Genomic DNA, 107,873 nt, shown 5'->3' on the forward strand with positions numbered 1-107,873 from the left:
GAGGGGTGACATGGGTATGGAAAGGGGCTCGTTTGCCGCAAGGCATGATTTCGACGCGCTGCCGCTCAGTCCGGATGTCGACGTCCGTCGCGCCCAATTTTCCGAAATAGCTGCGCTGTCGCAGTTGGCGCACCGGCTGGTGCCGGGTGTCCGGATCGGGGCGGCTGAGCTTGAAAAATACTTCGCCTTCGATCCCGAGAGCATCCTGACTTTCAGCCGGAAGGGCAACCTCGTCGGCGGCATGGCCTTCCTGTTTCTCAACGATCGCGGGCATGATGCGCTGCTGCTCGACGAGATCTGCCTCACCGCGCCGGAGACGCGCCATCTCGCCTCCGCGAAGGAAGACGTTTCCGCCATCTACATCTGGGCGATCGCGGCGACAGGGCGCGGCGTCGCCGGTCTCGGCAAGGCCGCGGCTCATCTTAGACAGCTAAGGTTTCGCAACGCGAATTGCTATGCGCAGCCGTCAACCGTGGCCGGACGCGATATCATGAAGGCGACAGGCTTCGAGCCCATTCCAAGCTTCCAACCCGACCTCTGGTGCTACGAGCGGCCCTGGCATCGGCAGCCGATGCGCATGCCGGGCGCGATCATCCAAGCAAGGAGTTTTGCAGATGCACGGTACTAGGATTCCTCTCGCGAAGCCGGATTCCCGCGCTATCAGCATTCGCCTCGCACGCGATCTCAGCGACCTCATGCTGGTCACCTCGATCCGCTCGGCCGTCTACCTCGCCGAGCAGGATTGCCCGTTCGATGAGGAGTTCGACGGCAACGACATGGTTGCCGCGCATTTCATCGGCTATGTCGGCAACGAGCCTGCGGGCTGTCTGCGGGTGCGGTTCTTCGGTGATTTCGCCAAGGTGGAACGGCTTGCGGTGCGGCACCAATATCGGCGCTCGCGCGTCTCGTTCAAGCTGGTACAGGCGAGCGTCGACTACGTGAAGCGCAAGGGCTTTCGTAAGATCTACGGCCAGGCGCAGGATCGGCTGGTCGATTTCTGGGCCCATTTCGGCGCCAAGCCGCTCGGCCACAATCGCAAGATCACCTTCTCCGACTTCTCCTACACGGAGATGCTGCTGGAGATCGAACCGGGCCCGGATGCCATTACGCTGGACAGCGATCCGTACGTGATCATCCGCCCCGAAGGGGATTGGGACCGGCCGGGCGTGCTCGACGCCTCGGCTGGACGGGCCGTGACGTCGCCGCTGCGGGACGTCGCGCTCGCTGGCCGTTGAAACTGGTGCAGCTGCGCGCAAAACCATGCTGGTTTCCATTACCGACGATCCGCCGATCCTGGTCTGCGCGGATCTCCAGGTCGAATATCTGACCCCCGGACGTCGCCATGTCATCCTCGACGGCGAGGCTGCCACGGCGCGCTGCGTGGAACTGCTGACGCTGTGGCGCGACAATCTCTGGCCGGTGATGCATCTGAAGCGCATCGCGCAGGCGGCCTGGTTCAATCCGGCATCCAGGCTGACCGATTGGATCGCGGAGGCGAAGCCGCGGCCGGGAGAAATGACGTTCGAGCACCCGCTGCCGTCGGCCTACAGTTCGTCGCGGTTTGTGGACTACATGTCCAATATCCGCAATGTCCGTTGCGTGCTCGCGGGCTTTTCCTTCGACGAAACCGTCTTGGCAACCGCTATCGACGGGTTTCACCGCAGTCATCGCTACCAGGTGGTGGCCGACGCGGTCGCCTGCCGGCAGCCGGGGACAGGCGATGCTGCCGCCTACAAGCATGCGGTAGTGAATGTGATCGGGAATTTTGCTACAATCCAGTCCAGCGCCGAACTGATCAGAACCAGCGGCGCCGTTGCGGTGTAGCGGCCGCGATCGACGGATGGAGTGGGACATTGTCACGGGGAGATCAGCTCGAGGAGCTGGCAAGCGACCTGTCGCGTGCCGCCGAGGCGGCGCGCCGTCTCGGTCTGCCCACGACGGTGTATCTGCTCTCGATGGCGCTGGTGGAGGTGCGGGAAGCCGCCGCCGCCGATAATGATGGGAATGACGACGGCGCGGCGTGACAGCTGCCCGATGTGCGGCTTTGTGCAACGCTGCTGAGCGCTTGCTGCCGACGAATTGACGTTGCAAGTTCTGCGTGGTGGCAATAGCCAAGGAGCTGGATCATCGAGTGATGACGCTGGCCGCGCCGGCGACGTGACGCTTTCAAGGATGCCTGCAAATGTCCATGCTGCCCAATTCGCAAGAGGCCCGGGATGTGGCCTATCAGCTCCATCCCTACACCAACGCGCGCGCCCATCAGCAGGCCGGTCCCCTGGTGATCGAACGCGGCGAGGGCCCTTACGTGTTCGACGCTTCGGGCAAGCGCTATTTCGAGGCGATGGCGGGCCTCTGGAGCGTCGGGCTCGGCTTCAACGAGAAGCGGCTGGTCGACGCCGCGCACAAGCAGATGCTGGCGCTGCCATTTTATCACACCTTCTCCGCGAAATCGCACGGGCCCTCGATCGATCTCGCCGAGAAGCTGGTCGCGCTTGCGCCAGTGCCGATGAGCAAGGTGTTCTTCACCAACTCGGGCTCGGAGGCCAACGACACCGTCCTGAAGTTGATCGCCTATCGCTCCAACGCGCTCGGCCAGCCGCAGCGCAAGAAGGTGATCAGTCGGATGCGCGCCTATCATGGCGTCACCATCGCGTCCGCCAGCCTCACCGGCCTGCCGAACAACCACCGCTCTTTCGACTTGCCGCTCCCGAACATCCTGCACACGGGCTCGCCGCATTTCTACAAGGACGGCGCGCCCGGCGAGAGCGAGGAAGCCTTCGCGACGCGGCGAGCCGAGGAGCTCGATGCGCTGATCCAGAAGGAAGGCCCGGACACGATCGCGGCGTTCTTCGGCGAGCCGGTGATGGGTGCTGGCGGCGTCATCGTGCCGCCGGCGACCTATTGGGACAAGATCCAGAAGGTTTTGAACAAGTACGACATCCTGTTGGTCGCCGACGAGGTCATCTGCGGCTTCGGTCGCACCGGCAAGATGTTCGGCTGCGAAACCTACGGCATCAAGCCCGACGCGATCGTGGTCTCCAAGCAGATCACCTCGAGCTATTTCCCGCTGTCGGCCATCATAATGAACGATCGCATGTTCGAGCCGATCGCCGATGAGAGCAACAAGATCGGCGTGCTCGGCCACGGCTTCACCGCGGGCGGCCATCCGGTCGGTTCGGCGATTGCGCTGGAGAATTTGAAAATCATCGAGGAGCGGGGCCTGGTCGCGCACGCCGCCGAGCTCGGTGGCTACATGCAAGGCAAGCTGCGTGAGCTCACCAGCCATCCGCTGGTCGGCGAGGTCCGCGGTGTCGGCATGATTGCAGCGATCGAACTGGTGCTGGACAAGGCGCGCAAGACCGCGGCGGCAACGCCGGGCGCCGTCGGCGGCATGGCCAGTCGCATGCTGCAGGAGCGCGGCGTGATCTCGCGCAACATGCTCGACGCCATCGCCATCTGCCCGCCGCTGATTGTCACCAAAGCCCAGATCGACGAGCTGGTCGCGGCAATATCGGGCGTGCTGGACGACATGAAGCCGGAAGTGGCCAAGCTGACGCCAGCGTAAGGGACGGCGCCTCGCCTGGGCCTCGGTCTATCCCCGTCATCCTGAGGTGGCCGCTTCTTCGGCGGCCCTCGAAGGGCGACGGCCCGGCTGTCGCAGCGGGGTCGCTCATCCTTCGAGGCTCCCCGTGCGATGCTTCGCACCGCACGCCTCGCGCCTCAGGATGACGGTGTGGTTGTTGGTATCGCGGCTCGTTCCGCTCGCTGAACCCCGATCACGCGGCCTTTCTCGACCGCCAGTGCCAGCTCGCCGCGCTTCAGTTTCAGTGCGGCCTCGCCGAACAGCTCGCGGCGCCATCCGCGTAGCGCCGGCACGTCGGCGTCGTCGTCGGCCGCGATCTCCTCGAGATCGTCGACGGTCGCAATCACCTTGCTGGCGACCGCGTGGCGCTCCGCGGTCATGCGGAGCAGCACCTTCAACAGCTCGACGATCGCGGCGCCATTGTTATTGTTCCGCGGCTTTTCCAGCTTCGGCAGCGTGGCGTGATCTCGCGCCAGCCCTCGCTCGACCGCGGCGACGATGTCGGCGCCCCATTTGGATTTCTCAAAACCCTTCGGCACGGAGCGCAGGTTTGCGAGCTTCTCGATCGTGTTCGGCGCGTGGGTCGCGATGTCGCTGACGGCTTCGTCGCGCAGCACGCGGCCGCGCGGCACGTCGCGGCTCTGCGCCTCCTGTTCGCGCCAGGCGGCGACCTCCATCAGGACTGCGAGGTCCTTGGGCTTGCGCACCCGCGTCTTGAGCCGTTCCCAGGCGCGCTCGGGGTGGAAGTCGTAGGTCTTGGGCGAGGTCAGGACCTCCATCTCGATCGAGACCCATTCGCTGCGCCGGCGCTTCTTGAGGTCGGCATCGAGCGCTGCGAACACGTCGCGCAGATGCGTGACGTCGGACACGGCGTAGTGCATCTGCTCCTTGGTCAGCGGCCGGCGCGACCAGTCGGTGAAGCGGTGGGTCTTGTCCGGGCGGTGGCCCGTGACCTTCTCGACCAGCGCGTCGTAGGCGATGCTGTCGCCATAGCCGAGCACCATGGCCGCGACCTGGGTGTCGAACACCGGGTGCGGGATGATGCCCGCTTGGTGCCAGATGATCTCGATGTCCTGCCGGGCGGCGTGGAACACCTTCAGCACGGCCTCATTGGCCATCAGCTCGAAGAACGGCTTGAGATCGATGCCCGCGGCCAGGGTGTCGATGACGATCGCTTCCTCGGCGCTGGCCATCTGCACCACGCACAGCAGCGGGTAATAGGTGGTCTCGCGCAGGAACTCGGTATCGACGGTAATGACGGGGTGCTTGGCCAGCCGGCTGCAGGCAGCCGCAAGGTCAGCGGTGGTGGTAATCAAATCCATGAACGGCCCATGACACGTATATCAGCCGTTCTGCCGAAAGCGCTGTGATGTCAAGGGGCTCGAAGCAAATTCGAGCCTTGCATTTGGGCCGGAATCGCATTTTCCGACGAAAGTCCTATTCGTAGCGGACCCGCCGGGAGGGTTTGCGCGCGCAAGGCAGCGCCACCACGACCACGCACATGGCGACCAGCGCCAGCCCCAGGAACTCGAAAACCAACAGATCCACGGCAAAATCCCCCAGCAACATTGCTAAACTTGTCCGGGGCGAATTGAGGGTCTGTTAATTCTCGTGGTTACCGGCGGCGGGCCGGGCCGGATGGTGGACGCGGGGTTAACGGGCGCGCCATTCGATGCAGCGCCGCGGCATCCGGCGTCATGTCATGAGCTTCGGCAGGGCGGCCGCCAAGGCGTCCACGGCGACGCGAACTTTCAGCGGCATCCGGGGCGAGCGTGGCCAGAGCGCGTGACAGTCGTAGAGAAATCCCGGCTGACCGCTCAACAGATTGATGAGTGTACCGGCGCGTAGGCGTTCGCGGACCAGCCAGTATGGCAGCCAGGCCAGTCCCATCCCCTTTGTAGCGGCGCCCGCAATCGCATCGAGATCGTCGAGCCTGAGCCTTCCCGCCGGCATGATTTCGCTCGGAGGCTGGCCCTCGCGGGGAAACAGCCACGGCCGGACGCGTCCGGAGCGGCGATAGATGATCGCCTGATGCTGGGCGAGTTCGTCGAGCGATTTCGGCTTGCCGTTGGCGCGCAGATAGGCGCGCGAACCGCACACCACCATGCGTTGGCTGGCGATGCGCCGCGTCATCAGGCCGGATTGATCGTGTAGATCGCCGGTCCGGATCGCAAGATCATAGCGGCCCTCGATGATGTTAGCGATCGGGTCGCCGAACGAGAGATCGAGCTCCAGATGGGGATATCGTCGCGCGAGCTTCATCAGCAAGGGGGCGATGCAGTGGCGACCCAGCAGGGCGGGCATGGTCACGCGGAGCCGGCCACGCGGCTCGGAAAGCTCCTCGGCAACGACCGCGTCGGCGGCTTCGGCTTCGCTGATCACCGTGCGGCAGCGCTCGTAATAGGCTTGGCCTGTCTCGGTCAGGCTCTGGCGCCGTGTGGTGCGGTTGAGGAGGCGGACGCCCAGGCGCTCCTCGAGAAAACGAACGTGCTTGCCGACCATTGGCCCCGACATTTCGAGCGCATCGGCGGCAGCGGCGAACGAGCCGAGATCAACCGCTTTGACGAAGACGGCCATGCTGGTCAGGCGGTCCATGATTGCAAACTCCTGGTTTCGACTGTTCGGCCGTTTGGACGCTTTATCCGCTGCCCCGCGGTTGGCATAGCTCCATTCAGTTCAATTTTTTTGGAGTGTATCCATGGCGCGCGTCGTTCGCTTCCACAGGCATGGTGGCCCCGACGTGCTGCGCATCGAGACCATCAACGTCGCGCCGCCGGGGAGGCGCGAGGTGCAGATCAGGGTCAAGGCCCTCGGGCTCAATCGCGCGGAAGCGCTCTTGCGGACGGGGACCTATATCGAGACAGCGACGTTTCCGTCCGGCCTTGGTCTCGAGGCAGCCGGCATCGTCGAGACGATCGGCGAAGGCGTGAGCGGCTTTTCGCCGGGCGAGGCCGTCAGCATCGTGCCGCCCGTGTCGATGGTGCGATGGCCCGCCTATGGCGAGCTCGTCACGTTTCCGGCCGAGTTCGTCGTGAAGCACCCGCCCGAGCTCGGCTTCGACGCGGCGGCCGCGGTATGGATGCAATATCTGACAGCGTTCGGCGCTCTGGTCGATATTGCTGGGCTGGAGCAAGGGGAGGCCGTAGTCATCACCGTGGCGTCGAGCAGCGTCGGGCTTGCAGCGATCCAGATCGCGAACCGGATCGGTGCGATCCCGATTGCAGTGACCCGAACCTCGTTCAAGCGGCAGGCCTTGCGCGATGCTGGCGCGGCCGACGTCATCGTGTCGGCGGAAGAGGACATCCGGTCACGGCTGCAGGACATCGTCGGCTCGAACGGCGTTCGTGTGGTGTTCGACGCGGTCGGGGGCCCCATATTTGAGCCGCTCACCGCCGCGATGTCGCCGGGTGGCATTCTCATCGAATATGGCGGCCTGAGCCCCGAGCCCACGCCGTTTCCGCTGGTCAACGTCCTGACCAAGAGCCTGATGCTGCGCGGCTATCTCGTGCACGAGATCATCCGCGATCCCGCGCGGCTTGCCAAAGCAAAAGCGTTCATCCTCGACGGGTTATCGGGTGGTGCCTTGCGTCCGATCATCGCCAAAAGGTTTCGGTTTGAAGAGATCGTCGAGGCGCATCGCTTTCTGGAGTCAAACGAGCAGTTCGGCAAGATCGTGGTGACGATCTGAGATCGTGGTAACGATCTGAGATCGTCGTGACGATTCGAGCGTGCGCATCCCCGAAACGCATTCGGCGCCCCACATGGCGGAGCGCCGAATGTTGTTCGCGCGATGAGGCGGAGTGTTACGGCAGCTTCAGCGACGTCTCCGCATTGTACGGCTTCAGCGTCTCGTCCGCCGCCTTCTGGGCGGCAACGAGGGCCTCCTTCGGCTGCTTCTTGCCGTTGAGAACCAGCATCACCTCGTCCTCCAGCGTCTTGCGCACCGGCACGGTCTTGTAGGTCGCAAACCACGGTTTTGCGACGTCGAGCTGCTCGACGGCGGTCTTGGCGTCCGGGTTCTTGTTCAGGAATTCAACCATGTCAGGCGTCTTGTAAGCGGCCATGTTGGGAGCGAAATAGCCGGTGGCGCGGCTCCACCAGGCGCTCTTCTCGGGCGAGGTCATCCACTTGATCAGCGTCCAGGCGGCCTTCTGCTTGTCGGCGTCCTGGCCCGCGGGGACGATCAGCGAGGCGCCGCCGATCGGCACGGCGTTGCGGACGTTGCGCGGGATGAAGGCGACCTTGTAGGCGAACTTGGCGTTGTCGCGCACATAGGTCAGCGAGCCCGTCGAGAGCATCATCATCGCGGCGTTGCCGGAGATGAAGGAGGTGCTGACGGCAGGGCCGGGCGTCGCACCGGGCGGGTGAACCTTGTGCTTGGTGACGAGGTCGTTCCACCAGGTCAGCGCGCCCAGCATCGAGGGCGTGTCGTAATAGACCTCGCCGCCGAACTCCTCGTTGTAGTAGCGCCCGCCATTGGTCATGGTGAGCGTTTCCATCATCCAGCCGCAATAGTCGTAGGCGCAGGGGATGGCGATGCCCCATTGGGTGACCTTGTCGCCCTCGCGCTTGGTGAGCTTCTTGGCCCAATCGGTCAATTCAGCCCAGGTCTGCGGCGGCTTGCTCGGATCGAGGCCCGCTTCCTTGGCCTTGTCGGCGTTGATGTAGAGCAGCGGCGTCGAGTTGTGGAATGGCACGCCGTAGACCGAGCGGTTGATCACCGCGTTGCCCTGCAGCGCCGGAAAGAACTGGCCCAGAAACTGCTCCTTGGTGGTGCCGTCGGCGGCGATCAGGGGATCGAGGTTTGTAAGCTCGTTCTCGATCTGCATATCGAGCAGGAAGTTCGCCGACATGATCACGGCAGCCGGCGGCTTGCCGGCCTTGATCGAGGCGCGGGTCTTGATCAGCGTGTCGTCGTAAGAGCCGGTGTAGACGGCGGTCGCCTTGATGTTCGGATGTCCCTCGTTGAACTCCTTGATCAGGGTGCCCATGTCGCGGGCGAGCTTGCCGTCGACGGGAACGGGGAAGAACAGGTCGATCTCGGTCGGGCCTTCGGCCAGCGCCGGGAAGGCGAGGGCGCCTGCCAAAGTGCCTGCGATGGCAAGGCCAAGCATGAGCCTGCGGGAAAACAGCATCGAGAAATCTCCTATTTGATACCTGAGGTGACGAAAGAGCTGATGAAGCGTTTCTGGAAGATCAGGAAGGTGATGAGCAGCGGTGCGATCACCATCAGCGTGCCGGCGGCAATGGTGCCCCAGGCCTGCGTGCCTTCCGCGGTCGCGGTGAACACGGAGAGACCGACCGTGAGCGGCCGCTTGTCCGGCGAATTGATCACCATCAGCGGCCACAGGAAGTCGTTCCAGTGGCTGGTCACCGATATGATTGCGAAGGCCGAGAAGCTCGGCATCGACAGCGGCACGTAGATGTGGCGGATGCGCTGGAGCAGACTGGCGCCGTCGATCAGGGCGGCGTCTTCCAGCTCGGTCGGTATCGCCTCGAAGGCCTGGCGCATCAGGAAGGTGCCGAAGGCGGAAGCGAAGAACGGCATCATCACGCCGGTGAGCGTGTCGTAGAGGCCGAGCTGCGCCACCAGGCTCAAATTGGGCACGATCAGCAGCACCGGGACCAGCATCAGCTGCATCAGGAACAGATAGAAGATCAGCGATTTTCCGGTGAAGTCGAGCCGGGCAAAGGCAAAGCCCGCCAGCGTGATCGTGACGACCTGCACCAGGAGGATGCCGGTGCAGATGATGACGGTGTTGAGGGCGTAACGCGGGAAATCGCCGATCTCCCACGCGTCCCTGACGTTGTCGAGCGTCGGCTTCAGGCTCGGCATCAGCTCGGCCATCAGATTGATGCCGTCGGATGCCGGGCGCAACGTCGCCACGCCCATCCACAGGAACGGGATCAGCCAGACGACCGCGAGCAGCACGGTCAGCGCAAAGCCGAGCTTTGGCGTGATCTCGCGGCGCGTGGCGAGCGGGGCGTCCTTGAGCAGCCAGTCGATCAGCTTCATCCGCCGCCCTCCCGATTTGCCATCGTCCGGAAGGAGAGCGCGGTGAGGCCCATCAGCGCGGCGAGCGTCAGCAGCGTCGCCGCCGAGGCCTTGCCGATGTCGTAGTGCTCGACCGCTTGCTGGTAGATGTAGAACAGCACGAGATTGGTCGCGTTGGACGGCCCGCCCTTGGTCATGACGAAGACATGGTCGACCTGCGTGACCGCGTTGAGCGTGGCGATGACCGTGACGAACAGGAAGGTGGGTTTGAGCTCGGGCAGGATGATATGGCGCAGCCGCTGGTACGGCCCGGCGCCGTCGAGATGGGCCGCTTCCATCACGTCTTCCGGCACCGCCTGGAGACCGGCCAGGAAGAACAGCATGTAGTAGCCGGCGTTCTTCCAGATCGTGATGACCATGATCGCATAAAGCGCGATGTCGGAATCGCCGAGCCAGTTCGGCAGCACCGGAAGGAAGCTGCCGATGTAATAGTCGAGCAGCCCGACATTGGGCAGGAAGATGAAGAGGAACAGCGCGGAGGCCGCGACCATCGGGATCAGCACCGGCAGGAACAGTGCGGCGCGCAGCGCGCTGGTCACGGCGTTGGTGCGTGACAGCGCGAGCGCAAACAATAGTGCAAGGGCGATGCTCGGAACCGCGGTGCCGACGGCATAGACGAGATTGTTGACGACCGCACCGGTGAAGGCGGAGTCCGTAAGCACCGCTGCGATGTTGTCGAGACCGGCGAAACGGACCGGCGCCCTGGGCGTGGCGCGCTGGTAGAGCGCGTCGACGAGGACGCGGCCCATCGCGCCATAGGTAAACAGCGTGAGGAAGACCAGCGAGGGCAGCAGCAGCAGATAGGCCGGCAGCGAGGCTTTGAAGCGGTTGGTGAACCGCTTCAGGACGTGCAGATGCGGTGCCGCCGAAGTCGCGACCGGGAGAGCCGCGGGTTCAGCAAGGCTCATGTCATCGCGCCGGGAAGTTAAGCGCATAGTCGCGGCCGTCCACTCCCGCCGGTGGCTCGAAGGGAAAGCGCAGACTGGTGTCGAGGAAGTCGTGGCTGTGCACGACCAGATTCTCCCCGTCGATCAGCACCACGCCGTAGGCCGGCGGCTCATGGCTGGCGAGATGCTCGGCCGCGGCAGCGTCGAGCTCGAACCAGACCTGGTGGTTGGTGCCGCGAAGCGTCGAGAACGGAATCATGCCGTAGCTGCCGAAGATCGGCCGGTGCACGTGGCCGAAGAACAGGTGGCGGATGCGCGAGCGGTAGGGCGCGATCACCTCGGCGAATTCGACGCTCTGTGCCAGCGAGATCTCGTCCATCGCATGGACGCCGACCGGGAACGGCGGATGATGCATGAACACGACGAACGGCATGTTCGCCGGCGCGGCGGCCAGCGTGCTTGCGAGCCAGCCGAGGCGCTTGTCGCACATCTCGCCGGCATGGCTGGTCTCGTCCAGCGTGTCGAGGAAGACGAACAGGCCGTGCTCGGTGGTCCGTGTGCCCTGCACGAAGCCGTTCGAATCGCGCGGCGCCGACTTCAGGTTATCGAGGCAGGTCACGCGGCGGTCGTGATTGCCGACCATGGCGATGTGAGGGATTTTGAGGGCCGACATCGCGTCTGCGAAATTGGCGTAGGATTCCGGCTCGCCCCAATGGGTGAGGTCGCCGGTCACGACCACAAAGGCGGCGTCGGTGTGATGCTTGTTGATGTCGGCAATCGCAGCGTCCAGCCGGGCGCGCGGGTCGAGGCCATACAGCTTCAGCCCGGGGTTCGCGAGATGCGTGTCGGTGATGTGGATGAATTTAAACGGCATGGCGCTTGTCAGGACTGTTGGAGGATGGGCGCCTCCGGCAAGACGACCTGACAGGCCGTTAGAGTGCGAGTGTTTCAGTTTGATGACAGCGGTTCCCGTGTCCACAAACGGTCGCGTCGTAGGGTGGATTAGCGCAGCGTAATCCACCACTGTAAGCCAACTTCAGGTTGTGTTATTCATGGTCAATGTCCGACTATCGCCGCGCATTCGTTCCCGGAGGATGCTGGTTCTTCACCGTGAATCTGCTCGATCGGCGGAAATCTCTTTTGACCGACCAGATCGAAGTCCTACGGGGTGGGGTCGCCGCAACGCGACGGAGCCATCCCTTCGAGATCGATGCTTTCGTCGTTCTGCCCGATCATCTCCACGCAATCTGGAGGCTGCCGCGCGGCGATGCCAACTTTTCGGTCCGCTGGAGGCTGATCAAGATGCGATTTGCCAAGGCTCTCCCAGCGAACGAGCGGCTGAGCGCGGTCCGTGCCGCACGGAATGAACGCGGCATTTGGCAGCGCCGCTTCTGGGAGCATCTGATCCGCGACGAGGCCGACTATGCGCGCCATGTCGAATATTGCTACTACAATCCCGTCAAGCACGGATATGCGTCGGCGGTGCGTGACTGGCCGTATTCGTCGTTTCACCGTGATGTGCGGGCTGGATTGTTTCCGGAGGATTGGGGCGGGGACGCTAGGATCGCAGGCGAGTTCGGTGAGCGGGCGTGACGGCAGCGTCACCTTGTAAGGTGGATTAGCGAAGCGTAATCCACCTCTTTACGTTCCTTCGGTCTGGCGAAATGGTGGATTACGCCTTCGGCTAATCCACCCTACGTACTGAGTTTGTCGCTACGTCCCGCAAAACGTCTGCAACACCCGCTGGTCCGGCAGCGGGGGATCGGCGTACGCCGCGTAGTCCGGCTGGGCCTCGAACGGTTTGGCCAAAACCTTCACCAGCTCCTCGAACGGCGCGTAGTCGTCATCGTGCACCGCCGCCTGGATCACGGCCTCGATGCGGTGGTTGCGCGGGATGAACATTGGGTTGACGGCATGCATGGCGGCTTGCCGTTCGGCTGCGCTCTGCGGTTCCAGGGTTGTGCGCTCGTGCCAGCGCCTGGCCCATTCGTCGAACGCCGCGGGGTCCATGAATTGCGCGCGTGCATCGTCGGCAGCCGGATCGCCAGCGGCGTCACCGAGTTTGCGGAAGGTGAGGGTGAAGTCGGCCTGGTTCTTGGCCATGGCATCCAGCAGGTCCTGGATTAGCGCGTCGTCGCCGTCGCGCTCCGTGAACAGGCCGATTTTCTTGCGCAGGCCCGCCTGATAGGCGTTGCTGAACGTATCGGAGAAGGCGCCGAGGATTTCCTGCGCCTGCTCGACCGCCTTCTCCTGCTCTTCGCCGAACAACGGCAAAAGGCATTCGGCCAGCCGGGTCAGATTCCACAGCGCGATGCGCGGCTGGTTGGCGTAGGCGTAGCGGCCCATCTCGTCGATTGAGGAAAACACCTGCGAAGGATTGTAGGCGTCCATGAAGGCGCACGGGCCGTAATCGATGGTCTCACCGGAGATCGAGCTGTTGTCGGTGTTCATCACGCCGTGGATGAAGCCGACCAGCAGCCAGCGTGCGACGAGCTCGGCCTGGCGTGCCACGACGCCGGCGAGCAGCGCGTGATAGGGGCGCTCGCTGCCGAGCAGCTCCGGATAGTGGCGGGCGATGACATGGTCGGCGAGCCTTCGGATCGCGTCGGTGTCGCGGCGGACGGCGAAGAACTGGAAGGTGCCGACGCGGATGTGGCTCGAGGCGACGCGGGTCAGCACTGCGCCTGGCAGCGCGGTCTCGCGGATGACATGCTCGCCGGTGACGACGGCGGCGAGCGAGCGCGTGGTCGGAATGCCGAGGGCGAACATCGCCTCGCTGACGACGTATTCGCGCAGCACCGGCCCGAGCGCGGCACGGCCGTCGCCGCGGCGGGAGAACGGGGTGGGCCCCGATCCCTTGAGCTGGATGTCGCGGCGGATGCCGTCCTTGTCGATGACTTCGCCGAGCAGGACCGCCCGTCCGTCGCCGAGCTGTGGGACGAATTGCCCGAATTGGTGGCCGGCATAGGCCATGGCGATGGGATCGGCGCCGGCCGGAACCGTCTTGCCGGCCAGGATTTCGGCGCCCTCGGGGGTCTCCAGCACATCAGGATCGAGTCCGAGCTGGACCGCCAGCGGCCGGTTCAGCTTGATCAGCCGTGGGGCTGCGACCGGGGTCGGCGCGACCCGGGCGAAAAAGCTGTCCGGCAGCGCCGAATAGGAGTTCTGGAACGGGAAATGGACTGTCATGGCTTCAAGATAGGCGTGGAACGCCTGATGGCAAAGGCTTGAGCCCAGATTGGGCAAAAATGGGCCCTTCCAGCCGAAAACGAGCCGTTCCCTTGGTTGCCGCCTTGGTCCTCCCGAGGTAAACCCTGCCGCAACTTCGGACCGGCCGTTTCAGGCCGTCCGATTCGTTTCCTCCGACATCGAATTTGGGACGACCATGCATCGCTACCGGTCACATACATGCGGCGCGCTCCGCGAGGGCAACATCGGCGAGACAGTTCGCCTCTCGGGCTGGGTCCATCGCGTTCGCGACCATGGCGGCGTGCTGTTCATCGATCTGCGCGACCATTACGGCCTGACCCAGTGCGTGGTCGATCCGGACTCGCCGGCGTTTTCGCAGGCCGAAAAGCTGCGCTCGGAATTCGTGGTGAGGATGGACGGCAAGGCCCGTCGCCGTCCCGAAGGCACCGACAATGACGATTTGCCGACCGGCAAGATCGAGATCTATGTCAGCGAGATCGAGGTGCTGGGCCCGGCCGGCGATTTGCCGCTGCCGGTGTTCGGCGACCAGGAATATCCGGAAGACATCCGCCTGAAGTACCGCTTCCTCGATTTGCGCCGCGAGAAGCTGCACCAGAACATCATGACGCGCGTCGAAATCATCAAGTCGATGCGCCGGCGCATGGAGGGGCAGGGCTTCTTCGAGTTCAACACCCCGATCCTGACCGCGTCCTCGCCGGAGGGCGCGCGCGACTTCCTGGTGCCGTCGCGCATCCATCCCGGCAAGTTCTACGCGCTGCCGCAGGCGCCGCAGCAGTACAAGCAGCTCTTGATGATGTCGGGCTTCGATCGCTACTTCCAGATCGCGCCCTGTTTCCGCGACGAGGACCCGCGCGCCGATCGTCTGCCGGGCGAGTTCTACCAGCTCGACGTCGAAATGAGTTTTGTGACTCAAGAGGACGTCTTCTCGGCTATGGAGCCCGTCATCACGGGCGTGTTCGAGGAGTTCGCCAAGGGCAAGCCGGTGACCAAGGGCTGGCGCCGGATTCCGTTCGCCGAGGCGCTGCGCAAATACGGCTCCGACAAGCCGGACCTGCGCAACCCCATCGAGATGCAGGACGTCTCCGAACACTTCCGCGGCTCCGGCTTCAAGGTGTTCGCGCGCATGTTGGAGGACCCCAAGAACCAGGTCTGGGCGATCCCGGCGCCGGGTGGCGGCTCGCGCGCCTTCTGCGACCGCATGAATTCATGGGCGCAGGGCGAGGGACAGCCGGGCCTCGGCTACATCATGTGGCGCGAGGGCGGCGAGGGCGCCGGTCCGCTCGCCAACAACATCGGTGCTGAGCGCACAGCCGCGATCCGCGCGCAGATCGGCGTGAAGGAAGGCGATGCCGCCTTCTTCGTCGCCGGCGATCCCGACAAGTTCTGGAAATTTTCAGGGTTGGCTCGCAACAAGATCGGCGAGGAGTTGAACCTCACCGACAAGGAGCGGTTCGAACTGGCCTGGATCGTCGACTTCCCGATGTATGAGTACAACGACGAGGACAAGAAGGTCGACTTCTCGCACAACCCGTTCTCGATGCCGCAGGGCGGTCTCGATGCCTTGAAGGGCCAGGACCCGCTGACCATCAAGGCGTTCCAGTACGACATCACCTGCAACGGCTACGAGATCGCCTCGGGCGGCATCCGCAACCACGTGCCGGAAGCGATGGTGAAGGCGTTCGAGATCGCGGGTTACGGCGAGCAGGAAGTCGTCGATCGCTTCGGCGGCATGTACCGTGCCTTCCAGTACGGCGCGCCGCCGCATGGCGGCATGGCGGCCGGTGTCGACCGCATCGTCATGCTCTTGTGCGGCACCAACAATCTGCGCGAGATCTCGCTGTTCCCGATGAACCAGCAGGCCATGGACCTGCTGATGGGCGCGCCCTCGGACGCCACCCCCAAGCAGCTCCGCGAGCTGCATGTGAAGGTGAATTTGCCGCAGAAGTGAGGCTGTCTCCACAGCGTCATTGCGAGCGTAGCGAAGCAATCCAGAATCTTTCCGCGGAGGGACTCTGGATTGCTTCGCTTCGCTCGCAATGACGGGGAGGGATTTTCGCCGGTCCAATTGCCATCCCCCGCGCGCAGCGTCGTTTCCCTACAATCCTGTCGACGCCTCGATCCTGAATTGCGCAAGCGCGCTCTGTGGATCGGTTTGCAAGAGCTGCATCAATTGCATCAGCGGTGCCTTGGCGCGCGGGGACAGCTTGATGGAAAGCGTCTGGCCCGGCGTCTCGACGAAGCGGGCGATCGCGTCCACGGCCGCGTTCGCATCCGGATTGGCGGAAGCAACTCGCTCGCGTCTAGCCTTGATGCTCTCGACGAGCGCCTGGCGTGCGGTATCGCGGCTGACATTCTGCATGCGCGCGAACTGCGCCGCGACGAGATCGACGACGCCGCTGTCGCGCAATGAGAATTCGAGCGTGCCCGCCTCGATCCGGGCCGCCTGGCCCATCAGCTGGGCGGGATCGGCTGAAAACACCTCGCGCGGCACGTTGCCGAGCGCGATGCGCAATTGCGCTCTTGCGATGCCTCCGATGTCGAGCGTCGCGGGCGTCAGAGCGAAGCTCTTGGACGCCTCGGTCCAGGCCGCGCCGAGATCGAAATCGATCGTGAGCTTGTCGATCCCGGCGGCGATCAATGGAAGCTGCTTTGGGTCGGATGGATCGGTCGGCGTGACAAATTTGGCAACCACATGCGCCTTGCTTGGGATCGAGCCGACCAGCTGCCCCCAGTCCAGGCTCAGCGTGTCGATCGTGACCAGCTTCTTGGTGGTCTTGAACGGCGCGGTCACGCCCTTGATCTCCGCGCCTGCGAGCACGCCGAACAGCCCGAGCATTTGATCCGGCGAGGGGGCCCGCCCGATATTCTTCGTGAGATCCGCTGCCCAGCGCATCAGGTTCGTCGCATTGAAGGACTTCAGCGCGAAGCGCTCCATCTTGAACTGCCCCCGCGGGGAGGGCGCGTCGACGCCTTCGACTGCGAATTCGCCGTCGCGGTACCTGACCACATTGATGTTGGCCGTCCCTTGCGGAGTCCCGATCGAGGTCTTGCCGATCTCGATCTTGCCGATGCGAAGGCCCTCATAGACGCCGGCCATTTTTTCGATCACGTCGCGCGCCTGGGCCGGCGTTGGAGGCACCGACGGATCCTTTGGCAGCACGGCAAACATCTCGCCCAGCCGGAATTTCGACGGCTGGACTGCGATATCGTCGATCGCGATGCCGTCGATCCGAAGGCGCATGTCCCCGGACGTCAGCGTGTATGGCCCCGTCGAAATTTGCCCGTAGACTTGATGGAAACTGTCGTCATTCGCCTTTTGTGGATCGAGAGCGGCGAGCGTGGCGACTGCGTCGAAATCGGTCATGGCAAGGTTCGACAGCTCACCCGTCAGCTTGTCGGACTTGCCGGCCTGGACCGTTGTGAACGTGAAGGTGAGCCGGTCCGCCTTGGTCGCCTCGACCTTGCCGCGCCTGAGATTTTTCATCACGAGGCCCGAATAGGCCAAATCGCCACCTTCCGGCTTGGCCACGCCGGGCTTGCCGGCGATGGTCACGGCAATGGTCGGCACTTCGATCGAGGACGCCGTGACGCTGTTGAACTGTTCGAGACCAAATCGATAGAGGTCGGTGATGTCGTTCGATGCAGGCAGGACCTGGGCCCGGATCGCCCCGGTGTAATCCCGTATCGTGGCCTGTGCGATCTTGTAGACCGCCTTGAGCGGCGATGGACCGACCGCACTGTCGATTGCGAACTCGATGCCTGCGACCTCGATGGCATCGGCTGAGAACTGTCCCTCGTCGAGCTGGCGCACACCGATCGCCTTGACGCCGGCGATCTTGACCTGCATCTGCGACTGCGCGCCCGGTTCGACCGCGATGTCCTCGATCGCCAGGGTGCGCGTGGGCAAATCGAACGCCACTTTGCCGTGGTTCGCCTTGCCGCCCTGCTTGCGCATCTGCTCGAACGCGGCCTCCACCTCGGCGGTGGTGCGATGCTGGACATAGAGATTGAAGCCGAGCCATCCGCCCGCGGCCACCACGGCCACGACGATCAGGCCGATCAGGATTCGCTTCATTCCCAGCTCCAGTTGCTCGTTTTGCACTGCGCAACCTGCCATATTCGCAAAGCAACGCGCGGTCTAGGGAAAGCTAGTGCTATCAGATATTTGACCGCGCGCCCTGTTGATGGGGACGCAATCGGATGTTGCCACCGGGGCGCCCGGCGTGCTTCATCCCGTTTCCATGACCCGGAAATACCACCCGAGGGCGGGCCGGTCAGGACAACGTAGTTTGAGGCCGGTAACGCGAAGCGAGACACCGCATGTCGTCTTATTCCGATGATCTCCACCAGGCGGCGCTCGCCTATCACCGTCTGCCACGCCCCGGGAAGCTCGAGATTCAGGCGAGCAAGCCGCTCGCCAATCAGCGCGACCTCGCGCTGGCCTATTCGCCCGGCGTCGCCGCCGCCTGCCTGGAGATCGCCAAGAATCCGGCGGAAGCGGCGACGCTGACGATCCGCTCCAATCTGGTCGCCGTGGTTTCGAACGGCACCGCCGTGCTCGGCCTCGGCAATATCGGCCCGCTGGCCTCGAAGCCGGTGATGGAGGGCAAGGCGGTCCTGTTCAAGAAATTCGCCGGCATCGACGTGTTCGACATCGAGATCGCGGCCGACACCATCGAGCGCGTGGTCGAGACCGTGGCCGCGCTCGAGCCGACCTTCGGCGGCATCAATCTCGAGGACATCCGCGGACCGGAATGCTTCGAGATCGAGGCGCAGCTCAAGGAGCGCATGAAGATCCCGGTCTTCCACGACGACCAGCACGGCACCGCGATCATCGTTGCCGCCGCCGTCACCAACGCCCTGCGACTCAACGGCAAGAACCTGTCGGACGTCAAGATCGTGGCATCGGGGGCAGGGGCCGCGGCGATCGCGACATTGAACCTGCTGGTGTCGATGGGCGCGCAGCGCAAGAACATCTGGGTCTGCGACATCGACGGCCTTGTTCACGAAGGCCGCAACACCACGATGGACCGTTGGAAGGCGGTCTATGCGCAGAAGACCGACAAGCGCACGCTCGCCGACGTCATCGGCGGCGCCGACATCTTCATCGGCCTCTCCGCACCGGGCGTGCTCAAGCCCGAGATGGCCAAGGTAATGGGCGACAAGCCGCTGATCATGGCGCTCGCCAACCCGACGCCGGAGATCATGCCGGAGGAGGCGCGCAAGGTGCGCCCCGACGCCATGATCTGCACCGGCCGCTCCGACTTTCCGAACCAGGTCAACAACGTCCTGTGCTTTCCCTTCATCTTCCGCGGCGCGCTCGACGTCGGCGCCAGCGCGATCAATGAGGAGATGAAGCTCGCCGCCGTCGAGGCCATCGCGCAGCTCGCGCGCGAGGCGCCGTCCGATGCGGTCGCGCAGGGCTTTGACACCGGCGAGACGCAAGGTTTCGGCCCGGGCTCGCTGATCCCGAGCCCCTTTGATCCGAGGTTGATCCTGCGCATCGCGCCGGCGGTGGCGAAGGCCGCGATGGAATCGGGCGTTGCGACCCGGCCCATCACCAATTTCGACGAGTACACCGCGCTGCTCGAGCGCTTCGCTTTCCGCTCCGGCCTCGTCATGAAGCCGATGTTCGCGAAGGCCAAGACCCAACCGGTGCGGGTGATCTACGCCGAAGGCGAGGACGAGCGCGTGCTGCGCGCGACCCAGGTGGTGCTGGAAGAGAAGCTGGCGACGCCGATCCTGGTCGGACGTCCGTCGGTGGTCGAGGCCCGCATCGAGCGCTTCGGCCTGTCGATCAAGGCCGGCAGGGACTTCGACCTCGTCAATCCCGAGGACGATCCGCGCTACCGCTCCTACGTGCAGTCCTATGTCGAGGTCGCCGGCCGCCGCGGCGTGACGCCGGATGCGGCGCGCACGGTGGTGCGCACCAACAACACCGTCATCGCGGCGCTCGCAGTGGTGCGCGGCGAGGCGGACGCCATGCTCTGCGGCGTCGAGGGCCGCTACATGAGCCATCTGCGCCATGTCCGCGAGATCGTCGGGTTCACGCCGGGGATCAGCGACTATGCGGCGCTGGCGCTGTTGATCACGAGCAAGGGCGCCTTCTTCATCGCCGACACCCAGGTGCGGCCCAATCCGAGCGCCGAAGAGCTCGCGGAGATCGCCTCGCTCGCGGCGGTCCACGTCCAACGCTTCAACATCAAGCCGAAGATCGCCTTCGTCTCGCATTCGGATTTCGGCAGCTACGACACGGAATCCTCGCGCAAGATGCGCCGAGCGACCCAGCTCCTGAAGGAGAAGCATCCGGAGCTCGAGGCCGACGGCGAGATGCAGGGCGACACCGCGCTCTCGGCCGCCGCACGCAAAATGGTGCTGCCGCACTCCAATCTCGAGGGCGAGGCCAACATCATGATCATGCCAAGCCTCGACACTGCCAACGTCGCCTATCAGATGATCAAGTCGCTGGCGGACGCGCTGCCCGTCGGTCCGATCCTGATCGGCCCGGCGCGCCCGGCCCACATCCTCACCCCGTCGGTGACGGCGCGCGGCATCCTCAACATGACCGCGGTGGCTGTGGTGGAAGCGCAGGAGCGCGCGTCGCGGCAGCAGCCGACGTTGTTTACGTAGGCCGCTACGTGGCTTTTCCCTCTCCCCTTGTGGGAGAGGGTGGCTTGCCGCGGAGCGGCGAGACGGGTGAGGGGTAGCTTCCGCGCACATCTCTCACGGTTGAATTTGCGGAGCGAGACCCCTCATCCGGCGCTTCGCGCCACCTTCTCCCACAAGGGGAGAAGGTGCAGTGCCGCGCCACCAACTTTGAATTACTTGCACTTAGCCATTTCCGCGTTTGTAAACCGACGAATGACTCTTCATAATCACCAAGTGCTTTCGCAAAAATCCGGTTTCAAAAAGCCTGAGCAAAGAGGCCGATCATGCCAGCGTTCGTGACTTTCGGGCGGATCCTGTTCGCCGTGTTGTTCATCTACACGGGTGCGGCAAGACTGTTTGCCATGCAGGCCACCGTTGATTTCATCGCCACCAAGGTCGTGGTGCCCGACATGATCGCGCCTTACGCCAAGCAGATCGAGACGGCGACGGCCATGACCACGCCGCAACTGCTTGCGATCGCGGTCGGTGTGCTCGAGATCATCGCGGGGGTGATGATCGCGCTGAATTTCGGGGCGCGGTTCTTCGCGATGCTGATGATCATCTATGTCGCGGTCGCGACCTTCCTGTTCTACGACTTCTGGAACCAGGTGCCACCTGACAATGGCAAGATGCTGGTCGAAGCGCTCAAGAACCTGTCGATCATCGGCGCGCTGTTCATGATCATGGGCTACGGCCGCGCCACGCGTCCGGCCGAGGCGGCCTACGGGGACGTGTAAGGGTTTAAACCACCCTACGTTCTACGCCACGGCGTCACCGTCACCCCATGCGCGGCGTCGAGCAGATACGGCGCACCCGGTTTCATGCCGTGTGAGGTCAGCACCTCCTGAGGCGTGCGCTCCGGTACTTCGACAAAACAGCCTTCGCCGCCGGGCAGCCGTAGGTGCGGGGCTTCCGACAGCCAGAACGTCTCGTAGCGGTCCATGAACATGTCGAACACGACGGGGCCGCCGATGACTGCGACGGTGCCGGAGGCGACATCGGCGAACGCGCAGGCGTCTTCGAAACTGGCGTGATCCGGATTCCACAAGGTCGCGTTCGGCATTTCGGGATCGACGGTCAGAGCCTTGATCTTGCGGGTCAGGATCAGGCGCTTGCGCTTAGGTGAATTCGGCTGCTGCTCGTGCGAGTGACGGCCGTGCACGATCAGCGCCGCGCGATCGAGCGCCTGCTCGAAGAACAGCTTGTCGCCTTCGAATTTGAGGCTGTCGGGCATGACATGGGCCGCGTCCGCGAGCATGCCGTCCGCGGAGACGATGACGTAGCCTTCGATCCGAAAGGACAATGGCGCGGCTATTCGGAAACCGTCGTCACGACGCTGTTGACCGGCCGGTTGCTCACCGTCGGCAGCTTGACGTCCTTGAGAAGTTCCTGGTCGTATTCCGGCAGCGTCGAGGCCGGGAACTTGGCGCGCATCGCCACCACCTTGTAACCGCCGGCCTTCAGGCGCTTGAGCAACTCGGGCAGGGCCTCCGCGGTGTGCTTCTGGAAGTCGTGCATCAGGATGATGCCCTTGCCCTTGCTGTCCAGCTTCTTCATGACGGTCTCGACCACCTTCTCGGGCTTCGAGGCCTTGAAGTCGAAGGAGTCGATGTCGCAGGAGAAGATCGCCGTGTTGCGATTGCCGAGATAGGTGACCATCTCCGGCGGATGCTGGAGCGCCGGGAAGCGGAAGAACGGCGAGGGCGAAATGCCGCCGAGCGCCCATTTCACCGCGGAAAGGCCCTTCTCGATCTCTTCCTTGCGCTGCGCTTCCGTGAGCTTCTTGTTGTTGAGGTTGGCGTGCGACCAGGTGTGGGTGCCCACGGTATGGCCGGCCGCGTAGACCTGCTTGAGGATCTCCGGCTCGTAGGTCGCGTGCTTGCCGATGGAGAAGAAGATGCCGGTGGTGCACTCGTCGGCGAGCGCCTTCAGCACCGCAGGCGTGTTCTTGGGCCAAGGTCCATCGTCGAAAGTCAGCACCACCTCCTTGTCGCGCAGGAAGTCGAGCTCCTTGAAATGCTCGAAGCCGAAGCCGGGACCACCGGTGGTGTCGATCTCGACAGTGCGGGCGACACCGAGTGCGCCTTGAGTGTTGCAAGCGGCACGGGCGGGCTGCGGCGCCTGTTTCGGCGGGGGCGGATTGACGAAGCCTGCCGGCGCGGCTGCTGCTGCTGGAGCGAGTGCCGGAGCCGCAGCGGGTGCAGCTGCGGCCGGCGTTGCCGCCGGTGCGGCCTGCGTCGCGACAGCGGGCTTTGCAGCCGGGGTCTGCGACCATGCCGCGCCCGTCATCGCCAGAGACATCGCGCTTGCTAAAATCAGTCCTGCCGCCACACGCATGGTGTTTGTCCTCGAGATTGATCCCGTTGTTTCACCGTGGCTTTTCGCCTCCGGCAAAACCATCCTGCCCCTAACGATCCTAGCCTAGATGGTGGGCCCTCGCCATTGCAACGGCTGTTTGGCGCCGCACCCCAATTGTGCCCAACCGGGTTGGAGGACGCGGGCGTCAAGTGTCGGCCAGCGCCTTGGCGATCGCCGTCTTGATCCGGGTGTCGGCAGGATCAACCGTGGATGCAAAGACATCGGCAATATAGCCGTCCCGGCCGATCAGATATTTGTGGAAGTTCCAGCGCGGAACTTCTCGCGGACGCGCCTCTGCTGCCCATCTGTAGAACGGATGCGCCTTCGCACCGATCACGACGGACTTGGCCGCGATCGGGAAGGTAACGCCGTATTGGTGATGGGCCGTCTCCGAGATCTCGCTGGTGCCGCCGGGCTCCTGTCCGCCAAAATCGTTGGAAGGCACGCCAATGACGGTGAGGCCGCGTTCGCGAAACTCGTTCCAGATGTCTTGCAGGCCGGCATATTGCGGCGTGTAACCGCAGAGCGAAGCGGTGTTGACCACCAGCAGCGGCTTGCTGGTGAAGGCTGCAAGGCGGATGTCGTCGCCTGACAATGCCGGGAAAGAGAAGGCGTAGGCGGAGATTCGGCTCATGCCGCCATCGGCAAGTGCGCCTCTAGCAGATGCGGTCGTCGCGACAAGCGCGGCGAGCATGGTTCTACGGTTCATCATGACGGCGTCCCCCGAAATGATCCGGGGCGCATGTTACCCCCGCCGCTGCGAGCGGCCTCGTCAACACCGCGTTATCGGACGCGGCGAGGCGCGTCAGTACAGGCGGACGATGAAGTCGGTACCTTCGCCGGTCTCGCCCTGGTTGATGCCTTGGTCGGAGACGATGATCGAGCCGCCCGATGTCAGCATTTCGTTGATCTTCGCGATCGTGTCGGCCGGGACCGAGACGCGGTCGAGGGCCTCGGCCGGGCTGTCCGGCGTGACCACAGGCTTTGCGGCCACGGGAATCACGGCCGCGCCACGCTGGCGGCCCGTCATGCGGCCGTCATCTTCGCGCGCGGCAGAGCGGACGGACACCGGCAAGGACACCACCGACCAATGCAGCGCATTGGAATCGGCCTTGTCGACTTCGGCGGTGAAGACATGTGTGCCGAGCGGTCGATCGCTCGCGGCGATCGTGACAGGCACCTCGAACAGCGGCGCAAAGTTCTGCCGCACGTAGAGCTTGGAATCCTTGCGGCTGATGAAGACCGCGATCTGGCCCGCGCGCTTGGGCGCTTCAGGTTTTGCCACGGGCGCCGGATCGGCGACGCGGGTCTCGTCCTTCTTGACGTCGGGCGTGGCCGCCTGCGCTGGCGCCGCGGCCGGTGCATCGGGCGTCTTCGCGGGATCGGACGTTGCCGTTTCGGACTTGGGCGTTTCGGCCTTCGGAGCTTCCGCGGCCTCGGCAGGCTTCGGGGCGTCTCCGGCCTGTGGCTTGGCTGCGTCCGCCGCTTCAGCGGTCCTGGTCTCGGGCTTTGCCGTTGTCTCGGTCTGGTCGGCCGATGCCTCGGCCTCCTCGCGGGCCGGCGCATATCCGGTGGTCACGTCCGACATCACGGTGTGGCCGACCGACGAACGCAACTCGAGCACGCCGTCGGCGCTGGCGGTCTTCGTTTCAACCGGCTTTGCTTCGGCGTCCGCGGTATTGGCCGCGCCCTTGTCGGCCTTGTCGCCGGCATTGGTCTGCGGCGCCAGGCTGGCGGCGGGTTGCGGCGGCACCCGCACCGAGGCAAGCAGCGGATGCGAGAAGTTCTGCGGCGACATCTGGCCGGGCGAAACGATCACGCGCGCGCCCATCCTGGTCCAGTTCCACATCTTCACCGCGAACGCCATCGGCATACGGATGCAGCCGTGCGAGGCCGGATAGCCCGGCAGCACGCCGGCATGCATGGCGACGCCCGACCAGGTGATCCGCTGCATGTACGGCATCGGCGCGCCGCTATAGATGTTGGAGTGGTGGAATTTGTGCTTCTGGATGACGCTGAACACACCCATCGGCGTCGAATGGCCCTTCATGCCCGTCGACACCGGGGATTCCGCGAACAATCCATTGGTGTCGTAGACCGTGACCTTCTGCCGGTCGATCGAGACGACGATGACGAGAGGACCTTGCGGTTTCGTGCCTGCTTCTTTTTCGGCAACAATGTCTTTCTTGCCGGCCGCACCGCGCTTCTGCGGCTTCTGGCGCGGGACTTCGGGATGGCGCTCCTGGCGCCCGTAGGACCCGTCGGAATAATCCGTCCAGTAATAAAACGCTGCGTCGGCCTGGCTAGCCGTGCCGATAGCACCCGCCGCCGTCAAAATGGCGATCTGCCAAAATCGCGCCGGCTTGGCAGAAAAACCAGACCCGTTCACGCTGTTCATCATCGAATCCATAATCCAAATCAGATGTTAGTCTCTCAGAGGGGATACGCGTTCACCAGCACTGCAGTTCTGCGATCAGCTACTTTTGTCCTAGGCGTAGCAAAAAAGCCTCACGGAGCGGTAAACGGCGGCCGTGTCGGCTTGCCAATCGTCTTCCTGATCGGTCGCCTCATGCCTACATTGCCTGGACTTGTTACCGGAGAACTTCATGTCATCTCGTTTCCCCAGTCTTTCCCGCATCCGCTTGAAAGGCCTTGCTTTATTCCTCCTGGCGCTAACCGTGCCGGCAGCGTCCGCCTTTGCCGCGGACGAGCCGGATCTGATCTTCCGCCGCTCGACCGTGTTCAAATGGATGAGCCCGAACGACAAGCTTGCGACCTACGGCCTCGACGACCCCGAAGTCGAGGGCGTGGCCTGCCATTTCACGGTGCCGGAGAAGGGCGGCTTCAAGGGCTGGCTGGGCCTTGCCGAGGAGGTCTCGGACATTTCGCTCGCCTGCCGTCAGGTCGGCCCGATCAAGTTCAAGAACAAGATGGAGCAGGGCGACGACATGTTCCGCCAGCGCCGCTCGCTGTTCTTCAAGAAGATGCAGATCGTGCGCGGCTGTGACGCCAAGCGCAACGTGCTGGTCTACATGGTCTATTCGGACAGGCTGATCGAGGGTTCGCCGAAGAACTCGACCTCGACCGTGCCGATCATGCCGTGGGGACTGGCGGACGCCAACGTCCAGAAGTGCGGAGAGTTCTTCACTCAGTGACGCGCCTGCGTTCACTCAGTGACGCGCTTGCGTTCACTCGCCGATGTCAGCGCGGCTGGCGCGCGGTTTTGCAAGATGCGAACCGGTCAGCCGCACGAATGACTGCGGCGTGGCCTCAAACCCACGGCTTGATTGCAGCGCCATTTCGCCAGGCGATGTGGCGCTGCTGCGAACAGGCCGTTGCTCCCAGCGGTCCGTTCGTTGGTCCGCATCGCGCGTCGTTGCGCGATTCTGCGCCGTCATGATGGCCGTTCCTCACATGAACGCGCTCGGCGATCCCCGGGCGTCTCGGTCTCGATAGCTTGGGTCGCAGTCGAAGCGCCCCCGGTTCGACAGGGCCCAGCCTTCGTTCGGTTACTCTTCAGCAGAAAAACGTAAAACGCATGTGAAGGGTGTGAGGCGGGATCATGACGGCGCCAGCGTTCCGGCGCGCATCCGAGCTCGCCCGGAACCTCCCAGACCGCATGGGCCGGGCGCACGCCCATCTGAAAAGATTGAGTTTTTTCGTCGAATATGTCGTCGCCGCGAACGGGACGAAACAATTCTCATAGAGATGAAACCATTTTCCGGCTTTGGCGCATCACGCGCGAAACCGCCCATGGTTATCAACCTCACAACGACGACGGCGCACGCCGGCCACAGAATTCGGAGAGAACTCCATGCGTACGCTCAGCCTCATCCTTGCTTTCGGTTTCGTGCTCGCCGGCTCCTCGTTCGCAGGCTCGCCGGACGGCAATGTCCCGGGTATCGGCACTTTCCAGTACAGCGGCTCGCCCATCATCACCCCGGCGCCGCAGCCGATCGTGGTTGCCGCGCGCTTCTGATCGCCAACAAGAAAAATCAGCCAATAAAGGCCATCATGCTTGTTCGTACCTGCGCTGCGGCGTTCATAACCCTTCTGACGATCAGTGCCGTTCAGGCGCAGGTGCGCTCTCCCTCCAGATTACCCGATCCCCGTACCGAGTTCGTGAGGCAATGCGCGCCGCGCATGCTCGGGCGGTGGGAGCATCCGGAAGAGGTCTGCGGCTGCCTGCACGATCATGCTGCCGCCGTCGTCGAGGATCGCGATCTCCGTGAGGCGCTGCTGCGCGGCATCAGCGAGACCGGGGTGCCGACGATCGAGACCGACTGGGTGCCGGCCGCAAAGCAGACCGAAATCGGCCCGACCTTCACCAAGATCGCCAAGCCGACCCTGCAATGCATGTTCGATCCGGCGAAGTAGCGCTCATCGCTTTGATTTCGGACCAAACCGCGACACGCAGGTGCTGGTCCGTGCGACGCCCTTGTCGGTCATCTTGGCGCCACGCACTTCCTTGACCTGTCCGGCGGGACAGGTTCCGTCGTCCACTTGCACGCGCTGGCCGAGCTTGAGATCGACGATGTCCTGCTCGCGTCCAACCGTCCCTGCGCGCGCCGTCGCGGAGAGTGCGATGAAGATCAGGAGCGAGAGGCAAGTCGCGCGGCGTAGCAGCATGGTGTGAGCTCCCGGCATCGGTGCCGCAATGTAGGGAGCGGCAGCCGATTCTCATAGTGAACGTTGGTCATGCCCGCCGGGCCGGCTTGCTCCTCACATGTAGGGCCGCTCGCGATTCCCGCGCGAGCCGCTCGGCGGATGCCACGAGCTTCGGAATCGCGTGGCCGGAAAATCCCAGCACGAAACCGGGCAGTGGACGTGAGCGTGAATAGGTGTCGGCCAACAGCCAGCCTTCGGCGCCGGCGGCCTGCTTGGCTTCTGCCGCCACATGCAGATCGACCGAGGGATCGAACCGGGCGACAAGATGCAGACCCTGTGACGGGACCGGCACCGACAGCACGCCGTCGGATGCGGCTTCGAGCGTCCCGGCCAGCGCATCGCGCGCCTCGCGGTAAAGTTTGCGCACGCGCTTCAGGTTCACCGCGAACGCGCCGGAATTGAGCATGTCGGCCACCGCGCCCTCCATCAGCGTGCCGGGAAAGCGGTCGAGCGCGGCCCGCGCGGCGGCGACATCCGCAATCAGGCGCTCGGGCAGGGCGCAATAGCCAATGCGCAGGCCCGGAAACAACGTCTTGGCGAACGTGCCCATGTAGATCACGCGCTGGAGGTGATCGATGCCGGCCAGCGACATCAGCGGCGCGCCGTCATAACGGAATTCGCTGTCGTAATCGTCTTCCAGCACGAAGGCGCCGGCCTGCCTGGCCCAGTCCAGCAGCTCGAGCCGCCGCAGCATCGACATCTGCACACCCAGCGGAAACTGGTGCGATGGCGTCACATAGGCTGCGCGCGCGGACGGCGCCGCTGCGCGGCCTCTGGCGACACGCATGCCGTGTGCGTCGACGGGAACGGACACGGCACGATAGCCGCAATGCGCGATGGTTTTGCGCGCGGCGGGGTAGCCTGGATCCTCGCACCAGACCTGGTCGTTGGGCTTCAGGATCGCGCTCAGCACGATGCGTAGCGCGTGCAGCGTGCCTGACGTCAGCATGATCTGATCGGGATCGCAGCGCAGGCCCCGCGCCGACAACAGATGATCGGCGATCGCCGCACGCAGCTCGCGGCTGCCGCGGGGGTCGCCATAGTGCAGATGCTCCGCGCCGAAGGCGCGCATGCGACGGCCGACAAAGGCCCGGAAACGCTGCACGGCACGCCCATCGATATGGGTGCAGCCGAGCGAAAACGCGCCTTGCCCCGGCGTTTCGACGCTGATCTTCGGCCGCTTCGGCTCGGCGCCGCGCGCGGGGATGCGCGCGGCGACGAACGTGCCGGAGCCGACGGTTGCGTCGGCAAAGCCGTCGGCGATCAGCCGCTCATAGGCGGTGACGACGGCATTGCGCCGAAAGCCGGTCTGTTTGGCCAGCGTGCGCGACGGCGGCAGCGGTTCGCCGGGTTTTACCAGACCTCCGACGATCATCTCGCACAGCGCCTGGTACAGCCGGTGCGCCGACGAGGCGCCAGCCGTGATGTGCGGGCCTGCGAGATCAAGCGGCAGCTCGGCCTTGGCCGGCGCGGGGACGGAATTGGTCGGAATTTTTCGCATGGAATTGGCACTATCGCAGACCAAATCCGCGGCTACAACTGCTCTGGAATTGTTTCAGATCCGACAGGAGCGGCCGTGAGCCAGACCGAGAGCGCAAATTCCTATCCGACGTCCGCACGCAATCAGGTGAAGCGCCGTCACGACCGCGGCTTCTACGATCACGCCACCGTTCATCGCATCCTGGATTCCTCGATGCTCTGCCACGTCTCCTACGCCATCGACGGCCAACCCTATTGCACACCGACCTTTTTCTGGCGCGAAGGGACGAAGCTGTATTGGCATGGCTCGAGCGCCAGCCGCATGCTGCGCAACCAGGCCCGGGGGGAACGTGTGTGCCTGACGGTCGCCCATCTCGACAGCCTGGTGCTGGCGCGCTGCGGGTTCAATCACTCTGCCGATTACCGCGCCGTGATGGCGTTCGGCACCGCCTATCTCGTCACCGATCCCGAGGAGAAGGAGCGCGCGGTCATCGCCATGGTCGACCGCTTCTTCCCGGATCGCACCGCGAGCTTGCGGGCGAGCAACACGCAGGAGATCAAGGCGACCTCCTTCATCGCGATGGAGATCGACGAAGCCTCCGCGAAAATCCGCGCCAAGGGTGTCGCCGACGACGACGAGGACTATGAATTGCCGATCTATGCCGAGCGCATCCCGGTGCGCACGGTGATTGGCGCGCCGGAACCTTGCCCGCGGCTGCTCGACGGCGTCAGCCGGCCGGCGACGCTGAATGGCTATTCGGAGGGCCGGCTGCTCGAAGATGCATTGCGGGATGCCTATTTTGCAGAGTACCCGAACGGCTGAAATCGGCTAGCTTGCGCTCCATCGATGATCTCAATGCCCGATTGGAGTTGCCCGATGAATGCCGAAACGCAGCAGAGGATTCTTGACGCCGTCGATGCCGGCTTCGAAGCCCAGCTTGCGACCACACGCGATTTCGTCGCGATCCCCTCGACCCGCGGTGCGGAGGGGCCGTGCCAGGACATGATCGGTGACCTCCTGCGCGCGCGCGGCTACGAGGTCGACGACTGGCACATCAATGTCGACGACCTCAAAGATCTGCGCGGCTTCGGTCCCATCGAGCACGATTTTTCGAAGGCGCGCACTGTGGTCGGCACGTACCGGCCCAAAACTGAGGCGGGCAAATCGCTGATCCTGCAGGGCCATTGCGACGTGGTGCCCGCGGGGCCGCTGGAATTGTGGGACACCCCACCGTTTTCGCCCGTCATCAAGGACGGCAAGATGTTCGGCCGCGGTGCCTGCGACATGAAGTCGGGCACCATCGGTGCGCTTTATGCTTTGGATGCGATCAAGGCCGCGGGCCTCAAGCCGACGGCGCGGATCCACTTCCAGTCCGTGATCGAGGAGGAGAGCACCGGCGTCGGCGCGCTCTCGACGCTTCAACGCGGCTATCGTGCGGATGCTTGCTTCATTCCTGAACCGACCGGCGGCAAGATGGTGCGCTCGCAGGTCGGCGTGATCTGGTTCCGCCTGCGCGTGAAGGGCCATCCGACCCATGTCGCCTTCGCCGGCTCCGGCGCGAACGCAATCATGGCGGCCTATCACTTGATCCAAGCGCTGCAAAAACTCGAGATCGAGTGGAACGAGCGCGCGAAAGCCGATCGTCACTTCAAGACGTTGAACCATCCGATCAACTTCAACCCCGGCATCATCAAGGGCGGCGACTGGGCCTCCAGCGTGCCGGCCTGGTGCGACGTCGATTGCCGGATTGCCGTGTTGCCGGGCTGGTCGATCGCCGATCACCAGAAGGAGATCATGGCCTGCGTTGCTGCTGCCGCGCGCAACCACCGCTTCCTCGCCAACAATCCCCCGGAGGTCGAATGGTCGGGCTTTTTGTCCGAAGGCTACGAGCTGACCGATGCTGCCGCGCCCGAGGCGGCGTTCGGCAAGGCCTTCAACACCGTCTATGGCGGCGCAGTTGAAGACCTCGTCTTCACCGCGCTCACCGACACGCGCTTCTATGGCCTCAATCACGGCATTCCGAGCCTGTGCTTCGGCGCGAGTGGCGGCGAGATGCACGGCTTCAATGAATACGTCGATCTGGACTCGTTGAAGAAGACGACCAAGGCGATGGCGCTGTTCATCGCGGATTGGTGCGGAGTGGAGAAGGCGTAGCTCTCTTTCCGCCGTCATTGCGAGGAGCCCTTGCGACGAAGCAATCCAGAGTGCCACCGCGGAGGCAGACTGAATTGCTTCGCTGCGCTCGCAATGACGGAGGCTGCCCAATCCACCGGCTTTACCAGATGCTTTAAGCTTAAAAGAAAGACTAGGATGCCGCTCGCGGCGGTGGCAGACTGGCGGCAAGTCCACAAGGCCTTGAGTCCGCCGAGGAAGCAACGATGCGCGATTGGGATGACGCTTACGCCAATTCGGCCCATATCCCGGGCTCGGACAAGATACCGGCGCTGTGGGCCTCGCGGGCGGAGGCTTATCGCGCCGGGCTGAAGGAGTTTCGTGCCGACATCGCCTATGGCCCCGGCGAGCGCCAGCGCCTCGACCTCGTCCTGCCCGACGGCGACAGCAAGGGCCTCGTCGTGTTCGTCCACGGCGGCTACTGGATGCGCTTCGACAAATCGACATGGACCGATCTCGCCGAAGGCGCGCGCCATCACGGCTGGACGGTGGCATTGCCGAGCTACACTCTGACGCCGGCCGCCCGCATCTCCGACATTACGGCGGAAATCACCACAGCGATCGCCAAGGCGGCCGCGCTCGTCGCGGGCCCGATCCGGCTCGCCGGCCATTCCGCGGGCGGCCATCTCGTCACGCGCATGCTGTGTGACGACAGCCGGCTCGATCCTGCCGTTGCCAACCGCATCGCCGGCACGCTCTCCATCAGCGGCCTGCATGATCTGCGTCCGTTGCTCAAGACCAGGATGAACGAGACGCTGCGCATGACGATGGAGGAGGCGACGCTGGAAAGCGCGGCCCTGCATCTGCCACGCGGGCCTTCGCCGGTGACCGCCTGGGTCGGTGGCAACGAGCGGCCCGAATTCATCCGCCAGTCCGATCTGATGGCCAATATCTGGACTGGATTCGATGTGCCGACGCGTCTTGTCGTCGATCCCGGACTGAACCATTTCACCGTGATCGACGCCCTTAATGACCCGTCGTCGCCCATCACCGCGCGCCTGATCGGCCTCGACTGACGAGGCCGGAAGATCGATCGAAAGGGCCTGTCATGACGTCCAGCGAATACGATCCCGCAAGCGAAGGCGCCGAGACCGACTTCGCCCGGCGCATGTCCTATGGCAGCTATCTGGCGCTGGACGCGATCCTCGGCGCGCAGCATCCGCTGTCGGAAGCGCATGACGAGATGCTGTTCATCATCCAGCATCAGACTACCGAACTCTGGATGCGGCTCGCCATCCACGAACTCAGCGCCGCACGCCGTTCGATCGCGAAGGACGAGGTGCAGCCTGCGATGAAGATGCTGGCACGGATGTCGCGCATCTTCGAGCAGCTCAACGGCGCCTGGGACGTGCTGCGCACCATGACGCCGAGCGAGTATACGCGCTTCCGCTCGCAGCTTGGCCAGTCCTCGGGCTTCCAGTCGCGGCAATACCGGCTGATCGAATTCCTGCTCGGCAACCGCAACCACGCCATGCTCAAGCCGCACGCGCACGATCTGGAAACGACGCAGCTGCTCGAAGCCGAGCTCGCGACGCCAAGCCTCTATGACGAGGTGCTCCGGCTCGCCGACCGCAACGGGCTCAAGATGCCTGCGACCGTGCTGGCGCGCGATGTTCGCGAGACTCATAGCTTCAACGAAGGTGTGCTGCAGGCCTGGCGTATCGTCTACGAGGCGCCGGAAACGCACTGGATGCTCTACGAGCTCGCCGAGAAGCTGGTCGATTTCGAGGATTATTTCCGGCGCTGGCGCTTCAACCACGTGACGACAGTCGAGCGCGTCATCGGCTTCAAGCGCGGCACCGGCGGCACCGGCGGCGTCAGCTACCTCAAGCGGATGCTGGAGGTCGAGCTATTCCCCGAACTCTGGCGCGTGCGCACGATTCTGTAGAGAGTTTCATGACCAAGCTTCGCGTCTACGACGACACCAAGGCGCTGTTCCATATGCCGGACGGTGTGATCTATCTCGACGGCAATTCGCTCGGCGCGTTGCCGCTAGGCGTTGCCGAGCGCGTCAGCCGCGTCATCACCGCCGAGTGGGGCAATGAGTTGATCCGCGCTTGGAATACGGCGGGTTGGTATGCCCAGCCGCGCCATGTCGGCGATCGCATCGCGCGACTGATCGGTGCGGAAGCCGGCTCCGTCATGGTCGGAGATACGCTGTCGCTCAAGGTCTATCAGGCGCTCGCCGCCGCGCTCGACATGAACGCGTCGCGCAAGGTCGTCCTGTCGGACACCGGCAATTTTCCGACCGACCTCTACATGGCCGAAGGCCTGATCGCGACGCTCGGCCGTGGCCATCAATTGCGCCTGGTGGCGCCGGAGGAGATCGAGGCTTCGTTGTCGGAGGAGATCGCGGTGCTCTATATCACCGAGGTCGATTACCGCACCGGACGACGACACGACATGGCAAAGCTGACTGCAAGAGCGCATGCGCTCGGCATCGTCACGGTCTGGGACCTCGCGCATTCGGCCGGCGCGCTGCCGGTTGACCTTGCCGGTACCGGCGCTGATTTCGCCGCCGGATGCACCTACAAATACATCAACGCCGGTCCCGGCGCGCCGGCCTTCCTCTACGTCGCGCCGCGCCATGCCGACAGCGTGCGCGCCGCTTTGTCGGGGTGGATGGGGCACGCAAAGCCGTTCGCGTTCGAGCTTGCCTATGCAGCCGCGGGCGGCGTCGAGCGCATGCGCGTCGGCACGCCCCCGGTGCTGGCGATGGCGGCGCTGGAGGCTTCGCTCGACATCTGGGACCGCGTCGATATCACGGAGGTCCTGGCTCGCTCGCTGGCGCTCGGCGATCTCCTCATCAGGGAAGTGGAGCGCCGTTGCCCACAGCTGAAGCTCGTCACCCCGCGCGACCATCAGCGCCGCGGCTCGCAAGTCTCCTTTGCCTTCGAAGGCGGCTACGCCGCGATGCAGGCCCTCATTGCCCGTGGCGTCATCGGCGATTTCCGCGCGCCTGACATCATGAGATTTGGCATCACACCGCTGTATATCGGCGAGAGCGAGATCGTCCGGGCGGCGGAGATCATCGAGGAGGTGATCGTGGGTGAGATCTGGCGCCGGCCGGAGTATCAGGTCGTGAACGCCGTGACGTGAGGTACGAAGGCTGTCTCAACCGTCATTGCGAGCGCAGCGAAGCAATCCAGAAATGTATCCGCGGAACGATTCTGGATTGCTTCGCTGCGCTCGCAATGACGACGGAAAGGTCAGGAATGCGGTCCCCACAGCGCCTGCACGATGGCATCGAGCCCGTCCGTCAGCGCCGCCGGCCCCGGCTGCAATATGATCGTCGATTTGATTTCGACGATACGACCATCGCGCACGGCTGGGATCTCGCTCCAGCCGTCGCGCGCGCTGATGCGGGCAGGGACGACCTTCTTGCCGCACCATGAGGCGAGGATCACGTCGGGCGCAGCTTCACGGACCGCGTCCGCCGAAACGATGCGATCCTTCGCCGCCTGCCGATGGCGCAGCTCTGGAAATACATCCTCGCCGCCGGCGATCTCGATCAGCTCGGAGATCCACCCGATGCCTGAGATCAGTGGATCGTCCCACTCCTCGAAAAAGACTTTCGGCCGCCGCGAGGGACGGGGCGTTGCGGCGATCGTGGCGAGGCGCCGTTCAAGTCCCTGGGCAAGTTCCTCCGCACGCTCAGCCGCGCCGACCAGCGCGCCCAGCGTGCGGACCATCGCAAGAATTCCGGCGACGTCGCGCTGGTTGAAAACGTGGACGTCGACGCCGGCGCGTACCAGATCGGCGACGATGCCCGCCTGGAGATCGGAGAAGGCGAGCACGAGGTCCGGTTCCAGCGCCAGGATTTTCGGGATGTCCGCGGAGACGAAGGCCGAGACCCGCGGCTTCTCGTGCCGCACCTGGGGCGGACGAACGGCGTAGCCGGAGACGCCGACGATGCGGTCCTGTTCGCCGAGCAGATAGAGCGTCTCGACCGTCTCTTCGGTCAGGCAAACGATACGGTGGGGCGGGAAGTGGCGCATGGCGAAACCATATGCGCAAACGCTTCGTCCAATGTCACGGCGACTATGACCTCGGACGTCATTGCTTTGCCGCGCGGAGCAATTCACCCTGTGAGCAGAATGATTTGGGAGGAGATCCGATGACGCCGCTCGAGAAACTTAAAGCAATGAAGATACCGTTTGCCGAACTCAAGGGCGTCGAGTTCGTCGAAGCCGGGAAGGATCGTGTGGTGGCGCGGATGATGGTCAGGCCCGATCTCTGCACGCTTCATCACACCATCCACGGCGGCGCGGTGATGGCGCTGGCCGATTCCGTCGGCGCAGCGGCCACCGTGATCAATCTGCCGGAGGACGCCAAGGGCACGACCACGCTCGAGAGCAAGACCAACTTCATCGGCGGGGCCAAGGAGGGAACAACGGTGATCGCGACCGCCTCCCCAATCCACAGAGGCCGGCGGACCCAGGTCTGGACCACCCGGCTGGAGACCGAGGACGGCAAGCTGGTCGCCGTGGTGACGCAGACCCAGCTGGTCCTCGTATGACTACGGGGGCTTGATTTTGTTAACGAATTAGTCGCTTCCAATGCCCGAAACTTGGGCAGGTTCCCGTCTTGAAAAGTTTGTTGCGATGCACAATATTGGAGGCCTAGGGATTCGAACGCCTCCTCGAGGGACACCAAGAGGAGTTTTGACTTGTCACTCGCAGCAGATTTGGAACTTGAAGTAACCAGCCGCCCGAAGTCCGTTCAGGGCTACGTGCGCACCTTGAGCCAGCGGGAAGAATTGCCGCTCTTGCGCGATCACCTGCTGAGGCTTGATGCCGAAAGCCGGCACGACCGTTTCAACGGTTTTCTCGACAACAGTTTTATCGAACGGTACGCCGCCCGCTGTGCCGAGGACGGCACCGTGATCGTCGCCTACATCGTCGACGGCGTGGTCCGCGGTGCGGCCGAGCTGCATCCGCCCGAGGGCGATTCGCTGCCCGAGGTCGCCTTCAGCGTGGAAGCCTCGGCGCGGCGCCAGAACGTTGGCACAGTGCTGTTCAGCCGCCTGATCGCTGAGGCGCGCTGGAAAGGCTACAAGCGCCTGCGCATCACCACCGGCGCCGAGAATCACGCGATGCGCGCGCTCGCCAGGAAGTTCGGGGCGCATCTGCAATTTCGTCATGGCGAGTCGACGGGTACGATCGATCTCGCCAAGGCGCCTGAGGACGAGCTTGCTGATCTCGCGGCCTCGCCATTCACGGCCGGCCGCGCTCTTCTCAGTTTCAACACGACCTGCTGGAAGATCATCTCCAGCATCTATGGCAATCGCGCCGCTTGACCTGAAAAAGCCGACTGGAATCAAAAAGCGGACCGGCAAACCGGTCCGCTTCTGTATTGGAAGCAGGGAACTAAGCGCTCAGGTGCCGGTGCGCTTGTCGTTGCCGAAGCGGCGCACGACACGGCGTTCGACCACCACCGAGCGCTGCGCACCCTGTTCGCCGGCGATCACGCGGGTCGAGGTGATGCGGCTGTTGGTGCGAACCTGTTTCTTGACCTCGGCCTGGACGACATCGAGCGGCATGCCCATCAGGGCTGCGGCGATCTCGGCCTGCTGCTCCTGATCGTCGGTGATGCCGATGGCGGCGAAGATCGCCTCGTCCAGGGTCGGCGGATCGTGGCGCACGCGCCGCGTGCCATATTTGGTATTCCAGTCTGCGTTCATAACGGCCTCGTTTCGATGCCGGGATACCTAGTGCCGTATATGTTGCATTGCAATATGAAATCCGTGTGGCATCTCAGCTATGCACCGGTTGGGTGTCAGGGTGGTGACGCGGCACCGGCAACATCCTCAATCCGCCGTTGTGGCCAGCGTTTCAGTGCCGCGTGGCCCGCTTCCGTCAACCCGTAGATTCCCCGCTCAGTGCGTTCGAACCAGCCATACACATTGTTAAGCATGATCTTGCCGGCATCGGGACAGTGTTGGCGCAATTCGCTCACCCGCCGTGGGCCCGCCGCGAGCTCCGAGGCGCAGGCCAGCGCCTGCTGCCGATAGGCCGTCATGATGGGCGCGCGGGTGCTGCCGCCCAGCACCGGGTCGCCCTGGCGGCGCTGGTGCTCTGCGACGAGGCGCGAACGGACCTTCGGCTCGCGGCGTGGGGCTGCCGTCGGCGGCTTCACCAGCACCTCGACCTGACCCCGGTCGGTCACCCCGAGCATGCCGAAGCCGAGGCGGCGACAGAGATTGCGATAGCGCGCGTCGGTCTCGCGTCCTTTGCCGCGCACTGACATCTTTGCGGCAATCCAGACCTCGTCGCCAGCCGGTGCACGATCGACCGCCTGAAGGATCAGCTCGAGATTGAAGGTCAGCTTGAGCTCGCCGATCACCACCACCGGCGGATCGCCGGCGCTGAGGCCCACGAGATCGCAGCCGCCGATCTCGCCCTTGACCGTGAAGCCGAGCTCTTCGAGGAAGCGTTTGACGGGCAAATAGAGCGTGGTTTCCAAAGAAAGCTTCCGAGTGTCATGTCCGATCGGAGAATCAGTTGCGGGCAGTGTAGAGCCTTCCTGGCCTCGATAGAATCGGAGCCGGCGCAGAGACAACTAAACCGGCATGCGACTACACCCGCCCGCCGACCGGGATCAGCGCGCCGGTGATGCCGCTGGCGGCATCGCTGGCGAGGAATAGGATGATTTCGGCGAGCTCCTGCGGCGTCACCCATTTGGCGAAGTCGGCTTTCGGCATGTCGGCGCGGTTGGCCTTGGTGTCGATGATCGAGGGCAGCACCGCGTTCACGGTCACTTTGCCTTTCCACTCGCTCGCCAGCGCCTCGGTGAGCCGGTGGACGCCGGCTTTCGACGCCGCATAGGGGCCCATGCCGGAGCCGGCCTGAAGCGCACCCATGGCACCGATATTGACGATCCGGCCGGCCGTGGACGCGGCCAGATGCGGCAGCGCCGCGTGCGAGGCGTTGAGCGCCGTCAGCAGGTTGAGCGCATGCATGCGCTGCCATGTCTTGATGTCGCCGTCGCCGACGGTCTCGAAGGCGAAGCCGCCGGCGATATTGACCAACACGTCGAGCTTGCCAAAGTGTCTTGCCGCCGCCTCGACCGCCGTCTTTGCTTGTGCTGCGTCGGACAGATCGACGCCGCCGATCTCGATGCGCTCGGGCGTCGCGGAGATTTGCGACGGCGCATGGTCGATGCCGGCAACGCGCGCGCCGCGCGACTGCGCGGTCTCGGTGACGACTTTGCCAAGTGCGCCGAGTGCTCCGGTCACGATCAGAACCTTGCCTTGCATCGTCGTTCTCCCTGCACGGCCGTATGAGTTTACGCCCGCTTACGCTGCCAGATAGCGCGCCTTCAGTGCGGACCGCTCCGGTGTGCCGAGCTTGAGACCGTCGCGCAAGTAGGTTTCGAGGTCGCCATACTCGCTACCGACGGCCTCGAAAGCAGCGGCAAGATACGAGGCCTCGACGTTGCCGATCGCGTTGAGAACGTCGGCAGGAAGATCGGAGACGTTTGATGCGTCGCGCTTGTAATGCCGGTTGGTCAAGAGGTAGTCCTCGGCAATGATTTCGTCGGCTACGCCGAGCGCATGCAGGATCAGCGCGCTGGCAAAGCCGGTGCGGTCCTTGCCGGCGGTGCAGTGAATGACGAGCGGCGCGTGGTCTTCCAGGAGATGCCCGAACAGGTTGCGGAAACTGGCCGTGTTGTGGCGGACGTAGTTGCGATAGGAGTCGCGCATGAGTTCGAGCGCGACCGGCGCGGTCAGCCTGCCCCTGGCGAGCTCGGCGCGCAGCGCGGCCACGACCGTCGGCTCGATCGGCAGTGAATGCACGGTGATCTCGCTGACCACGCAGACGCCCGCCGCGCGCTCCTCGACGCCGCGAAAATCGAAGGCGCTGCGCACGCCCAGCGCGCGGACGATCTCGACATCGGGAGCAGTGAGCTGGCCGAGATGGTTGGAGCGGAAGATCTGCCGCCAGCGCGTGGTACGGCCATCTGCGGTCGGATAGCCGCCGAGGTCGCGAAAATTGGTGGCGCCCTGCAGGGCGAGATGGCGGGCAGGGGAGTCTTGTCCGGAAGAGCCTTGTCGGGAGGAGTCTTGTCGGGAAGTGTCTTGCATGAGATCAGCTTGCGTTATGGTTCCATTGGACGCACGACGGGCGTCCTTGAAATCTATTACAGGGGGCGATCATGGGCCGGCACAAGGCCATTGTTTTGGCGGTCACCATGCTGGCGGGCGGAATGATCGGCTCGCGGCAGGCCGATGCGCAGACGTTCCGGACCTATCGCTGCGCCGATGGTACGCAGTTCATCGTTGCGTTTTATGACGCCGACAAGCGCGCCTTCCTCCAGATCGGCGGCGAGCCGGTCACGCTCGCCAAGCGGATCACGATCTCCGGCGCGCGCTATTCGGGGGCGGGGATCACGCTCGTGATCGGCAAGACCGGCGGCACCACGGTCAAGCATCTGAAGCGGCCGGTCACGGCCTGCACGGGGATCTGAACGGCGGCATGCCCACAAAAATCGAAAAGGGCCGAAACTTCGTTGTTTCGACCCTTTTTCAAACTGACGCCGGACGCTTGAGAGGGCGCGGCGGTATTGAACCGAACGCAGGCATCAGCGATCCCATTTCGGCTTGGCTTCATCGACTGCTTCCTGATGGTACCAGCTGCCGCTGCAAATCGTCTCGTTCACGGGGAGCGAGGCGTGGTTGGCGGGAAGGCGGGTCTCACCGTTGCGGCGCCCCCCGAGAGCCGAGCGGCCCCCGACAGGGAATTGGTAGATCTGTGCCGATCCGTGACTTAGTCCATTGTTCATCATTGCGGTATCTCCCGAGATCGCAGCGCTGGCCTCCATGGTGCGCCCGACTCGTTGGCTTGTGGTTACTGGAATCCCCATATCGGCCGTGCATTCCGAAATGCAAAGTGCTGAAAAGGAAATCAGCCTTGGCCTATTTTGTAGGCAGGTTGCATTCTGCTTCCTCTAAGGCAGCGGTCGGGTGGCTAACGCGTGGGCCATTGCGAAGGTTGCGGGCGGCGGGCGCAGACTTGGCGAATATTGCCGGACGTTGATGCGCGTTTAGTCGGCAACCTCTGGCCCGGGCCTGCCTGCTACAGAATCGGGCGTTTTCCGCGGGATTTTTGCAGTGCAGCTTCACGCAGAGGTGCGCCGCTATGACGCACGGCTCACTCGCCGATCCGCCGGGATCGAGAGGAGGCCGGCCGCGGTGGAAAACCTCCCGCGCTGCGGCCTTTTGGCACGTTAAATGCTTGGAAAGGGTCGGCCGATGTTGGCCGGGTAAACAATCGTGCGGGGGCCTGCGGCCCCCACCTTTCGCATCATCTACAGAGAGGCTCAATGACCAAGTATAAGCTCGAGTACATCTGGCTCGACGGATATACGCCGACTCCGAACTTGCGCGGCAAAACTCAGATCAAGGAATTCGCGTCGTTCCCGACGCTCGAGCAGCTTCCGCTCTGGGGCTTCGATGGCTCCTCCACCCAGCAGGCTGAAGGCCACAGCTCCGATTGCGTGCTGAAGCCGGTCGCGGTGTTCCCGGATGGTGCCCGCACCAACGGCGTGCTCGTGATGTGCGAAGTCATGATGCCCGACGGCAAGACCCCGCACTCGACCAACAAGCGCGCCACCATCCTCGACGATTCCGGCGCCTGGTTCGGTTTCGAGCAGGAATATTTCTTCTACAAGGACGGCCGTCCGCTCGGCTTCCCGGCCTCCGGCTATCCGGCGCCGCAGGGTCCGTACTACACCGGCGTCGGCTTCTCGAACGTCGGCGACGTCGCCCGCAAGATCGTCGAAGAGCATCTCGACCTCTGCCTGGCTGCCGGCATCAACCATGAAGGCATCAACGCGGAAGTCGCGAAGGGCCAGTGGGAATTCCAGATCTTCGGCAAAGGCTCCAAGAAGGCCGCTGACGAAATGTGGATGGCCCGCTACCTGATGCTGCGCCTGACCGAGAAGTACGGCATCGACATCGAGTTCCACTGCAAGCCGCTCGGCGACACCGATTGGAACGGCTCCGGCATGCACGCCAACTTCTCGACCGAGTACATGCGTACGGTCGGCGGCAAGGAGTACTTCGAGGCGCTGATGGCGGCCTTCGACAAGAACCTGATGGACCACATCGCCGTCTACGGCCCGGACAACGACAAGCGTCTGACCGGCAAGCACGAGACCGCGCCCTGGAACAAGTTCAGCTACGGCATTGCCGATCGCGGTGCTTCGATCCGCGTGCCGCACTCCTTCGTCAACAACGGTTACAAGGGCTATCTGGAAGACCGTCGTCCGAACTCGCAGGGCGACCCATACCAGATCGCTTCGCAGATCCTGAAGACGATCGCTTCCGTGCCGGCCGACAAGCAGGCTGCCGCCTAAGATCCTCCCGGCCCGGGCTGGGGGGCTGGCCCGGGTTGGACTTCGATCCGCCGAAGCCGAAAGGCTTCGGCGGATTTTTCATTCTGATGACCGCCGTTGCAGAAGACCCCTCGGACATCATGGCGGGAAACTTGTCCATCGCCGCCGAAAGCGGGGTAGAGTGCGTCTGGATGCGTGCAAGGCCCGGGACGGCTGGTGTTTGAAGGCTTCTACAAGGTGAGATTTCAGCTCGGCGACGTGGTCGGCCGAAGCGTGATGCATGCCGGCAACGGCAAGATGCTCGGCGGCAATTCGGCCTTCGCCCATATCGGCAGCTACGACAAGACCGAAGCCGGCGTCGACATCGTGATCAACACCGTCCGCCACAACCCCGATCCGACCTATCGCGCCATGGCGGGCACGGACGATGCGACCCTGCTGGCCAAGGGCTGGGCCGACGGCGATCTCTATCGCTTCAAGGGCGAGCTCAAGGAGCTGCCCGGCGTACCCTTTCAGTCGCTGATGACGCCGATCACCGAGGACGAGATGCCGATCGCCGGCGGCGTCGGCGAGGCCGGCATCGCCGACGGGCTCTACTCGGTGCATCTGCGCATGCTCGATGGCGTCGACGGCGGTCTCACCGGCGTGATGCTGCTCAACAAGGGCCGCATCCTCGGCGGCGATGCATCGTTCTACTATCTCGGCAGCTACACCGCCGCCAACGGGCGCTGGAAGGGCCAGATCCTCAACCAGGAGCACACGTCGGCCAAGGACGATCCGATCTTCGGCGGCCACGAGGTCGGCATCGGCTTCTCCGGCACCTATGACGCCGAGGAGGCGGTGCTGGAGGCAACGGCGCTCGCCGGCAAGCGCAGCCTGCGCCTGACCGCCGCGCTCAAGCTGATGCACCGCGCCTGATCGCCACGGGAATCGCTGATGGAAACAATTCGCATGCTTTCGACGCTCGGCCTGATGGGCGCGATGCGCAGCCTGGCTTCCGCGTACGAGACCGCGACCGGCGTCCGCATCGACGCCGATTTCGCGCCCACGCTGGCGCTGCTCAAGCGGTTGCGCGACGGCGAGCCCGCCGATCTCGTGATCCTCACCCGCGAAGGGCTCGACGAGATGATCGGTGAGGGCCGCGTCGTCTCAGGGAGCGCAGCCGATCTCGCGCGCTCCTTCGTCGGCATCGCGGTGCGGGCAGGGCAGGCACATCCCGACGTCGCCACCGCATCCGCGCTGCGCGACACGCTGCTGGCGGCGCGGTCCGTCGCCTATTCGCGGCTGGGGGCGAGCGGGGTCTATTTCGCCCGATTGATCGCGCAGATGGGAATCGCGGCGGAGATCAACGCCAAAGCCACCATCGTCGAGCAGGGCTTTACCGCGGAGCGGCTCGTGAGCGGCGAGGCTGACCTCGCCGTGCAGCAGATCAGCGAGCTGAAGCAGGTCGAAGGCATCGAGGTGGTCGGCCCGGTCCCGCACGATCTGCAAACGCCGGCCGTGTTCTCCGCCGGCCGGATGGCAAACGCCGAGCATGCCGACGCGGCGGATCGGCTGCTGCGCTATCTGGCATCACCCGAGGTCGTCCCCGTGCTGCGTCAATCGGGACTCGAGCCTTGAATTTGCCGAAGCGACGACGCAACTTGGCGTCCATGCGGACTTTCCTCGTTGCCATCCTTCTCACGCTTGCGGCGCCGTTGTCGGCGCATGCGCAGTCCGCCGATCTTGTCCTGTGCGATCGGGTCGCCGCCGATCCCAGCGATCCCGACAAGCCGGCCGAGGTGAGGGGCGTGGCGGAGATCGCGGCCTCCGACGTTGCGACCGCCATCAAATTCTGCAAGCAGGCCGCGCCGTCGTCGCGGCGCGCGATGTTCGCGCTCGGCCGCGCCTATGCGGCCAACCGGCAGACGGCGGACGCGATGGCTGCCTGGCGCAAGGCCGCCGACAAGGGATCGAGTGCGGCGATGGTCGAGCTCGGCGTGGCCTACGGCACCGGCTCCGGTGTCGCCAGGGATGAAGCACAGGCGCGCAAATTGTTCGAGAAGGCGGCGCAGGCCGGCAATCCCCGCGGCATCAGCAATCTCGCCGCGCTCAGTGGCACCGGCGGTGCCGCGCCGGCCGATCCCGCACAGGCGCGCGCATTGCTCGGCAAGGCCGCCGAGACCAACGCCGAGGCGCAGTACCAGCTCGGCGTGATGCTCTCCGAAGGCACGGGCGGGGCGAAGGACGACGCCGCGGCGGGCGCGCTGTTCGAGAAGGCGGCGGCGCAAAACCATCCCGGCGCGCTGGAGCGGATGGGCGCCTTCGCGCAGGAGGGGCGCGGCGGGCCAAAGGACAAGGACGCCGCGAAATCCTATTACGAGCGCGCCGCCGCGCTCGGCGACGAGGATGCCAAGCAGGCGCTGGAGCGGCTGCGCTGTCCCTATGCGATCAAGGACAAGCAGGGCAAGCTCGTCTCCACGCTGTGCTTCTAAAAGCGCGATGAACGCGCTTTATATTTTTTGCGAGCATGATTTTTCGGGAAAACCGCTGCGCACTTTTCCGGATCATGCGGTAGCTCACTTGTAGTAGTAGGCGACGTTGTTGCGGGCGTCGCGATAGCTCGTCTCGAGAAAATCCGGATATTGCGCGGAGGCCTTCGCCACCGCGCGCACGACGCAATCCCAGAAATCGCCGTCCCAGCTGAAATGCGCGAAGGTCGCGTCCTCGAACCTGACGGCGGTGATGATGGCTTGCCTGATCGCATCGTCGTCGGCGCGCGGATGAGCGCGCCTCACATAACCGAACATCGGTCCCTCATGGGCGTGGTCGCGATCCCAGCGGTACTTCGCGCTGCTCTGCTCCGGCGTGAGGGTGCGGTTGACGCGGACCTCTTCGGCGGTCGGGCGCCCCTCGATCGAGTCCAGCCGATAGCGTCGGCGCCAGAGCTCGAACGCGGCATCGAGCAGCGGCAGCTTCGCCGCGCTCGCGATGAAGCTTGCCAGTTCGTCTTCGGCTGACTGCTGTCGCTGGTCCATGCCGCTTTGTCGCACGCATGCAACGGCAGGTTCGACGTGGGCCTTGATCGAGCGCAAGGCCGCCGAGATCCGTGCCGGCCTACACTCGGTCGCCAAAGGAATGGAGATTTGCGATGAGGGTTCGAGGTTGGATGCTGGCGCTGGCCGGCTTGGGAGCAGCGACCGCCGTGGCGGCGCAGGATCTCAAATCGCCGTCCGCGGACCAGTACGTGCCCCGTCTCGGTGACATCATGGGCGCCGCGCAGGCGCGCCACCACAAGCTCTGGATGGCCGGCAAGGCGCAGAACTGGGAGCTTGCCGCCTACGAGCTGCGCCAGCTCAAGGCGAGCCTGGTCGAAGCCGCCGTATTCTACTCCGGCATTCCCGTCGGCAATGTCATGACGCTGGAGCCGTCGCTGCAATCGATGTCCGACGCCATCGATGCGAAGGACAGCCGCAAATTCGCAAAAGGGCTGGGCGAGCTGACCGAAGGCTGCAACGCGTGCCACCGGTCGCTGAAGCGCAGCTTCGTCGTCATGAAGGTTCCCTCGGACCAGAAGCCCTTCGCCAATCAGCAGTTCGCGCCAACCACAAGGCCTTGAGGGAACGGACCTTGCGCCGAGCGGGTTGAGTGCGAAACCTGACAGGAGGCGCAACCATGATCCGCAAGCTCGCATCGGGCGAATATCGGCTCTATTCGCGCAAGGTGAATCCCAAGACCGGCAAGCGCCGCAACCTCGGCACGTTCAGGAGCCGCGCTGCGGCCGAGAAGCATGAGCGCGAGGTGCAGTATTTCAAGCGTCACTAGCGCGTGAGAAAGGCCGCTCGCGGCCGGCCAAACAAAAAACGCGAAAAACAACCCCATGCACAGTAGCCAAGTGATTGAAATCACAGCGCTGCAAATGGCGTGAAATCCCATCTCTGCGGAATTGGCGAAATCGGTTGCGCCGTCGGGCAAAACAGGCGCATGATGGCATCATGGCAAGGCGTGACTTCGCGAATCGCCCTGCGCGAAAAAGCCCAATGGTCTTGATGCGACGGCGGTGCTAGGTAGCGCCTGCTTTCCTTCTGATTTTTCAGGTCAATTGCGTTGCTGGACGGGCTCTACAAGGTTGAATACGGCGTCAACGATGCTTTCGGCCGCAGCATCATGTGCATGCATGACGGCAAGCTGCTGGGCGGCAATTCGGCCTTCGCGCATCTCGGAAGCTATTTCGAGCGCGACGGCGAGATCATCGCCGAAGTCATCACCGAACGGCATAACGACGATCCCAACTACAAGCCGCTGATGGGGGCTGATGTCGCCTCGATCGGCGCGCGCGGCCGGCTCGTCGGCAACCAGATCCGTCTCGTGGGCAGTGCGGACACGATGCCGGGCGCCGGTTTCTGGGCCAATCTCACGCGGCTCGATGACGGCGCGCTGCCGCCCTGCGGCATGATCGGGGAGGGGGGCATCGCCAACGGGCTCTACGGGATGAGCCTGCGAGCGCTTGACGGTGTCGAGGCCGGACTTTCCGGCGTGATGCTGCTGATCGACGGCCGCATCCTCGGCGGCGATGCGTTCTTCTACTATCTCGGCTCCTATTCCTCGGCGGACGGCCGCTGGAAGGGCGAGATCCTCAACCAGGAGCACACGCCGGCGAAAGGCGAAAACCCCGTGTTCGGCGGCTATGAGGTCGGGATCGGCTTCTCCGGCACCTGCACAGCGGACAGCGGCGAGCTCGAAGGCATCGCACTCGCCGGCAAGCGCAGCCTGCGGTTGGCGGCCTCGCTCAAATTGATGCGGCGGGCGTAGACCGGTCAATCAAAATTCCGGGTGTCCGCTTGCGAAGGTAGAGCAGGCCTGACGGGCGACTTGGGGCGACGTCGGCAAGTGACCCTGAGCAGACATGGCTGTACTCTTTTCGATAGGCCGTCGTTCGCTTACAGGGAGTGTCCTACAAGGCGGCCGATTGCGGCAGTCGTCCCCATCGCAACCGCGCCCCAGAAGGTAACTCGTAACATCGGTCTTAGAATGCCCGCTCCCCCGGTCTGCGCCCCAGCAGCCCCTAGGATGGCAAGCGCGACAAGCGAGCCTCCCGACACAGCCCATGGAATTCGGGCCAAGGGCGACGCTATTGCGATTAGCAGGGGGATAGCGGCACCAAACCCAAATGTAACCGCCGACGTTAACGCCGCTTGGATCGGTCGGGCTACAACGTGCGCTGAAAGACCCAATTCGTCCCGCGCGTGCGCAGCAAACGCATCTTTTGCGGTGAGTTCTTCCGCTACTTGGCGCGCTAGCAAAAGGTCGAGGCCGCGTTGAACGTAAATGTTCGTAAGCTCGTGAAGCTCTGCGTCGGGTTGCTCCGCAAGCTCACGTCGTTCTTTCGCCAGATCGGCAGCCTCCGTATCGGCCTGCGAACTTACAGAAACATATTCGCCCGCAGCCATTGCTGTTGCACCGGCAGCCAGGCCAGCCACTCCGGCAACAATGACCTCGTTTGTCGAAGTCGATGCGGCAGCAACACCAACCAAAAGGCTGGAAGTGGAGATGATACCATCGTTTGCACCAAGCACCGCAGCGCGCAGCCAACCAATTCGTTCAATGAGATGCGTTTCACGATGGAGTGGGCGCATTTGATCTCCAAACAGCTCGGCATGGTGTATCCTGCGACGCGCCATGCATTTCCAAAGCACCTTGGTCAAAAAGGTCTCTAACAGGTTGATCCGGATCAATGCGGATCGACGGTCTCTGTCGCTTCCTTATTGACGAACGACCGCAATGCTACAATGGGCTGGTCGATCAAGGCCGCGCAACGCACGTTTGCCGTCGGCATTGAGGAACATCATGACCGCTCGCTTGCAATATGGCCCTACCGCAAAAGTCTTCCACTGGCTCATCGTGGCGCTTTTGCTCGTGCAATACTCGATCGGCTGGCTGATGCCGGACATTCATCGCGGCGATAAACCCGGCACCGCGATGACGTTCCATGTCTCCGTCGGATTAACCGTTCTGGTGCTGATCGTATTGCGGTTCGCTTGGCGGCTTGGCCACCCCGTCAGCCCCGAGAGCTCGCTGCCAACTTGGCAGCGGCTAAGCTCGGAAGCCGTGCACTGGCTGCTGTACGCGCTGGTACTTGCCACGACCTTCACCGGCTGGCTGTTCGCCTCGTTTCGCGGCTGGTCCATGTCTTACTTCTTTCTCGCGCCGATGCCGATGCTGGCGTCTGACGATGCGGCGGCCGGGAAGGCCATCGACGGTCTGCATCAGGCGATGGAATGGGCCCTGCTTGTCGTGATTGGCATCCACATTGCGGCGGCCCTAATGCATGTCTTCGTCTATCGTGATCGCATCATGCAGCGGATGCTCGCTTAGCCTAGTCTGACGTGTCCGCTGCTGGCCCATGGCTAACTCGCTAAAGCGCTGGGCGGAGTCGAGGCCGGACTTTCCGGCGTCATGCTGCTGATGGACGGCCGCATCCTGGGCGGAGATGCGTTCTTCTACTATCTCGGCTCCTATTCATCGGCCGACGGACGCTGGAAGGGCGAGATCCTCAACCAGGAGCACACGCCGGCGAAAGGCGAGAACCCCGTGTTCGGCGGCTACGAGGTCGGGATCGGCTTCTCCGGCACCTGCACAGCGGACAGCGGCGAGCTCGAAGGCATCGCACTCGCCGGCAAGCGCAGCCTGCGGCTGGCGGCCTCGCTCAAATTGATGCGAAGGGCGTAGACCCGGTCAATCAAAATTCCGGGTGTCCGCTTGCGAAGGTAGAGCAGGCCTCTCGGGCGACGTCGGCAAGTGAGCCATTGCGGACAAGCAATTGTGGGAGCGCGCGCTTCGGATACGCCGGACAGCGCGCTGCTCTGGCCGGTCGTGGCTGACTTATTCTGCCGGCGCCGGCGCCACAGGCGCCGTGTCACTCCCGATGCGAAGGATGCGAAAATCGTCAAGCATTCCGCGCAGCTTCGAGCTGGATGATTGCACCGGCAACGTGGCTAGGAGCGCTGCAGCGTCCTCGTCTGCGTGGACATCCCCCGAGATGCAAATCTCGCCCGCCTCGGCAATTCCCTGGATGCGGGCGGCGATGTTCACGTTCTGCCCGAAGTAATCGAGCCTGTCGTTGAGCGTCACCGCAATGGCAGCGCCGGTGTGAATGCCGATCTTGAGGATCAGCGCGCGGCCAGCCTGATCGGCATTAGAGGCCGCGATCTCGTTCCGCATAGCAAGCGCGGCCTTCACGGCGTCGGCGGGCTTGAGAAACGAGGCCATGACGGCGTCGCCAATGGTCTTGATGATCGCACCGTTGTTGCGGACCGTGACGTCGAGCAGGCGCTCGAAATGGCGCTGTACCAAAGAGAACGCGTTGAGGTCGCCGATCCGCTCGTACAGTTCGGTCGAGCCCTTGAGATCAGTGAAAAGCAGCGTGATGTCCTTCACGTCGATTCCTTCGCTGGCCTTGATCACCTCGGAGCGAAACAAATCTCGAAAGGTCTGGGTTGTAAGCAGGCGCTTGCCGTTGAGGAAGGGCACGAATTTCAACGGGATGGTGTTGATATCGAAACCTGGCGGCAGTTGCGCGATGCACACCAAACCCAATTCGGCGGTCGTGTTTTGGATGTTGACCACGACCTTGCCCGGGGCGGCCTGGTGCATCGCGTAGGTCGGCGTCACTTCGCCGTAGGGAATACTGACGGCCTGTGCCGTGGACGCGGGCGCGCCATCGATGGAGATAAGAAAGCACGCTTTGCTGTTGGGGCATGCGCCGAGCAGCGACCCTTCGGCGGCATCCACCTCCATCGTGGTTGTCTGCCCCGCCGGTATCCAACTCACCGCCCGTGCCAATGTCCCCTTCACGGTGATGAGCGGAACACCGTCCGGCAGAACGCCGTCGGGCGTGTTGCGGACCTGGAAGAAATACTCGAAAGCCGAAAGCTTCAAGGGATCATGGAAGCTGATAGTCCGGATCTCTGGTGAAATCGTGAAAGCGATCGCGATGTATTCGTCGAGCGCCACCTCATAGTCTGTCGCGCAGAACGCGCAGTGATAATGGTTGTGCACACCCCTGAGGCTGCGGAAGCTATCCACGACGCAGCAACACTTGGGGCAAAACAGATTCCAGTCCATCGAGAAAAGGCCAAGCGCTGTAGCGTGCAGAAACAGATCGATGACTTCGGTCTCAGCGACGTTTTTTTCCTTCGCGAAAGTGAAGGGATTGATGCGATAAAGCGCCCTGTCGTCCGCTGTGCGGATGTGGCTCTCAAGCTTCGAGATCAGCCGCGGACCCCAGTTGCGTGCCTTTTCGAGCAGCGCAAGGCGCTCGTCGAGTGCTTGTTCGTTGACGGTGATAGCCATGCCTTCCTCACTGAGCCGCAACTGCCGGCACGACTGTCACAGGTTCCAGCACGGCTGTCGAGAAACGTTCGACGGCCCTTTGAACCAACTGAGTGGCTATAATCTGCAACCTCTCGTCGCTAATTGTCAAATGACGCGCCAGAGAGGGATTTGCTCTCCGATCATCTGAGCCCAACGATGTAATTGAGTGGATAGCTAAGTCTGGTATTGACCCACAGCCGACTTATCGCCAGCCGCTGTTCCAGGGCCGCATGTGACCCGGAGCGGTCTTCGAAGCGAGGTGATCAGATTACTTCCCGGCTATTGAAATCATTTCGGCGATCGCCTCGTTCATCGGGTGCATGGAGGCCAGTTCTGTCGCGACGCTTTGTGCGCCCGCGCGAATGGATTCGCTTTTAAGGACAGCACGGATCGCCTTCGCGATCTCATCGGCATGATGGGTGAACACTGCCAGCCCGCCCAAGGCCCGCTAGGACGATCATGAAAGTTCGCTCGGCTGATGGTGCCTTCGTCACTGTTATTGCGCGCCGACGAAGCAACAACGGAGGTCTCGGACTTCAGCTTCTGGCCCTTCTCGGACCTCCCGACCGGGGCCGGTGCACTCACAGGGCTTAAGCGGAAGTAAGCAACCGGGATGCCGAAAGACCGGTTATGACCCATAGCGGACTCAAGCTTCGACGGGATCCGCGTCTTAAATCTGTAATATTGAGACACAGAACCTTCCCGGGGATGCCAGCATTGTTTAGGATGCGATGCCGCTAGTAGGGGAGTGGGCCATGACGGAAAAAGTGCATATGCAGAATGAGCGGCGCAACCGCTTGCTGGAAGTGGCCAACCAAGAGTTGGCTCGGTTCGAACGGCAGGAAAGCGAGTTCCGAAAGAAGGACCGGAAGGAGCGCGCCGCGGAACTCAAGCTTCCCTTGGATAAGATCGAATTGCACTAACTCGCGAAGTGTGGTTTTCACGCAACCGTCATGGCACGTTCGTAGCATGGTGACGCGACGGGGGACCGCGCAGCGACTCCCCGCTCAGCTTCGGCCTAGACCACCAGACGGGGCGGGGAGTCCGTTTGCCGAAACCATTCAGCAGTTTGCCGGTTATCCCGGCATGCATCGCTTCTGGTATTTCATCGCATTCATTGGCGTAACCGGCGTCGTATTTGGCGTGCTGGTCGGGGCCACTAAAATCATCGGACCATGAGGTGAGGTTGTCCCTTTGGACCGGAGCTCACCTCGTTGAGGTTCGCAAGCCAACAGGGCGTCGCCGGGAAATGGCGCGAATGAAAGTGACCCACGGTTAAACTGCCATTATCTGCGTCAGGCTGCCCCACCAAGCAATCTCAATCTTGCGAAACTTTCGCGACTGTCGCGCAGTTGAAGCAGCATTCACTTCGCTGTCGAGAGAGTCTGATGAGCAAGGTCGCGATCACTCGTGAGGAGCTAGCCGCCAAGGTGCTTGCGGCCGTCCAATCACATCAAGGCTGCGAACTTGTGAAGGAAATCGCGATCACGGCGGTTAACATCGTCGGCTCCGGCAAGACCTGGCATGCGAGCCTAGTAGACAGCGGCTTAGCCGACTCGCAACTTGCGGCCAGCGTGGTGAGGCAAACCGGGGACGATCTTGAACCTACGTTCGCGATCACTGAACACCCGCGCGGTGAGGGAGAGCTATGACAAAGCCTGCGATACCTGCCAACGACTTCCCAGTCGAGGTCGAAAAAACGACCGTGAAGACCAACACAGGCAAACCGCTCGCGGAGGCAGAGAGCGAACCTGTGGCGGAGGAGATTGCCGACCGCCTCAACGAGCAAGCTTACCGCGAAGAGCACGAAAGATGGTCGCCGTAGGGCGGCGGGAGGTCACGTCCGCATCTGGCCCGTAGCTGACCTGCCGCGCGCAGCCGGTCAAGGACCGCTTGTGACCCATAGCGGACGTCGTTGCCTCGCGAGACCTGCACCGCGTCGGGACAGTTCTGTCACTAATAGTGGAGCAATCAAGAGCCAAGTTTCAAGCGGAGCCAGCCGCGGCTGGGGTCTGTCGCGCCGCTTTCTCTTGCGCAAGAGTTGCTTCCAGCCCCGAGATGTTTTCCTGGAGGCGCTGGTTGTTTTCCAGCAGACGCCGACTGGTGAGGAGGAGGATGTAGTAGCCGAATTGCTGATTACTTTGAAAGTAGATTTCAAGCAACCTTTCATAAGTTATAGTCAGGACTTGTCCGTCTTCTATGCACTCGACCGTTCCGGTTCGTCGGTTATCGGGCGCAAGGAAGCCAAGTTCTCCCATGAGACGCCCTGGCGGAATTTCGACGCCGATCTCTTTGACGAGAAACTTCCCAGTGACGGTGAGAAACATTTCGGCCGCCGCATCACCCTTCCTAAATAATCGGTCGCCATGGCGATATCTGCGTTCGGTCATGAACGGCTTAAGCCATTCCATCGACATGTCACCTTGCATCGCGTTACGTGCCTTCTTAACGAGCCTGAGCAGTTGACGGAGACGAACGGCATTGACCGGCAGCAGCAGCAGATAAAGCAGTAAGGTGGCGACGCTTCCGGAAAGCGCGCCAGAGGTTGCGAAGAATGCACAGCCGACCATATTCGCGACCCGCAGCGGCACCATTCTCTGCATCAGCAAGGTAGCGACAAAGAAGATTGCGCCGAGCAAGGCAAACATGTTGGCGAGCGTGATGTTGGCCAACACAATTTCCAGCAGCCGATCAAACAGTGCGTCGTAGGTGATGTTGTTGGGATCAAGCCCCATTTGAACGAGAATCTTTGCAATCCTGAGATTATCTGCCGCCGTATCGAGGATGCGGTTTAGTATCGTGGAAAGATCTGCACGGATGGGCTCCATCGGATCATCTCTCACAAACGGTCAGTATCCCCCGAATATATCCCGGATATTGATGATCGAGGGGCGATATTGAAGGCGCTTTTTGTTGCGGCGCATGAGTCCGAAAGTGGCCCATCGCTTCCGTTGGCGCGGTGTCGCTGCATGTCGGCTCACAAGGGTAGACCGGAAGTTTGCAGCCGAGCGCTGAACTGGCGCATGTACCCAAAGCGGGCCGTGACCTGCAAATTGCGGGCTGGCGATCACTTCTAAAGGTTGCCTCCTTGAGCCTGTTTTCGCGCGCTACTGGCCCAAGTGATTTAGAAGCGGCCTAAATTTGTTCCCGTATCTGGAACTGAATATCTGGTTTAGAGTCTCGCGATCGCCGCCCGGTCCCTGGCTTTTATCGGTGACAGAGAGTCCTGCACGCTCCCGCCCTTAACAATCGCGGTGAGCTATGTGTGAGAAATGCGACGAGATCGACCTGCGCATTGCGCGGTACAAGTACCTAGCATCACGTATCAACGACCGAATTACGCTCGATGGCATAGCTGAATTGATAGAAGCTGCGCCTGCCAAGAAGGCCGCTATCCATTGCGAGCCCAAGCAACAGTAAGGCCGCCTTGAACCTAAACGCCGGCGATCCCGACTAACGTCCACTGGAGGATTGCAGTTTCCAGTTCCAGCGTGGCGCCACTGAGCATTATTGGGCTTGGTGGCGTTTTCGTTTAGGGGGCATTTCAAAACTCAGGGCGGCCTATTTCGGCCCTGATAGGGCGCACGCGTGTTTCCCACCTCAGTGGCCCGGTTTAATTTCAGCCGCGGCCTGCTTTGCTTTGTCGCAATCGCCCAGCTTGTCCAAGGTATCAGTCGCTTAACCCACGGATAGGGCGTAGACTAAGCCCATCACCGCCCCGCCATCGGCATCTATCGGTGACTGAGAGTATCGCGCTCCCGCCTCCTACCCGGAGAGCACCATGCGCACCAAAACCGAACAACCCAAATTGTCATTGCAGAATAGGCTTATGCTCGAGGCTAAGCGGCTCGAGGGCGATGCAAACAGGCTGCCCCATGGCCCTCTTCGGGAAGCCATGATCCGCGCAGCGGGACTAACTGAAAGTGCGCATCGAATCGAGAATTGGCTGTCCTCGGCAAGTCCAAGATGTTGATCGACCTACGAGTCGCGTTGGATCTCGGGCTTGTCGTACAAAACGGCGTTCAGCAGCGAACTGTTGACCTCGATCTTTCCGTTGTAGTTGATTAAGCCGAGCTTGCGAAATTTGTTCATGAAGAAACTGACGCGAGATCGGGTCGTTCCGATCATCTCCGCCAATGTTTCCTGGCTGATGTGCGGGGTGATCTGTTGAGGGCTCCCCTCCTTGCCGAAATTCGCAAGGAGGAGAAGCAGGCGCGCCAGTCGTTTTTCACTGGAATTGAAGAGCTGGTCGATCAGATCTTCTTCAACACGACTGTTCCGGGTGAGCAAGTAACTCATGAACAGTTCGGAGAACTTGGGCTGGTCGTGCAGCGCCGCGAGCATGGCCGTTTTCGTGATCGCCGTGACGAGGCTGGCTTCCATCGCTGTCGTCGTCGCAATCCGCAGCAAATGGCCGTTCATGCAGCCTTCGCCAAAGAATTGGCCCGGCTCCAAGATTCCGACCACGGCTTCCTTGCCTTGCTCGGATATGACGACGACCTTCACCCGCCCTTTTTGGATATAGAAGATCGTATTCGCCTCGTCTCCCTGGGCAAAGATGACGTCTCCCTTGCCGAATTCAAGGATGGTCTTTCCTTCGCCGACGTGGGCGAGAAACTCCTTCGGATCAAACGCTGGATTGGTTTTGCCTGCCATGCCGATTTTTGGTCCCCATCACCGCCCACCTTGGTGGTTCCGCCTGAAGCCGCGCCAATGAACCGGCTGGACGGAAAGCTTCGCCACTCCCCGCATCGGTGTGCCATTTAGTGCCCCGCCGCAAACGAGCGTTACCACGACCGCCGCAAGACGCACCTGAGACTATATCAGGGTTTGAAACCTACCGGTCGTTTTGCATTCCGAACACTCGAAGATGCGAACTTCGTGACCGGGCTGGTCAGGCTCAATGCAAACGAGCCGCATGGGCTTGCCGCACCTCAAACACGGAAGAATTCCAAGCTCGGCTCGGCAGTACAGTGGGTTTGGCTGGATAGATGACATCTGCTTTCCCCTGAGTTAGGCGGGAGCATGACCGATCTCTCCGTCGCCGATAACTGCCTGTCGGAGCGGCGATGGACCCATCCTCGCTCAACTCATGGCTACGGGGCTGGTCAATATTGACCAAGACTCGGAATTCTGGGTCGCGAGGTGTCTTCCGGCCAACATCGTTCGTTGGCGGGGAAGGCTGAAGAGTCGGAACGGAGTTGCCAGGCTCACCAGGGCAGTGAGACGACCGTACTGCAGGCAATGCAGCGGAATATCCTCGCTGCCGGACGGCAGCCAATGCTCCGAAGGTCGGTCAAATGCTGCATAGGCATGCCGCATCGATCGCAGGTCATCAAGCCCGGGTTCTTCGGCAGTTCCACCGCGTCGGTCACGGGACCTAAGTGCCAGGATTATGGCCATTCGGCTGAGCAAATCTGACCACATTCCGAACTAAGGCGTGGGATTGCTCCAAGCGTCCTGGTGCTAACCTGATCTACAGCCATTTTGGGGGCTGTCAGATCGGTTCCGACAATCGTCAGAATGCCGTTTGCGTGGCCTCCGACTTTTCCAGAATTCACCCGGGAGGTCTCATTTGAATTCGAAGGTGAGCAAAACGAGACAGCGCGGGCGGCCCGTGCGGCTCCATTGTGACCAAATGGAACAGATAGACAGATCTCACTTCTCGCACCAATTCGAACGCCCTCTCAGAGCTGGGTGCGCCGATATCCTTTGCGACTTCGATCTCCCCAGTGAAGGCTGGCCGTGGAAATCCAGGAAAGACGTCGCTCTGGAAGACCCCATGACGGCTCTCATCTGGCGTGGTTGGATCGCTGGAATCGCCAATATCGAAAAATAGCCACTAAAAGCCGAATTCCAGAAGAACGGTCCGATTGTTCGGTGAGATGGTTGCCGCAGAGAAGTCTGAGGCAATTAAGGGACCGGGCAAAGAGAGGCCGGGGTGAGCCCTCTTCAGTCAGATTTGCTGCCGAACGTTGCGACTTGGCGGGCGTGCTCCCATAGTTCGACCTTGCTGAAATCCGTCAGCTGCTCAGCGCATCTCTTGGCTGCGGCCTCGTCGATGCAATCAAGATCGACAGCTTTGATGTGGTGGCCGTCTGGAGAGATAAGGTAGGCTTTATAGCTTGACATAGCCAATGCTCCTGATGAGGCGGGAGCATGCAGCACTCTCTGTCACCGATAACAGCCAATAGCGGACGGTGATGAGATCAATGTGCGCTGGCTTTATGTTCAGAACGCGACCAAGACAATCGCGGCGCGGCGGCTGATCGACCGCCGCGACGTTCGAAGGCGAGTTCTCCGACGTGACCCGCAGCTACGCCGGCAAAGGTGTGGTGCGATATGCGTGGTGAACTCCTCGGGTGGAAGCGGTGCCGTCGGAAACGATCAAGCAGCGCCATGACATGATGACGCTCGGCGTGAATGACAAGTTCGATTGAACTCCGTTCGCGGAACGGACCGCTTCGACGTCGTCACGGCGCCGGGCAGGCCGCTCCGGTCTTCACCCAGGCCTCGACCAGCGCGCCGGCCTGCTCTTGCGTACCCGGCACGGCTGAGCGGCCGAAGCCGGGCTTCCAGGCCCAGCCGACGAGGGTGTCCTTGCCGATATGGTCTATCAGGTCTTCCACCTTGCGCCCGCCATTGCGCGCGGGATCCCTGATCTGCTCGCATATCTCGCCGACGGTCTTGCCCTCCCAGGCCATCTCGCGCGGGGCCAGATGCCAGTCGGGATGGCCGGGCATGCGGCCGGGCTCGAAATTGGCCTTCTGGTGACAGGTGTTGCAGCGCATTGCCTCGAGCCCATGGCCGTCAGCGCCGCGCGTGACCGGCGGCTGATGCAGACGGGCATTGTCGCCCTGGCGCGGCCTGTCGCCGGCCGGATGACAATTGGTGCAGCGCGGATTCGTCAGCACCTTGCCGAGCTCGGTGAAGATTGCGGCCGAACGCTTCTCTGTGTCGCCGATCGCGGCAAAGCTCTCGGGCGAGGCGAGGGCGTGGCTTGCCGTCTCCGACGCCGCGTAGCCCGCACTGAGACTGACGGCGAGGGCGGCGACCACGGCAATCATCTTGAACCGCACGTCGGAGATCATGATGCGTGTCACTTGGTGGCCATGAGGTAGCGACTTGAATCGGCCAGGATCACGTCGCGCACCGCCTCGTGATATTTGATGTAGCCGGTGCAGCGACAGAGATGACCGTCGAGCGCATCCGTGATGGTCTGCTCCAGTGCCTCGCGCGCGACCGGTGTCCGCGACAGGCGCTCCAGCAGGACCTGGCCCTCATTAAGGAAGCCGGCGGTGCAATAGCCGCACTGAAAGGCGAAATGCGCGATGAAGGCCTTTTGCAGGGTCGAGAGCTCGCCGTCCCTGGCGTGCCCCTCGACGGTGCGGATCGACTTTCCGTTGAAATTCACGGCGGGCGCGACGCAGGTCGGGCTGGTGGTGCTGGTGCCGTCGGGCGCGTCGACGATGATGGCGCAGCTCAGGCATTGCGCGGCGCCGCAGCCGAACTTGGTGCCGGTCATGCCCAGCATCTCGCGCAGAAAATCGTTCATCGAGAGATCGTCGCGGACGTCCACCGGGCCGTGCTTCTGGCCGTTGATGGTGAGGCTGAGGGTGGTCACGCGAGCACTCCCTTCAATAGGCTTGCGGTGACCGGCAGCGCGCGGAAGCGATGGCCGGTGGCGTCGTGGATGGCGTTGATCAGCGCCGGCACGATCGGGATCATCACGACCTCCGCCATGCCCTTCGGTGCTTCGTCTGGTACTAGCGGCTTCAGCATCTCGATCTCGAGATCGCGGAGCGGCAGGTCGGAGCCGCGTGCGACCAGATAGCGCCCGAGATTCCATTCGCCGTTGCCCGGCCCGCCCTCGAACGGGGGCAGGGTTTCGAGCAGCGCGTAGCCGACGCCCATGGCGAAGCCACCCTGGGCCTGGCCCATCACCACCTCGGGCACCAGCGCGGTGCCGCATTCGAACACGCTATAGGCCTTGGCGATGCGAAGCGCGCCGGTTGCGCGCTCGATCTCGACGCGAACGACCGTGCCGCACATCGAGGTATAGGCGGTGCCGATCCGGTTGTTGTCGGTCGGCGGAAACTTGACGCTGGTGCGGTTGATCCGTTCGAACTTGCCGCTGCCTTTGCGGATCGCCAGCGCGTCGATCTCGGCGCGGTATTGCTCGCCGGACAGCGGAAAGCGTGCCCGCGACCACGCCCAGCGCGAGAAGCTGTGCGCGACCGCACCGGTGACGAAGCCGCGCGCGTGAGCTGTTGCCGCGAGCACGGAGAGGGCGAGCGGTTCGAGGCCGGGCATGGTGAGCTGGCCGTCCTGCCAGCTAGCGCTGGCCCATTGCCCCGCGCGCGGATCGGTCTTTGCGATGCGCCACAGCTCGAGCGCCGCGGGCCACAGGCCGAAGCGGAAAATGACGCGGGCGGCTTCCGCGGCGGAATGCGTGCCGACATGCGCGCCGATCGAGGAGCTTGTCGGCGAGCTGATCGCCGGCACCCAGCGCGGATTTTTCTCCGCGGCATCCTGGGTCTTCTGGTCGATGGTGGAGGAATCGCCCGACGTGACCAGGCCTAGCACGTCATAGCTGTCGACGCGGGCGACCGAGACCTCGTCGGCGATGGCGCCGAGATGGCCGGCGACCCGGTTGGCCAGCGCCGTCCCGATGCCGTTGCCCATCTCGACATGATCGCAATAGATGACGATCTTTCCGTCGGGGCCAAGCTCCACGCGTCCGAGCGAGCCGTCCGCGCCGGAGCCATAGTCTTTCGTGACGCAGGCGACGCCGGTGCCGACCAGCCGATCCGACGAGGCCTGCTTGAATTGTGCCCGCTGCTGCCAGATCGGGTGCTTCTCGAGCTTGTCGAGGATTTCGGGCGTGCGCACCGAGACGATGTAGGGATTGCCCGTCATGGTCCGACCGTTCTGGGGCAGCGCGTTACGCCGCCGGAAATCGATTGGATCGTGCTTGAGCTCGGTCGCGGCTTCGTCGATCAAAACCTCCAGCGCCGTCATGGCTTGCAGGATGCCGTAGCCGCGCATCGAGCCCGCGCTCACGCCGCGCGAGTGCACCGCGACAGTCCTGACGTCGACCTTCGGAATGTCGTAGATGCCGATCGCGCCGGTGGCCGCGACGACAGCGACGCTGGCCGAGAAATGGGCGAGCCCGCCGCCGTCGAGCACGTGATCGGCGGCGAACGCCTTGATCTTTCCGGTCGCGCGATCGATGCCGATGCGCGAGCGCATCTTGATCGCGTGGCGCTTGATGCCGGCCTGAAACTGCTGGTAGCGGTCATGCGCCAGCCGCACCGGCTTGCCGGGAAAGCAGACCGCCGCGAGCGCAACGTAGAGAATGAAAGGTGTGTGATCGCGGCCACCAAAGCCGCCGCCGACATGGGCGAACTGCGCGTTGATGTGCGCCGGCTTGTAAGGCGCGCGGGCCTTGCCCAAGAGATGCGCGATCGACTCCGCCGCCTCGTAGGGCGACTGGACGCCAAGCAGCAGTTCGAGATTGCCGCCCTTGCCGTCGTACCAGGCGAGCCCGCATTCCGGTTCCAGGAACATCGGGTCGACCGATTGCGTCTCGAACTCGCGGTCGAGCACCAGCATGGAGGCATCATCCGCCGCAAGCTCGGCGCGGATCTGCTCGCCATATTTCGCCGCCTTGGCGTAATCCGCCGGCATGTCCTTCGCGAGCGGCGACCACACCGGCAGCGCCGCGCTCTGGACCTTCTTGGGCGAGACCCAGCCGGCCTGGAGCGGCGAATAGACATCCGGCTTGTCAGGCGAGGGACCTGCCACGCGGGTGAAGCGGAAGGCTCCGTAATCCGGGACGACGACAGGCCCGGTCTCCTCGCCGAATTGGATGAACGTGCCGTCGCGCAGCGCGAGACGCGCCTGGTCGAAGGCGTCGAATTTTTCGAAGATCAAAAGCGCGATCGGCTGGCCGAGATAGAGTGGCGTCGTGCCGATCGGACAGAACAGGTCGCCCGCATAGAAGTCCGGCACCTGCGTCCCGATCCGGTCGAGATCAGCGGCCGTTACCACCACCGACGGCTTGAGCGCGCCGCCGAGGCGGGCGAGGTCCAGCCCGGTATAGACATGCGTGGCGTCGTTGGCGCGGACCAGGATGGCGTGCGAGGTGGCCTGCGGCCAGCCCGGCAGATCGTTGGCGCGGAAGTCGGAGGCGTAAAGCTTTGCGCCGGTGACCTTGGCGACGCCGTCGACACGGCCGGCGCCCTTTGCCGCGGGGTTGAACTTGCCGCGTCCGGGCAGCGTCTCGTGCGCTGCGAAGGGCACGCCCGCCGCGGACGCCAGATGTGACAGGCTGACCGAGATGCCTCCCGCCGACAACCACTTCACGAACTCGCGTCGCGAAGGCCCCATGATCAGATCCTTGTACAAGGTTTCGAGAACATCATGATGCTTGCGGCATCGATGCCCGGAGAGTTCGCGCCGATGCTAGCTCGAATCCGTCATGATTCGTCATACGACGATAGAAAGGATCTGGGCGTTTACAACCGGTGAATGTGGTACGCTTGCCGGATGGAATTGTCGTTTCGCTATTGCTTTAGAATCGAATCGAACTGAAGACGGATTGGCAACGGGGGCGAAACGCAAATGCAGCACGATCCGAACGACGTCTCGCGCGTCACGGCGGAAACGACAACGTTCTCGCGGCGCCAATTGTTCGATTACGGTCTCAAGGCAGGCGCGTTGACTCTGTTCGCAGGTGCGGCGAATGCCCAGCACGCCGTGCACGGCCATGCGGGCACGTCCCACACCGTGGACATGTCGCCGACCATGGGGATGGTCGCTGAAACGCCCGTTCCCGCCATGGACCAGCCGCTGATCGAGCCCGAGGTGCGGCGGTCCGTCAATGGCGTGCTGAGCACGACGTTGCGCGTCGGCTATGCCTATCGCCAGATCGGCGGCGTCAGGCTCTATGTCAGATCCTATGAGGGCGGCAGCCCCGGGCCGACCCTGCGCATGAAGCCCGGCGAGACGCTGCGCATCAAGATGATCAACGATTTGCCGCCGAACCGCGATGGCTTGCCGGCCGACATCAGCCATCCGCATCAGTTCAACAACACCAATTTCCATTTCCACGGCGCGCATACCAGCCCAAGCGGGATTTCGGACAACGTCATGCGCTCGATGGCTCCGGGCCGCAGCTACAACATCGAAATCACCCTGCCGGCCGATCACACCAGGGGCACCTACTGGTATCACCCGCATCACCACGGCAGCGCCGACATCCAGATGTCTTCCGGCATGGTCGGCGCCGTCGTCATCGAGGGTGATTTCGCGGACGTTCCCGAGATCGCGACAGCCCGCGAACGCCTCATGGTGCTGACCCAGGTGGTCTACGATGCCAACGGCATGGTCGAGAATTTCGAGACGCTATTTCCCGAGACCGCGACGCGCTTTCTCGCCATCAACGGCCAGCGTCGGCCAATGATCGAGATGCGGCCCGGCGAGGTGCAGCGCTGGCGCATCCTCAATGCCGCCTATCAAGACGACATGCTGCTCGACCTGGAGAAGCACGATCTGCAAGCGATCGCCTATGACGGCATCCAGCTCGGCGCCATGCAGCCGCTCAAGCAGCTCCTGATCGCGCCCGGTCAGCGCGCAGACATTCTGGTGAAGGCGGGCGGCCCCGGCACCTACGCCTTCAATGCGGCGCCCTACGACCAGGGCCACCCTTCGCCAGTGGGACCGCTGGCGCGGGTTGTGGTCTCGGGCGCGCCGATGGACATGAAGCTGCCGCGCTCTCTGCCGCCGGCGCCGCTCGCGACCATCAAGGACTCCGAGATCACCAACCGCCGCAAGGTGGTGCTGTCGGCGACCGCGCCGGAGGCCGATGCCGCCGGCCATTGGCAGGAATTCGAGTTCTTCGTCGACGGCAAGAAGTTCGACCCCGGCCGGATCGATCAGCGGGTCAAGCTCGGCGCGGTCGAGGAGTGGACAATCGTCAACACGCATGAGCATGACGACCACGTGTTCCACATCCATACCAACCCGTTCCAGGTGATCTCGGCCAATGGCAAGGCGCTGGCGGTGCCGGAATGGCGGGATTCCGTGATCGTGGAGCGCAAGGGCGGCCAGGTCGTGTTCCGCTCGCGCTTCATCGATTTCACCGGTGTCTACATGCTCCACTGCCACATGATGAACCATGAGGAGATGGGCATGATGCAGACCGTCGAGGTCTACAAGGCGTAAGCTGTGGGTGGAATTGCGCGATTTTGGTTGCGCGCAGGGCTGATCCGGGCTCGGCCGGGCTTCCCCTGGCGGCCGGCATGGCCTATGACGCTGCAACGCAACAATCCCCCAAAAAGACCTCATGATCCGCCTCGACAACGTCAGCAAGCAAGCCGGCCACCAGATCCTGTTCATCGAAGCCTCCGCCGCCCTCAACAAGGGCGAGAAGATCGGGCTCGTCGGCCCGAACGGCGCGGGCAAGACCACGCTGTTCCGGATGATCGCCGGCGAGGAGCTGCCCGACGAGGGGCAGGTCTCGACCGATCGCGGCATCACCATCGGCTATTTCAACCAGGACGTCGGCGAGATGGCCGGCCGCAGTGCCGTGGCCGAGGTCATGGACGGGGCGGGACCGGTGAGTGCGGTCGCGGCCGAGCTACGCGAGCTTGAGACCGCCATGGCCGATCCCGACAAGGCCGATCAGATGGACGAAATCATCGCGCGCTACGGCGAGGTGCAGCACGCGTTCGAGGAGCTCGACGGCTACGCGCTCGATGGTCGCGCGCGCGAGGCCCTGTCCGGCCTCGGCTTCAGCCAGGAGATGATGGACGGCGACGTCGGCAAGCTCTCCGGCGGCTGGAAGATGCGCGTGGCGCTCGCCCGCATCCTGCTGATGCGTCCCGACGTCATGCTGCTCGACGAGCCGAGCAACCATCTCGATCTCGAAAGCCTGATCTGGCTTGAGAAGTTCCTGCACGACTACGAAGGCACGCTGCTGATGACCTCGCACGACCGCGAGTTCATCAACCGCGTGATTTCGAAAGTGGTCGAGATCGATTCCGGCTCGCTCACCACCTATTCCGGCAATTACGAGTTCTACGAGCAGCAGCGTGCGCTGAACGAGAAGCAGCAGCAGGCCCAGTTCGAGCGCCAGCAAGCGATGCTCGCCAAGGAGATCAAGTTCATCGAGCGGTTCAAGGCGCGCGCCTCTCATGCCGCTCAGGTTCAGAGCCGGGTGAAGAAGCTCGACAAGATCGAGCGGGTCGAGCCGCCGCGCCGCCGCCAGACGGTGGCGTTCGACTTTCCGCCCGCGCCGCGCTCGGGCGAGGACGTCGTTGCGCTCAAGCAGGTGTTCAAGGGCTACGGCAACAAGCGCATCTATGACGGGCTCGATTTCATGATCCGCCGCAGGGAGCGCTGGTGCGTGATGGGCGTCAACGGCGCCGGCAAATCGACGCTGCTCAAGCTCGTCGCGGGTGCGAGCGAGCCGGACGAGGGCACGGTCGCGGTCGGCGGTAGCGTCAAGATGGGCTATTTCGCCCAGCATGCGATGGACCTGCTCGACGGCGAGCAGACGGTGTTCGAGTCACTCGAATACGCGTTTCCGACCGCGGGGCAGGGATCCTTGCGCGCGCTCGCCGGCTGCTTCGGTTTCTCCGGCGACGACGTCGAGAAGCGCTGCCGCGTGCTCTCGGGTGGCGAGAAGGCGCGCCTGGTGATGGCGAAGATGCTGTTCGATCCGCCGAACTTCCTGGTGCTGGACGAGCCGACCAACCATCTCGACCTCGCCACCAAGGAGATGCTGATCACGGCGCTGTCGGATTTCGAGGGCACCATGCTGTTCGTCTCGCATGACCGGCATTTTCTCAGCGTCCTGTCGAACCGCGTGCTGGAGCTGACGCCGGAGGGCATCCACCAGTTCGGCGGTGGCTACACGGAATACGTTGCGCGCACGGGGCAGGAAGCGCCGGGGTTGCGGAGCTAGTTCTTGCGCTTTCCCGCAATCGTGGCGATGGCCTCGATCTCGTTGGTCCAGATCCCGCCGGAATAGCCTTGCGGGAGCCGGGCGAACAATTCCGGCGTATCGATGCCGGTGGAGAATTCGCCGCCGCTGTAGGGGCCGAGCACGAACACCGCGCTGTTGGCGCCGGTCATCCGATCGAGGAAGCGGTCGGGCCAGCCCCATAGCCAGGATGCGGCGTTGACCGGCACCAGCACCATCGCGTTGCGGCAGGCGGACGGCACCAGACCGGTCCAGCCATAGCCGGTATAGCCGATCAGGCAGCTTCGGATCGCCGCACGCGAAATCGTGCGGACATCAGGGGTGAGGCGACGGATCACGTCGATGGGCTCGTCACCGCCATAGACCATGATCGTCCGGCGGCGCTCGGCCGGCAGCGCGTTCAACACAGTGGCAAGTTTCTCGCCTTCGCCAGCGTCCCGGCTCTTCACGTTGATGAGGAGCTTCTTGTCAGGGAAGGCGGCGAACACCTCCGACAATGTCGGCATCATCCCGATGCCTTTGCCGCGAAACGGAAATGACTTGCCGCCGTCGGCGGTGTAGCCATAGCCGAGGTCGAGCAGTTTCAGCTTCGCCATGCTCTGCTCGCGGGTCACGCCGTGGCCGTCGGTGCGGCAATCGAGCGTCCAGTCGTGGAATACGGCGAATCCGCCGTCGGTGGTCGGGTGCACGTCGAGCTCGACCACATCTGCGCCGGCGTCGAAGCTTGCTCGCATCGAACGTATGGTGTTCTCGAGATAGTCGTGCGTCGGCGGCAACATGCGTGCGGCGGTGCAGGTGTCGTTCTTCACATCGCGCTCATCGAAGCGCTGCGCCATGCCGCGATGGGCAAGCAGCACCGGCTTGCCGTCACGATGAGGCGCCAGCAGACTCGTGTTGTTGACGTAGACGCCCAAAGCGACGGCGATGATGGCTGCCGTCGCGACTCTCAGTTTCGTGCCCACCGATTCCTCCCCATTCCGTGGTCACCGTCGGCGGCGTTTGGAGTTGATTTGCGGCAATCGCCACGCAATGAGACGGCACGCGCCGTTCGGCTTGAACCGTCCGATGGCGCCCGCTACGCTGCTTCAAAACTGGGAGTGGAACGCGCATGAAGGAGCTCAGGATCGGTGACATCACCATCGATGCGGTGATCGAGCGGGAAGGGCCGTGGCGGCGGCCGCAGGATTTTTTCCCGGCCTATGACGAGGGCGTGTTCAAGCGCCACCTGCCGACGATGGAGCCGGAGGTGTTCGATGCCGCGCGCGGCATGATGGTGATCACCTATCAGACCTTCGTGGTACGCACGCCGCGCTATACCATCCTGGTCGACACCTGCACCGGCGAGGACAAGGGCCATCCGCCGCCGTTCGATTTTCCGGGCAAGGAACGCTGGCGCAACGAGCTGTTCGCGCTCGGCATCGCTTTCGAGCAGATCGACTACGTCTTCTGCACGCATCTTCATATCGACCACACCGGCTGGAATACGACCTTGCGCGACGGCCGCTGGGTGCCGACGTTTCCGAATGCGAAATATGTCTTTCACAAGGGCGAATATGCGGCCTGGGAGGCCGAGCATGCCAAGGGCAGCAACCCGCCCGGCACCGTGTTTCGCGACAATTGCCTGCCGATCGTCGAGGCAGGCCAAGCGCTGTTGGTCGATGATGACTACGCGCTCGATGACACCGTCACGCTGACGCCGACGCCGGGGCATTCGCCCTGTCATTGCTGCGTGAACATCTTCTCGAAGGGGCGCCGCGCGGTGGTCGCCGGCGACCTCATGCATCATCAGATCCAATGCCGCGAGCCGGACTGGTCGGCCAGGCCGGATTGGGATGCGAAGCAGTCGGCGGTGTCGCGGCGAAAGTTCTTCGCCTCAGTCGCGGACACCGACACGCTGATCCTGCCGATTCATTTTCCGGCGCCGACAGTCGGGCTGATCAAGCCGTTCGGCGCCGCCTTTGACTACCGGTTCAAGCGGGAGTAGGGCGACCGCGGGTCGGACCCTCTAGTAAGTGAAGAACATCCGCTGGATTTCTTTCGTGTCAGTCGTCTTGGTCAGTGCGAGCATCAGCAGAATGCGCGCCTTTTGAGGATTGAGCGTATCCGAGACGACGAAGTCGTGTTCGTCGTCCTTGGCCTCGCCATTGCGTGCGACGATGCCGTTTCCGACACGGCTGCTGCGCACGATCACGACCCCCTTCTTGCGGGCTTCGTCGAGCGCCGGCTCGACCGCGGGCCGAGCCAGGCTGCCGTCCCCGACGCCGGCATGCACGATCCCCTTGGCTCCGGCGGCGACAAAAGCGTCGATCGCGACCCGGTTCATGTTGGCGTAGCCGTAGACGATGTCGACTTGCGGCAGGACATCGAGGCTGGAGACGTCAAATTCGGAGTCCGCCGTGTGCCGGCGCGTCGATTGACGATAGAAGTACGGCTTGTTGCCCTGCATGTAGCCGAGAAAGCCGAGTTCAGGCGTGCGGAAGGTGTCCGCCGTCGAGGTGTTGTTCTTGGTGACGTCGCGTGCCGCGTTGATCTGATCGTTGAGAGCGACGAGCACGCCCTTGCCGACGGCCTCGTCACTGCCCGCGAGGATCACCGCATTGAAGAGGTTGATCGGCCCATCCGCGCTGATCGCGGTCGACGGCCGCATCGCGCCGACGACCACGACGGGTTTCTTGCTCTTGACGACGAGGTCCAGGAAATAGCTGGTTTCCTCGATCGTGTCGGTCCCGTGCGTGATCACGATGCCATCGACGTCGTCCTGCGCGAGCAGCGTGTTGACGCGCTTTGCGAGCTTGAGCCAGTAGTCATTGTTCATGTTCTCGCTGGCGATCTGGAAAACCTGCTCGCCCTTGACGTTGGCCACCATTTTCAGTTCGGGGACGGCGTTCAGGAGGGTCTCGATGCCCACCGTGGCTGCGGTGTAACCGACTACGGTGGTGCTGCTCGCTCCGCTGCCGGCGATCGTGCCGCCGGTCGCCAGAACCATGACATTGGGCAGACCGGGGCCCCTCGCGTTTGCGACGTCAGGGCTGATGAGCAGCGCGACGAGCAAGCTCATTGCCGCGATGATCTGATGACGCATTCGGGGTTGCCACATCTTGACGTTCCTTTCCTAGAAAGCCTGTCGACGCGCCCCGGTTCGCTCAGCACTGCATGATCGGTCAGCCTGAGCCTCCTGTCTAGGGTTGCGCTGCTTTCGAATGATTTTGGTTTGGACGCTGGCACACGGGAATACACACGCGAATGGCCGGGACAAGCCCGGCCATGACGCAGTTCGTTTGGCGATTGCCCGCTAAAGAAGCAGCGAATTCGCAGCGCGATTACGCGCCGACTTCGCACTTCTTCATGAAGCTGTTCTTGGCGGCGCCGGCGAGCGGCTTGCCCTCGGCGCTGACAGCCTTGGGCGCGCAGGCGTCGGCCTTGCACTTCTTCATGAACGAGGTCTTGGCGGCGCCAGCCAGGGCCTTGCCGTCCTTGCCGACGGCCTTGCTTTCGCAAGTGTCCTCCGCGAAGGCCGACCCCGCTGCAAACGTGGCAACAATCGCAGCCAGGAAAATCCGCTTCATCATGATTGTCTCCCTAAACCAGAAATGGCACGCGGATTGGAGCCGGGAATCGTGGCGCAATCAAGCTGGATAAACATGGACCGCGGCCGCCATCGCGATTTTTGTTCGCCTGCGCCGTTAGGCGCCCCGCGCGAGAAGGGCCTTGAAGTCCGCCCGTGCGCGCCGCGCTTCGGCCCGCGCCACCTCGGAGGCGTCGCCGAGGCCGAAATAGCCGTGGATCAGGCCGGCGCCCTCATGATGCTTCACCCGCACGCCGGCGGCTTCCAGCGCGTGCGCATAGGCGGCACCTTCGTCGCGCAGGGGATCGAACCAGGCGGTGGTGACGATCGCGGGCGCGACGCCGGCAAGCGAAGCCGCGCGCAGCGGCGAAACGCGCCAGTCGGTCGCGTGCGAGGGATCGGCGAGATAATGGCCGCAAAACCACTCCATCACCGCGCGGGAGAGGAAGTAGCCTTCGGCATTCTCGGCGCGCGAGGGAAAACGAGCGTTCTCGCGCGCGTCCGCATAACTCCCGAGGACGTCGGTCACGGGATAGACCAGGAGTTGCGCGGCGAGCTTGATGCCGGCGTCGCGGCAGGCGATCGCGGTGGTGGCGGCGAGATTGCCGCCGGCGCTGTCGCCGGCAACGCCAAGGCGTTTTGCATCGCCGCCAAATTCCGCGACGCGGCCAAACACGTCGCTGACCGCGGCAAAGGCGTCCTCGAACGCGCCGGGAAAGCGGGTTTCGGGCGGGCGCCGGTAGTCGACGGAAATGACGACCGCGCCGGTCTCGATCGCAAGGTTGCGTGCCTGCCGGTCGTGGGTCTCGAGGTCGCCCGCGACCCAGCCGCCGCCATGGAAGAACACCACGGTCGGCGCCGGCGTGGTGCCGACCCGGTAGACCCGTGCATCGAGCGGGCCGGCGCCGCCTTTCACCTTGATATCGGCGACGATGTCGACCGGCGGCGGCGGTATGGCCGCACGCGAGGCAGCCAGTGCACGCAAGGAATCGCGGGCGCTTTGTGGCGTCATCGTCGTGGCATCGCGCATCGGCAGCAGTGGAATGATCTGGGCGATGACGGGATCGAGCGGTGCGGCCATGTTGGCTTTCATGGGATCCTCACAGGGTTCTTGGTCTTGGTTGCGGGGTAGCATAGATTTTGCGCGGCCCATCGGCAACCGCTCGCATGTTGCAATGCCAGGGTTCGCAATAACATGGGATGAACGGGCAGGGAGGTCTTGAGGTGGAATTCGAAACGCTGGTCCAGTCGCGCCGCAGCGTGCGCGGCTTCAGGAACGAGCCGGTGCCGCGCGCGGTGATCGAGGCGATCATCGACAGCGCCAAGCGTGCGCCGTCGTCGATGAACACCCAGCCCTGGCATGTCCACGTGCTCACAGGCGGTCCACTGGAACAGCTGCGCCGACGCAACATGGAGGAAATGGTTGCCGGCGCCAAGGTCAAGCGCGACATCGTCAGCCACGGCGAGTACCAGGGCGTGCACCGGACCCGACAAGTCGACGTCGCCAAGAAACTGTTCGGCGCGATGGGGATCGCGCGCGACGACAAGCCGATGCGCCAGGACTGGGTGCTGCGCGGCTTCCGCCAGTTCGATGCGCCGGTCTCGCTGGTTTTGACCTATGACCGCGTGCTCGATCCCGGCGCGGTCTGCCATTTCGATCTGGGCGCGCTTTGCTACGGCATCGTGCTCGCGGCCTGGGACCGCGGTCTCGGTTCGGTGATCAACGGGCAGGGCATCATGCGCTCCGACATCGTGCGCGAGGTCGCAAACATTCCGGAGGACGAGGTGATCATGACCTGCGTCGCGATGGGCTATCCCGACGACAACTTTGCCGCGAACGCCGTGCGTTCCGATCGCGAGGGCAACGACGATTTCGTGCGCTACGTCGGATTCGCCGAGTAGTGCAGGCAGGGGAGATTATTCTCTCGCCGTTTTTTTTGGTGCGGACGGCTTCGTGGCCTCTTGCAATCTCGATCGTGCAGGAGGAACAATGTACGGACTGAAAGGTTTGATGCTGGCGCGAGGGAATTGACATGCGGCGGCTGGCTAGCCTGGTTCGACGGTTCTTCGGCCCGCGAGTGCGGCGTCCGATCGATGATGATCCAAGTCTTCCTTTCACACCTGAAGAGTTCGGCCGGATGATCCGCAGCGGCCGGCACGAGGACATGAAGCTGTTGGCCGAAGGGCTCGCCTGCCGGTCCGTTCAGCGCCGCGCCAGACATCGCGCCGCGCACTAGGGTCCGCGTTCGGAACAGGTCTTACGCGCTTACCGCGTGAGCGCGACCTGTTTGAACGAGGTGACCAGAGCTTTCTCCAGCTTTCCACTCATTCCGCAGAGAATGTTGTAGGCGTCTGCCCGCGGCATCGTCGGCTTGTAGTGCCGGTGCTCGATCAGGGCAGCGAAGATGTCCGAGATCGTCAGGATGCGCACGATATCGCCGATGTTCCCGCCGCAAAGCGCATCCGGGTAGCCGCTGCCGTCGAGAAATTCGTGGTGATGCCGCACGGCATCGAGGATCTCCGGCGAGATATTGTCGTGGTCTTTCAGAAAATCGTAGCCGGCTACCGGGTGGGTCTCGATGATGGCACGTTCGTCCGGATCGAGACGGCCGGGCTTGTCGAGGATGGCAAGCGGGATCCGGGCCTTGCCGATGTCGTGGAACATGGCCGCCGTGTACAGCCGCTCCAGATCGGGCCTGCCGACGCCGAGGCTCAGGCCGAAGTCGATGGCGACGCCGGTGACCAGGAGGCAATGCTGATAGGTCCCCTCGTGATGGCGCCGCACCGTCGTGAGCCATTCCGACAGGCCATGCTGGGTGATGCGATCTGCGATCTGGCGGCCGGCTTCCCTGGCGCCGTTGATGTCGATCGGCTGACCTGACGTCACCGAGGTGAACATCGACGCGATGGCGATCGCCGCGGTCTCGACGGCGTTGTCCGGCTGCGGCGCGTGACCTGAGGAAGCAGACGCCTCTTCGGCGGGATAAGCCAGCGCCGCCAGCAGCTTGATCTTGTCGATCGTGCCGGGAAGGACGAGCGTGGCCCCGAGCGCGTAGGCCTGCGAGATGCTCATGTGAGAGGAGTGCTCGACCAGGAAGATGCGTTTCGTTGCCTTCGCGAGCTTTGCGGCTCGTTTCTTGATGGCCGCAATGGCGTGGACGTCACGCAATTCCGCACGGATGACGATCGCGAACGGCACCTGGGACAGCTTGGCTTCCGCGTCGAGCCGTTCGCCTGCGACGGCAAACTGCTGCTCGAGAATCGAACAGACGCTCGACAATTTGTCTGAGGAATCAGCCAGCACATGCACGAACGGGCGTGCCGCTTCCTTCTCTCGGATGCCGCCGTCGCCTTTGACGGGGCGGGATATTATTCGCGCGTTCTGCACGGTTGACCTGAATCACGCTGGAGTTAATTGGGGCTGATGAATCGTTGGGCCTATTTGCTTTGAGCGGCAGTCTGCGCGGTGGCTGCCGGTTTCCTCTTGCCGTCTGCGGTGACGAAGTGCACGCCCGCCGTGGTGCCGTCGATCCAGACCAATTCGCAGCGCCGGTAGGCGAGCCCCGTCGACGACAGCAGCAGGAAGAATTCCTTGGCCTGCAGCACGTCGAGCGTGCCCTCGACTTCGATCTTCGCACCGCTTTGCGATATGTCGAGCAGAACGCAACTGCGCCGCCACGTGCCGTCCGAGCCCATCAGATTGACGGGCTGCTTGTGATCCATTTTCACGCGCTGCGCTTTGCGACCGTCGAACTTCATCGGCTAACCCCCATTTTCGCGCCGCGATTTGCCGGATCGCGCGTGTTGGCGCTTGCCGCTATTTCCCCCCATCGCACTGTCCATTGGCTGGTGGACAGAAGCAGCGTCTCGAAGATCCGTTGCGCGCGTTCGCGCTCGGCATAAGAGAGCCGTTTCCCGCCGCGGTTGCTCAGGATGGTAAGGGTGGTCTGCCAGTTCAGCCGCGAAGCCCGGCACGCCATGACCAGCCCCTCGCAATCGTCGTCACTCACGACATGCTCGATGATTTCGAGCGGCGCCCCTGAAAGCACCGATAGCGCCGTGAACAGGTTGGCCGTCTCGCCGCGGATCGCAAAACGGTTCACCGTGGAATCGTTGAGCTTGCCGATGCGGTTGAGGACGACGATCTCCGGCCTCGCGTTTGCGTAGTCGGCCCGGCAAGGCCGCTTTGGCGGAGCGGGCTCCGCTTCCGGCACCGGCGCCGCGGCGGATGGGTTGGGCGTCGCCGGTGCCTTCCGTATGGGTGGGGCGGAGAGCAGCTTGCGCACGACCAGGTCGGGTGTGCCGGGCCGGAGCACCAGCGCCTTCGCGATCTCGCCGTCCTGGTCGGCCTTGGCAATCAGCGCTGCATAGGCTGCGTCGGAGAATTTCGTTCCCGGGTTCTTGATCAGGGCAAGGCAGATCGGGCCGCCGTGCTTGATCAACGCCTCGGTGACGGCCGGCGCGATCTCGCTGCGGGCGGCGATCGCGCGTCGATGCCGCTCGCCACGGGAGTCAATGACAGCCTCGAGGTCTGCCGCGGAGAGTGCCCGCGATTTGAGCAACACCGGACACGCCACGTCGGGATCGTCGTGTGAGGCGAGACGCCACAATGTTTCTGGTGGCGCCACGTCAAGCTCGGCGAGCGCCGTGCTGAGCTGAACCAGCGCGCTGGCCTCGACCCGTTCCGTCAATCGCAGCAGAACACCGTCGACCACGTTGCTGAGCAATTCCCGGCACTGGTCGCGGCTGCCAATGAGCAACTGCACCATGCCGGAGAGAATGCGTGCGCAACGTTCCGCCGGGCACGTTGCGACCGTCTCTTCCAATTCAGCGAGAATATCAGCAGGCGAATTTGCCATCATGGCAGGGGCCTGACTCAAAATTGATTTTGAATATCGAACAGGGCTTATTCCGCCCGACAGACGTTAATTTGAAATGTTGCTTTCGATCGTTTGGGTATTGGTGCACCGCTGGTGGGGCAGGAAACGCTATCGAAAATTGGCGAGATTTGATGCGCCGGGTTGTACTTGGACTTCGACGCTCGCCAACTGGTCGGCATAGTTCGAAGTGATTCTTTCAGACTGAGGGGACACCGGAACGGGGAAGTTGGCCGGCATCGTCGCCGGACGCGCGTTTGTTGCGACGCGAAGTTTCACATTGCCATGAACAGAGTTGATGATGCGCCGACGCTGGCGCCAAAGGTATTTCGTTTCTTTGACGTCGATGAATTTCGAAATGCCATACGGGGCCTGAACTTCGAGTTCACGCCTTTCGTACGGAGGATTTCGGCCGAGCAGATTATTCTGTCGCTGCCCGGCTGCGACGTGAATTTGACGCGGGCATTTCCGCGGGTCGTCGACGCACAGCTCGTCGAGAATTGCACCGCGATCGGATTCACGATGGACGATTTGGACGTGCCGGTTCGATTCAACGGCACGCGGCGCACACGACCCGTCATCGTCATCGGCAGCGGCGGCGCGGCTTACACCACCATCGAGGAGGTGCAGCGGGAAATCGCCTCGGTGGTGTTCAGGCCGGAGGTGACGGATCGCGGCTGGCCACAAGCAGCCCTCTGCTTCAAGATCTTCGAAACGACCGCCGCGGGCTTGGACCGGCTCCGCGGTGTGGTTCGGGAAGTGTTGGCAGCCGCGTCGGAGCCGGTCGACGCGTCCGAGGTACCGCTGAAGGCGGCCGCCATGAAGGAGACCCTGCTCGGCGCTGTGGACGCAATTTTCCAAAATATGGGTCCCGCGCGATGGGCCGTGCGCCCTCATGACGAGCGGAGCTTCAAGGTCTTTCAGGACATCCGCGCGCTCCTTTCCGACGACCTCTCGCAGCCCATCTACAGCGACGAGATCGCGCGCAAGCTCGGCCTGTCCGTTCGCACCATGCACGACGTCGTCCGCCGCTATCGCGGCATGAGCCTGCACCGATACTTGCGCCTGCGGCGGCTGTGGCTGGTGCGCCAGCGGCTGCTCGCCGGTGCCGACAGCGTCAAGGCCGTCGCGCTGGCGTTCGGCTTCTGGCATCTCGGCGACTTCTCCAGAAGCTATCGCGACCAGTTCGGGGAGACGCCGTCGCAAACACTCGAGCGCGGACAGCGAACCTAGCGCGTCAAAACGTTGAGGCTGGCTTGCTGATCCGTGCTATACTACCGGTCATGAGCAATCGCATCCTCGTCCTCTACGGTTCCTACCGTTCCGACCGCATGGGCATCCGCCTCGCGAATTTCGTCATCGATCGGCTGCGCGCCCGCGGCGACGACGCCGTGTTCATCGACGCCAAGGCGATCGGCCTGCCGATGCTCGATCGCATGTACAAGGAATATCCCAAGGGCTCCGCACCCGAGGCGCTGGAGAAGCTGGCCGGAGAGATCCGCGGCGCCGACGGTTTCGTCTTCGTCACCGGCGAATACAATTGGGGCATCCAGCCGGGCCTGAAGAATCTTACCGACCACTTCCTCGAGGAGTGGTTCTGGCGTCCGGCCGCGATCGTGAGCTACTCGGCCGGCCGCCTGTCCGGCGCGCGTGCCTCGACCGCCTGGCATGGCACGTTGTCGGAGATGGGCATGGTGGTGGTGTCGAGCACCATCGGCGTCGGCCCGATCGCACAGACGCTGTCGGAGGCGGGTGAACCGATCGGGGAGGGCGGCAAAGCGCTGGAACGCTCGTTCCCGCGCTTTGCCGACGATCTCGCGTGGTGGATCGAGGCGGCCAAGACGCAGCGGGCGCGCAAGGCGCCGCCTTATTGACGGACCCGTGGCCCGGATGGAGCGTAGCGCAATCCGGGGCCGTCGTTGCGAGGCTGCGCGGTTCCCGCCCCTATGCGGCCCTGACTTCACCGAGGAAGCGGTCGAACTGTCCGGCGAGATCGCGTGACTGGGTCGAGAGTTGCTCGGCTGCGCCCAGCACCTCCCGCGCGGCCGTACCGGTGTCGTCGGCGGCGCGTTGCACGCCTGATATGTTGGTGTTGACCTCCTGGGTGCCGCGCGCGGCCTCCTGGACGCTGCGGGCGATCTCCTTGGTCGCCGAGCCCTGTTCCTCGATCGCGGCCGCAATCGCGGTGCCGATCTGGTCGATCTCGCCGATCACGTCGGCGACGTTGCGGATTGCGGTCACGGTCTCGTCGCTCGCGGCCTGGATCGCCGAAATCTGCTCGGAGATTTCGGTGGTGGCCTTTGCGGTCTGTCCCGCCAGCGATTTCACCTCGGCAGCAACCACCGCAAAGCCGCGGCCGGCATCGCCGGCGCGGGCGGCCTCGATGGTCGCGTTCAAGGCCAGCAGATTGGTCTGCTCGGCGATGCTCTGGATCAGCGTCACGACGTCGCCGATCTTCTGCGCGCCCTCGGCCAGTGCACGGGCGGTGTCGCCGGTGCGGCGGGCGTTGTCGACGGCGCGGGCCGCGATCTCGGTGGACTGGGCCACTTGACGGCCGATCTCCGAGATCGAAGAGGTCAGCTCCTCGGTGGCGCTCGCGACGGTCTGCACGTTGCTCGATGTCTGCTGGGAGGCGGCGGCGACGACCGCGGCCTGGCTGTTGGTCTGGGCCGCCGTCGAGGTCATAGACTGCGCCGTGCTTTCCATAGTGGATGACGCGCGGGAGAGTCCGCCGACGAGTTCGGTGACCTTGGCTTCGAACGCGCGGGTGATCCCGTCGAGCGCCTGTGCGCGACGCATCTTGCCGTCGTTCTCGGCCTGCTTCTCCGCCGCAAGGCTGTCGGCCCGGATCATGTTGTCCTTGAAGACCCGGACCGCCGCGGCCATGGCACCGATTTCATCGGAACGGTCGGCGCCGGGAATCTCTTCCGCGAGCTCGCCGTCGGCAAGCCGCGACATCCGCGTGGTCAGGTTGACGATCGGGGCGCAGACCCGGCGGCGGACCGTGACGATGAGGCCGGCGCTGGCGATCAGCACGGCGAGCAGGCCCGCGAGTGCGATGGTGAAGCTGGTATGGGCGGCGGTGGATGCACCGGCGAGAATCTGTTCCGCGTTGGCGTAAAAGGCATCGCGGACGTCGATGATGGTGCTGAGGCCGCGCTGCGTGGCGGTGTAATAGGTGTCCATGTCGTGTTCGTACTTGCCGCTGACCGCACCCTCCTTGACCAGCTTGAGCTCGCGGCCAAACTCGTCGATATAGATCGCGTTGAATTTCTCCAGTGCGGCGGCAACGTTCGCCGGCGTTGCGGGATTGCCGCGCAACTCCAGCAGCGACATCACGATCTGGTCGTTGCGGCCCTGCGAGCGGCTGATCTCGGCCTTCTCGGTGTCGGTCGCCGGTTTCTTGCCCCCGACGAGGTTCTTGTGCAGGCTGGAGTTGAAGCCGCCCACGTCGCGCAATGTCATCGCGATGTTGGCGTAGCTGGCCTGCCGGTAGGCGTCGCCGTTGAGTATCGCCATGCGGCGGACCTGCTCGTTCAGCAGCGCGGTCACGCCGGCGTTGAGCACGGCGTTGTCGGCGACGATCTTCTTGGCCGCGTCCTTGCGCGCCTCCGGCGGGCCCGACATCGCCTTGTCGATGGCCTCGCGCAGCGCGGTGAACTTCGAATTGACGGCGTCGATGTTGCCGCCGGTGGTGTTGCCGTCGTCGAACGGGCCGGGCAGGTCCTTTCGCAGCGCGTTCATCCTGTCGCGTGCGGCATCGGTCTGCTTGCGCAGCTTGTCCTGCTCGGCAAGCAGCGCCGGGTCGACGGCGGGAGGGCCATAGAGGATGTTGGTGGAAAAGCCGCGCTCGGGATTGAGGTAGCGCGGGATGTCGCTGACGGCGCGAACGATCGCCAGCCGCCCCTGCGCTTCGGTGATCCGTTCCATCGTCTGGTATTTCGTCACGGCGACGTAGACGGCGAGGCCGCCGCCCACTGTCGAGAGCGAGACGATGGCGGTGGTCAGGAGCGTACCGATTTTCATGATTCTGTCCGGCAACTGGCGCGGGAAATTATTTGCACGGACAATAAGCAGGCGATGTTAATCCCGGGTTTACGCTGGTGGCCGCGGCAGCCGCGGTCACCTGGCCTTGCGGTCAAGGACCGCGAGGATATCGAGCGTTGCCTGATCGCGCTCGCCCGAAAAATACCGGGCGAGCGCCTCGGCGAACACGGGTTCGCCGGACACCGCGTCGAACAGCGTCATCGACGAGTGGAATTTGGCGTCATCGGGCGCGCCGAGGATGACGTTGATGGTCCGGCCTTCGACGGCAAGCACGAGGCGGATGCATTCGATCAGGCGCGGACCGAGGGTGGGGTGGGCGAGGTAGGCGCTGGCCTCGGCGCGGGAGGCGATGGCGTAGCGCTGCGACATGGCGCTGAAGCCGAGGCCGGCGACCTGCGGGAAGACAAACCACATCCAATGGCTCTGCTTTCGGCCCCGGGCCAGCTCCTGCTGGATGTCGCCATAGACCGGGTCCTGGGCCCGGACAAACCGGTTGAGGTCGAAAGGATCGGTCATTAGATACCTTGGGGCGGCTTACCGGACTTTGCCGGACCCCTGCCGGCCCCGATTATGCCTAACTTTTGGCTCCCAATGTGGTAGCTGGTATAGAATCTCCGGGTGGGGGTGGGTCCCCCTGGGGGTCGATTTTGGGGAGCTGATGGTTTCCGACCGGGCACAAGCCGAGAGGCTATTGTCGCGCCGCCGTATTGGGCGAGCGGAGACGATATTGCTGTCTCTGGCCGCCGTTGCGCTGGCACTGGGCGCTGCCGCCTGGGTCGCGGATATCGGCGGTTCGGCCTCGCTGGTCACCGCCGCGCTGCCGCCGGCCAATGCTCCTTCATTCGATGATCGTTTCGCTTCGGCCTCGAGCAGCCCGCCCGCCCGCGAGCTCGGCCTGCGGACGCTGGAGCGCTCCGCGGTCAATGCGATCCAGCTCAAATTGCGCGACGCCAAGGCGATGTTGGCCCAGAAGCTCCAGGGCGACGACTGGCGCTCGACCCTGAGCGACGACGACCGGCACATGTCCGAGGAGACGAGACTCTCGCAGCGTGCCGACGCCATCCCGATGCCGCGCTCGCGCCCGCCCCAGGCTGACATCTCCGCCCAGATCGCCTCGAGCCAGGCTTATGCCGAGACCAATCCCCGGGTCGACAACCGCAATTTCTTCGAAAAATTCACCGACAAGATCAAGCTCGCCTCGCTGACGCCCGACAGCGGCCTGTTCGGCAAGGCGCCGGATCTCGGCGCGCTCGGTTACGATTCGCGCACCGCGGTCTACGACATCTCGGCCAAGGCGCTTTACCTGCCGAGCGGGATCGCGCTGGAAGCGCATTCCGGCATGGGCGCGCTGATGGACGACCCGGAGCACGTCGACCAGCGGATGGTTGGCGCGACACCGCCCGCGACCTACGACCTGAAGCCGCGCGAAAAACTGTTCCACGGCGTCCGCGCACTGCGTTTGACGCCCACCGAGGGCACCAGCGCGCTCGGCCGCGTCGGCCTGCTTACCCACAATTACATGCTCGGGCCCCGTGGCGACTCCAACGGCTGCGTTTCGATCAAGGACTATGATCGATTCATGAAGGCCTACGACAACGGTGAGTTCAACCGTCTGGTCGTGGTGCCCAGGCTGACCCCGTCGGCGACGGCCTCGCAGCGCGCGAGCACCGAGTCCTGATATTTGCTCCTGATATTTGCCTGCCACGGCGGGGCTGCCGTTTTCCCTTCGTTAAGCCGTCATCGTCCAGAAGCAGCCCATGAGTGATCCGCAAAGTTCCGAGACCCCGCTGCGCACGACGTTCAAGATCAAGCTGAACGGCGACACGCTGGCGATCGCGACCGTCGGCCAGGCCTATCAATTCCTCACCAACTTCAAATCGGTCGAGTGGATGGAATTCCGCTCGCTGCATGAAGACGCGGTCGCAGCGCTCGAAGGCGCCGCCGGGAACGCCATGCTCGTCGTGCAGGCGACCAACGCCGTGCGCGCGCTGTTCGTCAGCGCCAAGCTGCTCTAGGAGCGCCCCGGAAATATTTGGGGAGATTCCCGGATTGCACTGCGCTCCATCCGGGCTACCGCTCACAACTTGATCTCCGCTATAGAAACGGCAATAGCTTCGCGAAGATCGCGCTCAAGCCGATACGTTGAAACATAGTTCAGGGAGAGACCCATCATGAAACGCCGTACATTTCTCAAGGGCGGCGCGGTCGCCGGCGCGACGACGCTGGTTGCCGCGCCTGCGATCGCGCAAGGCGCGCCCGAGATCAAATGGCGCTTGACGTCGAGCTTCCCGAAGTCGCTCGACACCATTTACGGCACCGCGCAGACCTTTGCGAAATATGTTGCCGAGGCCACCGACAACAAATTCCAGATCCAGACCTTTGCGGCCGGCGAGCTCGTCCCCGGCCTGCAGGCGCTCGATGCCGTCAGCACCGCCTCTGTCGACATGGCGCAGACCCCGCTCTATTTCTACATCGGCAAGGAGCCGGCGCTGGCTTATGCGACCGGTGCGCCGTTTGGCATGAATCATCGCCATCAGGAATCCTGGTGGCATTTCGGCGGCGGCGCCGACCTCACCAACGAGGCGCTGAAGCCGTTCAAGGCGCATGCCATCCTCTGCGGCAATTCCGGCACCCAGATGGGCGGCTGGTTCCGCAAGGAGATCAAGACCGTCGACGATCTCAAGGGCCTGAAATTCCGCATCGCCGGCATGGGCGGCCATGTGCTGGCGCGCCTCGGCGTCGTCCCGCAACAGATCGCGGGAGGTGACATCTATCCGGCGCTGGAGAAGGGCACGATCGACGCAGTCGAATTCGTCGGCCCCTATGACGACGAAAAGCTCGGCTTCCAGAAGGTCGCAAAATACTACTACTTCCCGGGCTGGTGGGAAGGCGGCGCCATGTTGCACATGATCGTCAACGACGAGAAGTGGGCGTCGCTGCCGAAGCAGTACCAGGCGATCGTCAACCAGGCCGCGTCGGCCGCGGGCGCCTGGATGCTCGAGAAATACGACAGCGTGAATCCGGCGGCGCTGAAGCGGCTGATCGCCAATGGCGCGGAGCTGAAGGCGTTTCCGCAGCCGGTGCTGGAGGCCTGCTATGCCGCGACCCAGGAACATCTGAACGAGCTCGCCACCAAGAGCGACCTGTTCAAGCGCACCAAGGAAAGCCACGACGCCTATATGAAGGAGCTGCTGTTCTACACGCAGATCGCGGAGAATTTTTACGACAATTATCTGCTCGGCAAGATGCGCAACAAGGCCTGATCGCAAGAGGGGCGCGGTGCTCACGCCGCGCCCGGCTTTCGTAGCCCGGATGGAGCGCAAGCGTAATCCGGGGTCTCGCACGTCAACGGCACCGTCCGGATTGCGCTTCGCTCCATCCGGGCTACCGATTCTTCAGGCGCCTTACGCCGCGCCCAGACCCAGCTTCTCGTAAATGCGCCGTGCATAGGCGCCGAACGCATCCGTCGTCTTGAGCGGCAGATCACGTGGGAAGGGCAGGTCGATCGGGAAATAGTCGGCCATCTTTGCCGGGCCCGCCGTCAGCACGGCGCAATGCGAGGACAGGAACACGGCCTCCTGGATCGAGTGCGTGATGAAGATGATGGTCTTGCCGCTCTCGCGCCAGATCCGCAGCATCTCCAGGTTCATCTGCTCGCGCGTCAAGGCGTCGAGCGCGCCGAACGGCTCGTCCATCAGGATCAGTTTCGGGTCGTGAATGAAGGCACGCGCAATCGCGGTGCGCTGCTGCATGCCGCCGGACAGCTCTCGCGGATATTTCTGCTCGTAGCCGGCAAGTCCCACCAGATTGAGCAGATCGCGCGCCCGCTCGCGCGCCGCCTTCATCGGCAGCCCGACGATCTCCGCAGGCAGCAGCACGTTGTCCAGAATGGTCCGCCATTTCAGCAGCAGCGCCTGCTGGAACACCATGCCGATGTCGCGGGTGGGATCGAACGGGCTTTTGGCGTTGCCGATCTTCACCGTGCCGCCGTCGGCGTCGTGTAGGCCGGCCAGGATCTTCATCACCGTGGTCTTGCCGCAGCCGGACGGGCCGACCAGGGAGACCAGCTCACCCTCCTGCACGTCCATGGTGACGTCGGACACCGCCAGGAATTCGGCGCCGCCGCTGCGGTAGACCTTGCGGACGCCTTGCAGGCTGATGAAGGGGTTTGAGCTCATGCCAGCCATTTATTCAAGTTTGCGGCCACGAACGCGTCGTCGCTGAGGTCGGCATGCTCGCGCGTGACGCGGTCGATCTCGTCCTTCTGGCCGGGGCTCAGGCCCTCGTTCGGATCGAGGCACCACAGGCCCTGCATCAGGCCCTGCCGTCGCAGCACCTCGTGGCAGCCGGCGATGCAGCCGTGAAAATCGTTGGCGACGTCGAAGAAGGCGCTGTTGCAATCGGTGACGCGGGCATCGAGCGCAAGCAGGTCTGCCGGTATGCTGTCCTTGTGCCGCGCCGCCTTGCAGCGCTCGAATTGCTTGATCGCGCTCGCCGTCCACACCGACCAGTGGCCGAGCAGGCCGCCCTTGAAGTAGGTCCGCGTGGTGACGCCGTTGTCGCGCAGATCGAACGGCAGCATCAGGTCGAGCAGGATGTGATCATCATTGCCCGTGTAGATCGCGACGCGGTCGAGCGCGCCAGCCGCCGCGACGCCGCGCAGAACATCAAGGGTCCGGTAGCGGTTGAACGGCGCGATCTTGATCGCGATGACATTGTCGATCGAGGCAAAGCGCTGCCAGAACCGGCTCGACAGGACCACGCCGCCGACGGCCGGCTGAAGATAGAAGCCGACCAGCGGAATCTCGGCTGCGACCGCTGCGCAATGCGCGATGATCTCGTCCTCCGATGCGCTCTTCATCGCGGCGAGACTGAGGAGCCCTGCGTGGTAGCCGATGTCGCGCGCGGTGCGGGCTTCTGTGACCGCCTGCCGGGTCGGACCGGCAAGGCCCGCGACCAGCGCCAGCGGACGCTTGGTCCAGTTCGCCGCGGCCTCGGCGGCGAGCTCGAGCACGGGACGATAGAGGCCGACATCGCGGATCGCAAACTGCGTGGTGTGGACGCCGACCGCAAGGCCGCCCGAGCCGGCGTCGATGTAATAGCGCGTCAGCGCGCGCTGATGCTTTTTGTCGAGCTGGCGTTCGGCGGTAAGCGCCAGGGGATGCGCCGGCAGCACGGTGCCGTCGGCGATCAGCTTGCGGATATCGCTGTTGATCTGGCTGTGGTGCATGATGTCCTATCCGAATTCAGGGCCGGCGACGGCGAATGGCATTTCCTCACCCGCGGCAGTGGCGGGGCCGAACCGCATGCGCTGGAACGGCCGTTCGATTCTCCAGCCCGATGCGGTCAATGCTTCAGGGAACGCGGCCTGCGACGCGACGGCGTCGAGCAGCAGCGGCCCGGTTTCGGATCGCGCGATCGCATCGACCAGGGTCAGCGCCGCTGCGGCGTCGTCGGCAAACAACGGGCCGATATGGCGCGCGGTGCGTCCGTCGCGAACCAGCGCGATGGCGCCGCTCGCGGAGACGATGCGCGAGCCGGGACGCTGCGCAAAGGCAGAGAGCAGGGCGGTTCGATCGAGGCCCGTGGTCCGCCGGTCACGCGCGCGAAGTGCGTCGAACGTCGCGGATGAAGGGGCCTGCCCGGACGTGGACGCGGATTTCACCAGCTTGAGACGGCGCAGTTGCAGGGTCGGCGTGAACCCGAGCGGCCCATAGACCGCAGCGCCATCCGGTGTCGCGTCGAGCCAGCTCGTCAGGCCGCGCTTGCGCGCCGTCGCCAGGCAGGCGTCGACGAGCCGCGTGGCGAGACCGCGCCGGCGATGGCTTGCCGTCACCAGCACCATGCTGATCCAGGCGTTATCGCCGGGGTAGGGCAAGAGCGCGGCGGTCGCGAGCAGTTGCGCGCCATGACGGATGCCGAACACGACGCCATCACTTAGGAAAAAGCGCCAGTCGTCTTCATTCTGGTTCCAGTGCGCCTCTGTCGAGAGCGCCAGGCCCGCCGCGGCATCCTCGACGCCGAGCCTGGTGATGCGGGGGTCGTCAGTAGCGTCCATCGCGCACCTCGTATTTGGTGGGCTTGCCGAGGCTCGGCATGGCGCGGGACACCCAATCCGCGGTCCAGGCGATCAGCTGCTCGGTGTCGACGACGGGCAGGCCGAACAGCTCGACTGCCTTGGACGTGTCGGTCAGCCACGCCGTCGGCTCTTCGTTTCCTGTCAGCACCGGCGCGCGGCCGAACCTGGCGCCGAATCTTGCTGCGAGGTCGCGTACCGCCAAGATCTCGTGGCCGCTGACATTGATCGGCGAGGTCGGCGCCGTGCAATGCGCGAGGCAGCGCAGCGCCTGGGACGAAGCATCGCCCTGCCAGATGAAATTGACATGGCCGATGCTGACGTCGATCGGCGTGCCGGTGAGCACTTTCAAGGCGATGTCGTGGAGCACGCCATAGCGCATGTCGATCGCGTAATTGAGGCGGAACAGCCGCCCGGGCGTTCCGAATTTGCGCGAAAAATATTCGAACATGCGCTCGCGGCCGACGCAGGACTGGGCGTATTCGCCGGGCGGGTTCGGCGCCATGTCCTCGCGCGAGCCTTTGCCGTCGACGGGGACGAAGGGATAGATGCAGCCGGTCGAGAACGCCACGATCCGCGACGACGGGAAGGCCTGCGCGACCAGCGCAGGCACGTGCGCATTCATCGCCCAGGTCAGCGACAGATCGCCCTCCGCGCCGAATTTGCGGCCGGCCATGAAGACGATGTTGGGCGCCTTAGGCAGCGCCTGCATCGCGGCCTCGTCCATCAGATCGCAATTGATGGTCTCGACGCCGCGCGCGTGCAGCCAGTCCTTGACGCCGGCGTCGCTGAAGCGGGCGACGCCGATGACGCGGCGATCGGGCGCTGCGGCTTTGGCGAGCCCCGCCAGCGTCGGTCCCATCTTGCCGGCGACGCCGAGGATCATGATGTCGCCTTCGACCTTGGCGAGGTCGTCGATCAATGCCTGCGTCGGCCTGCACAGGAGATCGTCGAGCGCAGCGATATCAGGGATCGTTTTTGGCAATGTCTGGCGGGTGAGCAGCATGGCTTTGGTCCTTGGTCTTCAAGTCTGTCTTGCGTCACCGACCACGAACATGCGTTCGAGGACGAGCACGAAGCCGTAAAGCGCGACGCCGAGCAGCGTCAGCAGCACGACGGCCATCACCATCGCTGGCGTGTCGAGCGACGACTGCACCTGGATCATGAGGTAGCCGAGCCCGCGCTCGGAGGCGATGAACTCGCCGACGATGGCGCCGGCGACGGCGAGGATGGCGCCGACCTTCATGCCGGAGAAGATGTAAGGCAGCGATCCCGGCAGCTGGATCTTGCGGAACAGCGTCCAGCGCGAGCCGCGCAGCGATTTAACGAGATCGAGCAGGTCCGGCTCGACCTCGCGCAACCCCCGCGCGGTGGTGAGCAGGATCGGGAAGAAACAGATGCTGAAGGCGATCAGGATGTTCGGCACGATGCCGTAGGAGAACCAGACGATGAGGAGCGGGCCGAGCGCGACCTTCGGGATCATGTTCAGCGTCACGAACAGCGGCAGCAGCACGAGGCTGAGCAGCGGCGCCCAGCTGAAGATGACGGCAAACGTGACGCCGACGAATGCGCCGAGCGCAAAGCCGCCGAGGATCTCGATCGCCGTCACCAGCGTATTGGCGCCCCAGGCGTAGCTCGCGGTTCCCAGCGTCTGGATTGTCGCGAGCGGCGAGGGCAGGATGAACTTCGGCACGTGGAACGCATCGACCAGGACCTGCCAGAGCACGAGCACGGCGAGGTGCACGATCAGGACGATCGCGAAGCTGCGCGTATTGCGGGCGCCGTCGCCTGTCACCGGTTGCTCCCTGTTGCCGCGGCCGCCTTGCCGCTGCGCAAGCCTAGCCGTCCTTGAGGCAAGTTTCAACCAGTTGGTTGATTACGGCCGGAGCGAATGCAGCACGAGATCGGCGACGTGCCGGCGGCGGGCGCGGCGCGCGGCCCGGCTCGACAGGTCCTTGCCGAAGATCGCCGACAACGTCGGCGTGTTCGAAAGATAGAAATAGCTGAGGCCGGCGATCGAGATATAGAGCTGGATCGGGTCGATCCCCTTGCGGAACATGCCGGCGCGGACGCCCTCGTGGAGGATGTGGGACACGCTCTTCACCAGCGGCGAATGCATCGCCTCCAGCCGCGTCGAGCCGCGGACGTGGCGGGCGCCGCCGCGGTTCTCGTCGTTCAGAAGCACGATGAAATCGGGGTTTGCCGCGAGGTAATCGAACGAGGCCTCGATCAGTTTCCGGATCGCCTTTTCCGGCGGCAGGCCTTCGAGATTGAGCTGGCGCTCCTGCTCGCGGATATCGGCGTAAACCCATTCGAGGACAGCAAGATAGAGCGCGTCCTTGTCGCCGAAATAATGGTAGACGAGCTGCTTGTTGACGCCGGCGCGCTCCGCGATCTCGTCGACGCGGGCGCCGGCAAAGCCGTGCCGGGCAAACTCCTCGCGCGCCGCGGTGAGCAGCTTCTTGCGTGTGGCGACCGGGTCGCGCCGCTGCGGCACGGTGTCGCCTGAACGTTTTGCGGGCATTTCCAACCAAACAGTTGACAAGTTGAGGGCGGCCTTGTTGCATTGGTATCCTCACAGGGGGAGAGCGACAAGCCGGGTCGCGGGCAACGAGGAGAGATGCGATGAAGCGTTTGCAGGCGGCGGGCTCGGCCCTGGCTGTGGCCCTGATGCTCGGTTCACCGGCGGTGCCGGCGAGCGCGGGCGAGGCGGTCAATCTGATCCTGAACTGGGCGCCGACGGCCGATCACTCGCCCTATTATTACGCCAAGGCGCAAGGCTGGTACGAGAAGGCGGGCATCGACCTGACCATCGAGGTCGGCAAGGGCTCCGGCGTCTCCGCCGCCAAGGTCGGCTCCGGCGGCTCTCCGTTCGGCGTCGCCGATCTCGCCACCATGCTGGTGGCGAAGAGCAAGGGGGCTGACGCCGTTGCCGTGATGAGCGTCTACGCCAACACCGGCCAGACATTCTACTGGCTGAAGAGCTACGGTGTGAACGGGGTCAAGGATTTTGCCGGTCACAAGATCGGTAATCCGCCGGGGGACGCCTCGCGCGTGATGTGGCCGGCCTTCGCCAAGGCTGCGGGGCTTGCACCCGACTCCGTCGGCTTCGTCAATGTCGGGCCGACGGCGAAGATCGCCGCGCTGAAGAGCCATACCGTCGACATCATCAGCGACTTCTACAACGAGCACGATTTGAAGGTGATCGAGTTCGGAAGCGATCTCGGTTACGTCAACTGGAAGGACATCGGGCTCAATCCCTACGGCAATTCGCTGATCGTCAACGGCGGCTATCTGCAGAAGAACCCGAAGCTGGTCGAGGAGTTCGTGCGGGTCACGCAAAAGGCCTTTGCCACTTGCGTCGCCGACGCCGCACCCTGCCTGAAGGCGCTGCTCGACCAGGTCTCCGGTCTCGACAAGGAGAACCAGGAGCGCCAGTGGGAGCGCATCAAGTTCCTGATGACGGACGAATTCACGACGACAAAGTCGCTCGGCTGGATCGACGCCGAGCGGATGAAGAAGGACTACGAGCTGGTCCAGACCTATCTCGGCATGGAGAAGCCGTTCGACGTCACGACGGCGTTCACGACCAGGATGCTCGATCCCGCCATCAAGATGGATGCGAGCAAGGTGAAGAAGTAGGGGGGCGGAGAGCCGTCCCGCCGCCCCACACACCGGTGTCATGCCCCGCCACCGGGTCTCGCCTTCGGCGAGCCCGATGACAGGCTCCAGCGGGGCATCCAGTACGCCGCGGCCTGTCGATTGACCCACAACCGTCTCGGAGTACTGGATCGCCCGCTTTCGCGGGCGATGACAGTTGGGACGGGCACGTAACCCCACGGAGAAATTAACCGGCCATTAACCATATCGGCGGCATCGTTAACCATTCAATAACAGGGAACGAGTCGGCCGCTATGGAGGCTGCAGCAAAAGTCCAACGCCAAATGGTGCGCCTGCGCGGGCGCTCCTATGTGGCCTTCGTGTTCGTGCCGACGGTTCCCATTCAGCATTGGCTGCAGGAGATCGACACCACCATCGCGCGTTCGCCGGGCTTTTTCGCCGGCCGCCCGGTGGTGATCGACCTGTCCTCGGTCGATCTCAGCCAATCCGGCATCGGCCATCTGCTTACCAGCCTTCAGCACCGCAACATCCGCGTGCTCGGGATCGAGGGCGTGGAGGAGGGCCGACTGACCCCCATGATGCCGCCGCTGCTCTCGGGCGGGCGGAGCTGCGTGATCGAGCCGAGTGCGCCGAAGAAGGTTGAGGCGAAGGTCGAGACCAAGCCGACGTCCCTGCTGCTCGAAAGCCCCGTGCGCTCCGGCCAGACCGTGATCTTTCCTGAAGGCGACGTCACCATTCTGGGCTCGGTCGGCTCCGGCGCCGAGGTCGTCGCCGGCGGCTCCATTCACATCTACGGCGCGCTGCGCGGCCGTGCCATGGCGGGCGTGAACGGTCACACGAGCGCACGCATCTATTGTCAGAAGATCGAGGCCGAACTGCTTGCAATCGATGGCTTTTACCAGACCGCCGACGATATCGACGCCGCCCTGCGCGGCAAGCCGGCCCAGGCCTGGCTCCAGGGCAACACCATGCGAATTACTGCGCTGAACTGACCAGAAGGAGATTTGAGAGATGGCCAAGGTACTGGTCGTGACGTCAGGCAAGGGGGGCGTCGGCAAGACGACGACGACCGCCGCACTGGGGGCTGCGCTCGCGCAACGCGGCGAAAAGGTCGTGGTCGTCGATTTCGACGTCGGCTTGCGCAACCTCGACCTGGTGATGGGCGCCGAACGCCGCGTCGTGTTCGACCTCATCAACGTGGTGCAGGGCGTCGCAAAGCTGCCGCAGGCGCTGATCAAGGACAAGCGGCTGGAGAACCTCTGGCTGCTGCCGGCCTCGCAAACCCGCGACAAGGACGCGCTGACCGAAGAGGGCGTGGGCAAGGTCATCGACGATCTGCGTAGCCGTTTCGACTGGGTGATCTGCGACAGCCCGGCCGGCATCGAGCGCGGCGCCTCCATGGCGATGCGCTTTGCCGACGAAGCCGTGATCGTCACCAATCCCGAAGTCTCTTCCGTGCGCGATTCCGATCGCATCATCGGCATGCTCGATTCCAAGACGGTGCGGGCCGAAAAGGGCGAGCGGGTCGAGAAGCACATTCTCATCACGCGTTACGATCCCTCGCGCGCCGCGCGCGGCGAGATGCTGACCATCGAGGACATCCTCGAAATTCTTGCAACACCCTTGCTCGGCATCATCCCGGAGAGCCAGGACGTGCTGCGCGCCTCCAACGTCGGCACGCCGGTGACGCTGTCGAACGCGGAAGGCGCTCCGGCGCGGGCCTATATCGACGCGGCGCGACGGCTGTGCGGCGACACCGTGCCGATGCAGGTGCCGACCGAGCGCAAGGGCTTCATGGACCGCCTGCTGCGACGGAGGGCCGCATGAGCATGGGTTTGCTTCGGCTTCTCCGCGGCAACAAGGCCTCTGCACCCGTCGCGCGCGAACGGTTGCAGATCCTGCTTGCCCATGAACGCGGACTGCGCGGCCAGCCCGATCTGCTCGGTGTGCTGCGTGAGGAAATTCTCGCGGTCGTCTCCAGGCACGTCACGCTGGACCCGACCAAGGTCATCGTCCGACTCGATCGCGGCGACGAGGTCTCGACCCTCGAGGTCGATATCGAGGTGCCCAACGATTTCGAGCGCAAGCGCGCGGCGGCCGGGTAGGGACTTCGGCCGCGACGCTTCAAATTGGGGTGGGTGAAAAGGCGGTCCGCTGGGCATAGCGGGCCGCCTTTTGCGCGCCGATGGGAACGCTGCGGAACGAGGTCCGGGGCTCAATCGTTATGAAACACCCGCGGCGTCGCGATGCACCGCGGTTTCGTCAAACGGGAGAATGCCCATGATGACCGAGGTCCAGGTCCACAACGTCGCGCGCCAGATGCTGGAACAGCATGGTTTTGCGGCGATCGCGAAGGCCGCCGAACAGGCCAGGGCCTGCGAGGGCCGCGGCGAGGCCGATGAGGCCAAGGAGTGGCGTCACCTCGCCGACGCGATGAAGACCATTCGCGGTCCGCACCAGAGCTGACACTCGCGCGCGTTCAACGCTCCCCGCGGTCGGCGCCCTGCGGCGACGTGCGATTCTGCGTTTGCGGCTGGGAGCGCTCGCCCGTCTCCTTGCAGGGGAGCGGCTCCCACGAGCCGTCCGGCGCCTGCTGATAGGCGCTGCACGATGACGATGAGGTCGATTTGTCCTCGCTTTTCTGGGCGTCGGAATTCTTCGCCAGCACGGGCGCTGTCAGCACCGGTGCGACGGCAAACGCGACGGCGAGAAGGACATGATTGATCCGCATGGGGCTTCCCTGTTCGAGTTTCGAAGAGAGCCGCATGCTGGCGAGGATTGTGACGATTATTGGCCAGAGCAGAAGTTCCGGCGCGGCGTACTTAACGCCGCGCAATAGCGCTAGCCGCCCTTGCTGCGGATCAGGCCGGCGAGGTTTGTCTTCTGGGCCTCGCACCAGCTGGGCATGCCGAGGCGGCGCTGATTGAGGTCGGTCGCCTGGGTGGCCACCGCGACCTCGGCCATCAGATCGTCGTCCTGCTTCTCGCCCATCTTGCCGCCGGTGTGCATCCAGGCGATCGCCTTGCGGACCTTCTCGGTGGTGCCTTCGGGCAGCTGCATCTGCTCCGCCTTCTGCACCAGATCCTGGTAGGCGACATCCGTGCCCGGACATTCGACCTTGGCGGCGAAGGCCTGCAAGACCAACGTGACATAGGTTGAACGTGGATGGTCGGCCGCTTGGGCCGGCGCCGCCAGCAGCAACAGGGCCGTCATCAGAAAACCAGTGCGCATCCTTGGTACCTCCCCGGATTTTTGGGAAGGCTAGCGGCTGGCGCGCCGCTCCGCAATGGGGATAGCGTGCGGCCGCGAAGCCGGCTGGCGAGCTAGCGCCGCCAGGCCGGCACGGGATCGAGCGGCGTGCGATAGACCTCTTTGTGATCGCGGTCGGTGACGCGCACAGCGCAACCCTTGCTTTGCAGCTCGGGCTTCACCTGCGACAGCTCGGTGGCCAGTTGAACGGCGCGATCGGAGGCGACCTCGATGTCTTCGAGGATGATACCGCCCTGGTTCTTGAACTCTTCACCAACCACGAGATCGAAGGAATAGTAAGGCATCCGAATTCCCCGGTATGACGAATTGAGCTTCGGGTCGACATTTCAACACGTGACCGATGGTACCACTGAGTCGATGTTTATCGAATGAACGGCGCGCGCAATCTCTGTGCTTATGGCGCAGAAATGATGTGCAGCGTTCCAGCGTGTTAAGATTTTATTAAACATGTCGGCGTGATCATGAGGCATGGAATTGCAGCAGAACCGGGCTCCGGGAACCGGCAGCTGCAAGAGAAGGCCGCCGGCATAGATCCCGACGGCCTTTTCTCTTGATGAAAGACGATCGAAGCATCGCTTCCCGTAGTCACCCGGATTCAACACCTCACATCGACTCGGACAGCATCGCCGGCGCGACGCGTCGCGTCGTGTCGTTGCGTGACGATCGTTCAACGCAGCGGCATTGGCGGGCGTACGACAGGTCCGTCGTCGTCGGCAACGGCTTGCGTCGTCGTCACTGGCGCAGCGGGCGGTGGGACTGCGGAAGCGTGCGACGGCGGCGTCGGTGCGAGCGACGCGGGCGAATAAGCCGGCATGTAAGTCTGCGACACGACCGGCTTCGGTTTGCGAACCGGCGGCGCCGCAGGCCTCGGCGGCAGCGCGGACATTTGTGCGCGCGGATCGACGCGCGGCCTCGCGTCGGCCACCGGCTTCGGCGCGGACGGCTTCGCCATCTCGCGTGCCATCTGCTCCTGCCCGGCCTTCAACTCGGCGATGTTGGCCTTGAGCTGCTCGATCTGTTGCGCCATCGCGGCGAGATCGCGCGTCATCGACTGCACCGATGGCGCAGCATCGGATTGTGTTGTCGTGGGCGCCGCTGCAGCAACCTGGGTTGCAGGGGGAGCCGCGGTTTGATCGGCCGCATGATCCGTTGTTGCTTGATCTGTTGCGGCCTGGTCCGCAGGCGGCGCGGCCTGTGCGGCGGCGACCGGTGCCGTCTGCGACGTCGAAGGCAGCAGCGACGCCAATGCCGGCGTCCATTCGGCCAGCATCTGTCTTGCGGTGTCGCCGTGTTTGTCCCAGGCGACAGTGGCGGCCGCGCTTCCGCCCGCAAACAGCATCGTGACGAACGCACCGCGCAGCCACTTGCCGGCTGAGGAGCGCTTCTGCCGGCTGAGGCCATCACTGGCCGCGACACGCACGGCGGTGTCGACCGAGGGCGTTGCCGCCTGCGGCTCCGCGACGGGACTGAACCTTGGCTCTGGATTCATTCTGGGCTTCAGCAGGAACGCCGGATCTATTTTGGGTTCCGGACGGGGCGTGATCTCAGGCGCGAGCGCGGGCGCAACGCTGAGAGGGCGCGAGGCCAGCACAATGTCAGGCGAAATCTGCACGGCATCGTGCGGGTCGTTGTTCGTGACCGTGTCCTTCACGATCTCATCGACGATTTGCCGAGAGTTCAGCGTCGCGAGCATCGCAGCTCCTTTTGAAGCCTGGGTGTTTTGAAGCCCAGTGTTGAGTAGTTGAAGTCTTGGTCGTCCGCATTGGCGCGAGCAGAACCGTGAGGTGAGCCCATCCAAATCCCCAAATCCGAGGAGGGCCAAGCACCACGACGCACGAGTCCAGCCGGGTTTGACCAAAGCAAGGCGAGGGGGTGGAGACTGTGCGACGCTCTTGCGCCGTTTGTGGTGATGGAACCCGCCTGATCAAACACGCGCCCGTGTTCCGCGATGCCTTGTTTTCAGCACGATTTTGGCAGCATCTGGTGTTGCTGGGGGTGCTGCTATCGCTATTGGGGCCGGCGGTGCCAAGATCCTTATTCGTTCTATTCGTCGTTGCCATGCTTCCGTTGGGCGGCTGCATGCAGACGACACTTTCGCCATCGACGGACGCGAGCATGACGCCGCGCGACCGGCAGTTGCTCGCGCATACGCCTTATGCGCAGGCGAACGTGCCGGAGCAATATCTCCGTCATATCGTCGATTATCCGCGCAAGGAGCAGCCGGGCACGATCCTGGTCGATACCGATGCGCGCTATCTCTATTTCGTGCTGCCCGACGGCAAGGCGATTCGTTACGGCGTTGCGGTCGGCGAGGAAGCCATGGCGTTCTCCGGGGTCGCGCGGGTCGGTCGTCTGGCGGAATGGCCGGACTGGGTTCCGACGGCGGACATCCAGGCGCGGCTCGGGCCCTATCCGGCGCGCGTGCCCGGCGGTCCCGCCAATCCGCTGGGGTCGCGGGGCATCTATCTCTATGCCGGCAACAAGGACACGCTCTACCGCATCCACGGCACCAACCAGCCGGAATATATCGGGCAGGCGATCTCGTCCGGATGCATCCGGATGCGCAACGAGGACGTGATCGATCTCTATGACCGGGTGAAGCTCAATTCAATGGTCGTGGTGCTGCCGCCCGGCCAGAACGCGCAAGTCGAGGCGCGGCCCAGCTGGCGCGGGTGAGGTACCCCTAGTTCTCGGGCCGGGCGACGCGCCATTGCAGCGTCGTCGCATTGCCGTTGGCCTCGCCCGGCGCCTTGTCGGCCGGCGAGGTGTAGAGCGGACGATAGCGGTATGCCCACATCTTGCTGCCGTCGTTGCGGCTGATCACGGTGAAATCGCCGATCGCCTTGGCATCGGCCGTTGCCGATAGCGGAACCCAGCTCTCCACGCACTTGCCGTTGCAGTTCGAGGTCTTGCCGGTGGTATCGCGCTCGTAATAGTAGAGCGTCATGCCGTTGAGGTCGACGAGCGTGGGGCCCTGCTTGGTCAGGATCACTTTCGCCGGTGAGGTCGCGGGCTTCGGCGGAGGAGGGGCATCGCCGCCGCCGTGGCCATTTGCGAGCGACGGAGCGGTCGAGAGCGCGATGGCCGCCGCCGCAATAAGGAACCTGAACATCCGAAACTCCAGACCGGCAAAGTTAATCGCGCGTTAAACGCCAATGCTGCCGACCCTAACAGGCGAAGGTTAGTTCCTGGTTTCGCGATACTGCGACAATTACGGGTAGAATTACGGGGGCTTTTTGTCCTAGCGCGTTTTCTTGACGCGGACGGGTATCCACTTCGCTCGAAAACGCTTTATGCCTGCGCCTCGCGCAGCGGAGCGCGGCTGAGTTCGTTTCCGGCGGCAATGGCCTTGTGCAGAAGGCGCATCAGATCCTCACCTTCCTTCGCGCTGAGGCCGCGCAGCATGATGCGTTGCGCGGATTCGACGGCCGGCGTGATCTTGCGCAGCGTGCGGCGGCCTTCGTCGGTGATCTCGAGCTCGCGGGCACGACGGTCGCGGCTCGAGGCGCGGCGCTCTGCGAGCCCCTTCTGCACGAGCCGGTCGATCACGCCGGTGATGGTGGTGCGGTCGTAGGCGATCAATCCTGCGAGCGTCACCTGGTCGAGCCCCGGATTGGCCTTGATGGTCGCGAGCGCGGCGTATTGCACCGGCGTGAGGTCGAAGCCGGCATCCCCGACCTCGGCCAGAAACACCGCGACCGCGATCTGCTGGAATCGGCGCGCCAGATGTCCGGGCATGTCGTTGTTGTCTTTCACCGAATTTCTCCGTTGGGGCACACGGCCGGGATCGTTGACAAGTATACTGATAGTCAGCATACTGAGCAATATCCAAACAGACGTCGGCGAGAGAGGTGCTCATGCAATTCCATCTCAATGGATTTCAGCCGGGCGACCCTGAAATCGCCGATCCCGCGGCGCGCATTCAAGCCTCTGGCGCAACAGGGGGCGTGCCTGAAAGGGTCGATGTCCTCATCGTCGGCTGTGGCCCTGCGGGCCTGACGCTCGCTGCCCAGCTTGCGCAGTTTGCTGACATCAAGACCTGCATCGTCGAGCAGAAGCCGGACCGCTTGCTGGTTGGGCAGGCCGACGGCATCGCCTGCCGTACCATGGAGATGTTCCACGCCTTCGGATTCAGCGAGCGCGTCCTGAAGGAAGCTTGTTGGGTGAACGAGACGACGTTCTGGAAGCCGGACGAGCGGATGCCGGAACATATCGTACGCAGCGGCCGGGTGCAGGACGTCGAGGACGGCTTGTCGGAATTCCCGCACGTCATCCTCAACCAGGCCCGCATCCATGACGGCTTTCTCGACGTCATGCGCAAAGCGCCGGCCAGGCTTGAGCCGCATTACAGCCGGCGCCTGCTCGACCTTCAGGTCGATCCGGCCGCGGGTCCCGCCGACCACGCCGTGACGGCGCGGCTCGAACGGGTCGATGCCGGGAACGAGGGCAAGGTCGAGACGATCAAGGCGCGTTATGTCGTCGGCTGCGACGGCGCCCGCAGCACGGTGCGCAAATCGATCGGCCGCGAGTTGCTCGGCGATTCCGCCAATCATGCCTGGGGCGTGATGGACGTGCTGGCGGTGACTGATTTTCCGGACATCCGCTTCAAGGCCCTGATCCAGTCGGCGAAGGACGGCAGCCTGCTGATCATTCCGCGCGAGGGCGGCTACATGGTCCGTCTCTATGTCGAGCTCGCCAAGCTCGACATCGGCGAGCGCGTCGCCAACCGCAACATCACCGCCGATGACGTGATCGCGAAAGCGCAGCGGATCCTGAAGCCGCACACGCTCGATGTGAAGGAGATCGCGTGGTGGTCGGTCTACGAGATCGGCCAGCGCCTGACCGACAAGTTCGACGACGTGCCGGAGACCGAGATCGCTACGCGTCTGCCGCGGATATTCATCGCCGGCGATGCCTGCCACACCCACAGCCCGAAGGCGGGGCAGGGCATGAACGTCTCGATGCAGGACGCCTTCAATCTGGGTTGGAAGCTCGCTGCCGTTTTGCGGAAGCAGTCTGCGCCGAGCCTGCTGCATTCCTATTCGGCCGAGCGCCAAGCGGTTGCGAAAGAGCTGATCGATTTCGACCGCGAATGGGCGGGGATTCTTGCGTCCGCCGCCAAGGCCGGCGGCGCCGATGCCGCCAGGACGCAGGACTATTTCGTCAGGCACGGTCGCTACACCGCGGGCACGGCCACGCATTACCGCCCGTCGCTTCTGACCGGAGCGACGTCCCACCAGCATCTCGCGCAAGGCTTCGTCATTGGCACGCGCTTTCATTCTGCACCGGTGATCCGGCTTGCGGATGCAAAGCCGGTGCATCTCGGTCACGCTGCGCCGGCGGATGGCTGCTTCCGAATCTACGCGTTCTCCGGGGCGGAGGATCCGGCAGCAGCCGGCTCGGCCATTCGCGCCTTGTGCAATTTCCTCTCCGAGGCGCGGGAGTCGCCGCTCCGGCGTTACACCCCCGCGGCCGCCGACATCGACAGCGTGATCGACCTGCGGGCGATCTTCCAGCAGGATCATCGCGAGCTCGCCGTCGAGGCGATGCCCGCGCTGCTGCTTCCGCGCAAGGGCCGGTACGGCCTGATCGACTACGAGAAGATGTTCTGTCCGGACCTCAAGAATGGTCAGGACGTTTTCTCTATGCGCGGTATCGATCGTAAGGCCGGCTGCATGATCGTGGTGCGGCCGGATCAGTATGTCGCGACCGTGCTGCCGCTCGATGATTTTGCTGCACTTGCTGCGTACTTCGACGCCTTCATGCTGCAAGTTAACTGACGGGCCGGCAACCTCTTGGTCGCTGTGTCGATGAACGGCGAATGAATATTGAACCGCGCGCGGCATCCGTCTCGATCTTTCGACGAATGAGACCTTCGTGCGCGGAACGCCCGTTCTGCTGGCGCGTTCCGACTCGAACGAGGAGGAATACGCCATGAGACTCAGAAGCGTTCTGGTTGCCGCATTGCTGCTTGCCCCGACGGCCGCACTGGCCGCACCGGGCATCGTCACCGTCTCGACCGGCCTGCGCGCCGGGCCGGGTTCGGGCTTTCCCGTGGTCGACCGCATTCCCGAGGGCGCCCGCGTCAACATCCACGGTTGCCTGCGCGGCAACGCCTGGTGCGACGTGAGCTTCTCGGATGACCGTGGCTGGGTGTCGTCGCAATATCTCGAATATCTCTACCGCAATCACTACGTCTATCTCCCCGACTATGTCGAGGAGGTCGATGTGCCCGTCGTCCCCTTCGTGCTGACCTCGTATTGGTCGAGCTATTATCAAGGGCGGCCCTGGTATCGCCGGCAGGCCCACTGGAATGGCTACTGGACCTCGCATCAGCGCGACGCGACGCGGATGACGATCGATCCGCGCGCGGCTCGGATCGGCCGCGCGGCAACGCGCGATGCGGCGATCGCACTCGGACGCGACGGTGCCAAGAGGGGCGCCGCCGCCGTCTCCGGCCGTGACGCCGCAACGGCACGGCGCGACACCGCCATCGCTAGGCGCGATGCTGCAGTAGCGACCGACCGGACGCGCGTTGGACGAAGCGAGCGCATCACGCATGAGCGGACCAATCTGCAGAGCCGCAATCCGCGCGATGCACAGGCCCGCGTCATGCCCGAGCAGGCCGCACACCGCGCGGCCATGCATGCGCAGCCGATGGCGCGCCCGCATGAGGCGCCGCGTGTCTCAGCCGCGCCTGCGAGCCGACCCACGATGCCACATGTCGCCCAGCCCAATGTGAGCCACGGCTCGCCGATGAATGCTCATGCCCAGATGCCGGCGCCGCGCGCGGCTGCGCCCGCGATGCCGCACGGCGGCGGCGGCGCTCCTCACATCAATGCCGCACCGCGCGGCGGCGGTGCGCCGGCCGGCGGTCCCGGTGGCGGCCACCAAAAGCACTAAAGTTGCCAACGAAAGCCCGGCCCTCGCGCCGGGCTTTCTGCTGGGGGGCGGACCGGGTTCCGTGCGCGTACAATTTAAGAAGCTTCTTCGCGGGCAGATTTCATCGATCGTAATATGTCTACTCAAAGCTGTAAGCATTCCACTCGGGGCAGCGGGGCACGGGAGGATGACGACGATGAGACAGAACCAGGCGGAGACGCGCCGCCATAATGTCGCGAAGCGGTCGATGACCAAGGAAGCCAAGCAGCTGTCCGGCCTGATTGCCGGATTGCGCCAATCCCTCGAGGTGATTCACAAGGAGCGATCGAGCACCAAACTCTCCGGCGCCGAGATGGGCCTTCTCGACGAACGCCGCAACAATTTGTTGCTCACCATCGCAGCTCTCGATGATCGCCTCTCGGCGGTGCAGGGGCTGATCGATCTTGGCCGCCCTCACATCATTCGGGTCCACTGATCGGAGCGCAGACCTGATGCTATCGGGTTCGTCGCGGCGGCGACGGGACCGGGCTCGGCTGCCGGCTCTGCGTGGCATAAGGATTGGCGTAGCACTGGGCGGATTGCCCGGAGGCAGTCGCGGCGCACTGCGCGATCGTCGCAAAACTGCAATCGATGCTGCGGCCGTCGATGGTATAGATCTCGATGCAGACGGGATGGCGCGGATCATACGTCTGCGCCGCTGTGGGCGCCGCGCCGAGCAGGCCCGCACCAGGCCAGCCCACGACAAGCAGGATCGCGTTCACGATGCGGCGCACGATCAAGCTCCTTTCGCGGTCCGAACCAGGCACAATGCTGCCGCGGATGGCACCAAATTGCCACGCTCCCGGCGAATTGCCGCCAAAGCCCGCTGCCACGACGAGAGCGGGTGCAGGGCAACGCAAGGGGATGCGCATTGGCCTACAAGATGATCGCAGAACGCGACAATGAGAAGTGCAGTTTTGCCCGCGAGAGCCGTTTGCTCATCGTGGCGAAGGCAAAGGTTTGGGCAAGCGAGGGGTGGAAGGTCGTCATCACCGACCAGGACGGCAAGGCCTACGCGCCGCCCGACTTCGATCAGCTATTGGCGGCCTGACCGCAAGACGGGGATGCTTCTTCTTTTCACGCGTTTTCTTCCCGCGAACCGGCATATCCAATTCGCTCGAAAGCGCTCGAGGGGACGACATTGATTTCGCCATTTCGACCGGGCGCGGCGTGATCGCGCCCCTTATGACTGTTCCAACGATGACTCTTGCAGCCGCCGCCGTCCTGACGGCGACGGTTGCCGTCGCGCAAAATCTCGATGCCGGCAAGTCGCCGCAAAAGCTCTTCGCCGATGGGTGCGCGAGCTGCCATCGCAGCCCGCGCGGTCTTGCCAAAGGGCGCTTCAATTTGACGCTGTCCTGGTTCCTGAAGGACCATTACGCGACCAGTTCGGACACAGCCAAGGCGCTTGCAGCCTATCTGGAATCGGTCGATACGGCGCCGCCGCGAGCTGCGGCCAAGCTTGGCGCGAAGCGATCCGGGCCGCGTGCTCCCAAGCCATCGCAAAGCCAGTAGGCGTGAGCCGGCGGCCCGAGAGGGCGTGGCGAAGCCGAAGGCCTTGCCGGCATCAATGCACCGTGGCCGCCGAGAACAGGTTGATGACCACGACCCCGGACACGATCAGCGCGATGCCGACGAAGGCCGCAGCGTCGAGCATCTGGCGAAACAGCACGAAGGAGACCGTTGCAGTCAGGATGATGCCGACCCCGCCCCAGATCGCATAGGCGATGCTCAGGGGGATGACCCGGATCGCGACCGACAGCGCGTAGAACGAGGCGACATAGAACAGCACCATCGCCAGTGTCGGCCACAGCCGCGTGAACTGCACGGATTGCTGGAGTAAGGCGGACGCCGTGACCTCCAGGACGATAGCGAGGGCAAGCGCTGCGTAGGCATTGGAGGCGGAAGTCATCACGAGCTCGGGCGTGTTGTGCAAAGAAAGGTGCCGCGCGGTAGGTATGTTGGCACGGGGAATATGACGTTTGCCGGGTCCAGCTATCATGTGTCAGTGACGAGCCTGCGACACGGCGGAGCGCAGCACGAAACCGCCGCGCAATCGTTCGCGCGGCGGTTCATTGGGGTCGCGCCGGTTCGATGGGGCCTTAGTTGATCCGCACGGAGAGTTCCACGTCCTCGGCAAACGCCGTGGACATGTAGCCGCTTCCGGGCCTGCGCATGCGCGCCAGATAGTCGGGGCTGTCGTCGGCGTTGTCGGCGACGATGATCGCGCCCGGTCGGAGATGGCCTTCGACCAGATCCAGGATATCGGGGTAGAGCGCCTTGGCACCGTCGAGCAGCACGAGATCGATCGTGTCGGGCAGGTCGACTTGAAGCACCTTCAGCGCGTCGCCTTCGCGGATTTCGACGAGGTCCAGCAGCCCGCCGGCCGCGAGGTTCTCGCGCGCCCGGGCCGCCTTGGACGGTTCGAATTCGCTGGTGATGAGGCGGCCGCCGCCATTGTCGCGCAAGCCCGCGGCAAGGTGCAGGGTCGAGATGCCGAACGAGGTGCCGAACTCGACGATCGCTTTGGCGCAGGAGCTGCGTGAGAGCATGTAAAGCAGGTGACCGGTCTCGCGGGAGACCGCGAGCGGTGCGTCCTTCAGCCGCCCGTAGAGGTCGCGGTAGGCGGTCTTGCTCCGCATCATCCGTGCGCGGTCGGCGTCGGTCACATCGGCGAAGGCGGCTCGCATCGCGCCGCGCGCCGCTTCGTCCTGCTCGAACAGACGATCGAGCAGTGGCGCAAGTGATGTGATGGTCGGGGTGGTCATGTGTAGTCTCCATATGTCGCCGCGAGGCGAGTGCTTGCGTGAGAATTGAAATACGACTAATTCGTCGCATTCGCTATTCGCATTGCCCGAGGGCGCCATGGCCGATCGCCGAAGCCGTTCAGTTTCCTCACGAAAACAGCCGCAGCAGGCCCGCTCGAACGAGCTGGTGTCGGACATTCTGGAGGCGGCTGTTCAGGTCCTGGCCAAGGAGGGGGCGCAGCGTTTCACGACGGCGCGGGTGGCCGAGCGGGCCGGGGTGAGCGTCGGGTCGCTCTATCAATATTTTCCGAACAAGGCGGCGATCCTGTTCCGCCTCCAGAGCGACGAGTGGCGGCGCACGAGCGAGCTCCTGCGCGGCATCCTGGCGCACCGGGCGAAACCGCCACTGGTGCGGCTGCGCGCGCTGGTCCACGCTTTCATTCGTTCCGAGTGCGAGGAGGCTGCGATCCGCACGGCGCTCAGCGACGCCGCGCCGCTCTATCGCGATGCGCCCGAAGCACACGACGCGCGGGCCGCCGGTAAAGGCATCGTCGCGGCCTTCATGCGGGAAGCCCTGCCCAAGGCGCCTGATGCGACGCGGGAGCTTGCCGGCGAGCTGATCAAGACGACGCTGAGCGAGGTTGGCAAGCAGTTCTCGGAGACACCGCGCAACGAGGCGGAGATCGCGCGTCATGCGGACGCAATGGCCGACATGTTCTGCGCCTATATCGATGAGCTTGCGCGGCGGCGAAGTCATTCCTGACATCCGCGTTTGCGGGCCATTATCGCTTCTGACTTGACCGGATCATGAGTTAGCCTCGGTTTGTCCTCCAGCCGGTCAACGAGCGTCCCGCCATGCATGTCCTCCGCCCCCAATTCCGCATCGAGGAGCAGCAAGCGCTGGAATTCGCAACCCAGCGCGGCTTCGGCATGATCGTCGCGGCGGATGAGCGCGGTCCGCGCGCCTCGCATGTGCGCTTCGTGCTTGAGCAACGCGAGGGGCGTGCGATCGTGCAGATCCATCTCACCGCCAGGAATCCGCTGGTCCCGCTCGCGGATGGCGCGCGGCGCTTTCTGCTGATCGTTGCCGGCGACGACGCCTACATCTCCAACGACTGGTATTCTTCGCGCGACAACGTCTCGACCTGGCTTTACGAGGCCGTGCACCTGTCGGGCGTGGCGCATCTGCGCGTGCTCGACGAGAACCGCGGGCACGGCGATGTGCTACTCGCGGTCGCCGAAGCGCGGCTGCCGAAGTCGCCTTGGGACCTGGCGCAGATGGAGCCGGACAAGCGCGAGACCATGTTGGCCGCCATTCGCGTCATCGATCTCGTGGTGGATACCGTCGAAGGGCAGGCCAAGCTCAACCAGCACAAGAGCGATGCAGATCACGTCGCGGTCGCCGGCCGGCTGGCGCGATCGGAGGAGAGCGGGCATCGGCGGCTGGGGCGGAAGATGCAAGCGCTGCGGCCGGAGCTTGGATATGATTTTTCGTGATCCGGGCGACCCTTGTCTCGCGCGGCATTTGACCCTACGGACCTCCTCATGCTCGTCATCTCCATTCAAAGCCAGGTGGTCCACGGCCATGTCGGCAACAGCGCCGCCGCCTATGCCATCCAGGCGGAAGGGGTGAATGTCGCGGCGGTGCCGACGACACTGCTGTCGAACCATCCGCGCTATCCGACCCTGCGCGGGCGGGTGCTGGAGACCGAGCTCGTTGCAGATCTGCTGAGAGGCGTCGAGGAGCGCAATCTCGTCGACGAGGCCGCGATCCTTGTCACCGGCTATCTCGGTTCGCCCGGCAATGCCGCTGTCGTCGCCGATTTCGTCGAGCGGGCGCTGATCCGCAATTCAAAGCTGGTCTATCTCTGCGACCCCGTGATCGGCGATGACGGCCGGGTCTACGTCGCTGACGGCATCCTGGACGTGGTCCGGCACCGGCTGCTGCCGGCCGCCAATCTGACCACGCCGAACCAGTTCGAGCTCGGGCTGCTCGCAGGCCTCGACATCGCGGATGCGCAGGGCCTGCGCGCGGCAAGCGCGGCGCTGGCCGGGACCGGGCGCATCGACGTGGTCGCCACCGGTTGTACACTCGCGGACACGGCGGAAGGGCAGGTGGAAACGATTCTCTGCGCCGACGGTCAGTTGTCGCGCTTTGCGACGCCGCGCCTGCCGATCCGCCCCTCAGGCACCGGCGATCTCCTCGCCGGCCTGATCGCGGCACATCTGGCCAGGGGCATAGCGACCGAGGCGGCAGTACGGCTCGCAGTCGAAACCATCTTTGCAGTGCTGGTGCGCACGCAGGAGGCCGGCACCGCCGAGATGCGGCTCGTGCCGCTGCCGACGCGGAAAGCGTAACCGTTCAGGTCGCCCGCTTGGCGGCCGATTGCGCCGACTTCTGCGGCCGGCCCGGGCTCTTCTGCTCGCGTGTGGCTTGTGCCTTTGGCGGCTTGGCGCTGGCCACAACGCGTGTCTTCTTTGACCTGGCGTTGGCGGCCTCCTTGCGGTCTCCCGTGCCACGCTTGGAGACGTATTCCGACCCGTCGACCGGGCCGACATGCGGGGGATCGCGGCCGAGATAGGGGCGGCCGATGCCGAGGGCCTTGCCATTGGCATCCACCCACTTCCACAGCACCTCGGTCGAAACCCAGCGTTGCGCGCGGTTGTCGCCCTTGGTGCTGACGATGTCGGCCGCCATGCCGTGGCCGTAGCCGCCGCGCGTGCTGCCGCCGTGATAGGAGCGGTCGGAGGCCGCCTTCAGGCCGCTCGCTATCGACTGGCGATAGTCGTCGCGGAACGCGCTGGTGATGCCGGGCGAAAGCCCGGCAGCCTCGGCCGCGAGCAGCGTGCGAAACAGCTTTCGCTTGAAACTCTTGTCCATGCCGCCGATGACGTAGTCCATCATTGACATGCCGGCGCGGTCGGCCGCCTTCGGATCCTTCCAGCCAAAGTCCTCGTCGACCAGCTTCGTGAAGCTGCGCATCACGGTCACCATCTTGCCCTTGCGCTTGACGGTGACGGCGCGGCGATCCTCGACCTTGACCGAGTCTTCCTTGGGCGTGCGCTGGTAGAGCGCCCAGAGATAGCGGTCGATGCAGGCGTCCATGACGTAGCATTCGTCGAGCACCGCGGTCGTGTCCGCGGACGGCGAGGCCTTGCTCGCGACAGGCGCAGGGCCGGTCGCGATTGTCGCGGGCGACAGCGCGTCCGTCGTCACGATCTCGGTGGGATCGGCCGAGGCGAGTTTTATCAGGGGCTCCCCTGCCGGAGCCGGAGTCGGAGCAACTTCGCTGGCGACTGGTGTCGGGTCAGGCGAAATCTGCGGCGCGAGCGGCGCTTCGGTCGACAAGATCAGCACCGGGTCGGCCGAAGCGAGCTGGATGGCCGGGACAGGCGCCTCGGGCGCTGTCGCTTCAGCGGCGACCGGACCTGGTGTCGCAGCGACCGCGGCGGCGATATCCGAGGTCAGGGCGACGCCGTCCTCGATGGCCGCAGCGTGCGGGATGTCGGCTAGGTCGAGCCGGCCAAGATCCTTCGCGCGCGAGACGGCAGAAGCATTGGCGCCGCTGTTCTCGATGAGGGCAGGGGCATAGGCGGACAAAGAGAGCGCCAGCCAGCCGGCGAGAACCGCCGAGGGGCAGGAGACCGCCACCAGAAGAGACCGCCGATCATTCATGATCCCTGCCTCCAAACGGTTCTGTTGAACCTCGTCTTCTCCGAACAGTCTCGACCAGTCAGTCTTGGCCAAACAGTCTTGCACGAAAAGGCACGCCGCGCGTCGATTGTTCGGAGGACGGTGTGGCGGCGCAATGGCGCAATTCGGCGAAAGCGGGCTTTTCGAGCAAGTGTTGCCCCGGGGCAACGCGGGTTCCAGTGCGGTTCCAAAGGGTGCGCAGACGAAAGGGTCAGCAAATGCAGCATTGATTGTCGTCAACTTGAAGTGGTTGCATTTACTCAATCTTGGATTGTGGTCGTGCAAGTCTCCCGCGCCGGCAATTCCGGTGGAGCTGGGAAGGACACGCGCGTGAAACTGAAATGCAAATGGTCCGAATTCGCTGCCGATGAATCCGGCGCCACCGCGATCGAATACGGCCTGATCGCAGCCGGCATCGCGCTCGCCATCATCGAGATCATCTACGCCCTCGGCACCAACCTCGTCGCAAAGCTGCAATCGCTGGCGACGGCGTTGAAATGAGCTGTGTGGCGCGGCGCCCGGCGCTTCGCCGCAACCTTGGGCTGGTTGGCGCGTTGGGCGGCCATGACGCATTCATCGCTTCGTCCCATGGACGGCTTCGACCCCACCGAGCCCGCCATCCTGCACGACCAGCTCTCCGATACGATCATCACCTGGACCGCTGAGCAGGCCGACGATTACAGGCGGGCCAGCCGGCCGGGCCAGGACGGAACCGTGATCTGGAGGGCCTACGTCTTCGACGGCTGGGGCCACGGCTCGGTGGCTGACCGCCGCTCACAAAAGTGTCATGTCGCAGCCGGCGGTGATTCGGCCAAAGCCTTGTGCGCATTAAACATATTGCCATGCTCCGGGCGCGTTGTTGCAATGCAGCAGCGCATGTCGCAATGCAACAAAATGAGCTTAGATGTGCTCCGAACTTTCCTCAGGAGCATCACCCATGAACAAGAAGACTCTGTCGATCGCCGCCGCCATTCTGACGATCGCGGGCAGCACCGCGGCTTTCGCCGCCGAGCTGCCGACTTATGAGGCCAACGGCTTTCCGGTCTCCCCGATGCAGGTGAGCGTGCTCGGTGCCGCGCATGTCGAGCAGCAGGCCTCGGCGCCCACCAACGTTGCTTCGGTCCACCAGGCCCGCGTTCTGTCGCCGCGCAAGGTGAAGACCGCTGATGTCACGACGGGCAGCGCCCGCTGATCTGGGGGCGCCACAAGCCCACGTCAAGCCAACGTGATGCAGGCTCGTTTTCGTCGAGCCTGCCCGGACCGCGTTCCCTTTCGGGAGCGCGGTCTTTTTTTTGGCGCAGCGAGTCATGATCACGTGCGGTTGTGTACGGCCGTTCAAAGCGAGTGTGATCTCTTTAATAGTTGCTTTGCAGATCGGGGCGCTTGATGCGGGCGCCGCTTATTGAGCAGCCAAGAATCATTTTCATAATGGAGTAGTCATGCCCGTTGCACAGAAAGTCGTTGTTGCAAGCGTCACGCCGCGCGCGTTCATTCTCAAGCACATCGCGTTGTTCGCAGCCGCCGCGCTGTTCGTGTTCGTGCTCAGCCTGACGTATGGGCTCGATCTCAGCCCGGGATTTTTCTGAGCAAGGCGCGCCGGCGTCTCTCGCTTGCGTGCCAGCCTTGCAGGCACATGGGTTGAGCCACGGCCTTTCTCGGCGTACCGCTTTGTCCCATGGATCAGCGGACGAGCGGCGCTGACGCTCCCACACAAAAGAACGATGCGGCGCCGGCGCTTGTCGGCGTGCTCTGCGGCCTCGCGGCGGCAGTGTTCTGGGCGCTCGGCTTTGCCGGCACGCGGCACGGCCTCAAGGTCGGCTTCACGCCGGTCGATCTGCTGGTGCATCGCTATGTCTGGTCCGGCATCGCGTTCCTGCCGCTGGTGATACGCGGCGGGATCTCCGATCTCTGCGGCATCGGCTGGGGCAGGGGCCTTGCGCTGATGGTGCTCGGCGGCCCGGTGATGTCGCTGATCTCCTACACCGGTTTTCTGTTCGTGCCGCTCGGCCATGGCAGCGTGATCCAGCCCTCCTGCGCGACGCTCGGCGGTCTGCTGCTCGCGGCCCTGTTCCTGAAGGAGCATGTCTCCGCGTCGCGCATCGCCGGCGCCGTCGTCATCGTCGGCGGGCTCGGCGTGATCGGCGCGGAATCGATCGGTCATATCGGCGCCGACGGCGTGCTCGGCGATCTGACCTTCGTGCTGACCGGATTGATGTTCGCAGGTTTCGGTGCGCTGCTGCGCCACTGGCGTGTCTCCGCCGTGTCGGCCGCGCTCGTCATCAACGTGCTGTCGCTGTTGCTGCTGCCGATCTACCTCATGACCGGCGGGCTCGCGCGGATCGCGGCGATCGGTATCGGAGAGAACGCGATCCAGGCGCTGGCACAGGGCGTGCTCGCCGGCCCCGCCGCGCTTTATCTGTTCGCCGTTTCGGTCCAGCGCCTCGGCGTCGCCCGCGCCGCCGTTGTCCCCGCCTGCGTGCCGGCGCTGACGGTGATCACCGGCTGGCTCCTGCTCGGCGAGCCGCCGACACTGTTGCAGACGGCGGGATTGGTGACGGTGCTGTGCGGATTCTATCTGGCGCAGAGGCAGCGATAGATCGCAAGCCTCCGGACCGCGCTTACCATTCGATGGTGGTAAACTTGACGCCGCGGCCGGTCAGCTCCCGCCCGAGCCGCTCGGCGCGCTCGCTGGCGGATTTCCCCAGCAGCCGATACCTGCCTCCGAGCGCCTTGTCGGCGGCAACCTGATGCCGGATGTTTTCGTACAATCGCAAAACGGCCTGATCGCTCAGATTGTAGAACATGTCGTCGGTCGGGTCTGGCCTAAGCGCGTCCCCCGTTGGCGGTCCTCGCAGAGCGGCCTCCCTGAAATTGGTCGTGCGGATATCGACCGATAGGGTACCGGTCTGGCGCAGCGGCGTATGTCCACTTTTGATCACTGGGACATGCCTGCTGGCAGCGGGCTGACCGATCACCCCACCGGTCGGGGAAAAAGCCGGCGCGGCGAGCCCGGGGCCGCGGCTTACGCCTTCCTCACGAACTCCGATTTCAGATTCATCGCGCCGATGCCGTCGATCTTGCAGGCGATGTCGTGGCCGTCGGTGGCGTCCTGCAGGCGGATGTTGCGGACCTTGGTGCCGCCCTTGACGACGGAGGAGGAGCCCTTGACCTTGAGATCCTTGATCACGATGACGCTATCGCCGTCGGCGAGCGCATTGCCGTTGGCATCGCGCACGCCGGCCTCGTGCGCGGCGTCCGCGGCGGCCTCCGCCGCGCCGCTCCATTCATGGCCGCATTCCGGGCAGACCCAGAGACCGCGATCCTGATAGGCGTGCTCGGAGTTGCAGGTCGGACATTTCATCGCGTCGGTCATCGTATGCCTCGTCGCCCGTCACGGGCGCGCCGCACGCTTTCCGCCGGAAAAGATGGATTGGGAGCAAATCCTTTACCATGGCTTCCAGTCCTGGTCGAACCCAGGAAAACTTAGGAGTTCGGGAAAAATTCTGCGGTATCGAGGTCCGGAATTTGCGGCTGCGTCCGACGTCGCCGCGCAAGGAGCGTCCCGTCATGAGCGAGCATCGCGCCGCAGTCAGACATCACACGTTGCGGACCGGCATTGTCGAGTTCGACAACGGCACCGGCAAGATCATCAGTGCCCCCTGCAAGATCCGCGATGTCTCGGGCACCGGCGCGCGTCTCGGCCTCAATGCCTCGCTCTGGGTCGCCGAGCAGTTCACGCTGGTCTTCAGCAGCGGACTGCGCAAGGACTGCCGGGTCGCCTGGCGCAAGGGCAGGCTGATCGGCAGCGCGTTCGCGGAGGGCTATGCGAGCGCGGACGAGCAGGCCGTCATGATGACCGCGGACGAGCAGTCGAGGCACCGGCTCGGGATCGGTGCGCGTATCAAGGCTGCACGCGAAAAGCGCGGCTACACGCAAGGCCAGCTCGCCGAGCTCATCGGCGCCACGCCCGCCTTCGTGTCGCTGGCCGAGCAGGGCGAGGCGGACCTTCCGCTCTACCAGCTGATGCACATCGCCGATCTCCTGATGGTCGGCCTCGACGGGCTCGTCGCGGGAGCGGTGCCTGAGGACGTCGACGCGGCGTAATCGGCGCCGCCGCAAAACAAAAACGTCGAAAACAACCCCATGCACAGTAGAAATCCCGAGGGATTTCAGAGTGTTGTAAATCCGAAAATTGGTGGTGTCGGGCCGTAGCCCGGGTGAGCGAAGCGATACCCGGGAACGCCGCCAGCAGGGTCCCGGATGTCGCTTCGCCCATCCGGGCTACGGGCCTACGCGCCTCGCGTCGACTTCGGCGATACCGAATCGAATTTGACTCGTCGGGCAAAACAGGGGCAGTATGGATGATGGCGCCGCTGGAAGCTGGTGCCTCGCCGGGCCGTGGGGCGACATGCCGAAGACACCAAAAAGAAAACTGAAGACCTACCAGACCTCGCTCGGCTTCTACGACCAGGCGATCGCCGCGCCCTCGATGAAGGCGGCGCTGGACGCCTGGGGCGCCAGGTCGAATCTGTTTCACCAGGGCGCCGCGAAGGAGACCGACGACCCCGACATCGTCGCGGCCACCATGGGGAAGCCGGGCGTGGTGCTCAGGCGTCCAGTCGGATCGGACGGGGCGTTCACCGAGCATTCAGCGCTGCCGACCGATCTCGCTGACGACGCGGCCAAGCCAAAAAAGTCCAAAGCGGAGTCCAAGCCGAAAAAGCGTCCGGTGAAAGCCGCAAAGCAACCATCCCGCAAGATCGACGATCAACAGGCGCGCAAGGCCGCCGCGGCCTTCGCGAAGGAAGAGAAGCGGCGGGAAGCCGAGCGCCGCAAGGAGGAGGCCGCCCGCGCCAAGGAGCGCGCGCGTCGCGAGAAAGCGGTCGCGAGCGCGCAGGCGGCGCTGGACGAGGCGAGGCGGGAGCACGACGCGCGGGCGGAGGCGATCGAAGCGGAACGCGCCGCGCTCGGTGAGCGCGCCGAGGTCGAGCAGAGCCGTTGGGACAAGCAGAGGACGAAGCTGGCGGAGGCTGTGCGTCGCGCGCGGGAGTAAATGCCCGGCCATGCGTGCCGCGTCGTCGTCATCAGCGGCGAGATCGCGGTTCCGTGCCTATATGGACTGAAGTCCCCTATAGGTCTGCCATGCCTGAAGATCCTTCGAATCTCAAAAGCCCGATGATCGTGCGCCCGCGCCGCGCGGCGCCGGTCCTGGTGTGCCGCAAGTGCCTCAAGCGCAGCAACGAGGGCCGCGACGTCAGGCGTGCGCTGAAATCCGAACTGAAGGCGAACAAGCGCGACGGCACCAAGCCGGCCA

122 protein-coding genes and 2 pseudogenes (1 of these 124 cut by a window edge) are annotated in these 107,873 nt (G+C 63.9%); 65 read left to right on the top strand and 59 right to left on the bottom strand.

The features are described from left to right. The first annotated feature begins 10 nt into the window (after window positions 1–10). From C7G41_RS15080 to C7G41_RS15095, 5 genes are all read left to right on the top strand, one after another. On the top strand, window positions 11–628 hold the full coding sequence (locus tag C7G41_RS15080) for a hypothetical protein (protein ID WP_199198382.1): 618 nt from the start codon (window positions 11–13) through the stop codon (window positions 626–628). Continuing rightward, window positions 615–1,235, top strand: a complete 621-nt coding sequence (locus C7G41_RS15085) for a GNAT family N-acetyltransferase (protein WP_106943308.1) — start codon at window positions 615–617, stop codon at window positions 1,233–1,235. Before C7G41_RS15080 ends, C7G41_RS15085 begins: the two co-directional genes overlap by 14 nt. A gap of 25 nt (window positions 1,236–1,260) precedes the next feature. Continuing rightward, window positions 1,261–1,824 carry an isochorismatase family protein gene (locus C7G41_RS15090; protein WP_106943309.1) on the top strand — a complete coding sequence of 188 codons (564 nt, stop codon included), beginning with the start codon at window positions 1,261–1,263 and terminating at the stop codon, window positions 1,822–1,824. Window positions 1,825–1,853: 29 nt separating this feature from the next. After that, window positions 1,854–2,024, top strand: coding sequence for a hypothetical protein (locus C7G41_RS37790; RefSeq protein WP_199198383.1), 171 nt, complete (start codon window positions 1,854–1,856; stop codon window positions 2,022–2,024). A 158-nt stretch (window positions 2,025–2,182) separates the two neighbouring features. Further along, the gene (locus tag C7G41_RS15095) at window positions 2,183–3,565 is read left to right on the top strand and encodes an aspartate aminotransferase family protein (RefSeq protein WP_106943310.1); all 1,383 of its coding nucleotides are present in this window, start codon (window positions 2,183–2,185) and stop codon (window positions 3,563–3,565) included. Between the two features lie 155 nt (window positions 3,566–3,720). Here the strand turns inward: C7G41_RS15095 and rnd are convergent, their stop codons facing one another. The 3 genes from rnd to C7G41_RS15105 all read right to left on the bottom strand — a co-directional run bounded on the left by rnd (window position 3,721) and on the right by C7G41_RS15105 (window position 6,178). Beyond that, window positions 3,721–4,905, bottom strand: a complete 1,185-nt coding sequence (rnd, locus tag C7G41_RS15100) for a ribonuclease D (protein WP_106943311.1) — start codon at window positions 4,903–4,905, stop codon at window positions 3,721–3,723. A gap of 115 nt (window positions 4,906–5,020) precedes the next feature. Further along, window positions 5,021–5,152: a hypothetical protein gene (locus C7G41_RS38755; protein WP_018456287.1), complete on the bottom strand. Its 132-nt coding sequence runs from the start codon at window positions 5,150–5,152 to the stop codon at window positions 5,021–5,023. Window positions 5,153–5,278: 126 nt separating this feature from the next. After that, window positions 5,279–6,178 carry a LysR family transcriptional regulator gene (locus C7G41_RS15105; protein ID WP_106943312.1) on the bottom strand — a complete coding sequence of 300 codons (900 nt, stop codon included), beginning with the start codon at window positions 6,176–6,178 and terminating at the stop codon, window positions 5,279–5,281. Window positions 6,179–6,281: 103 nt separating this feature from the next. Between C7G41_RS15105 and C7G41_RS15110 the strand changes: the two genes are divergently transcribed. Further along, entirely contained in the window at window positions 6,282–7,271 is a 990-nt protein-coding gene (locus tag C7G41_RS15110; RefSeq protein WP_106943313.1) for a zinc-dependent alcohol dehydrogenase family protein, read from the top strand. A 115-nt stretch (window positions 7,272–7,386) separates the two neighbouring features. On the opposite strand, the gene C7G41_RS15115 is transcribed toward C7G41_RS15110, so the two are convergent. From C7G41_RS15115 to C7G41_RS15130, 4 genes are read right to left on the bottom strand one after another with little or no spacing between them, the layout of a single operon-like run. Continuing rightward, entirely contained in the window at window positions 7,387–8,718 is a 1,332-nt protein-coding gene (locus C7G41_RS15115; protein ID WP_106943314.1) for an ABC transporter substrate-binding protein, read from the bottom strand. A gap of 11 nt (window positions 8,719–8,729) precedes the next feature. Continuing rightward, window positions 8,730–9,599, bottom strand: coding sequence for a carbohydrate ABC transporter permease (locus C7G41_RS15120; RefSeq protein WP_106943315.1), 870 nt, complete (start codon window positions 9,597–9,599; stop codon window positions 8,730–8,732). After that, window positions 9,596–10,546: a carbohydrate ABC transporter permease gene (locus tag C7G41_RS15125; RefSeq protein WP_199198384.1), complete on the bottom strand. Its 951-nt coding sequence runs from the start codon at window positions 10,544–10,546 to the stop codon at window positions 9,596–9,598. The genes C7G41_RS15120 and C7G41_RS15125 overlap by 4 nt, the downstream gene beginning before the upstream one ends. Window position 10,547: 1 nt before the next feature. After that, the gene (locus tag C7G41_RS15130; RefSeq protein WP_106943317.1) at window positions 10,548–11,399 is read right to left on the bottom strand and encodes a phosphodiesterase; all 852 of its coding nucleotides are present in this window, start codon (window positions 11,397–11,399) and stop codon (window positions 10,548–10,550) included. 185 nt (window positions 11,400–11,584) lie between these two features. On the opposite strand from C7G41_RS15130, the gene C7G41_RS15135 reads away from it, so the two are divergent. Beyond that, window positions 11,585–12,118: a transposase gene (locus C7G41_RS15135; RefSeq protein WP_106943318.1), complete on the top strand. Its 534-nt coding sequence runs from the start codon at window positions 11,585–11,587 to the stop codon at window positions 12,116–12,118. A gap of 120 nt (window positions 12,119–12,238) precedes the next feature. Here the strand turns inward: C7G41_RS15135 and C7G41_RS15140 are convergent, their stop codons facing one another. Continuing rightward, window positions 12,239–13,714, bottom strand: coding sequence for a YdiU family protein (locus C7G41_RS15140; protein WP_106943319.1), 1,476 nt, complete (start codon window positions 13,712–13,714; stop codon window positions 12,239–12,241). Window positions 13,715–13,910: 196 nt separating this feature from the next. Here C7G41_RS15140 and aspS point away from each other — a divergent pair, with 196 nt between their 5' ends. Next, entirely contained in the window at window positions 13,911–15,683 is a 1,773-nt protein-coding gene (aspS, locus tag C7G41_RS15145; RefSeq protein WP_106943320.1) for an aspartate--tRNA ligase, read from the top strand. A 147-nt stretch (window positions 15,684–15,830) separates the two neighbouring features. On the opposite strand, the gene C7G41_RS15150 is transcribed toward aspS, so the two are convergent. After that, entirely contained in the window at window positions 15,831–17,810 is a 1,980-nt protein-coding gene (locus C7G41_RS15150) for a hypothetical protein (protein ID WP_106943321.1), read from the bottom strand. Between the two features lie 245 nt (window positions 17,811–18,055). Here C7G41_RS15150 and C7G41_RS15155 point away from each other — a divergent pair, with 245 nt between their 5' ends. Together C7G41_RS15155 and C7G41_RS15160 are read left to right on the top strand one after the other, a co-directional pair. Continuing rightward, a complete protein-coding gene (locus C7G41_RS15155) occupies window positions 18,056–20,365 on the top strand; it encodes an NADP-dependent malic enzyme (RefSeq protein ID WP_106943322.1) in 2,310 nt (769 codons plus the stop codon). A gap of 302 nt (window positions 20,366–20,667) precedes the next feature. After that, window positions 20,668–21,120 (top strand): DoxX family protein, encoded by a 453-nt coding sequence (locus tag C7G41_RS15160; protein WP_106943323.1) that lies wholly within the window; start codon window positions 20,668–20,670, stop codon window positions 21,118–21,120. Window positions 21,121–21,134: 14 nt separating this feature from the next. Here C7G41_RS15160 and C7G41_RS15165 read toward each other — a convergent pair whose 3' ends face one another. From C7G41_RS15165 to C7G41_RS15180, 4 genes are all read right to left on the bottom strand, one after another. Then, window positions 21,135–21,686, bottom strand: coding sequence for a dihydrofolate reductase (locus tag C7G41_RS15165; protein ID WP_199198385.1), 552 nt, complete (start codon window positions 21,684–21,686; stop codon window positions 21,135–21,137). Window positions 21,687–21,694: 8 nt separating this feature from the next. After that, window positions 21,695–22,720 (bottom strand): polysaccharide deacetylase family protein, encoded by a 1,026-nt coding sequence (locus C7G41_RS15170; protein ID WP_106943324.1) that lies wholly within the window; start codon window positions 22,718–22,720, stop codon window positions 21,695–21,697. A 166-nt stretch (window positions 22,721–22,886) separates the two neighbouring features. After that, on the bottom strand, window positions 22,887–23,453 hold the full coding sequence (locus tag C7G41_RS15175) for a glutathione peroxidase (RefSeq protein ID WP_106943325.1): 567 nt from the start codon (window positions 23,451–23,453) through the stop codon (window positions 22,887–22,889). A 93-nt stretch (window positions 23,454–23,546) separates the two neighbouring features. Next, a complete protein-coding gene (locus tag C7G41_RS15180; RefSeq protein ID WP_199198437.1) occupies window positions 23,547–25,139 on the bottom strand; it encodes a L,D-transpeptidase in 1,593 nt (530 codons plus the stop codon). A gap of 208 nt (window positions 25,140–25,347) precedes the next feature. Here C7G41_RS15180 and C7G41_RS15185 point away from each other — a divergent pair, with 208 nt between their 5' ends. Then, entirely contained in the window at window positions 25,348–25,896 is a 549-nt protein-coding gene (locus C7G41_RS15185; protein WP_106943327.1) for a CreA family protein, read from the top strand. A gap of 33 nt (window positions 25,897–25,929) precedes the next feature. On the opposite strand, the gene C7G41_RS15190 is transcribed toward C7G41_RS15185, so the two are convergent. After that, entirely contained in the window at window positions 25,930–26,139 is a 210-nt protein-coding gene (locus C7G41_RS15190) for a hypothetical protein (protein WP_106943328.1), read from the bottom strand. A gap of 416 nt (window positions 26,140–26,555) precedes the next feature. Here C7G41_RS15190 and C7G41_RS37795 point away from each other — a divergent pair, with 416 nt between their 5' ends. Then, complete coding sequence (locus tag C7G41_RS37795) at window positions 26,556–26,720, top strand: hypothetical protein (protein WP_199198386.1); 165 nt, start codon at window positions 26,556–26,558, stop codon at window positions 26,718–26,720. Window positions 26,721–26,755: 35 nt separating this feature from the next. Then, the gene (locus C7G41_RS15195; protein WP_106943329.1) at window positions 26,756–27,118 is read left to right on the top strand and encodes a hypothetical protein; all 363 of its coding nucleotides are present in this window, start codon (window positions 26,756–26,758) and stop codon (window positions 27,116–27,118) included. A 3-nt stretch (window positions 27,119–27,121) separates the two neighbouring features. Here the strand turns inward: C7G41_RS15195 and C7G41_RS15200 are convergent, their stop codons facing one another. Continuing rightward, window positions 27,122–27,370 (bottom strand): DUF6719 family protein, encoded by a 249-nt coding sequence (locus C7G41_RS15200; protein ID WP_106943330.1) that lies wholly within the window; start codon window positions 27,368–27,370, stop codon window positions 27,122–27,124. Between the two features lie 67 nt (window positions 27,371–27,437). Continuing rightward, complete coding sequence (locus C7G41_RS15205; RefSeq protein WP_106943331.1) at window positions 27,438–28,910, bottom strand: PLP-dependent aminotransferase family protein; 1,473 nt, start codon at window positions 28,908–28,910, stop codon at window positions 27,438–27,440. 75 nt (window positions 28,911–28,985) lie between these two features. Here C7G41_RS15205 and C7G41_RS15210 point away from each other — a divergent pair, with 75 nt between their 5' ends. The 5 genes from C7G41_RS15210 to kynU all read left to right on the top strand — a co-directional run bounded on the left by C7G41_RS15210 (window position 28,986) and on the right by kynU (window position 34,160). Continuing rightward, complete coding sequence (locus tag C7G41_RS15210) at window positions 28,986–29,711, top strand: pyridoxamine 5'-phosphate oxidase family protein (RefSeq protein ID WP_106943332.1); 726 nt, start codon at window positions 28,986–28,988, stop codon at window positions 29,709–29,711. Between the two features lie 54 nt (window positions 29,712–29,765). Beyond that, complete coding sequence (locus C7G41_RS15215; protein WP_106943333.1) at window positions 29,766–31,043, top strand: ArgE/DapE family deacylase; 1,278 nt, start codon at window positions 29,766–29,768, stop codon at window positions 31,041–31,043. Between the two features lie 224 nt (window positions 31,044–31,267). Continuing rightward, window positions 31,268–32,077, top strand: coding sequence for an alpha/beta hydrolase (locus C7G41_RS15220; RefSeq protein ID WP_106943334.1), 810 nt, complete (start codon window positions 31,268–31,270; stop codon window positions 32,075–32,077). Between the two features lie 32 nt (window positions 32,078–32,109). Then, entirely contained in the window at window positions 32,110–32,949 is an 840-nt protein-coding gene (gene kynA, locus C7G41_RS15225) for a tryptophan 2,3-dioxygenase (RefSeq protein ID WP_106943335.1), read from the top strand. Between the two features lie 8 nt (window positions 32,950–32,957). Next, window positions 32,958–34,160, top strand: a complete 1,203-nt coding sequence (gene kynU / locus C7G41_RS15230; protein ID WP_106943336.1) for a kynureninase — start codon at window positions 32,958–32,960, stop codon at window positions 34,158–34,160. Window positions 34,161–34,270: 110 nt separating this feature from the next. On the opposite strand, the gene C7G41_RS15235 is transcribed toward kynU, so the two are convergent. Further along, window positions 34,271–35,059: a cobalamin-binding protein gene (locus C7G41_RS15235; RefSeq protein WP_106943337.1), complete on the bottom strand. Its 789-nt coding sequence runs from the start codon at window positions 35,057–35,059 to the stop codon at window positions 34,271–34,273. A gap of 119 nt (window positions 35,060–35,178) precedes the next feature. Between C7G41_RS15235 and C7G41_RS15240 the strand changes: the two genes are divergently transcribed. Both C7G41_RS15240 and C7G41_RS15245 read left to right on the top strand, forming a co-directional pair. Next, entirely contained in the window at window positions 35,179–35,580 is a 402-nt protein-coding gene (locus C7G41_RS15240) for a PaaI family thioesterase (RefSeq protein ID WP_106943338.1), read from the top strand. A gap of 168 nt (window positions 35,581–35,748) precedes the next feature. Beyond that, window positions 35,749–36,360, top strand: a complete 612-nt coding sequence (locus C7G41_RS15245; protein WP_199198438.1) for a GNAT family N-acetyltransferase — start codon at window positions 35,749–35,751, stop codon at window positions 36,358–36,360. Window positions 36,361–36,438: 78 nt separating this feature from the next. On the opposite strand, the gene C7G41_RS15250 is transcribed toward C7G41_RS15245, so the two are convergent. The 4 genes from C7G41_RS15250 to C7G41_RS15265 form a co-directional block, all read right to left on the bottom strand. Beyond that, a complete protein-coding gene (locus C7G41_RS15250) occupies window positions 36,439–36,744 on the bottom strand; it encodes a hypothetical protein (RefSeq protein WP_106943340.1) in 306 nt (101 codons plus the stop codon). A gap of 95 nt (window positions 36,745–36,839) precedes the next feature. Next, window positions 36,840–37,526 (bottom strand): DUF2161 domain-containing phosphodiesterase, encoded by a 687-nt coding sequence (locus C7G41_RS15255; RefSeq protein ID WP_106943341.1) that lies wholly within the window; start codon window positions 37,524–37,526, stop codon window positions 36,840–36,842. A 112-nt stretch (window positions 37,527–37,638) separates the two neighbouring features. Further along, window positions 37,639–38,319, bottom strand: coding sequence for an SDR family oxidoreductase (locus C7G41_RS15260; RefSeq protein ID WP_106943342.1), 681 nt, complete (start codon window positions 38,317–38,319; stop codon window positions 37,639–37,641). A 39-nt stretch (window positions 38,320–38,358) separates the two neighbouring features. Continuing rightward, window positions 38,359–39,147 carry a tyrosine-protein phosphatase gene (locus C7G41_RS15265; protein ID WP_106943343.1) on the bottom strand — a complete coding sequence of 263 codons (789 nt, stop codon included), beginning with the start codon at window positions 39,145–39,147 and terminating at the stop codon, window positions 38,359–38,361. 71 nt (window positions 39,148–39,218) lie between these two features. Between C7G41_RS15265 and C7G41_RS15270 the strand changes: the two genes are divergently transcribed. Then, on the top strand, window positions 39,219–39,530 hold the full coding sequence (locus tag C7G41_RS15270) for an MliC family protein (protein WP_106943344.1): 312 nt from the start codon (window positions 39,219–39,221) through the stop codon (window positions 39,528–39,530). A gap of 114 nt (window positions 39,531–39,644) precedes the next feature. Here C7G41_RS15270 and C7G41_RS15275 read toward each other — a convergent pair whose 3' ends face one another. Continuing rightward, on the bottom strand, window positions 39,645–39,926 hold the full coding sequence (locus C7G41_RS15275; protein WP_373681121.1) for a DUF2735 domain-containing protein: 282 nt from the start codon (window positions 39,924–39,926) through the stop codon (window positions 39,645–39,647). A 459-nt stretch (window positions 39,927–40,385) separates the two neighbouring features. Here C7G41_RS15275 and C7G41_RS15285 point away from each other — a divergent pair, with 459 nt between their 5' ends. From C7G41_RS15285 to C7G41_RS15300, 4 genes are all read left to right on the top strand, one after another. Beyond that, on the top strand, window positions 40,386–41,420 hold the full coding sequence (locus tag C7G41_RS15285) for a glutamine synthetase beta-grasp domain-containing protein (RefSeq protein WP_106943345.1): 1,035 nt from the start codon (window positions 40,386–40,388) through the stop codon (window positions 41,418–41,420). Window positions 41,421–41,615: 195 nt separating this feature from the next. Further along, entirely contained in the window at window positions 41,616–42,317 is a 702-nt protein-coding gene (locus C7G41_RS15290; RefSeq protein WP_106943346.1) for a GrlR family regulatory protein, read from the top strand. Window positions 42,318–42,335: 18 nt separating this feature from the next. After that, window positions 42,336–43,019, top strand: coding sequence for a substrate-binding domain-containing protein (locus C7G41_RS15295; protein ID WP_199198387.1), 684 nt, complete (start codon window positions 42,336–42,338; stop codon window positions 43,017–43,019). 32 nt (window positions 43,020–43,051) lie between these two features. Beyond that, the gene (locus C7G41_RS15300; RefSeq protein WP_199198388.1) at window positions 43,052–43,873 is read left to right on the top strand and encodes a tetratricopeptide repeat protein; all 822 of its coding nucleotides are present in this window, start codon (window positions 43,052–43,054) and stop codon (window positions 43,871–43,873) included. A gap of 84 nt (window positions 43,874–43,957) precedes the next feature. Here C7G41_RS15300 and C7G41_RS15305 read toward each other — a convergent pair whose 3' ends face one another. Continuing rightward, window positions 43,958–44,416 (bottom strand): hypothetical protein, encoded by a 459-nt coding sequence (locus C7G41_RS15305; protein ID WP_199198389.1) that lies wholly within the window; start codon window positions 44,414–44,416, stop codon window positions 43,958–43,960. Between the two features lie 113 nt (window positions 44,417–44,529). Here C7G41_RS15305 and C7G41_RS15310 point away from each other — a divergent pair, with 113 nt between their 5' ends. From C7G41_RS15310 to C7G41_RS15320, 3 genes are all read left to right on the top strand, one after another. Further along, entirely contained in the window at window positions 44,530–44,997 is a 468-nt protein-coding gene (locus C7G41_RS15310; protein WP_106943350.1) for a hypothetical protein, read from the top strand. A 56-nt stretch (window positions 44,998–45,053) separates the two neighbouring features. Next, a complete protein-coding gene (locus C7G41_RS15315; RefSeq protein WP_007591825.1) occupies window positions 45,054–45,203 on the top strand; it encodes a hypothetical protein in 150 nt (49 codons plus the stop codon). A gap of 282 nt (window positions 45,204–45,485) precedes the next feature. After that, the gene (locus C7G41_RS15320) at window positions 45,486–46,190 is read left to right on the top strand and encodes a hypothetical protein (protein WP_063992649.1); all 705 of its coding nucleotides are present in this window, start codon (window positions 45,486–45,488) and stop codon (window positions 46,188–46,190) included. A gap of 128 nt (window positions 46,191–46,318) precedes the next feature. Here the strand turns inward: C7G41_RS15320 and C7G41_RS15325 are convergent, their stop codons facing one another. Continuing rightward, entirely contained in the window at window positions 46,319–47,014 is a 696-nt protein-coding gene (locus tag C7G41_RS15325; RefSeq protein ID WP_106943666.1) for a VIT family protein, read from the bottom strand. Between the two features lie 211 nt (window positions 47,015–47,225). Here C7G41_RS15325 and C7G41_RS15330 point away from each other — a divergent pair, with 211 nt between their 5' ends. Further along, window positions 47,226–47,753: a cytochrome b gene (locus tag C7G41_RS15330; protein ID WP_063992647.1), complete on the top strand. Its 528-nt coding sequence runs from the start codon at window positions 47,226–47,228 to the stop codon at window positions 47,751–47,753. Between the two features lie 42 nt (window positions 47,754–47,795). Next, window positions 47,796–48,107 (top strand): annotated as a pseudogene (locus tag C7G41_RS15335) (GrlR family regulatory protein); the annotation flags it as partial. 153 nt (window positions 48,108–48,260) lie between these two features. On the opposite strand, the gene C7G41_RS15340 reads toward C7G41_RS15335, so the two are convergent. Next, window positions 48,261–49,730 carry an adenylate/guanylate cyclase domain-containing protein gene (locus tag C7G41_RS15340; RefSeq protein ID WP_106943352.1) on the bottom strand — a complete coding sequence of 490 codons (1,470 nt, stop codon included), beginning with the start codon at window positions 49,728–49,730 and terminating at the stop codon, window positions 48,261–48,263. 289 nt (window positions 49,731–50,019) lie between these two features. Continuing rightward, window positions 50,020–50,178 (bottom strand): hypothetical protein, encoded by a 159-nt coding sequence (locus C7G41_RS37370; RefSeq protein WP_158268010.1) that lies wholly within the window; start codon window positions 50,176–50,178, stop codon window positions 50,020–50,022. Between the two features lie 328 nt (window positions 50,179–50,506). Between C7G41_RS37370 and C7G41_RS37800 the strand changes: the two genes are divergently transcribed. The 3 genes from C7G41_RS37800 to C7G41_RS37805 all read left to right on the top strand — a co-directional run bounded on the left by C7G41_RS37800 (window position 50,507) and on the right by C7G41_RS37805 (window position 51,576). After that, window positions 50,507–50,674, top strand: coding sequence for a hypothetical protein (locus C7G41_RS37800; protein ID WP_199198390.1), 168 nt, complete (start codon window positions 50,507–50,509; stop codon window positions 50,672–50,674). A 465-nt stretch (window positions 50,675–51,139) separates the two neighbouring features. Continuing rightward, window positions 51,140–51,403: a hypothetical protein gene (locus C7G41_RS15350; protein ID WP_106943354.1), complete on the top strand. Its 264-nt coding sequence runs from the start codon at window positions 51,140–51,142 to the stop codon at window positions 51,401–51,403. Beyond that, the gene (locus tag C7G41_RS37805; protein ID WP_199198391.1) at window positions 51,400–51,576 is read left to right on the top strand and encodes a hypothetical protein; all 177 of its coding nucleotides are present in this window, start codon (window positions 51,400–51,402) and stop codon (window positions 51,574–51,576) included. The genes C7G41_RS15350 and C7G41_RS37805 overlap by 4 nt, the downstream gene beginning before the upstream one ends. A gap of 160 nt (window positions 51,577–51,736) precedes the next feature. Here the strand turns inward: C7G41_RS37805 and C7G41_RS15355 are convergent, their stop codons facing one another. The 3 genes from C7G41_RS15355 to C7G41_RS15365 form a co-directional block, all read right to left on the bottom strand. After that, window positions 51,737–52,579 carry a Crp/Fnr family transcriptional regulator gene (locus C7G41_RS15355; RefSeq protein ID WP_106943355.1) on the bottom strand — a complete coding sequence of 281 codons (843 nt, stop codon included), beginning with the start codon at window positions 52,577–52,579 and terminating at the stop codon, window positions 51,737–51,739. A gap of 1,150 nt (window positions 52,580–53,729) precedes the next feature. After that, window positions 53,730–54,407: a Crp/Fnr family transcriptional regulator gene (locus tag C7G41_RS15360; protein WP_063992644.1), complete on the bottom strand. Its 678-nt coding sequence runs from the start codon at window positions 54,405–54,407 to the stop codon at window positions 53,730–53,732. A 1,296-nt stretch (window positions 54,408–55,703) separates the two neighbouring features. Further along, a complete protein-coding gene (locus C7G41_RS15365) occupies window positions 55,704–55,883 on the bottom strand; it encodes a hypothetical protein (RefSeq protein ID WP_063992643.1) in 180 nt (59 codons plus the stop codon). Window positions 55,884–56,020: 137 nt separating this feature from the next. Between C7G41_RS15365 and C7G41_RS39000 the strand changes: the two are divergent. Further along, window positions 56,021–56,104: pseudogene (locus C7G41_RS39000) on the top strand (autotransporter outer membrane beta-barrel domain-containing protein); the annotation flags it as partial. 120 nt (window positions 56,105–56,224) lie between these two features. Here the strand turns inward: C7G41_RS39000 and C7G41_RS15370 are convergent. Genes C7G41_RS15370 through C7G41_RS15380 form a run of 3 tightly spaced genes read right to left on the bottom strand, consistent with a single transcriptional unit; the run spans window position 56,225 to window position 60,143 of the window. Next, window positions 56,225–56,842, bottom strand: coding sequence for an Isoquinoline 1-oxidoreductase subunit (locus tag C7G41_RS15370; protein WP_106943667.1), 618 nt, complete (start codon window positions 56,840–56,842; stop codon window positions 56,225–56,227). An 8-nt stretch (window positions 56,843–56,850) separates the two neighbouring features. Further along, window positions 56,851–57,375 carry a (2Fe-2S)-binding protein gene (locus C7G41_RS15375; protein WP_106943356.1) on the bottom strand — a complete coding sequence of 175 codons (525 nt, stop codon included), beginning with the start codon at window positions 57,373–57,375 and terminating at the stop codon, window positions 56,851–56,853. Continuing rightward, complete coding sequence (locus tag C7G41_RS15380; RefSeq protein ID WP_106943668.1) at window positions 57,372–60,143, bottom strand: xanthine dehydrogenase family protein molybdopterin-binding subunit; 2,772 nt, start codon at window positions 60,141–60,143, stop codon at window positions 57,372–57,374. The genes C7G41_RS15375 and C7G41_RS15380 overlap by 4 nt, the downstream gene beginning before the upstream one ends. A 234-nt stretch (window positions 60,144–60,377) precedes the next feature. On the opposite strand from C7G41_RS15380, the gene C7G41_RS15385 reads away from it, so the two are divergent. Then, window positions 60,378–61,979: a multicopper oxidase family protein gene (locus C7G41_RS15385; RefSeq protein WP_106943357.1), complete on the top strand. Its 1,602-nt coding sequence runs from the start codon at window positions 60,378–60,380 to the stop codon at window positions 61,977–61,979. A 121-nt stretch (window positions 61,980–62,100) separates the two neighbouring features. Beyond that, window positions 62,101–63,723 carry an ABC-F family ATP-binding cassette domain-containing protein gene (locus tag C7G41_RS15390; RefSeq protein ID WP_106943358.1) on the top strand — a complete coding sequence of 541 codons (1,623 nt, stop codon included), beginning with the start codon at window positions 62,101–62,103 and terminating at the stop codon, window positions 63,721–63,723. On the opposite strand, the gene C7G41_RS15395 is transcribed toward C7G41_RS15390, so the two are convergent. Next, a complete protein-coding gene (locus C7G41_RS15395) occupies window positions 63,720–64,703 on the bottom strand; it encodes a glycerophosphodiester phosphodiesterase family protein (protein ID WP_106943359.1) in 984 nt (327 codons plus the stop codon). The genes C7G41_RS15390 and C7G41_RS15395 overlap by 4 nt on opposite strands. A gap of 146 nt (window positions 64,704–64,849) precedes the next feature. Here C7G41_RS15395 and C7G41_RS15400 point away from each other — a divergent pair, with 146 nt between their 5' ends. Beyond that, window positions 64,850–65,725 (top strand): MBL fold metallo-hydrolase, encoded by an 876-nt coding sequence (locus C7G41_RS15400; RefSeq protein WP_106943360.1) that lies wholly within the window; start codon window positions 64,850–64,852, stop codon window positions 65,723–65,725. 21 nt (window positions 65,726–65,746) lie between these two features. On the opposite strand, the gene C7G41_RS15405 is transcribed toward C7G41_RS15400, so the two are convergent. From C7G41_RS15405 to C7G41_RS15415, 3 genes are all read right to left on the bottom strand, one after another. After that, window positions 65,747–66,838, bottom strand: a complete 1,092-nt coding sequence (locus tag C7G41_RS15405) for a type II asparaginase (protein ID WP_106943361.1) — start codon at window positions 66,836–66,838, stop codon at window positions 65,747–65,749. Between the two features lie 223 nt (window positions 66,839–67,061). After that, window positions 67,062–67,310 carry a hypothetical protein gene (locus C7G41_RS15410; RefSeq protein WP_035962662.1) on the bottom strand — a complete coding sequence of 83 codons (249 nt, stop codon included), beginning with the start codon at window positions 67,308–67,310 and terminating at the stop codon, window positions 67,062–67,064. A gap of 114 nt (window positions 67,311–67,424) precedes the next feature. Continuing rightward, window positions 67,425–68,387 carry an alpha/beta hydrolase gene (locus tag C7G41_RS15415; RefSeq protein ID WP_199198439.1) on the bottom strand — a complete coding sequence of 321 codons (963 nt, stop codon included), beginning with the start codon at window positions 68,385–68,387 and terminating at the stop codon, window positions 67,425–67,427. A 143-nt stretch (window positions 68,388–68,530) separates the two neighbouring features. On the opposite strand from C7G41_RS15415, the gene C7G41_RS15420 reads away from it, so the two are divergent. Together C7G41_RS15420 and C7G41_RS15425 are read left to right on the top strand one after the other, a co-directional pair. After that, window positions 68,531–69,208, top strand: a complete 678-nt coding sequence (locus C7G41_RS15420; RefSeq protein ID WP_027517616.1) for a nitroreductase — start codon at window positions 68,531–68,533, stop codon at window positions 69,206–69,208. A 131-nt stretch (window positions 69,209–69,339) separates the two neighbouring features. Next, a complete protein-coding gene (locus tag C7G41_RS15425) occupies window positions 69,340–69,543 on the top strand; it encodes a hypothetical protein (protein ID WP_106943363.1) in 204 nt (67 codons plus the stop codon). A 29-nt stretch (window positions 69,544–69,572) separates the two neighbouring features. Here C7G41_RS15425 and C7G41_RS15430 read toward each other — a convergent pair whose 3' ends face one another. From C7G41_RS15430 to C7G41_RS15440, 3 genes are read right to left on the bottom strand one after another with little or no spacing between them, the layout of a single operon-like run. Then, window positions 69,573–70,694, bottom strand: a complete 1,122-nt coding sequence (locus tag C7G41_RS15430) for an HD-GYP domain-containing protein (RefSeq protein WP_106943364.1) — start codon at window positions 70,692–70,694, stop codon at window positions 69,573–69,575. A gap of 50 nt (window positions 70,695–70,744) precedes the next feature. After that, window positions 70,745–71,065 (bottom strand): PilZ domain-containing protein, encoded by a 321-nt coding sequence (locus C7G41_RS15435; RefSeq protein WP_106943365.1) that lies wholly within the window; start codon window positions 71,063–71,065, stop codon window positions 70,745–70,747. Further along, entirely contained in the window at window positions 71,062–72,168 is a 1,107-nt protein-coding gene (locus C7G41_RS15440) for a DUF2336 domain-containing protein (protein ID WP_106943366.1), read from the bottom strand. Before C7G41_RS15440 ends, C7G41_RS15435 begins: the two co-directional genes overlap by 4 nt. A gap of 300 nt (window positions 72,169–72,468) precedes the next feature. Between C7G41_RS15440 and C7G41_RS15445 the strand changes: the two genes are divergently transcribed. After that, entirely contained in the window at window positions 72,469–73,416 is a 948-nt protein-coding gene (locus C7G41_RS15445; protein ID WP_106943367.1) for an AraC family transcriptional regulator, read from the top strand. A gap of 50 nt (window positions 73,417–73,466) precedes the next feature. Next, window positions 73,467–74,057, top strand: a complete 591-nt coding sequence (locus C7G41_RS15450; RefSeq protein WP_106943368.1) for an NADPH-dependent FMN reductase — start codon at window positions 73,467–73,469, stop codon at window positions 74,055–74,057. Window positions 74,058–74,127: 70 nt separating this feature from the next. On the opposite strand, the gene C7G41_RS15455 is transcribed toward C7G41_RS15450, so the two are convergent. Beyond that, the gene (locus C7G41_RS15455) at window positions 74,128–76,209 is read right to left on the bottom strand and encodes a methyl-accepting chemotaxis protein (RefSeq protein WP_106943369.1); all 2,082 of its coding nucleotides are present in this window, start codon (window positions 76,207–76,209) and stop codon (window positions 74,128–74,130) included. A gap of 96 nt (window positions 76,210–76,305) precedes the next feature. Continuing rightward, window positions 76,306–76,746, bottom strand: coding sequence for a DUF1810 domain-containing protein (locus C7G41_RS15460; protein WP_106943370.1), 441 nt, complete (start codon window positions 76,744–76,746; stop codon window positions 76,306–76,308). Window positions 76,747–76,957: 211 nt separating this feature from the next. Here C7G41_RS15460 and C7G41_RS15465 point away from each other — a divergent pair, with 211 nt between their 5' ends. From C7G41_RS15465 to C7G41_RS15475, 3 genes are all read left to right on the top strand, one after another. Next, window positions 76,958–77,908: a DUF2778 domain-containing protein gene (locus C7G41_RS15465; RefSeq protein WP_106943371.1), complete on the top strand. Its 951-nt coding sequence runs from the start codon at window positions 76,958–76,960 to the stop codon at window positions 77,906–77,908. Between the two features lie 79 nt (window positions 77,909–77,987). Then, complete coding sequence (locus tag C7G41_RS15470) at window positions 77,988–78,245, top strand: hypothetical protein (protein ID WP_106943372.1); 258 nt, start codon at window positions 77,988–77,990, stop codon at window positions 78,243–78,245. 156 nt (window positions 78,246–78,401) lie between these two features. Then, window positions 78,402–79,493 (top strand): TRAP transporter substrate-binding protein, encoded by a 1,092-nt coding sequence (locus C7G41_RS15475; protein WP_106943373.1) that lies wholly within the window; start codon window positions 78,402–78,404, stop codon window positions 79,491–79,493. 141 nt (window positions 79,494–79,634) lie between these two features. Here the strand turns inward: C7G41_RS15475 and C7G41_RS15480 are convergent, their stop codons facing one another. The 6 genes from C7G41_RS15480 to C7G41_RS15505 all read right to left on the bottom strand — a co-directional run bounded on the left by C7G41_RS15480 (window position 79,635) and on the right by C7G41_RS15505 (window position 84,830). Then, complete coding sequence (locus C7G41_RS15480; RefSeq protein WP_106943374.1) at window positions 79,635–80,417, bottom strand: ABC transporter ATP-binding protein; 783 nt, start codon at window positions 80,415–80,417, stop codon at window positions 79,635–79,637. Next, on the bottom strand, window positions 80,405–81,460 hold the full coding sequence (locus tag C7G41_RS15485; protein ID WP_106943375.1) for a dihydrodipicolinate synthase family protein: 1,056 nt from the start codon (window positions 81,458–81,460) through the stop codon (window positions 80,405–80,407). The genes C7G41_RS15480 and C7G41_RS15485 overlap by 13 nt, the downstream gene beginning before the upstream one ends. Before the next feature lie 6 nt (window positions 81,461–81,466). Then, window positions 81,467–82,288 carry a GNAT family N-acetyltransferase gene (locus C7G41_RS15490; RefSeq protein WP_106943376.1) on the bottom strand — a complete coding sequence of 274 codons (822 nt, stop codon included), beginning with the start codon at window positions 82,286–82,288 and terminating at the stop codon, window positions 81,467–81,469. Beyond that, complete coding sequence (locus C7G41_RS15495) at window positions 82,275–83,312, bottom strand: NAD(P)-dependent oxidoreductase (protein WP_106943377.1); 1,038 nt, start codon at window positions 83,310–83,312, stop codon at window positions 82,275–82,277. The genes C7G41_RS15490 and C7G41_RS15495 overlap by 14 nt, the downstream gene beginning before the upstream one ends. An 18-nt stretch (window positions 83,313–83,330) precedes the next feature. Next, window positions 83,331–84,101: an ABC transporter permease gene (locus tag C7G41_RS15500; protein ID WP_106943378.1), complete on the bottom strand. Its 771-nt coding sequence runs from the start codon at window positions 84,099–84,101 to the stop codon at window positions 83,331–83,333. Between the two features lie 81 nt (window positions 84,102–84,182). Beyond that, window positions 84,183–84,830 carry a TetR/AcrR family transcriptional regulator gene (locus C7G41_RS15505; RefSeq protein WP_007609554.1) on the bottom strand — a complete coding sequence of 216 codons (648 nt, stop codon included), beginning with the start codon at window positions 84,828–84,830 and terminating at the stop codon, window positions 84,183–84,185. Window positions 84,831–84,931: 101 nt separating this feature from the next. Here C7G41_RS15505 and C7G41_RS15510 point away from each other — a divergent pair, with 101 nt between their 5' ends. The 5 genes from C7G41_RS15510 (at window position 84,932) to C7G41_RS15530 (ending at window position 88,393) form a co-directional block, all read left to right on the top strand. Next, complete coding sequence (locus tag C7G41_RS15510) at window positions 84,932–85,948, top strand: ABC transporter substrate-binding protein (protein ID WP_106943379.1); 1,017 nt, start codon at window positions 84,932–84,934, stop codon at window positions 85,946–85,948. A 272-nt stretch (window positions 85,949–86,220) separates the two neighbouring features. Beyond that, window positions 86,221–86,919 carry a septum site-determining protein MinC gene (minC, locus tag C7G41_RS15515; protein WP_106943380.1) on the top strand — a complete coding sequence of 233 codons (699 nt, stop codon included), beginning with the start codon at window positions 86,221–86,223 and terminating at the stop codon, window positions 86,917–86,919. Between the two features lie 19 nt (window positions 86,920–86,938). Continuing rightward, the gene (gene minD, locus C7G41_RS15520) at window positions 86,939–87,754 is read left to right on the top strand and encodes a septum site-determining protein MinD (protein ID WP_007591740.1); all 816 of its coding nucleotides are present in this window, start codon (window positions 86,939–86,941) and stop codon (window positions 87,752–87,754) included. Further along, on the top strand, window positions 87,751–88,032 hold the full coding sequence (gene minE / locus C7G41_RS15525) for a cell division topological specificity factor MinE (protein ID WP_007591739.1): 282 nt from the start codon (window positions 87,751–87,753) through the stop codon (window positions 88,030–88,032). The genes minD and minE overlap by 4 nt, the downstream gene beginning before the upstream one ends. 175 nt (window positions 88,033–88,207) lie before the next feature. Then, window positions 88,208–88,393: a hypothetical protein gene (locus C7G41_RS15530; protein ID WP_106943381.1), complete on the top strand. Its 186-nt coding sequence runs from the start codon at window positions 88,208–88,210 to the stop codon at window positions 88,391–88,393. A 13-nt stretch (window positions 88,394–88,406) separates the two neighbouring features. On the opposite strand, the gene C7G41_RS15535 is transcribed toward C7G41_RS15530, so the two are convergent. The 4 genes from C7G41_RS15535 to C7G41_RS15550 form a co-directional block, all read right to left on the bottom strand. Continuing rightward, complete coding sequence (locus C7G41_RS15535) at window positions 88,407–88,658, bottom strand: hypothetical protein (protein WP_106943382.1); 252 nt, start codon at window positions 88,656–88,658, stop codon at window positions 88,407–88,409. Window positions 88,659–88,768: 110 nt separating this feature from the next. Continuing rightward, on the bottom strand, window positions 88,769–89,158 hold the full coding sequence (locus C7G41_RS15540) for a hypothetical protein (protein ID WP_106943383.1): 390 nt from the start codon (window positions 89,156–89,158) through the stop codon (window positions 88,769–88,771). 92 nt (window positions 89,159–89,250) lie between these two features. After that, on the bottom strand, window positions 89,251–89,481 hold the full coding sequence (locus tag C7G41_RS15545; RefSeq protein WP_007591727.1) for a hypothetical protein: 231 nt from the start codon (window positions 89,479–89,481) through the stop codon (window positions 89,251–89,253). 383 nt (window positions 89,482–89,864) lie between these two features. Next, the gene (locus C7G41_RS15550; RefSeq protein ID WP_106943384.1) at window positions 89,865–90,890 is read right to left on the bottom strand and encodes a hypothetical protein; all 1,026 of its coding nucleotides are present in this window, start codon (window positions 90,888–90,890) and stop codon (window positions 89,865–89,867) included. A 365-nt stretch (window positions 90,891–91,255) separates the two neighbouring features. Here C7G41_RS15550 and C7G41_RS15555 point away from each other — a divergent pair, with 365 nt between their 5' ends. After that, window positions 91,256–91,873 (top strand): L,D-transpeptidase, encoded by a 618-nt coding sequence (locus tag C7G41_RS15555; protein ID WP_199198392.1) that lies wholly within the window; start codon window positions 91,256–91,258, stop codon window positions 91,871–91,873. 7 nt (window positions 91,874–91,880) lie between these two features. On the opposite strand, the gene C7G41_RS15560 is transcribed toward C7G41_RS15555, so the two are convergent. Beyond that, window positions 91,881–92,309 carry a hypothetical protein gene (locus tag C7G41_RS15560; RefSeq protein WP_106943385.1) on the bottom strand — a complete coding sequence of 143 codons (429 nt, stop codon included), beginning with the start codon at window positions 92,307–92,309 and terminating at the stop codon, window positions 91,881–91,883. Window positions 92,310–92,488: 179 nt separating this feature from the next. Then, window positions 92,489–92,953, bottom strand: coding sequence for a MarR family winged helix-turn-helix transcriptional regulator (locus tag C7G41_RS15565; RefSeq protein WP_106943386.1), 465 nt, complete (start codon window positions 92,951–92,953; stop codon window positions 92,489–92,491). A 101-nt stretch (window positions 92,954–93,054) separates the two neighbouring features. Between C7G41_RS15565 and C7G41_RS15570 the strand changes: the two genes are divergently transcribed. The 3 genes from C7G41_RS15570 (at window position 93,055) to C7G41_RS15580 (ending at window position 96,554) form a co-directional block, all read left to right on the top strand. Further along, on the top strand, window positions 93,055–94,977 hold the full coding sequence (locus tag C7G41_RS15570) for an FAD-binding monooxygenase (RefSeq protein WP_199198393.1): 1,923 nt from the start codon (window positions 93,055–93,057) through the stop codon (window positions 94,975–94,977). Window positions 94,978–95,131: 154 nt separating this feature from the next. After that, window positions 95,132–96,100, top strand: coding sequence for an SH3 domain-containing protein (locus tag C7G41_RS15575; protein ID WP_106943670.1), 969 nt, complete (start codon window positions 95,132–95,134; stop codon window positions 96,098–96,100). A 175-nt stretch (window positions 96,101–96,275) separates the two neighbouring features. Continuing rightward, window positions 96,276–96,554 carry a hypothetical protein gene (locus tag C7G41_RS15580; RefSeq protein WP_027517641.1) on the top strand — a complete coding sequence of 93 codons (279 nt, stop codon included), beginning with the start codon at window positions 96,276–96,278 and terminating at the stop codon, window positions 96,552–96,554. Between the two features lie 19 nt (window positions 96,555–96,573). Here the strand turns inward: C7G41_RS15580 and C7G41_RS15585 are convergent, their stop codons facing one another. After that, window positions 96,574–96,852, bottom strand: a complete 279-nt coding sequence (locus C7G41_RS15585) for a DUF3551 domain-containing protein (protein WP_106943671.1) — start codon at window positions 96,850–96,852, stop codon at window positions 96,574–96,576. Window positions 96,853–96,962: 110 nt separating this feature from the next. Here C7G41_RS15585 and C7G41_RS15590 point away from each other — a divergent pair, with 110 nt between their 5' ends. Together C7G41_RS15590 and C7G41_RS15595 are read left to right on the top strand one after the other, a co-directional pair. After that, the gene (locus C7G41_RS15590) at window positions 96,963–97,169 is read left to right on the top strand and encodes a hypothetical protein (RefSeq protein WP_063992619.1); all 207 of its coding nucleotides are present in this window, start codon (window positions 96,963–96,965) and stop codon (window positions 97,167–97,169) included. Between the two features lie 149 nt (window positions 97,170–97,318). Beyond that, window positions 97,319–97,633 carry a hypothetical protein gene (locus C7G41_RS15595; protein WP_106943672.1) on the top strand — a complete coding sequence of 105 codons (315 nt, stop codon included), beginning with the start codon at window positions 97,319–97,321 and terminating at the stop codon, window positions 97,631–97,633. Between the two features lie 52 nt (window positions 97,634–97,685). On the opposite strand, the gene C7G41_RS15600 is transcribed toward C7G41_RS15595, so the two are convergent. Both C7G41_RS15600 and C7G41_RS15605 read right to left on the bottom strand, forming a co-directional pair. Next, complete coding sequence (locus C7G41_RS15600) at window positions 97,686–98,030, bottom strand: multidrug efflux SMR transporter (RefSeq protein WP_106943673.1); 345 nt, start codon at window positions 98,028–98,030, stop codon at window positions 97,686–97,688. Between the two features lie 190 nt (window positions 98,031–98,220). Further along, on the bottom strand, window positions 98,221–98,886 hold the full coding sequence (locus tag C7G41_RS15605) for an O-methyltransferase (protein WP_106943390.1): 666 nt from the start codon (window positions 98,884–98,886) through the stop codon (window positions 98,221–98,223). 97 nt (window positions 98,887–98,983) lie between these two features. On the opposite strand from C7G41_RS15605, the gene C7G41_RS15610 reads away from it, so the two are divergent. The 3 genes from C7G41_RS15610 (at window position 98,984) to pdxY (ending at window position 101,223) form a co-directional block, all read left to right on the top strand. Continuing rightward, on the top strand, window positions 98,984–99,628 hold the full coding sequence (locus C7G41_RS15610; protein WP_106943391.1) for a TetR family transcriptional regulator: 645 nt from the start codon (window positions 98,984–98,986) through the stop codon (window positions 99,626–99,628). Window positions 99,629–99,720: 92 nt separating this feature from the next. After that, entirely contained in the window at window positions 99,721–100,362 is a 642-nt protein-coding gene (locus C7G41_RS15615) for an FMN-binding negative transcriptional regulator (protein WP_106943392.1), read from the top strand. Between the two features lie 48 nt (window positions 100,363–100,410). Then, window positions 100,411–101,223, top strand: a complete 813-nt coding sequence (pdxY, locus tag C7G41_RS15620; RefSeq protein WP_106943393.1) for a pyridoxal kinase — start codon at window positions 100,411–100,413, stop codon at window positions 101,221–101,223. A 4-nt stretch (window positions 101,224–101,227) separates the two neighbouring features. On the opposite strand, the gene C7G41_RS15625 is transcribed toward pdxY, so the two are convergent. Further along, window positions 101,228–102,541 (bottom strand): hypothetical protein, encoded by a 1,314-nt coding sequence (locus C7G41_RS15625; protein ID WP_106943394.1) that lies wholly within the window; start codon window positions 102,539–102,541, stop codon window positions 101,228–101,230. A 348-nt stretch (window positions 102,542–102,889) separates the two neighbouring features. Between C7G41_RS15625 and C7G41_RS15630 the strand changes: the two genes are divergently transcribed. The 4 genes from C7G41_RS15630 to C7G41_RS15645 all read left to right on the top strand — a co-directional run bounded on the left by C7G41_RS15630 (window position 102,890) and on the right by C7G41_RS15645 (window position 105,155). Continuing rightward, window positions 102,890–103,060, top strand: coding sequence for a Flp family type IVb pilin (locus C7G41_RS15630; protein ID WP_106943395.1), 171 nt, complete (start codon window positions 102,890–102,892; stop codon window positions 103,058–103,060). A 436-nt stretch (window positions 103,061–103,496) separates the two neighbouring features. Further along, window positions 103,497–103,751, top strand: coding sequence for a hypothetical protein (locus C7G41_RS15640; protein WP_106943396.1), 255 nt, complete (start codon window positions 103,497–103,499; stop codon window positions 103,749–103,751). Between the two features lie 247 nt (window positions 103,752–103,998). Continuing rightward, entirely contained in the window at window positions 103,999–104,145 is a 147-nt protein-coding gene (locus tag C7G41_RS37810; protein ID WP_199198394.1) for a hypothetical protein, read from the top strand. 89 nt (window positions 104,146–104,234) lie between these two features. Then, the gene (locus C7G41_RS15645) at window positions 104,235–105,155 is read left to right on the top strand and encodes a DMT family transporter (RefSeq protein ID WP_106943397.1); all 921 of its coding nucleotides are present in this window, start codon (window positions 104,235–104,237) and stop codon (window positions 105,153–105,155) included. A 22-nt stretch (window positions 105,156–105,177) separates the two neighbouring features. Here the strand turns inward: C7G41_RS15645 and C7G41_RS15650 are convergent, their stop codons facing one another. Further along, on the bottom strand, window positions 105,178–105,363 hold the full coding sequence (locus tag C7G41_RS15650; RefSeq protein WP_106943398.1) for a hypothetical protein: 186 nt from the start codon (window positions 105,361–105,363) through the stop codon (window positions 105,178–105,180). A gap of 218 nt (window positions 105,364–105,581) precedes the next feature. Beyond that, window positions 105,582–105,932, bottom strand: a complete 351-nt coding sequence (locus C7G41_RS15655; RefSeq protein WP_106943399.1) for a zinc ribbon domain-containing protein YjdM — start codon at window positions 105,930–105,932, stop codon at window positions 105,582–105,584. A gap of 194 nt (window positions 105,933–106,126) precedes the next feature. On the opposite strand from C7G41_RS15655, the gene C7G41_RS15660 reads away from it, so the two are divergent. From C7G41_RS15660 to C7G41_RS15670, 3 genes are all read left to right on the top strand, one after another. Further along, window positions 106,127–106,663 (top strand): helix-turn-helix domain-containing protein, encoded by a 537-nt coding sequence (locus tag C7G41_RS15660; RefSeq protein WP_106943674.1) that lies wholly within the window; start codon window positions 106,127–106,129, stop codon window positions 106,661–106,663. A gap of 304 nt (window positions 106,664–106,967) precedes the next feature. Then, entirely contained in the window at window positions 106,968–107,612 is a 645-nt protein-coding gene (locus tag C7G41_RS15665) for a cell envelope biogenesis protein TolA (protein ID WP_106943675.1), read from the top strand. Between the two features lie 122 nt (window positions 107,613–107,734). After that, window positions 107,735–107,873 carry the beginning of a (2Fe-2S) ferredoxin domain-containing protein gene (locus tag C7G41_RS15670; RefSeq protein ID WP_245446545.1) on the top strand. It continues 155 nt past the right edge of the window, so the window shows 139 of its 294 coding nt (coding positions 1–139); its start codon is at window positions 107,735–107,737; the stop codon falls past the right edge of the window.

Source organism: Bradyrhizobium sp. MOS002 (assembly GCF_003020115.1).
Taxonomy (GTDB): domain Bacteria; phylum Pseudomonadota; class Alphaproteobacteria; order Rhizobiales; family Xanthobacteraceae; genus Bradyrhizobium.

Excerpts from the sequence above, each read along its gene's own strand:
- C7G41_RS15080 (WP_199198382.1), top strand. The coding sequence starts at position 11 with ATGGGTATGGAAAGGGGCTCGTTTGCCGCAAGGCATGATTTCGACGCG.
- C7G41_RS15085 (WP_106943308.1), top strand. The coding sequence starts at position 615 with ATGCACGGTACTAGGATTCCTCTCGCGAAGCCGGATTCCCGCGCTATC.
- C7G41_RS15090 (WP_106943309.1), top strand. The coding sequence starts at position 1,261 with ATGCTGGTTTCCATTACCGACGATCCGCCGATCCTGGTCTGCGCGGAT.
- C7G41_RS15095 (WP_106943310.1), top strand. The coding sequence starts at position 2,183 with ATGTCCATGCTGCCCAATTCGCAAGAGGCCCGGGATGTGGCCTATCAG.
- rnd (WP_106943311.1), bottom strand. The coding sequence starts at position 4,905 with ATGGATTTGATTACCACCACCGCTGACCTTGCGGCTGCCTGCAGCCGG.
- C7G41_RS38755 (WP_018456287.1), bottom strand. The coding sequence starts at position 5,152 with ATGTTGCTGGGGGATTTTGCCGTGGATCTGTTGGTTTTCGAGTTCCTG.
- C7G41_RS15105 (WP_106943312.1), bottom strand. The coding sequence starts at position 6,178 with ATGGACCGCCTGACCAGCATGGCCGTCTTCGTCAAAGCGGTTGATCTC.
- C7G41_RS15110 (WP_106943313.1), top strand. The coding sequence starts at position 6,282 with ATGGCGCGCGTCGTTCGCTTCCACAGGCATGGTGGCCCCGACGTGCTG.
- C7G41_RS15115 (WP_106943314.1), bottom strand. The coding sequence starts at position 8,718 with ATGCTGTTTTCCCGCAGGCTCATGCTTGGCCTTGCCATCGCAGGCACT.
- C7G41_RS15120 (WP_106943315.1), bottom strand. The coding sequence starts at position 9,599 with ATGAAGCTGATCGACTGGCTGCTCAAGGACGCCCCGCTCGCCACGCGC.
- C7G41_RS15125 (WP_199198384.1), bottom strand. The coding sequence starts at position 10,546 with ATGAGCCTTGCTGAACCCGCGGCTCTCCCGGTCGCGACTTCGGCGGCA.
- C7G41_RS15130 (WP_106943317.1), bottom strand. The coding sequence starts at position 11,399 with ATGCCGTTTAAATTCATCCACATCACCGACACGCATCTCGCGAACCCC.
- C7G41_RS15135 (WP_106943318.1), top strand. The coding sequence starts at position 11,585 with ATGTCCGACTATCGCCGCGCATTCGTTCCCGGAGGATGCTGGTTCTTC.
- C7G41_RS15140 (WP_106943319.1), bottom strand. The coding sequence starts at position 13,714 with ATGACAGTCCATTTCCCGTTCCAGAACTCCTATTCGGCGCTGCCGGAC.
- aspS (WP_106943320.1), top strand. The coding sequence starts at position 13,911 with ATGCATCGCTACCGGTCACATACATGCGGCGCGCTCCGCGAGGGCAAC.
- C7G41_RS15150 (WP_106943321.1), bottom strand. The coding sequence starts at position 17,810 with ATGAAGCGAATCCTGATCGGCCTGATCGTCGTGGCCGTGGTGGCCGCG.
- C7G41_RS15155 (WP_106943322.1), top strand. The coding sequence starts at position 18,056 with ATGTCGTCTTATTCCGATGATCTCCACCAGGCGGCGCTCGCCTATCAC.
- C7G41_RS15160 (WP_106943323.1), top strand. The coding sequence starts at position 20,668 with ATGCCAGCGTTCGTGACTTTCGGGCGGATCCTGTTCGCCGTGTTGTTC.
- C7G41_RS15170 (WP_106943324.1), bottom strand. The coding sequence starts at position 22,720 with ATGCGTGTGGCGGCAGGACTGATTTTAGCAAGCGCGATGTCTCTGGCG.
- C7G41_RS15175 (WP_106943325.1), bottom strand. The coding sequence starts at position 23,453 with ATGATGAACCGTAGAACCATGCTCGCCGCGCTTGTCGCGACGACCGCA.
- C7G41_RS15180 (WP_199198437.1), bottom strand. The coding sequence starts at position 25,139 with ATGAACAGCGTGAACGGGTCTGGTTTTTCTGCCAAGCCGGCGCGATTT.
- C7G41_RS15185 (WP_106943327.1), top strand. The coding sequence starts at position 25,348 with ATGTCATCTCGTTTCCCCAGTCTTTCCCGCATCCGCTTGAAAGGCCTT.
- C7G41_RS15190 (WP_106943328.1), bottom strand. The coding sequence starts at position 26,139 with ATGACGGCGCAGAATCGCGCAACGACGCGCGATGCGGACCAACGAACG.
- C7G41_RS37795 (WP_199198386.1), top strand. The coding sequence starts at position 26,556 with ATGCGTACGCTCAGCCTCATCCTTGCTTTCGGTTTCGTGCTCGCCGGC.
- C7G41_RS15195 (WP_106943329.1), top strand. The coding sequence starts at position 26,756 with ATGCTTGTTCGTACCTGCGCTGCGGCGTTCATAACCCTTCTGACGATC.
- C7G41_RS15200 (WP_106943330.1), bottom strand. The coding sequence starts at position 27,370 with ATGCTGCTACGCCGCGCGACTTGCCTCTCGCTCCTGATCTTCATCGCA.
- C7G41_RS15205 (WP_106943331.1), bottom strand. The coding sequence starts at position 28,910 with ATGCGAAAAATTCCGACCAATTCCGTCCCCGCGCCGGCCAAGGCCGAG.
- C7G41_RS15215 (WP_106943333.1), top strand. The coding sequence starts at position 29,766 with ATGAATGCCGAAACGCAGCAGAGGATTCTTGACGCCGTCGATGCCGGC.
- C7G41_RS15220 (WP_106943334.1), top strand. The coding sequence starts at position 31,268 with ATGCGCGATTGGGATGACGCTTACGCCAATTCGGCCCATATCCCGGGC.
- kynA (WP_106943335.1), top strand. The coding sequence starts at position 32,110 with ATGACGTCCAGCGAATACGATCCCGCAAGCGAAGGCGCCGAGACCGAC.
- kynU (WP_106943336.1), top strand. The coding sequence starts at position 32,958 with ATGACCAAGCTTCGCGTCTACGACGACACCAAGGCGCTGTTCCATATG.
- C7G41_RS15235 (WP_106943337.1), bottom strand. The coding sequence starts at position 35,059 with ATGCGCCACTTCCCGCCCCACCGTATCGTTTGCCTGACCGAAGAGACG.
- C7G41_RS15240 (WP_106943338.1), top strand. The coding sequence starts at position 35,179 with ATGACGCCGCTCGAGAAACTTAAAGCAATGAAGATACCGTTTGCCGAA.
- C7G41_RS15250 (WP_106943340.1), bottom strand. The coding sequence starts at position 36,744 with ATGAACGCAGACTGGAATACCAAATATGGCACGCGGCGCGTGCGCCAC.
- C7G41_RS15260 (WP_106943342.1), bottom strand. The coding sequence starts at position 38,319 with ATGCAAGGCAAGGTTCTGATCGTGACCGGAGCACTCGGCGCACTTGGC.
- C7G41_RS15265 (WP_106943343.1), bottom strand. The coding sequence starts at position 39,147 with ATGCAAGACACTTCCCGACAAGACTCCTCCCGACAAGGCTCTTCCGGA.
- C7G41_RS15270 (WP_106943344.1), top strand. The coding sequence starts at position 39,219 with ATGGGCCGGCACAAGGCCATTGTTTTGGCGGTCACCATGCTGGCGGGC.
- C7G41_RS15275 (WP_373681121.1), bottom strand. The coding sequence starts at position 39,926 with ATGGGGATTCCAGTAACCACAAGCCAACGAGTCGGGCGCACCATGGAG.
- C7G41_RS15285 (WP_106943345.1), top strand. The coding sequence starts at position 40,386 with ATGACCAAGTATAAGCTCGAGTACATCTGGCTCGACGGATATACGCCG.
- C7G41_RS15295 (WP_199198387.1), top strand. The coding sequence starts at position 42,336 with ATGGAAACAATTCGCATGCTTTCGACGCTCGGCCTGATGGGCGCGATG.
- C7G41_RS15300 (WP_199198388.1), top strand. The coding sequence starts at position 43,052 with ATGCGGACTTTCCTCGTTGCCATCCTTCTCACGCTTGCGGCGCCGTTG.
- C7G41_RS15305 (WP_199198389.1), bottom strand. The coding sequence starts at position 44,416 with ATGGACCAGCGACAGCAGTCAGCCGAAGACGAACTGGCAAGCTTCATC.
- C7G41_RS15310 (WP_106943350.1), top strand. The coding sequence starts at position 44,530 with ATGAGGGTTCGAGGTTGGATGCTGGCGCTGGCCGGCTTGGGAGCAGCG.
- C7G41_RS15315 (WP_007591825.1), top strand. The coding sequence starts at position 45,054 with ATGATCCGCAAGCTCGCATCGGGCGAATATCGGCTCTATTCGCGCAAG.
- C7G41_RS15325 (WP_106943666.1), bottom strand. The coding sequence starts at position 47,014 with ATGCGCCCACTCCATCGTGAAACGCATCTCATTGAACGAATTGGTTGG.
- C7G41_RS15330 (WP_063992647.1), top strand. The coding sequence starts at position 47,226 with ATGACCGCTCGCTTGCAATATGGCCCTACCGCAAAAGTCTTCCACTGG.
- C7G41_RS15340 (WP_106943352.1), bottom strand. The coding sequence starts at position 49,730 with ATGGCTATCACCGTCAACGAACAAGCACTCGACGAGCGCCTTGCGCTG.
- C7G41_RS37800 (WP_199198390.1), top strand. The coding sequence starts at position 50,507 with ATGACGGAAAAAGTGCATATGCAGAATGAGCGGCGCAACCGCTTGCTG.
- C7G41_RS15350 (WP_106943354.1), top strand. The coding sequence starts at position 51,140 with ATGAGCAAGGTCGCGATCACTCGTGAGGAGCTAGCCGCCAAGGTGCTT.
- C7G41_RS37805 (WP_199198391.1), top strand. The coding sequence starts at position 51,400 with ATGACAAAGCCTGCGATACCTGCCAACGACTTCCCAGTCGAGGTCGAA.
- C7G41_RS15355 (WP_106943355.1), bottom strand. The coding sequence starts at position 52,579 with ATGGAGCCCATCCGTGCAGATCTTTCCACGATACTAAACCGCATCCTC.
- C7G41_RS15360 (WP_063992644.1), bottom strand. The coding sequence starts at position 54,407 with ATGGCAGGCAAAACCAATCCAGCGTTTGATCCGAAGGAGTTTCTCGCC.
- C7G41_RS15365 (WP_063992643.1), bottom strand. The coding sequence starts at position 55,883 with ATGTCAAGCTATAAAGCCTACCTTATCTCTCCAGACGGCCACCACATC.
- C7G41_RS15370 (WP_106943667.1), bottom strand. The coding sequence starts at position 56,842 with ATGATCTCCGACGTGCGGTTCAAGATGATTGCCGTGGTCGCCGCCCTC.
- C7G41_RS15380 (WP_106943668.1), bottom strand. The coding sequence starts at position 60,143 with ATGGGGCCTTCGCGACGCGAGTTCGTGAAGTGGTTGTCGGCGGGAGGC.
- C7G41_RS15385 (WP_106943357.1), top strand. The coding sequence starts at position 60,378 with ATGCAGCACGATCCGAACGACGTCTCGCGCGTCACGGCGGAAACGACA.
- C7G41_RS15390 (WP_106943358.1), top strand. The coding sequence starts at position 62,101 with ATGATCCGCCTCGACAACGTCAGCAAGCAAGCCGGCCACCAGATCCTG.
- C7G41_RS15400 (WP_106943360.1), top strand. The coding sequence starts at position 64,850 with ATGAAGGAGCTCAGGATCGGTGACATCACCATCGATGCGGTGATCGAG.
- C7G41_RS15405 (WP_106943361.1), bottom strand. The coding sequence starts at position 66,838 with ATGTGGCAACCCCGAATGCGTCATCAGATCATCGCGGCAATGAGCTTG.
- C7G41_RS15410 (WP_035962662.1), bottom strand. The coding sequence starts at position 67,310 with ATGATGAAGCGGATTTTCCTGGCTGCGATTGTTGCCACGTTTGCAGCG.
- C7G41_RS15415 (WP_199198439.1), bottom strand. The coding sequence starts at position 68,387 with ATGGCCGCACCGCTCGATCCCGTCATCGCCCAGATCATTCCACTGCTG.
- C7G41_RS15425 (WP_106943363.1), top strand. The coding sequence starts at position 69,340 with ATGCGGCGGCTGGCTAGCCTGGTTCGACGGTTCTTCGGCCCGCGAGTG.
- C7G41_RS15435 (WP_106943365.1), bottom strand. The coding sequence starts at position 71,065 with ATGAAGTTCGACGGTCGCAAAGCGCAGCGCGTGAAAATGGATCACAAG.
- C7G41_RS15440 (WP_106943366.1), bottom strand. The coding sequence starts at position 72,168 with ATGATGGCAAATTCGCCTGCTGATATTCTCGCTGAATTGGAAGAGACG.
- C7G41_RS15445 (WP_106943367.1), top strand. The coding sequence starts at position 72,469 with ATGAACAGAGTTGATGATGCGCCGACGCTGGCGCCAAAGGTATTTCGT.
- C7G41_RS15450 (WP_106943368.1), top strand. The coding sequence starts at position 73,467 with ATGAGCAATCGCATCCTCGTCCTCTACGGTTCCTACCGTTCCGACCGC.
- C7G41_RS15455 (WP_106943369.1), bottom strand. The coding sequence starts at position 76,209 with ATGAAAATCGGTACGCTCCTGACCACCGCCATCGTCTCGCTCTCGACA.
- C7G41_RS15460 (WP_106943370.1), bottom strand. The coding sequence starts at position 76,746 with ATGACCGATCCTTTCGACCTCAACCGGTTTGTCCGGGCCCAGGACCCG.
- C7G41_RS15470 (WP_106943372.1), top strand. The coding sequence starts at position 77,988 with ATGAGTGATCCGCAAAGTTCCGAGACCCCGCTGCGCACGACGTTCAAG.
- C7G41_RS15475 (WP_106943373.1), top strand. The coding sequence starts at position 78,402 with ATGAAACGCCGTACATTTCTCAAGGGCGGCGCGGTCGCCGGCGCGACG.
- C7G41_RS15480 (WP_106943374.1), bottom strand. The coding sequence starts at position 80,417 with ATGGCTGGCATGAGCTCAAACCCCTTCATCAGCCTGCAAGGCGTCCGC.
- C7G41_RS15485 (WP_106943375.1), bottom strand. The coding sequence starts at position 81,460 with ATGCACCACAGCCAGATCAACAGCGATATCCGCAAGCTGATCGCCGAC.
- C7G41_RS15490 (WP_106943376.1), bottom strand. The coding sequence starts at position 82,288 with ATGGACGCTACTGACGACCCCCGCATCACCAGGCTCGGCGTCGAGGAT.
- C7G41_RS15495 (WP_106943377.1), bottom strand. The coding sequence starts at position 83,312 with ATGCTGCTCACCCGCCAGACATTGCCAAAAACGATCCCTGATATCGCT.
- C7G41_RS15505 (WP_007609554.1), bottom strand. The coding sequence starts at position 84,830 with ATGCCCGCAAAACGTTCAGGCGACACCGTGCCGCAGCGGCGCGACCCG.
- C7G41_RS15510 (WP_106943379.1), top strand. The coding sequence starts at position 84,932 with ATGAAGCGTTTGCAGGCGGCGGGCTCGGCCCTGGCTGTGGCCCTGATG.
- minC (WP_106943380.1), top strand. The coding sequence starts at position 86,221 with ATGGAGGCTGCAGCAAAAGTCCAACGCCAAATGGTGCGCCTGCGCGGG.
- minD (WP_007591740.1), top strand. The coding sequence starts at position 86,939 with ATGGCCAAGGTACTGGTCGTGACGTCAGGCAAGGGGGGCGTCGGCAAG.
- minE (WP_007591739.1), top strand. The coding sequence starts at position 87,751 with ATGAGCATGGGTTTGCTTCGGCTTCTCCGCGGCAACAAGGCCTCTGCA.
- C7G41_RS15530 (WP_106943381.1), top strand. The coding sequence starts at position 88,208 with ATGATGACCGAGGTCCAGGTCCACAACGTCGCGCGCCAGATGCTGGAA.
- C7G41_RS15535 (WP_106943382.1), bottom strand. The coding sequence starts at position 88,658 with ATGCGGATCAATCATGTCCTTCTCGCCGTCGCGTTTGCCGTCGCACCG.
- C7G41_RS15540 (WP_106943383.1), bottom strand. The coding sequence starts at position 89,158 with ATGCGCACTGGTTTTCTGATGACGGCCCTGTTGCTGCTGGCGGCGCCG.
- C7G41_RS15545 (WP_007591727.1), bottom strand. The coding sequence starts at position 89,481 with ATGCCTTACTATTCCTTCGATCTCGTGGTTGGTGAAGAGTTCAAGAAC.
- C7G41_RS15550 (WP_106943384.1), bottom strand. The coding sequence starts at position 90,890 with ATGCTCGCGACGCTGAACTCTCGGCAAATCGTCGATGAGATCGTGAAG.
- C7G41_RS15555 (WP_199198392.1), top strand. The coding sequence starts at position 91,256 with ATGCTTCCGTTGGGCGGCTGCATGCAGACGACACTTTCGCCATCGACG.
- C7G41_RS15560 (WP_106943385.1), bottom strand. The coding sequence starts at position 92,309 with ATGTTCAGGTTCCTTATTGCGGCGGCGGCCATCGCGCTCTCGACCGCT.
- C7G41_RS15570 (WP_199198393.1), top strand. The coding sequence starts at position 93,055 with ATGCAATTCCATCTCAATGGATTTCAGCCGGGCGACCCTGAAATCGCC.
- C7G41_RS15575 (WP_106943670.1), top strand. The coding sequence starts at position 95,132 with ATGAGACTCAGAAGCGTTCTGGTTGCCGCATTGCTGCTTGCCCCGACG.
- C7G41_RS15580 (WP_027517641.1), top strand. The coding sequence starts at position 96,276 with ATGAGACAGAACCAGGCGGAGACGCGCCGCCATAATGTCGCGAAGCGG.
- C7G41_RS15595 (WP_106943672.1), top strand. The coding sequence starts at position 97,319 with ATGACTCTTGCAGCCGCCGCCGTCCTGACGGCGACGGTTGCCGTCGCG.
- C7G41_RS15600 (WP_106943673.1), bottom strand. The coding sequence starts at position 98,030 with ATGACTTCCGCCTCCAATGCCTACGCAGCGCTTGCCCTCGCTATCGTC.
- C7G41_RS15605 (WP_106943390.1), bottom strand. The coding sequence starts at position 98,886 with ATGACCACCCCGACCATCACATCACTTGCGCCACTGCTCGATCGTCTG.
- C7G41_RS15610 (WP_106943391.1), top strand. The coding sequence starts at position 98,984 with ATGGCCGATCGCCGAAGCCGTTCAGTTTCCTCACGAAAACAGCCGCAG.
- C7G41_RS15615 (WP_106943392.1), top strand. The coding sequence starts at position 99,721 with ATGCATGTCCTCCGCCCCCAATTCCGCATCGAGGAGCAGCAAGCGCTG.
- pdxY (WP_106943393.1), top strand. The coding sequence starts at position 100,411 with ATGCTCGTCATCTCCATTCAAAGCCAGGTGGTCCACGGCCATGTCGGC.
- C7G41_RS15625 (WP_106943394.1), bottom strand. The coding sequence starts at position 102,541 with ATGAATGATCGGCGGTCTCTTCTGGTGGCGGTCTCCTGCCCCTCGGCG.
- C7G41_RS15640 (WP_106943396.1), top strand. The coding sequence starts at position 103,497 with ATGAACAAGAAGACTCTGTCGATCGCCGCCGCCATTCTGACGATCGCG.
- C7G41_RS37810 (WP_199198394.1), top strand. The coding sequence starts at position 103,999 with ATGCCCGTTGCACAGAAAGTCGTTGTTGCAAGCGTCACGCCGCGCGCG.
- C7G41_RS15645 (WP_106943397.1), top strand. The coding sequence starts at position 104,235 with ATGGATCAGCGGACGAGCGGCGCTGACGCTCCCACACAAAAGAACGAT.
- C7G41_RS15650 (WP_106943398.1), bottom strand. The coding sequence starts at position 105,363 with ATGTTCTACAATCTGAGCGATCAGGCCGTTTTGCGATTGTACGAAAAC.
- C7G41_RS15655 (WP_106943399.1), bottom strand. The coding sequence starts at position 105,932 with ATGACCGACGCGATGAAATGTCCGACCTGCAACTCCGAGCACGCCTAT.
- C7G41_RS15660 (WP_106943674.1), top strand. The coding sequence starts at position 106,127 with ATGAGCGAGCATCGCGCCGCAGTCAGACATCACACGTTGCGGACCGGC.
- C7G41_RS15665 (WP_106943675.1), top strand. The coding sequence starts at position 106,968 with ATGCCGAAGACACCAAAAAGAAAACTGAAGACCTACCAGACCTCGCTC.